Source organism: Serratia sp. PL7 (genome assembly GCF_945957435.1).
On record NZ_CAMFLB010000001.1, the window covers coordinates 1,594,137 to 1,704,410 of the forward strand.

The window sequence follows — 110,274 nt, forward strand, 5'->3', positions numbered from 1 at the left end:
GGTGGCACGGGATTTGTCGTCGGTCAGGTTGACCTTCAGCACGTTGGCGTTGGTGCGCAGCTCGAAACGTTTCTCCATGCGCAGCGCCGGCAAGATGTTGACGTTCGGCGAGGCCTTGGAATACATGTAGCAGGCGTAGCCGCTGCAGAAACCGCAGAAGTTGCACGGGCCCATCTGCGCGCCGTACGGGTTGGTGTAAGAGTCCGAGGTGTTGGCGGACGGCAGGTTGTAAGGGTGATAACCCACCTCCAGCGCCGCTTTCTCGAACAGCTGGGCGGAGTAGGTATTTTTCTGCGCCGGCAGCGGGAAGTCGCTGGAACGATCCGCCGCAAAGCGGTTGCCGCCCTTCTGCGCCACTTTCTGCCCTTTGATGGTCCAGGCGGTGCCGGAGGTGCCGAACACTTTCTCCGCTTTATCGAAGAACGGTTCCAGCTCGTCGTAGGTCACGCCGAAGTCCTGGATGGTCATGTCCTTCGGAATGAAGTTTTTGCCGTAGCGCTCTTCATAGTGGCTGCGCATGCGCAGTTCGATCGGATCAACGCGAAAATGCACGCCCGACCAGTGCAGGCCGGCACCGCCAACGCCGGTGCCCGGCAGGAACGCCGCCAGCTGGCGGTAAGGCACCGCGGTCTGGCTGCTGTTGTGGCGAATGGTGACGGTGCTTTTCGACAGATCCTGGAACAGTTTGCGGCGGATGTTATAGGTCAGCTCGTCGATCACCTGCGGATAAGAACCGTCCGGATAGGTGTCGCGCATCGGGCCACGCTCCAACGCCACCACGTTGAGGCCGGCCTCGGTCAGCTCTTTGGCCATGATCGCGCCCACCCAGCCGAAACCGACGATCACCGCATCTACTTTTTTCATTACCGTTGCCATGATCAGCCCCTCTCCCCACGAATCGAGACCGGCGGGAAGGGATAACGCTCCCCTCGCTCAACCCAGTCCATAAAATCGGCGCGCGCGCCCGGAAAATTAATCAGCTTCCAGCCCACCATGTCTTTGTTGCCGCCATGGATAGGATCGCTGAAGAAACCTTCGCGGGTGTTTTGCAACAGATAGGAGAAGAACAGTTTCGACGGCAGCTGCTGGAACTCCGCCTCGCCGGACTCGAACTTTTGCAGCATGGCGTCTTGCTGCGCGCCATCCAGTTCGGCGAAGGGCTTGCCGGCGGTTTTCTTGCTGTAGGCGTCGGCGTCACTGATGCCGAGGTTGTAGATTTGCTTGGGCACCAGCGGCAGCTGATAACCCATCTCCTTCGGCACATCGGGGTTGAATGGCCCCTGCATGTACCAGATGGAGCCGGTGGCGTATGGGGTATTCATCTGGCGATCGATAAACTCCGGTACGCCGGCTTCCAGTGCGCCAGGGCCGCGTTCGTCGGCCGGGATCAGGCGCGCGACGGCGGCCCTGATGAAGGCCCACTCTTCCGGGGTGAAAAAGGTCGGTTGGTAATCGTTCTGCGTTGAAGTGTTCGGGGCCGCGACCGCTGGTGCCGGTGCCGTCAGCGCGCCAACGCCACTGCCACCAATTACCGCCGCAGGAATTAAGGTCATCGATTTCAACAAGAAATCGCGCCGCGAATTGTTGGTTTTATGATTCGACATGTCACATTCCATCCAAAGATAGTCACAACTATTTAACCGCAACCTTGCGGTCGATACGGGTTTTTAAAATAATTTGTTACTTATTTGTCTATTTATTGAAGGTCAGAATGCGAGCAAATGCAAAAATGTTACCGGTAACTTATTGAATGAACGTAAAGATTTATCTGCTAACGTAAATTTAACTTTTTGTGCGGTTTTTCTGATAACCGGTGAGGAAATAACGAAAAATGAGAGGTGCGTCGTGCTCTTAAGCGGCGCCATAAACAAAATCGGCCGCGTTCAGCGGCCGATTCGACAAAAGAGAGGGTTACTGCGACATCGCCTGGTAGGCGGTGGTCACCTTCCACAAATAGCGCGGCGCCTGCGGTGCCGGGTGCTTTTTCTGGATGTGCTGATAAAACTCGTCCGGACTCATCTGATTGATGCGATTCACCGCCACACGCTTGTCCGAGGAGAAGGTGCGTAACATGGCACCCGCCCCGTTCACGTACGAAACGATGGTGGCATAACGCAGAGTCTGAGGGTTGTTGATCCCGGCTAGCTGCTGGCTTTGAAGAATATTGATATAGGCCGTTCCCAGATCAATATTGACCGCCGGATCTTTCAGCTCACGCGAGCTGGGTTGCCCGTTTCGTCCTTTCATGCGATAGGCGTCGCGGCCGGCGGTAGAAGCCTTAAGCTGCATCAATCCCACTGCGTTCGAGGTGCTGACCACGTTCGGGTTAAACCCGGACTCCACCTGAATAATCGCTTTAATCAGCGTTTCGTCAACGCCGTAGTTGCTGGCGGCCTGACGAATGTAATCGTTATAAGCAACCGGGGTGCCTGTGCGGTTTACCGGTGCCTGCGGAGGGGGTTTTAACCAACCGCCGCGCGTTGTGCCACTGCCTGAAATATTGCTTGCCGTTTGCGGGTCTTTGGCGCACCCCGACAAAAGCAAAATTGCCGTAAGGCAACCTATTTTTGTTTTCACAGAATCCCTCACTCCTTTCAATGAGTTGCGTAGCATATACAACTTGTAAGGACACCTGCAGTAATTTTTTGGGCTAATCTCAAGCTATCCATATACCAAGAGGTGATTTATGAGTCAATCTGCAACAAACTGCTTTGTGGTGACTTTTCGCTATCAGGAAGCGGGATTAACCGACCTGGCGAAGCTGACCGGGCAATTGACGCGCGAAGGTTTTGTCACGTCGGTGACAGACGAAAATGGCGTTCACCATGAGCTCGGCAGCAACAGTTTCGCGTTCATAACCGTGCTGGATCAAGAGGATGTACTGCGCCTGGCGCAGGGGTTCGGGCAGTTGGCATTGGGAAAACAGCCGGAGGTGACGATATGCGCCTGTGAGGACTACCTTCAGCGGTTACATACTGATACATAAAATGCTATAACTCCCCGGACGGTATTATTTTTTCAGTTGGAGAAATACCCCGCCGGCGGTGGGCAAGTGACGCTTGACTTCGCTTCAATTGATATTGATAATCATTTTCATTTGAACCAGGAGACGTCATCATGCCATTGATAAGTTGCGCTTTTCGTCGCAGTCGCCCTTCCCGCGCTGCCGCACTGTTACGCCCTTTTACGCTCGCCTGCCTGCTGCTCGGCACCGCCTTGGTCAGTCAACACGCGCTGGCGGATAAAAAGCTGCGCGTGGTGACGACCTTTACCATCATTCAGGACATTGCCCAGAACGTGGCCGGTGACGCCGCCGTGGTGGAATCCATCACCAAGCCGGGCGCCGAGATCCACGACTATCAACCGACCCCGCGCGACATCGTCAAAGCGCAGCACGCCGACCTGATCCTGTGGAACGGCATGAACCTGGAACGTTGGTTCCAGCGCTTCTTCGAAAACATCAAACAGGTGCCGGCGGCGGTTGTGACCGAAGGCATCACCCCGCTGCCGATCCGCGAAGGGCCGTATAACGGCAACCCGAACCCGCATGCCTGGATGTCGCCAAGCAACGCGCTGGTGTACATCGAGAACATTCGCAAAGCGCTGGTGGAGCACGATCCGGCACATGCGGAAACCTATAACCGCAACGCCAAAGCCTACGCAGAGAAAATCGGCGCACTGGACGCCCCACTGCGCGAACGCCTGGCGCGCATTCCGACCGCACAGCGTTGGCTGGTGACCAGCGAAGGCGCTTTCAGCTACCTGGCGCAGGACTATCAGCTGAAAGAAGTCTATCTGTGGCCGATCAACGCCGATGAGCAAGGTTCGCCGCAGCAGGTGCGCCGGGTAATCGACGCGGTGCGCGCCCACCATATTCCGGTGGTGTTCAGCGAGAGCACCATTTCCGACAAGCCGGCCAAGCAGGTAGCGAAAGAAACCGGCGCCAAATACGGCGGCGTGCTGTACGTGGATTCGCTGTCCACCCGCGACGGCCCGGTGCCGACCTATATCGACCTGCTTAACACCACCGTGCAAACCATCGCCAAAGGATTCGATCAATGACCCATGAACCGTTTGTCCGCCCTGAATTGAACGTGGACGACGTCACCGTGACCTACAACAACGGACACACCGCCATTCACAACGCCAGCTTTACCCTGAGCGGCGGTTCGATCTGCGCACTGGTCGGCGTCAACGGCAGCGGTAAATCGACGTTGTTCAAAAGCATCATGGGCCTGGTCAGGCCCACCAGCGGCCGGGTGTCGCTCAGCGACAAACCGGTAGCGGACGCGCTGAAAAAGAACCTGATCGCCTACGTGCCGCAGACCGAGGACGTCGACTGGAACTTCCCGGTGCTGGTGGAAGACGTGGTGATGATGGGCCGCTACGGCAAGATGAATTTCCTGCGCATTCCGTCGCGAGAGGACCGGTTGCGGGTTGACAAGGCGCTGGAGCGGGTCGGCCTCAGCGAGCTGCGCGGTCGGCAGATCGGCGAGCTGTCCGGCGGCCAGAAAAAGCGCGTGTTTCTGGCGCGCGCGCTGGCGCAACAGGGCACGGTGCTGCTGCTGGATGAACCGTTCACCGGCGTGGATGTGAAAACCGAGAATGCCATTATCGAGCTGCTGCGCGCATTGCGCGACGAGGGGCATCTGATCCTGGTCTCCACCCACAACCTCGGCAGCGTGCCGGAGTTTTGCGATCGGGTGATCCTCATCAACCGCACGGTGCTGGCCGCCGGCCCAACCGAAACCACCTTCACGCAGAGCAACCTGGAGCAGGCATTCGGCGGCGTGCTGCGCCATATCAACCTCTCAGGCCCGGATCTGCACGACGACAACGATCCGCGCACCGTTACGGTATTGACCGACGATGAGCGCCCGGCGGTGTTCTACGGCCACACCAAGAGCGATCCGCCGGCCAACAGCCAGGCCAGGGAGAAACAATCCTGATGCTGGACCTTCTGCTGCAACCTTTCAGTTATAACTACATGGTGAAAGCCATCTGGGTCAGCGCCATCGTCGGCGCCGCCTGCGCGTTCCTGTCCGCCTATCTGATGCTGAAAGGATGGTCGTTGATGGGCGATGCGCTGTCGCACTCGGTGGTGCCCGGCGTGGCCGGCGCCTACGCCCTTGGCCTGCCCTACGCCGCCGGCGCCTTCTTTACCGGCATGCTGGCGGCGCTGGCGATGACGCTGGTGCGCCACATCACCCGCCTGCGCGAAGACGCCATCATCGGCTTCATCTTCTCCACCTTCTTCGCCGTCGGCCTGCTGATCGTGTCGCTCAACCCCACCTCGGTCAACGTACAGTCGATCATCTTCGGCAATATCCTCGGCATCGCCGACGAAGACGTGCTGCAGGTGGAAATCATCATCGGCGTTTCGCTGCTGATCCTGTGTCTGGTGTGGAAAGACCTGCTGGCGGTGTTCTTCGACGAAAGCCACGCGGTCTCGATCGGCCTGTCGCCGCTGAAGCTGAAGATCCTGTTCTTCACCCTGCTCAGCGCCTGCACCGTCGCCGCGCTGCAAACCGTCGGCGCCATTTTGGTGATCGCCATGGTGATCACGCCGGGCGCCACCGCCTATCTGCTGACCGACCGCTTCAGCCGGCTGGTGATCATCGCCATCATCATCGGCGCATTGACCAGCGGCATCGGCGCCTACCTGAGTTTCTTCCTCGACGGTGCCACCGGCGGGGTGATCGTCACCCTGCAAACGCTGGTGTTCCTGGCGGCGTTCTTCTTCGCGCCGAAACACGGCCTGCTGGCGTCCCGGCGCCGTGTGGCGCATTCGCAAACCGGAGGCCGCTGATGGACACCCTGTATCAACTGCTCAGCGAACCCTTCGCCTACCCGTTCATGCAGCGGGCGATCGTCGCCGCCATCGTCACCGGCGTAGTGTGCGCCGTGCTCTCCTGCTATCTGGTGCTCAAAGGCTGGTCGCTGATGGGCGACGCCATCTCGCACGCGGTACTGCCCGGCATCGTGGTGGCGTTCGTGGTCGGCATCCCGCTGGCGATCGGCGCCTTCCTCTCCGGCATCTTTTGCGCGGTGGCCACCGGCTACCTGAAAGAGAACAGCCGGGTGAAAGAAGACACGGTAATGGGCATCGTTTTCTCCGGCATGTTCGCCTTCGGCCTGGTGCTGTTCTCGCGCATCGACACCGACCAACACCTAAGCCACATTCTGTTCGGCAACATGCTGGGCATCACCGACGGCGAGCTGAAGCAAACCCTGCTGATTGCCGGCATCACCCTGGCGGTGGTGTTGCTCAAGCGCAAAGACTTCATGCTGTACTGTTTCGACCCGCACCACGCCCGGGTGATTGGGCTGCCGGTCAAGCTGCTGCACTACGGGCTGCTTTGCCTGCTGGCGATGACCATCGTCGCCTCGCTGCAGGCCGTGGGGGTGATCCTGGTGATCGCCATGCTGATCGCCCCCGGCATCATCGCCTTTATGCTGTGCCGCCGGTTTGATCGCATGCTGATGGTGGCAACGGTGGTGTCGGTGTTCTCTTGCGTGCTCGGCACCCTGATCAGCTTCCACATCGACGGCGCCACCGGGCCCTGTATCGTCATCGTGCAGGCCGTGCTGTTCGTTGTCGCCTTGTTGTACAGCAAGCTGCGCCCGTTACAGGGTAACCAAAACGCCCCGATGGGCAGTTAAACGCCCCTCTGATGCGGCGGTGTGCCCCGCCGCATCCTATTCCTCCGCTGGCTTATTCGTTGTCATCAAGTTGCAATCGGTATTGCGCTTAAATTAATCAATAGGGTATATACTTTGAGCTGGCGAGGCGCTGAAAAAATCGCCGCCTTTGACGCCGGCTGTGCGCCGCGTCGTGTTTTCACCACGGGAAAGACGCTAACCTAATGAATTATCAGGCAGCACAGAGGGGGAAATACCATGTGGCAAGCCGTTAGCCGTCTGTTAAGTGAACATCTTGGCAGCGCAGAGATACGCGAAAGGATTGAACTGCCCGGGGGCGACATTCACCCGGCGTGGCGCGTGAGTTACGGTGACAACGAGGTGTTCGTGAAATGCGACGCCCGTGAACAACTGCCGATATTCACCGCCGAGGCCGATCAGCTGGCGTTGCTGGCGCGCAGCAAAAGCGTGCGGGTACCGGAAGTGTATGGCGTCGGCAGCGATCGCGACTACAGCTTCCTGCTGCTGGAGTATCAGCAGTTGAAACCCCTCGACGCCCACGGCGCCTACTGTCTGGGCCAGCAGTTGGCGCACCTGCATCAGTGGAGCGAGCAACCGCAGTTCGGTCTCGACTTCGACAGCGATCTGACCACTACCCCGCAACCCAACGCCTGGCAGCGCCGCTGGTCGGAATTCTTCGCCGAGCAGCGCATCGGCTGGCAGCTGCAGCTGGCGGCGGAAAAAGGCATGACCTTCGGCGACATCGACGACATCGTCGATCGGGTGTATCTGCGCTTGCAGCACCACCAGCCGCAGCCTTCCCTGCTGCACGGCAACCTGTGGCCGGGCAACTGCGCGATGACCGCCAACGGGCCGATACTGTTCGATCCGGCCAGCTACTGGGGCGACAGAGAGTGCGATTTGGCGATGCTGCCGCTGTATCCGGAGCTGCCGCCGCAGATCTACGACGGCTATCAGAGCGTGTGGCCGCTGGGGGCCGGATTTATCGAACGCCAGCCGCTGTATCAGCTGTACTACCTGCTCAACCGCAGCAATCTGTTCGGCGGCCAGCATTTGGTGGCTGCCCAACGCGCGGTGGAGGCGCTGCTGCAGCCCGAAGCGTCATAACGTTCCGGGGCGCCGAGCGGCGCCCCGTTCATGGTTCAGGCCGCGCCGGCCAACTGCCCCAACAGGCGGATCACGAACCAGGCGATCACCGCAATCACGATCGGCAGGATGTACAGCGGGAAGTACTGCAGGAAGATGGTGTGGTGCGGCAGCGTAATGCGCTCCTCAAGCTGTTGGCGCGTGTGCCCTTCGCTGCCCTTGGCCTGCTCCAGTATCATCTGGTCTTCCAACCCTTCGCGGATGAATTTGACCTGACGCGACATGCGCGCGCCGGAGGCCTGCAGCGCCAGCCCGACGAAGATCAGAATATAGATGATGATGAACATCAGATTGGCGCCGCTGAACAGGCTTTTATCCACGTCAGGCACCGGTGAGTTGTACCAGAAAAGGTTCAGGAACGGCGTATTGAAACGCACCATGTCCACCATCACGTGGACAAAATCCAGCATCACTGCGTTGATGCCCTTGGTTTTTTCACTGTGCTGATAGATAAAGCCCAGCACGGAAATCAGCGTCGACAGCAACGCCGGGATAAAAACCACCCATCCGAGAATGCGTTTCAAAATGGCGAGACGCCCGGCCTGTTGATACGTCATGTGTTCCCCTTGTTAGCGACGTAACCGAATCGGCTAAGTCTACCTGCTGTTGGCGAAACTCGCCCACCGTTTTCTTCACTCCCTCTGTGCTACAAGCTTAGCCGAATTCGTCGAAATCAAAAACTTAACGGCGCCGGCACACTATCATTGAAGGGGTAACGTTATCCATTCGGACAGAGGCCGCCATGATTCGACTGATTATCTTATTGCTGGGCGCCCAGGCGCTGCACGGCCAGCGCCGCCTGCTGGTGCTGTTCGGTTGGCTGTGGATAGCCGCAGGGGCGCTGATGTTGTTCGACATACTGCAGGATGGCCGGTCGGTGCTGGCGCTGGATGCGCTGGCGGTCATCCTGGCGCTGGAGGGGCTGGTGGCGATATCCGCTGCGCTGGTGATCGGCTCTTCGGCCAGCAGGCCGGTGTTGCTGAAGGGATTGGGTTTCGTGTTTATGGCCTTTTTAATGCTGGACGTGCCCGCAGACGATAACATCGTCGCCACCGTGGTGTTTGGCAGCGCGCTGCTGCTTGACGGCGCCGTGCGCATCGCCTCCTCCACGGTGATTCAACACAGTCGATGGAAAGGCGTGGCGCTGGCGGGCGGCGGCGAGATCCTGCTTTCGTTGATGATTTTTGTCGGCTGGCCGGCGCCGCATCGGATGACGGTGCCCTTTTGCCTCGGCGTGATGATGGTGCTTTCCGGCTGGGCCTTATTGCGTATCGCCCGGAGACTGACAAGCTTCTCTCTGAATCAGCACCCCGCGCGGCAGCCACCGCACCCGGAGGATGAGACTGCGCCACTCACGGTGTACGTCTGGACACCGATTGGTGCGGCTAAAGATCCACGCCGACGTTACATCGTCGACCGATACATCGCGGCGGTCGACGGCGGCGGCAATATCTCCACCGGTCATGCCGCCCTGGCGCTCGCGCCGGATGTGTATATCAGTCACTACCCGCTCAACGACATCAGCCATTCCGTTCAGGATTTCCGCCAGTTGTTGCATGCCGGCGAGCAGAACAACGTCGACGGGCGTTTCCTGCCCGACCTGCCGGGTGAGATCGCCGCCTGGTGCCCACCGGACAAGAAAATTCAATTCTACCGCTATAACCCGGCGGCGCTGCGCGCATTCTGGCTGCGTTATCGGCAAGACGCCACCTACAATCTGACCCGACGCAACTGCTCCACCACGGTCATCGGCGCGCTCGACAGCGCGTTGGAAGGCGTGCTGGGCGATAAACACCTGTGGCGCCGCTTTCTGTTGCTGGTGTTGGATCCCAATCTGTGGATGCTGGCGGTACTGCGCAGCCGCGGCGAAAGCATGACCTGGACGCCGGGTTTGGTGCTGGACTACGCACGCATGTTGCAACAGGTCACCGAGCGTCAACATCAGCGCTGGTGGCTAAAATTGCGCGAGGCGTGGAATATCCTGCGTTTTGGCAAAAGCCAAACGCGCAGGCAAAGGTTTTAGTCTCGTCACCTGCGATGATAAAGTGTCGGGCACATTCACCCGCGCCGGCAGGAGTTAACCGTTAATGGCTTATTCGCAACGCATTGAAACCGCAATTTTTGATATGGACGGCTTGTTGATCGACTCGGAACCGCTGTGGCTGCAGGCCGAGCTGGATATCTTCGGCGCGCTGGGTTTGGATCTGTCTGACCGTCACAAGCTGCCGGACACGCTGGGGTTGCGCATCGATCTGGTGGTGAAGATGTGGTACCAGGCGATGCCGTGGCAAGGGGTTTCGCTCGATGAGGTGTCGGCGCGGATTATCGAGCGCGCCATCGAGCTGGTGCACGAGACGCGCCCGCTGCTGCCGGGCGTTCAGCAGGCGCTGGAGCTGTGCCGCAGCCAGGGGCTGAACATTGGCCTCGCCTCCGCCTCGCCGCTGCACATGCAACAGCAGGTGCTGAAGATGTTCGATCTTGAAGGTTACTTCGATCAGCTGGTTTCCGCCGAATACCTGCCGTACAGCAAACCACACCCTGAGGTCTACCTGATCGCCGCCGAGCGCCTGGGCAGCGATCCGCTGCGCTGCATCACGCTGGAAGACTCCTTTAACGGCATGATCGCCACCAAGGCCGCACGCATGCGTTCCATCGTCATCCCGGCGGCCGAATACCGTCACGATCCGCGCTGGGCGCTGGCGGACCACAAGCTGGAGACCCTGGAACAGCTCACTCCCGCCCACTTTGCCTGACCTGCGGCGCCGGCCATCGGCGCCCTGGCTTTCCGCTCTGCGCCATAAAAGGGATCCGTGCCTCAAAACAAACGAAACATCGTTTCATTATTATTGAATCGGCATGCTGTTGTTATTATGCTGGGTGGCAGGGAAAGCGACGGCCCACGGCGCGTTGTCACTGCCACGCAGCGCGGTTCAAGGCCGCCGCTTCCTCCCGCCACACGCCAAGCCACCGTCTTTTTTCTCATCTTCATGCATCGCCCATCGCCCGCTTTTTGTTCTCGCCAGTCAAAATCGATGATTTGTTACGCAGCACCGTAACAAGCCGTTGTAAAACAGGGAAAAATAAACAATTGGTTACAGGGTAACTGCTTCCACTACTGGGAATTTTCCCATATACTGGATAAATTAACAGTTTACCAGCCGGAATCGCAACAGCATGACCGCGGAAGGACATCTCATTTTCTCTGTCGCTTGCGCGATCTTCGCCAAGAAGGCGGAAGTGACGCCAGAGCTGGCTACCGGCGACTGGTGGCACATCATACCCGCCGCGCTGCTCACCTCGCTGCTGCCGGACATCGATCACCCCAAGTCGGTACTGGGCCAGCGCCTGCGCTGGATCGCCCTGCCCATCGCCCGCGCCTTCGGCCACCGCGGTTTCACCCACAGCCTGCTGGCGATCGCCGGCGGCATGGCGCTGTTTCAGCTGGACGTGCCGCGTAGCTGGCCGATCCCGGCCGACGCGCTGCACGCCATGATCATCGGTTACTTCAGCCATCTGCTGGCCGACATGCTCACGCCCGCCGGCGTGCCGCTGCTGTGGCCGTGCCGCTGGCGTTTTCGCCTGCCCCTGCTCAACTCGCAAAAAGGCAACCAGCTGGAGCGCGTACTGTGTCTGTGCCTGGTGGCGTTTGCCATCTGCTGGCAAGGCGATTTCACCCTGCCGGTGCAATCCTATGTCGAGCAAATCAGAAATATCAGACTCTGATCACAAAAATACGCCCAATCCATCATCTTGATGTATATAAAACAAACAAAAATACACAAAAAGCTATATCAAATTCCATTTGGATATAAGTAGGCCACTCAGCAAACTGTTACGATATTTACATCGCGACATACGTGATGCGTAGTCGTTTTTATAAGAAAGATTATTGGAGACATTGGGGATGAATCTTCCGCTCGTGATTAACGTGCTGGTGTTTGTCGCGCTTCTTTTGCTGCTGGCGCAAACCCGCCACAAGCAATGGAGCCTGGCGAAAAAAGTGCTGGTCGGCCTGGTGGTCGGCGTAGTATTCGGTCTGGGCCTGCAGCTGGTGTACGGCGCCGACAACCCGGTACTGAAAGAATCCATCAGCTGGTTCAACATCGTCGGCAACGGCTATGTGCAACTGCTGCAAATGATCGTCATGCCGCTGGTGTTCGCCTCAATCCTGAGCGCGGTCGCCAAACTGCATAACGCCTCTTCTCTGGGCAAAATCAGCGTCCTGACTATCGGCACGCTGCTGTTCACTACGCTGATCTCGGCGCTGGTGGGCGTGCTGGTCACCAACCTGTTCGGCCTGACCGCCGAAGGCCTGGTGCAGGGCGCACAGGAAAGCGCGCGCCTGACGGCGATCCAGACCAACTACGTGGGTAAACTGGCCGATCTGACCGTGCCGCAGATGGTGCTGTCGTTCATCCCGAAAAACCCGTTCGCCGATCTGACCGGCGCCAGCCCGACGTCGATCATTAGCGTGGTGATTTTCGCCACCTTCCTCGGCGTGGCGTCGCTGCAGCTGCTGAAAGACGACAAGCCGAAAGGCGAGCGCGTGCTGGTGGCTATCGACACCCTGCAGGCCTGGGTGATGAAGCTGGTGCGTCTGGTCATGAAGCTGACGCCGTACGGCGTGCTGGCGCTGATGACCAAAGTGGTCGCCGGTTCCAACATTCACGACATCGTCAAGCTCGGCAGCTTCGTGGTGGCCTCGTACATCGGCCTGGCCATCATGTTCGTGGTGCACGCTGTGCTGCTGGCCTTCACCGGCGTTAACCCGATGAAGTTCTTCCGCAAGGTGTGGCCGGTGATCACCTTCGCCTTCACCAGCCGCTCCAGCGCCGCCAGCATTCCATTGAACGTGGAAGCGCAGACCCGTCGTCTGGGCGTGCCGGAATCCATCGCCAGCTTCTCGGCGTCGTTCGGCGCCACCATCGGCCAGAACGGCTGTGCGGGTCTCTACCCGGCGATGCTGGCGGTGATGGTTGCGCCGACCGTCGGCATCAACCCGCTGGATCCGGTGTGGATCGCCACCCTGGTTGGCATCGTCACCATCAGCTCCGCCGGTGTGGCGGGCGTGGGCGGCGGCGCCACCTTCGCCGCGCTGATCGTACTGCCGGCGATGGGCCTGCCGGTGACGCTGGTCGCGCTGCTGATCTCGGTCGAACCACTGATCGACATGGGCCGTACCGCGCTAAACGTCAACGGCTCCATGGCGGCAGGCACCATCACCAGCCAGCTGATGAAGCAAACCGACAAAGCCGTGATGGACAGCGAAGACGAAGTCGAATTGGCTCACAGCTAACGCCCTCTCAGATCGAAAAAACCGGGGATTATCCCCGGTTTTTTTATGCCCCGCGTTCGGTCGTTACGGCCGCTCGCCGTTCGCCAGCCGCCGGTTGATATCGGCGATCACATCCGGTAATTGCGCCAGCGTGTCTATCACATAATGCGCGCCCGCCGCGTACAGCTTATCGGCGGCCGCCGTGCGGCGCTGCTCTATTTCCCCTGCCGCCATTTGACGGTACTCCGACCAGGTAGCGCCGAACTCGTTGCCGGACAGCGCCAGCCCGACGCTCCACATCCCGGCGTTCAGCCCTTCGGCAATGCCCGGCACCGCGTCATCGACCTTCACGCAGTGCGCCACCGCATCGATGCCCAGCGCGATGACGTTCTGCAACGCCATCCACGGCCCCGGTCGGCCGCCGGCCGCAAGATCGTCGGTGGCGACCCAATAATCCGGCGCATAGCCGCGCTGCGCGGCGGCCGGCGCCAGCACCTCCATCACCGCGCGCGGATAACCGGAGCAGGAACCGATTTTTATGCCCTGTTCGCGCAGCCCGGCAATCACCTGCGGCACGCCCTCGATGGGATCGGCAAAGTCGATCACTTTGGCGATTTGCAGCGGCATAAACGCCTGATACAGCGCGTCGATATCCTGGTGGCTCATCGAGCGGCCCAGCTTCTGCCGCCAGCGCGCGTCAACCGCCGGCAGTTTGCCCAGCGCCTCGATGTGCTGCCATTTGCCGAGCCCCATCGGAATGCGCGCCTCCGCCAGGCTGATGTCGATATCGAAGGTTTGCTTGAACGCCTCGACAAAAATCTGCGTTGGCGCAAAGGAGCCGAAGTCCACCGTGGTGCCGGCCCAGTCGAGGATCACTGCGTTGATCTGTTTCATGGTCAATCCTTATTGATTCCAGTACATCGCCTGCCCGACGGCCGCCAGCAAACGTTCGATATCCTGCGGATAAATTTCCCCGATGTTGCCGATGCGGAAACAGTCGCTCTGCGACACTTTGCCGGGATAAATCACGAAGCCTTGCTGCTTCAGGCGCTGATAAAACTCGGCGAAGCGGTAAGTGTCGGCCTTCGGCGAATAGAACGCGGTGATGATCGGCGAGTGCAGCGCATCGTCCAGCAGGGTCTCAAAGCCCAGTTCACGCATGCCCGCCACCAGCCGACGCTGATTGGTCTGATAGCGGTGGTGGCGCGCGGCAATACCGCCCTCGTGTTCCAGCTCTTTCAGCGCCTGCGCGAAGGCCAGCACGGTGTGGGTCGGCGACGTAAAGCGCCATTTGCCGGCCTGGTCTTCCATACAGCGCCACTGGGCATACAGATCCAGCGACAGCGAGCGCGAACGGCCGGCGCATTTCTCCAGCTCGCTGCGGCGGGCGATGACGAAAGCGAAGCCCGGCACGCCCTGAATGCATTTGTTGGCGGAGCTGATCAGAAAATCGATGCCCAGCGCGTCCACATCCAACGGAATGCCGCCGAAGCTGCTCATGGCGTCAACGATAAAGGTTTTACCGTTGCGCGCCGCCAGACCGGCGACCTTCTGCAGCGGGTTGAGCATGCCGGTGGTGGTTTCACAGTGCACCATGGCGATATGGCTGATGCGCGCATCGCTTTTCAGCACCGCCTCCATCGCCGCCACGTCCGGCTCATTGACCTCGCCGCAGTCGAAAGCGTGGTGGTCAATATCCATCAGCCGCGCCATTTCGATCATTCGCGCCCCATAGGCGCCGTTGTTGACGATCAGCAGCTTGTCCTGCGGGCCGATGACCGTGCCCAACACGCCTTCCACCGCAAAACTGCCGCTGCCCTGCAGCAGCACCGAGGTGTAACCGGCGGACGGCGTCGCCAGCGCCACCAACCGTTGGCGGATGCGCTGCACCACGCCCAGGTTGTAATCTTCATCCCAGGTGCAGCTGTCATACAGCATCGCCTCTTTCACCGTTTTCGATGTGGTCAGCGGACCGGGGGTCAACAGCAGGTAGTTACGATCGGACATGTCATTCACCTATTTGGTCTATACCAGATTGCAGGCATTGTGGCGGCAAATTCCTTCCCCGGTCAAACGACAAAGCGCGGTGAAACAAAAAATTCATCTGGCTATGTATAATAAGCGGGCCGGAATGCCAGGCCGATGCCATAGCGAGATGAAATGAAAGAACATCAGGGCGATATGCCCCACTACCTGCAGATCAAGGATCAGCTTCAGGCGCGCATCACCCGCGGCGCGCTGCAGGCGGGCGACAAGCTGCCTTCGGAGCGCGAGCTGTGCGCCATCTTCTCCACCACCCGCGTTACCATTCGCGAGAGCCTGGCGCAGCTGGAAGCCACCGGCGCCATCTACCGCGCCGATCGCCGCGGCTGGTTCGTCACGCCGGAACGGCTGTGGCTGGATCCGACGCAGAACACCAACTTCCACCGCCTCTGCCAGGAGCAAGGGCGCACGCCGCGTACCGCGCTGCTGTCCGGCGAAAAAACCACGGTGCCGCTCGACGTGATGCAGCCGCTGGCGCTCGAGCCGTTCGATCAGGTGTATCTGCTGCGCCGCGTGCGCTATGCCGACGGCCGCGCCATCTGCTATTGCGAGAACCACTGCCTGCCGCAGCGGGTGCCGGAACTGCTCCGCCACGATCTCAACGGCAGCTTGACCGAGGTTTATCAGCAGCATTACGATTTGATTTACAGCAACATGCACCTGTCGTTCTACCCGACCGCCCTGCCTTACCGCGCCGCCAACGCGCTCGGCGCCATGGTCGGCCTGCCCGCCTTATTGCTGCGCCGCTTGAATTACGATCAGCACGGCCGCATTCTCGATTTCGATATCGAATACTGGCGCCACGACAGCCTGCGCATCGAGGTCGATACGCTTTAATCTCCTGAATATCGGGGCTGCGCCTGCCGCCCCCTTTTCTCTCCCACGCCCAATCCCCGTTGCCGGTAAATATATTTTGCCGCTTTCATTTGTTTGTCATATTCGCCGATTAGCTTGGCCGCATATCTGGTGTATACCAGTTTCGCATTAACCCGCAACAGTGAGGCTGAAGCTATGAAACTTTCTCGTCTGGTCGTGATGACCGCCATCGCACTCGGCTCCGCGCCGGCCTGGGCCGCCGATGCGGTGGTGACCGTCTACTCCGCCGATGGCCTGCACGACGGCGATCACAGCTGGTATCAAACCCAGTTTGACGCCTTCACTCAGGCAACCGGGGTCAAGGTGCAGTACGTCGAAGGCGGTTCCGGCGCCATCGTCGAGCGGCTGTCGAAAGAGCGCAGCAACCCGCAGGCCGACGTGCTGGTGACGCTGCCACCGTTCATCCAGCGCGCCGCCGCGGAAAAACTGCTGCAGGACTTCACCCCGCAGGATGCGGCGCAGATCGCCAACGCCCAGCCGCAGTTCGTGCCGCTGGTGAACAACTACCTGAGCTTCATCTATAACGCCAAACTGCTGCCGCAGGCGCCCGCCAGCTACCAACAGCTGCTGGACGCGCAGTTCCGCAACAAGCTGCAGTACTCCACGCCGGGCCAGGCGGGTGACGGCACCGCGGTGATGCTGCAGGCGTTCCACAGCTTCGGCAGCAAAGACGCCGGTTTCGACTACCTCGGCAAGCTGCAAAGCAACAACGTCGGCCCTTCGGCCTCCACCGGCAAGCTGACCGCGCTGGTCAATAAAGGGGAGCTGCTGGTGGCCAACGGCGATCTGCAGATGAACCTGGCGCAGATGCGCAGCAACCCGAACGTGAAGGTGTTCTGGCCGGCCGGGCCGGACGGCAAGCGCAGCACGCTGGTGCTGCCTTACTATGTCGGCCTGGTGCAAGGCGCGCCGCAAAGCGCCAACGGCAAAAAGCTGATCGACTTCCTGCTGAGCAAAGAAGCGCAAAGCAGCGTCAGCGCCATTTCCTACGGTATGCCGGTGCGTAAGGACGTCACCCCGACCGACGATAACTTCAAGCAGTCGCAGGCGGCGCTGAAAGGCGTGGACATCTGGGCGCCGGACTGGAATCAGGTGGTGAGCAGCCTGTCCGCCGATATCTCCCGCTGGCACCAGGTGACCGAATGACGCTGACGATGCCTTCTACCCTCTCTTCCCGCGCCGAGGCGCGGGATCGCAGCCAGGACATCGCCGGGCCGTCGGGCATTCAGCTCGACCGCGTCAGCGTGTCGTATCGCGGCACCGAGGTGCTGAAACCCCTGACGCTCACCATCGCCCCCGGCGAAGTGCTGGCGCTGATCGGCCCCTCAGGCTCGGGCAAAACCACCGTGCTGCGGGCCATTGCCGGATTCGTGCAGCCGTCCGCCGGGCGTATTGCCATCGGTGACGTCGATGTCACCGACGTGCCGCCTTATGAGCGCGGCCTGGGCATGGTGGTACAGAACTACGCGCTGTTTCCGCATATGCGCGTCGAAGACAATGTGGCGTTCGGCCTGCGCGCGCAAGGCAAGCCGCGCGGCCTCACCGCCGAGCGCGTCGAAGAAGCGCTGGCCATCGTCGGCATGTCCGCCTACGCCAAGCGCTATCCCAGCCAGCTTTCCGGCGGCCAGCAGCAGCGGGTGGCTATCGCCCGCGCCATCGCGGTGCGCCCCAAAGTGCTGTTACTGGATGAGCCGCTGTCGGCGTTGGACGCGCAAATTCGCCACAGCATGGTGGAAGAGATCGCCCGCCTGCACCGCGAACTGCCTGACCTGACCATCCTGTACGTCACCCACGATCAGGGCGAAGCGCTGACGCTGGCGGACAAGATCGGCATCATGCGCGACGGCCACCTGATCGCCCACGGCGAGACCCGCGCGCTTTACCATCATCCCACGAACCGCTTCGCCGCCGAGTTCCTCGGCCGCGCCAACCTGCTGCCGGCCACCGCGCTGGAGACCACTACCGGGCAAGGCATGACCACCGTCAGCTGCGCCGGCAAAGTGATCGGCTGTTTCACCTACGGCGCACAACGCGGCTTCGACAAGCTGCTGTGCATCCGGCCGCAGCATATTGCGCTCGATGCCGACGCCCAGCGCAGCAACAACCTCATCGGCACGCTGCGCGATATTCACTGGCAGGGGGAACTGACGCACCTGCAGTTCGACGTTCAAGGCCATCCTCTGCGCGTGGTCACCACCCATCGTAGCCGGATGCCGCAGATCGGCGAACGCGTGCCGCTCTATTTCGCCCCCGACGATGCGGTACTGATCGAGGACTGACATGATCGACTCTACGCTTATTCGCCCGGCCCTGCGGCTGCGTTTCCCGCGCCGCCTGTGGATCCTGCTGCCGCTGCTGGTGCTGGCGACGCTGTTTTTCTACCCGTTGGCGCTGATCGTCAAACAGGCATTTACCGACGATCAGGGGCTGTTCAGCGCCGCCGCGCTGCAACAGGTGTTCGAATCCCGCCGCTTTGTCGGCGCCCTGCTCAACACGCTGCAGATTGCGCTGCTGGCGACGCTGGGCTGCCTGGTGCTCGGCACCCTGCTGTCGCTGCTGCTGGTGTTCACGCCGTTCCCCGGCAGCCGACCGATCGCCCGGGTGATCGATACCTTTATCGCCATGCCGACCTTCCTGATCACGCTGGCCTTCACCTTTATCTACGGCTCCGCCGGCCTGCTGAACGGCACGCTGATGGCGACCTTCGGTTTCACCCTGCCGCCGGTAGACTTTCTTTACTCCATCTGGGGGGTGATCCTGGCGGAAATCACCGTATTTACGCCGCTGGTGATGCGCCCGCTGATGGCGGCATTGTCGCAGATCGATCGCAGCCAGCTCGAGGCCGCCAGCATCCTCGGCGCCCGGCCGGGGCGCGTGGTGCGCCAGGTGATTTTGCCGGCCGCGCTGCCGGCCTTGCTGGCCGGCGGCAGCCTGTGCCTGTTGTTGACCACCAATGAGTTCGGCATCGTGCTGTTTATCGGCGCCAAGGGCGTCACCACGCTGCCGATGATGGTCTACTCCAAAGCGATTCTGGAGTCGGATTACGCCGTCGCCTGCACGATCGCCGTCGTGAATATCGCGCTGTCGCTCGGGCTGTTCTCCCTTTACCGCTACGCCGCGGCGCGCGCCGGGCTGAGGAACTGACAATGTTGATTTGGTCCCGCACCGGACGCACCCTGACCTGCACGTTGACGATCACGCTGTTCGCCCTGTTCTTCTGCCTGCCGCTGGCGGTGATCCTGATGTCCAGCCTCAGTGAGCAGTGGAACGGCGTGCTGCCGAGCGGTTTCACCCTCAACCACTTCCGCCAAGCGTTCAGCGGCGCCTCCTGGGACGCGCTGGTCGCCAGCCTGGCTATCGGTTTCAGCGCCAGCCTGTTCGCGCTGCTGTGCGGTACCTGGGCGGCGCTGGCGCTGCGCCACGTGCCTGAACGCGGCCGACAGCTGCTGGGCACGCTGTTTTTCATTCCCAGCGCGGTGCCTTCGGTCTCTATCGGTTTGGGGATGCTGGTGGCGTTCAGCCAGGGGCCGCTGCAGATGAACGGCACCTTCCTGATCGTGCCCGCCGCTCACTTCGTGCTGATTTCCGCCTTTACCTTCGGCAACGTGATGGCCGGGCTAACCCGGCTACCTGGCGACTACGAGAACGTCGCCGCCAGCCTGGGCGCGTCGCCGCTGTTTCGCCTGCGCCACGTCACCCTACCGATGATCGCCCCCTATATGATCTCCGCCTTCGCGCTCAGCCTGTCGCTGTCGATGGGGGAGCTGGGCGCGACCATGATGATCTACCCGCCGAGTTGGGCAACGCTGCCGGTCACCATTTTTAGCCTGACCGATCGCGGCAGCATCGCCAACGGCGCGACGCTGACCATGATCCTGGTGGCGGCCACGCTGTTGCTGATGTTAGTACTGGAGCGGATTGCTCAGCGGCTGACGCCGGGCGCAAAATAGCAACAAGGCGCTGCCATGGCGGCGCCTTGTTCTTCGAAGCGAAGGGTCAGAACGGGTAGTCGTGATAGCCCTGCTGTTCGGAAATGCGTCGGGCGGCGACGTGCAGCAACGCCACATACTCCTCCCGCGCCGCTTCGGAAAAGCGCAGCGTCGGGAAAGAGATGCTCAGCCCGGCGATCGCTACCCCGAACCTGTCAAAGACCGGTACCGCGATGCAGCGGATCCCCGCTTCTTGCTCTTCGGCATCTTCGCCGTATCCCTGCGCTCGAACCCGATCCAGCACCGGCAACAGTTCGGCGGCGCTGGCCAACGTATGTTCGGTGCTGCGGGTAAACTCAATCTGCGACAGGATCTGCGCCACCTCATCCCGCTCGCGCCAGGCCAGCAGCACTTTACCGATGGCGGTGCTGTGCAGCGGGTTGCGGCGACCGATGCGCGAATACATACGCAGGTTATACATCGCGTCGATCTTGTGGATGTAGACGATGCCATCTTCGTCCAGAGCGCCGAGGTGGATGGTCTCGCGGGTAAGATTCGACAATTCGCGCATCTGCACGTCGGCGCTGCGGATCAGATCGACGTTCTGCAACGATTTGGCGCCTAGCTCGAACAGCTTGAGCGTCAGCGCATACTTTTCCGTCTCGCCCTCCTGTGAAACGTAGCCCAGCGCTTTCATGGTCTGCAGAAAACGGTAGACAGTGCTTTTAGACATCATCACCCGCTGGGACAGTTCGGTAATGCCAATCTCGCGCTCATCGCCGAGCGCCTGCAAAATGCCGAACACTTTCATCACGGATGAGACGGCATCCGGTTGCTTGTCTGAATCTGCGTTAGCCATGGTGCATACCCTACTTAACGGTTTTGTTTCAGGAAATTTAAACAAGGGTTTCAGTATAATCGGAACAGATCGCAGCGCGCAACGCAGCTGAGCGCTAAGCAATTGAAGCCAAATGGATAACCGTTGGCCCGCTCACCGCCGTTTACAATTAAGCGGACAAGGGGCATGCAATCACAGGCGAATATGATTAGCATGATAATACTCCCCTGAATAAATACCGCTGAGACCAACATGCGTCCTTGTTCCGACGGCCTCCCCGTCCCGCAACGCTATGGGGCGATCCTCGCCATCGCCCTCGGCATTACCGTATCCGTGCTCGACGGCGCGATAGCCAACGTGGCGCTGCCCACCATCGCTCGCGCTCTCAACGCCAGCCCGGCCAGTTCCATCTGGGTGGTCAACGCCTATCAGTTGGCGATCACCGTCTCTCTGCTGTCGCTGGCGTCGCTCGGCGATCTGGTCGGCTACCGCCGTATCTACCAGGCCGGGTTGCTGGTGTTCAGCATCACCTCACTGTTCTGCGCCCTGTCCGACTCGCTGCTCACGCTGACCATCGCCCGCGTGCTGCAAGGCTTTGGCGCCGCCGCTATCATGAGCGTCAACACCGCGCTGATCCGCATCATCTACCCGCAGCGTTTTCTCGGCCGCGGCATGGGCATCAACTCGCTGATCGTCGCCTGCTCCTCGGCGGCCGGGCCGACGGTGGCGGCCGCTATCCTGTCGGTCGCATCCTGGCAATGGCTGTTCGCCATCAACCTGCCGATCGGCATCGTCGCGCTGCTGCTGGGGATGAAATTCCTGCCGGCCAACGGCCAAAAAAGCGATAACCGCCGTTTCGATCCCACCAGCGCCGTGCTGAACGCGCTGACCTTCGGCCTGCTGATCACCGCCATCAGCGGCTTCGCCCAGGGCCAGAGCCTGACGCTGATCTTCAGCGAGATCGCCGCGCTGCTGGCGATTGGCGCGGTGTTCGTGCGCCGTCAGTTACGCCAGGAATTCCCTCTGCTGCCCGTCGACCTGCTGCGCATCCCGATCTTCGCCCTGTCGATGGGCACCTCAATCTGTTCGTTCGCCGCGCAAATGCTGGCGATGGTGTCGTTGCCGTTCTTCCTGCAAAGTGCATTGGGCCGCGACGAGGTGGCGACCGGGCTACTGCTGACGCCGTGGCCGCTGGCGATCGTGGTGATGGCGCCGATCGCCGGCCGGCTGGTGGAGCGCGTGCACGCCGGCCTGCTGGGCTGCATTGGGCTGGCGGTGTTCGCGCTCGGACTGTTCTCTCTGGCGCTGCTGCCGGCGGCGCCGTCGAATATGGACATCATCTGGCGCATGATACTGTGCGGCGCCGGTTTCGGCCTGTTCCAGTCGCCCAACAACCACACCATCATCTCCGCCGCGCCGCGCAACCGCAGCGGCGGCGCCAGCGGCATGCTGGGCACCGCGCGCCTGCTGGGGCAAACCTCGGGGGCTGCGCTGGTGGCGCTGATGTTCAACCTGTTCCCCACATCCGGCACCCACGCTTCACTGATCCTGGCTGGGGTGTTCGCCACCCTGGCGGCGGCCGTCAGCAGCCTGCGCATCACCCAATCGACGGCGCAAGCGGCGCAGCCGAGCCGCGAGGTGAAATAGCGGGCATAAACGAGCCGGGCTCCCATCGATTGTAAAACCGATGGGGCCAGCACTGACGGCCGGCCTGAGCCGGACCGCGTCGGATGCAATGCCGTGAGCATTGCAGGCCAGGCGTTAGTCTCCGTGCCTCAAGGGGCTTCGGCCTTGTCGTAAACAGGCTAAATAGGCGTCGTCATCCGGATACCAGCCAACAATGCGTTGGCCGTCGTGATCCATCCCCTCGAAGGCTTTCAGTAGGCCGGGGGTGAACATGCGCTTTATCAGATCTTCGGACTGCGCGCTGTCGATTCGACAGTCACAGCGCGTCTCTCCGTCAACCTGAACGAAGTTCTGCAACGAAGCGAGACATCGCGCGTCGAGGTCGCCATGGACATGGATAAACTCCCCCGTTTCTACCAGGGTGAGCGCGGTCAGGTCTCCCCCCACCACGAACGCGCCGTCGTTTCCTGAGCTGCAATAGGCATGGCGTATGCGGACATCGTCACGCACGACCAGTCCGCCCCAGCAAATCAGCGTATCCGCCTGCAGCCGCCCCAGCACGACAATGCCGCCGTCCTCTCGCTGCGGTGACACCGCCAGGCATCCCTCCACGATCACATCGCCGTCCACGATCAGGTAATCGTAATCGTGGCCGTCGTGCTCGTCGGGGAAAAACGCCGGCAGGCGCAGATCGCCTGAATGCCAGCGAATAGCCGGCGGTTCATCATCGTCATCATGCCGGTTCAACAATTCCGCAACCGCATCGGCGACACCGCCAGCCAACTCGGCCAGGCGCGCCGACACCTCATTACCGTTGAGTAAGGGAAGGTGGTTGATTTTCATAGGGCCTCAGGGAAAAATGTCATTGCGCCAAAGCATATAACATGCGCATCCAAAGCCAAACAGGCGGTCGTGACCGAGCCCGATGCGGCTTGCCCTCTCACCGGGTGGACTGGCACCGTGCCGGCCCAAACCGAGAGGCCGAAAGACGCTGTTTGCAGGTGGGCTTCAGGGACTTCGGACGCTGCTGCACCGCGTTAACGCCCGTAAATTCTGGTAAAGCGCTTTACCCCATTCATCGCCGAATTTCATTGCTGAATCCGCCGCCGCTGAAAAAGCGGTTCAGGCATGCCATAAAAAAACCCCGGCAAGCCGGGGTTTTTCCTTTCATTCAGCCGATTACTTCAGGTACTGGCCGGAACGCAGCGCTTCGATACGCTTGTCGAGCGGCGGGTGCGACATGAACAGCTCGCTGAACGACTTGGATTTGCCGTTGATGCAGAACGCCATCATGCTGCCCGCTTCCTGCGGTTCGTAGCTGGTTTTCAGGCGCTGCAAGGCGGCGATCATCTTCTCGCGGCCTACCAGTTTGGCAGAGCCTGCGTCGGCATAGAACTCGCGGTGACGCGAGAACCACATGGTGATGATGCTCGCCAGGATGCCGAACACCAGTTCCAGCACCATCGACACGGCGAAGTAAATCATCGGGTTGCCGTTGCCTTCCCCTTCGCCATCACCGTCGCGGTTGCCGAGGAAACCGGCGGCGACCTGCGCGATCAGGCGTGAAATGAAGATGACAAAGGTGTTCACGATGCCCTGAATCAGGGTCATGGTCACCATATCGCCGTTGGCGACGTGGCTGATTTCGTGCGCGATGACCGCTTCCGCTTCGTCGCGGCTCATGCTCTGCAGCAGGCCGGTGCTGACGGCGACCAGCGAGGCGTCGCGGCGTGCGCCGGTAGCGAAGGCGTTGATGTCCGGCGCGTGGTAGATAGCGACCTGCGGCATGGCGATGCCCGCCTGCTGCGACTGACGGCGTACCGTTTCCAGCAGCCAGTTTTCTGTTTCGTTACGCGGTTGTTCAATCACTTCCCCGCCGACGGAGCGCAGCGCCATCCACTTGGACATCAGCAACGACACGAAAGCGCCGCCGAAGCCGAACAGACCGGCCATGATCATCAGGCCCTGAACGCTACTGGATTGGATTCCTGTCAGGCTGAGCACCAGCCCGAAAACCAACATCACCGCCAGGTTGGTGAGCAGGAACAGAGCTATACGCATCATAAATTGTTTACTTCCTCATAAATGTTAACAAAACGCTGTCTAAGATACCCTAGATCGTATGGGCATTCGTCACAGTTTCAAGAGTCGCGCGTCATTAACCTACTAAAAATACGAAACTTTACAAAAACGGCACGCGACCGGGATTTGGCAAATTGTAAACGATTGTTGCGTAAGGCGTAGGGTTTTTTACCCTAAATTTGTCAGGCGATGCATCAGCCCACCTCCCTTCACCCTGCTGGGAAGCCGGCTTTCGCGTCGCCATAAAAAAACGCACCCGAGGGTGCGTTTTTCATCCTGCCGTAGGCGGCCTTATTTGGCCGGCGTTGGCTGCTGAGCGGGCTGATCTTTTTCCAGATGAGCCAGGTCCAGCGCGATATGCACGGATTCATCCAGGTACGGATCCGGTTCCTGGTAATCCTTCGGCAGATCGTCGAGCGATTTCAGCGGCTTCTTGCCCGCGCGTTCCAGACGCTCGTTGATGCGTTTCAGACGGGTCGCGTCGTCATCGTGGTTCTCTTTCTCGCGCACCGCCAGATTGAGGGACACGATGTTGCGTTTATCCTTCAGCGCCTTGTAATGCGCAATATCCTGCGCGATGTACTGGAACTCTGGATTTTGCGCAATGCGCTGCTGGTGATCTTTCAGCAGTTCCGGCTCGAACGGCGTCATATCGCCGGTCTTGCTGTAGGTCGCCGCATTGATGCTGTCCCACGGCATGGCGTTGTCTTCAAACGCTTCGCCGGTTTCCGCCGGATCGACGCCGGTCGGCATCAGAATGTCCGGCGTCACGCCCTTGCGCTGGGTACTGCCGCCATTGACGCGGTAGAACTTCTGAATGGTGTACTGTACCGAGCCAAGCGCCGGCCACTCAGGGCGCAGCATCTGGTCGTAGATGCGGTTCAGCGAACGGTACTGCTGCACGGTGCCTTTACCGAAGGTCGGTTCGCCGACGATCAGCGCACGGCCGTAATCCTGCATCGCCGCCGCGAAGATCTCGGAGGCGGAGGCGCTGAAGCGATCGACCAGCACCACCAGCGGGCCTTTGTAGTAGGTCACGCCGTCGGTGTCGGCGTCTTCACGCACTTTGCCGTTGTTATCGCGCACCTGCACCACCGGGCCGCTCGGAATGAACAGGCCGGACAGCGACACCGCTTCAGTCAGCGCGCCGCCGCCGTTGGTGCGCAGATCGATGATCACGCTCTTGACGTTCTGCTTAGCCATCTTCTGCAGCTGCACTTTCACGTCATCGGTCAGACCGACGTAGAAGCCAGGGATGTCGAACACCGCCACCTTCTCTTTGCCGACGGTCTTGATGGTCATTTTCACCGCGCGGTCTTCCAGGCGGATACGCTCGCGGGTCAAGGTGACCACGCGGGTTTTGGTGCCCTTGCCGGCCGGCAGGACTTCCAGACGCACCTTGCTGCCCTTCGGCCCTTTGATCAACGACACCACGTCGTCCAGACGCCAGCCGATCACGTCCACCATCGGTTTGCCGGCCTGGCCGACGCCGACGATGCGATCGCCTACGGTGATCGCCTTGCTCTTCGCCGCCGGTCCGCCCGGCACCATCGAGTTGATCAGGGTGTAGTCGTCATCCATCTGCAGCACCGCGCCGATGCCTTCCAGCGACAGGCTCATCTCGGTGTTGAACTGCTCGGTGTTGCGCGGCGACAGATAGTTGGTGTGCGGGTCGATTTCATGCGCAAAGGCATTCATCGCCAGCTGGAAGACGTCTTCACTGTTGCTTTGCGTCAGGCGCTTGATGGCGAACTGATAACGCTTGGTCAGCGTGTCGCGGATTTCTTTGTCGGTCTTGCCGGTCAGCTTGAGGTTCAGCTCGTCATACGTGACTTTCGCATCCCACAGGCTATCCAGCTCGGCCTTGTCTTTCGGCCACGGCGCTTTGCTGCGGTCGAGATCGATAGTGCCGTTGCCGGTGAAGTTCATCGGCTTGTCCAGCAACGACAACGCATAGGTGTAACGCTCAAAGCGGCGTTTCTGCGCCAGATTGAACAGCGCGTAGAAGGTGTCCAGCTTGCCGGTTTTCAGCTCTTCGCCAACCTGATTGCGTTTGCCGGCGAACTGCGCCACGTCGGAGGCCAGCAGCACGTTATGGTTGTAGTCCAGCATGTTCAGGTAGCGATCGAAGATCTTGCCTGAAAACTCCGCATCGAGGGCGAACTGGCGGTAATGAGAGCGAGTGAAGCGCGAGGTGACGCGCTCACTCACCGTAGCGTGCTGGGGTTCCTGTTGCAGTTGGGGCAGTTGGCCGATGCGGATGTTGGCTGTTTCCGCGCCGTAACTGACACCCGCCCACAGCAGCCCTGCAATCGCTGTTAATCTGACGAATTTGTTCATGCCTGGGTTGGCCTCCGTATCAGAACTGCAAGTGTTCTGCGCGCACAATCATCGCCAGACCGGAAGAGAGCTGCACACGTACGCCATCTTTAGCGATTTCGAGTACGGTAGCATCCATCGCGCTCTTGCCTGCTCTGACTTTGATTTCCTGGCCAATTTGCAGTTTAGAGATATCCGTGACTGGCGCATAACGCGGCTGGCTTTCCTCTTTGGCTGCACGAGGTTGGCGAGCGGGCTGTGGGCGAGTTTGTGGGCGCGGCTTGCGGTTTTCCGGCGCGGCTCCGCCTTCGCGACGTGCAGCGGGTTTTTTACCGGCTGGACGCGGACGGCGCGGAGCGGCATCGGCGGATTCGCCGGCGGCTTCACGTTTTTTGGCGTTTTGTTCGGCACGCTGTGCCTGAACGCGCGCTTTGGCTTCTTCAAGCTGCTGGCGAGCATGATCGACATGCTGCTGCTCAAGTTCACCGCACGGATTGCCGTCCAGATCGACGCGCTGTGCGCCAACCTTGACACCGTACAGATAACGCCAGCTTGAGGTATATAGGCGCAGGGCAGAACGCAATTGCGTTTTGCTGAGATTTTCTTCCCCCTGCACGCGCTCTACCAAATCCTGAAAAATACCGATTTTCAGCGGACGAGCTTCGCCTTCGGCGCTAAAGCAGAGCGGAAAACGCTCGGCAAGAAAAGCAATGACTTCTTTACTAGAGTTCAACTTAGGTTGATTTTCCATGAAATTTCCTGATTACAACGGTATTGCCAACAAGCCACAGGCATGAACAGGCGTCATTATAATGACGCCATCGGTAATTGCCACGTTAACCGTCGATCAACTTGCCGCTACAGTCACATATTTCGCACTGTCACACTGTTCCAGTTGCTCACAAAGCCCCGCCACCACTGCTTTCAGGCCCACTTCATCCTGTTCGTCGAAGCGTTGATAAACCGTGCTGTCGATATCCAAAACGCCGATCGCTCGGCCGCCAACCGCCAGCGGCAGCACGATTTCCGCGTTGCTGGCCGCATCGCAGGCGATATGGCCCGGAAACGCATGCACGTCACCGACGCGCTGCACGCGATTTTCCGCCACCGCCGTGCCGCACACGCCCTTGCCCACCGGAATGCGCACGCAGGCAATCTTGCCCTGGAACGGCCCCAGCACCAGCTGGTCGCCCTCCATCAGATAGAAACCGACCCAGTTCACGTCATCCAGACGCTCGTTGAGCAACGCGCTGGCGTTGGACAGCGCCGCGATAAAGTTGGTTTCCCCGCCGAGCAACGCGCTCAGGTCACGTTTTAATTCCGCGTAGAATTGTTCTTTTGTCATGTGTTAACCATTGAAACAGTGAAGATGGCCAGAAGCCCAAAGCTTAGGCCCTATAAAATAAGCATTAAATGCGTATAGCCACAAGGTTAATCATCTGTTGCTTCACAAAACCCCGTCGCTCGGGGTATGTTTGCCGCTCAGAATCCCGGTTTACCTCGTTTTACCGTCCGGCGCCCGATCGCCGGTGACGCGGCCGGTTTATTTTTCAGCTACGCTGACACTTCCGGCGGGCTCAAGGGCAGCTACTTGTCAAAAATGAAAATACACGCGATCACCGCTCCCCTTTCCAAAGCGCGTCACCAGCGCTGCTGCGAGTGCGACCTGCTGTTCGTGCTGCCGCCGCTCAGCGGCAATCAGGCCGCCTATTGCCCGCGCTGCAACGCCAAGGTGGTGAACGGCCGCGACTGGTCGATGACGCGTCTGACCGCCATGGCGATCGCCATGCTGCTGCTGATGCCGTTCGCCTTCACCGAACCGCTGATCAGCATTCGTCTGCTCGGCACGCGCATCGACGCCAGTTTGCTGGAGGGCATCTGGCAGATGAGCCGCCAGGGCGATCCGCTCACCGCCAGCATGGTGGCGTTTTGCACCCTCGGCGCCCCGCTGACGCTGGTGCTGTCGCTGCTGTACCTGCGCGTCGGCCATGCGCTCGGCATGAACCTGCGCCCGGTGCTGCTGATGCTGGAGCGGCTCAAAGAGTGGGTAATGCTGGACATTTATCTGATCGGCATGGCGGTGGCGGCGATCAAAGTGCAGGATTACGCCGACATCCAGCCCGGCAGCGCGCTGATCGCTTACCTGTCGCTCACGGTACTGAGCATCCTGACGCTGATCCACGTCAACCTGGAGCAGCTGTGGGAGCGCTACTATCCGCAGGAACAGCCGGAAGGCCCGCCGACGGCGCTGCACATTTGTCTGTCCTGCCACTATACCGGCTATCCCGACGCGCGCGGCCGCTGCCCGCGTTGCCATGTGCCGATGTGCCATCGCCAGCCCTACAGCCTGCAGAAAACCTGGGCGGCGCTGATCGCCGCGATGATCCTGCTGATACCGGCCAACCTGCTGCCGATTTCCATCATTTACGCCAACGGCACACGGCTGGAAGACACCATTTTCTCCGGCGTGGTCTCATTGGCCACCTCCGGCAACGTGCCGATCGCCGCTATCGTGTTCATCGCCAGCGTGCTGGTGCCCTTCACCAAGGTGATCGTGCTGATCATGCTGTTGCTGAGCATCCACTTCAAAACCTCGCACAGCCTGAAAACGCGCATTCGTCTGCTGCGCCTGGTCACCTGGATCGGCCGTTGGTCGATGCTCGATCTGTTCGTTATCGCCTTGATGATGTCGCTGGTAAATCGCGATCAACTGTTATCTTTTACTATGGGACCGGCCGCGTTTTACTTTGGCTCGGCGGTCATTTTGACTATTCTTGCCGTTGAATGGCTCGATAGCCGATTGATTTGGGATGCACATGCAACAGGAAACGCCGACTACACCGACTGAAGCGCGGGTCAAGAACAAACGCCGCATTTCACCGTTCTGGTTACTGCCGTTCATCGCCCTGCTGATCGCCGGGTGGCTGGTCTATAACAATTTCCAGGAGCGCGGCACCACCGTCACCATCGATTTCCAATCAGCGGCAGGCATCGTCGCCGGCCGCACGCCGGTGCGCTACCAGGGCGTTGAGGTCGGCACGGTGCAAAAAATCAGCCTGAGCAAAGATTTACGCAGCATCGTGGTGGAAGCCAGCATCAAAAGCGATCTGGAAGACTCGCTGCGCGAAGGCACCCAGTTCTGGCTAGTGACGCCCAAGGCCTCGCTGGCCGGGGTATCCGGGCTCGATGCGCTGGTCGGCGGTAACTATATCGGCATGATGCCCGGCAGCGGCAAGGAGCAAACCCACTTCACCGCGCTCGATACCCAGCCGAAGTACCGCCTGAACACCGGCGAACTGATGATTCACCTGCATGCCGACGACCTGGGTTCGCTCAACAGCGGCTCGCTGGTCTATTACCGTAAAATCCCGGTCGGCAAGGTGTATGACTACACCATCAGCGAAGGCAACAAGGGCGTGACCATCGACGTGCTGATCGACCGCCGCTTCGCCAACCTGGTGAAGAGCAACAGCCGCTTCTGGAATGTCTCCGGCTTCAAGGGCGATTTCAGCCTGTCCGGCGCCACGGTGCAAATGGAGAGCCTGGCGGCGCTGGTCAACGGCGCCATCGCCTTCGATTCGCCGGCCGATGGCCAGCAGGCCAAGGGCGATCAAAGCTATACCCTGTATCCGGATCTGGCCCACAGCCAGCGCGGCGTCAATATTTTGCTGGATCTGCCGAGCGGCAACAGCCTGAGTGAAAACCGCACGCCGCTGATGTACCAGGGACTGCAGGTCGGCACCCTGACCAAGCTGACGTTGCAACAGGACAGCAAAGTCATCGGTGAACTGACCATCGATCCTTCGGTGGTCGATCTGATGCGCAGCGGCACCCGCATCGTGATGCGCAGCCCGCGCATCAGCCTCAACGACGCCAAGCTCAGCCAACTGCTGACCGGCACCACGCTGGAACTGGTGCCGGGTGAAGGCGAACCGCAGCAGCGCTTCAACGTGCTGGACAGCAGCGAAACGCTGTTGCAACAGCCGGGTGTGCTGACCGTCACGCTGAATGCGCCGCAAAGCTACGGCATTGACGTCGGGCAGCCGCTGGTGGTGCACGGCGTGAAAGTCGGCCAAATCCTGAGCCGCACCTTGACCGCCGGCGGCGTGGTGTTCACCGCCGCCATCGACGCGCAGTACCGCGGCCTGCTGCATAAAGACAGCAAATTCGTGGTCAACAGCCGTCTCGACGTTAAGCTCGGGATAGACGGCATGGAAGTGCTCGGCGCCAGCGCCCAGGAATGGGTGGACGGCGGCGTGCGCATTATCCCCGGCAGCAAAGGGGAACCAGGCGGCCAGTACCCGCTGTACGCCAACAGCGAAAAAGCCGAGGAAGGCATCGTCGGCAACGCCCCTTCTACCACCCTGACCCTCAGCGCCACCAGCCTGCCGGACGTGCAGGCCGGCTCGGTGGTGCTGTACCGCAAATTCCAGGTGGGCGAGATCGTCAACGTCCGGCCGAAGGCCAACGAGTTTGAGGTGGACGTCTACATCAGCCCGGAATACCGCAAGTTGCTGACTCGCGAAAGCATCTTCTGGGCCGAAGGTGGCGCCAAAGTGCAGCTCAACGGCAGCGGCCTGACGGTGCAGGCCTCCCCGCTCAACCGCGCGCTGAAAGGCGCCATCAGCTTCGATAATCTACAGGGCGTGACGCTGAACAAGGGCGCCAACCGCGTGCTCTACGCCAGCGAAACCGCCGCTCGCGCGGTGGGCAGCCAAATCACGCTGAAAACCTACGACGCCAGCAAGCTGTCGGCGGGCATGCCGCTGCGTTACCTCGGCATCGACGTCGGCCAGGTGGAGTCGCTGCAGTTGGCGCCGGAGCGCAACGAAGTGTTGGCTAAAGCGGTGCTGTATCCGGAATACGTGCAGACCTTCGCGCGCCTCGGCAGCCGCTTCTCGATCGTGTCGCCGGAGATCTCCGCCGCCGGCGTCAGCAACCTCGATACCCTGCTCCAGCCTTATATCAACGTGGAGCCGGGGCGCGGCCGCGAGCTGCGCACTTTCGAACTGCAGCAGGCCAGCATCACCGACTCGCGCTATCTCGACGGCCTGAGCGTCGTGCTCGACGCCGCCGAAACCGGCTCGCTGCAGATCGGCACGCCGGTGCTGTTCCGCGGCGTAGAGGTCGGCACCATCACCGGTTTCTACCTCGGCGCCATGTCAGACCGGGTGCACGTCGCGCTGCGCATCAGCAAGAAGTACCAGCATCTGGTGCGCAACAACAGCGTGTTCTGGTTGGCGTCGGGTTACAACCTGCAGTTCGGCCTGACCGGCGGCGTGATCAAGAGCGGCACCTTCCAGCAGTTCATTCGCGGCGGTATCGCCTTCGCCACCCCGCCGACTATTCCGCTGGCGCCGAAAGCGACGCCGAACAAGCACTTCCTGCTGAATCCGGAAGAGCCGAAGGACTGGAAAACCTGGGGCACCGCCATTCCGCGCGATTAACTTTCGCGTTTTCCTCAGGGCCCGGCAATGCCGGGCCCTGTTTTTTTCCGCTTTGTGATAAACTCTCGCCCTTGTCTTTATTGCACCCTGAGAGTTCGCCCCGTGGCCAAATCCACCGCCGTTTTTCTGCCCCCCGCTTTCCTCGACGCCACCCGCGCCATCATGCCCGCCGAGCTGGCGATGGACGATTTTATCGCCGCTTGCCAGCGCCCCCTGCGCCGCAGTCTGCGCGTCAACACGCTGAAAATCAGCGTCGCCGACTTCCTGGCGCTGGTGCAGGATTACGACTGGCGATTGGAGCCCATTCCCTGGTGCGCGGAAGGGTTCTGGATCGAGCGCGACGATGAAGAGCTGCGATTAGGCAGCGCCGCCGAACACCTGAGCGGTCTGTTCTATATTCAGGAGGCCAGCTCGATGTTGCCGGTCAGCGCGCTGTTCTCGGGCGACGCGGCGCCTACTCGAGTGCTGGACGTGGCGGCGGCGCCGGGCTCCAAAACCACCCAGATCGCCGCGTTGATGGGCAACCAGGGCGGCATCGTCGCCAACGAATACTCCGCCAGCCGGGTGAAAGTGCTGCACGCCAATATCAGCCGCTGCGGCGTGAAGAACACCGCGCTGACCCACTTCGATGGCCGGGTGTTCGGCGCTGCATTGCCGGAGAGTTTCGACGCCATTCTGCTCGACGCCCCCTGTTCCGGCGAAGGTGTGGTGCGCAAGGATCCGGACGCCATGAGCAACTGGTCGCCGGACAGCGTCGCCGAGATCGCCGCCACCCAGCGCGAGCTGATCGACAGCGCGTTTCATGCGCTGGCACCGAGCGGCGTGATGGTTTATTCCACCTGCACGCTCAATGCTCAGGAAAATCAGCAGGTGGTGCGCTGGCTGCTGGATACCTATGGCGACGCAGTCAGCGTCGAGCCGCTGGGTGAGCTGTTCCCCGGCGCCGACAAGGCGTTGACCGCCGAAGGCTTCCTGCACGTCTTCCCGCAGATTTACGACAGCGAAGGGTTTTTCGTCGCCCGCCTGCGTAAAAAACACGCCGTGGCGCCGTTGGCGAAGCCGACCTATAAAGTCGGTAAATTCCCGTTCAGCCCGCTATCCGGCAAAGAGGCGGCGCTGGTCGCCCAAGCCGCCGCCGCATCCGGCTTAACCTGGGGCGATGACAGCAGGCTGTGGGAGCGCGACAAGGAAATCTGGCTCTTCCCGGCCGAGCTGGAGCCGCTGTTTGGCAAAGTGCGCTTCTCGCGTATCGGCCTCAAGCTGGCGGAGCGCTTCCCGAAAGGTTTCCGTTGGCAGCACGAAGCGGCGATCGCCCTCGCGGGTGCCGGCGGCAAACAGCATTTCGAGCTGGACGCCGCGCTGGCCCAGGAGTGGTATCACGGCCGCGATCTCTACCCTGAGCAGCCGCCGGCGGGCGACGAGTGCATCGTCACCTATCAGGGGCAACCGCTGGGCATCGCCAAACGCATCGGCAGCCGCATAAAGAATAACCTGCCGCGCGAACTGGTGCGCGACGGCGTGCTGGATTTCCACCTGTAAACGATACCGCGCCGGGGAATGAAATTCCCCGGCAATAAAATAACGCTAATAATATTCCCATCGCCGTTCGTTATTATTCTAATCATTTCACTTTATCGGTATACCTCGCCTACAAGCCCCGTCAACCGGGGGAATGAGAATAAAAAGTTTCTCGTTTTCATCAAGACAATTCCCGATTCTTATTCTATTAATTAAAGTGCAGCTAAATGAATACGTTCAACTCACCTCTGGGTGGCGTCTTTGCGGGCTTTCTCTCATACGGCAAGGAATTAAGATGAAAAAAACTCTGATGGCATTGACCTCGGTAGCAACCCTGCTGTGCGCCAACGGCGCGGCTAACGCAGCAGGCACCATTCAAGGCACGTTAGGCGTGACGCTGACCATCGGCGCCGGTTGCGTCGTGGGGGGCGGCAGCAGCAGCGGTTCCGTCAACGACTTCGGCTCCATCAGCTTCGGTACTTACTCTTCACTGGCCAACATCATCGACGCCAGCGCCACCGGCGCAGGGGGGGCCGGTACGCTGTCATTGACCTGCACTACCGGCACAGACTACACGGTGGCGCTGGACAACGGGCTCCATGTCACTTCAGGCACCCAACGCCGCATGGCCAGCACGGCAGGTGCCTTCATCAGCTATAACCTGTACCAGGATGCCGCACGCACCACCGCCTGGGGCAGCGGCGCCAACGCGCGGACCGGCACCGGCACCGGCGCCGCCGTTCCGCTGATCGTGTATGGCCGCGTCCCGGCGGCCGGTTCTACCCCGGCGGCAGACACCTATAACGACACCGTCACGATGACGGTCACCTGGTAACGGTGCGGCGCGCGCTTTGCTGCTGCGGATTATGGGCGTGCAGCCTGTTGGCGCAGGCCGACAGTAAAACCGCGACCCTCGGCGTCAGCGCGACCTTGCTCAGCGCCTGTGAGGCCGGCAGCAGCTCAGGCGGCAATGTCAGCTTCGGCACGCTGAATTTCGGCACGCTGTATTTTCTCAGCACCGCAACCAGCGTCGCCGGGCAACAAAACGCCGGCGCCATTCGGGTGAAATGCACCAACGGCACCAGCTACAGCGTTCTGCTTGGCGGCGGGCAAAGCGGCAATACCGCTGCCCGCTACCTGCAAAGCGCGGCCGGCCAACGGGTGAATTACAACCTGTATACCAACGCCGCTCACAGCACCATTTGGGATAATCTGACGGGCGTGTCACAAACCGCCAACGGTTCGGACAACTGGCTGCCGGTCTATGGCATGATTCCGGCGCAATCCACACCTCCGACAGGCAGCTACACCGATACGGTACAGGTCACGATCAATTGGTAATGACGATGCGCGCTTCAATTTGCGGTTTGCTATTCTGCCTGCCGCTTTCCCCGGCCCAAAGCGATACCGGCGTCAACGACTTAACCAAAAGCCAGCCGTTCACCGTCAATGCAACCGTGGTTAAAGGCTGCGTATTGGGCAGCGGCGTCAGTGACGTGACCACCTTCGGCACCCTGAACTTCGGCCAGTTGTCCTCACTGAGCAACGCAGTCAGCGTCGTCTCCAGCAGCGGCGCCGGTTCGGTGCTGTTTCGCTGCAACCCGGGGCTGAGCGTCACGCTGGCCCTCGGCGTCGGCAATCACGTGACCGGATCCATCGCCGGCGGCAGAAAATTACAAAACGCTATCACGTCGGAAACGCTGCTGTATCAACTTTATCAAGACAGCAACTACGCCACCCTTTGGGGCGATGGCGCTAACGGCGGCGCGGCGCAGACCGTCGCCGCCACCGGTAGCACGCAAGAAATCAAGGTTTACGCCCGTCTGTTTTCGACCAGTACCCTGCCCACCAGTGGCGTTTACAGCGATACGGTCTTGTTGACGGTCACTTATTAAGTTTTTTTTGCAATAAGGATTGAGTTATGCGCATACCCTTCCGTCTGCCGTTAACGGCAGCCTTGCTCCTGGCAAGCCAACAGCACGCCCTGGCCGCGGCTTCCATTCTCATTTGGCCGATCGATCCGGTGATTGAAGATCAACAACAGGCCACCGCGCTGTGGCTTGAAAATCGCGACAGCAAACCGGTCTATATGCAAATTCGCGTGTTGGGTTGGAAGCAAACCGCCGGCAAAGACGATTACAGCAACCAAAGCGACGTGATCGCCAGTCCGCCGGTGGCGTCGATCGCGCCAGGCAAACGCCAGCTGATACGCCTGATCAAACAGTCGGCGCCGGCGGCGGGACAGGAGCGCGCCTATCGCATTTTGGTCGATGAAGTGCCGGTGAAAGAACAATCATCGGATGCCGCCCCCGGCGGTGCAGAGATGGGGCTGAAATTCCAGATGCGCTACTCGGTGCCGCTGTTCGTCAGCGGCAAGGGGATTTGGACCAAACAGGACAGTGAAAAACCGCGCGATTACGCGACCGCCAGCCAACCCAAGCTCAGCTATCGTTTACAGCAGCAAAGCAGCGAACGCTGGCTGGAGGTGCGAAATCAAGGCGCAGTGCATGCCCGAATCTCGAAAGTGACGCTGCAAGGGCGCAGCCTAAATCCCGGCCTGATGGGATACGTGCTGCCCGGTTCACAGATGCGCTTCGCTTTGCCGCCCGCCGGCGGTTTCAGCAGCGGCAAGCTGATGGCCACGGTCAATGACAACAAACAGCCCGTAGCCATTCCGTCTTATTGAGGCCCAGGTGCAGCCGATAGAGAGGCTATCGACGCGGCGTTTCAACCTCAAGCCGCTGGCGTTTGCCATGCTGAGCATGGCGGCCGGCGGCTGGCTGCCGTTTGCGTTCGGCGACGATCTGCCCCCACCGCCCAGTGCCGTCAGCATGCCGGACACCACGCTGTATCTGGAGCCGGTCGTCAACGGGCGCCAAACCGGCAACGTCGTGCCAGTCAACTATCGCGGCGGCCATTACTACATGACGCCCCAGCAACTGCTCGACGCCGGGCTGCCGGTAGCGGATAAACAGGCGAAAGACATCGCCGTCGATCGGCTGGAGAAGGTGGATGTCAGCTACAGCGGCGAGAGCCAGCAGTTGCTGATCAACGTGCCCAACGACTGGTTGCCGCAGCAAACCATCGGCGCCCATTCACCGCTGCAACGCTTGCCGGCGCAAAGCAGCCTGGGTTTGCTGTTTAACTACGACATCTATGCCAGCCAAAGCAACGGCAATGGCCGACCAGGCTACCTGTCGGCGTGGAGCGAACAGCGGCTGTTCGACGGTTTCGGCGTCATCGCCAACACCGGCATCTACCGCAGCGGGTTTAACGGCGGGCCAAACGACGATGGCGGCCGCTATATTCGATACGACAGCTACTGGCGCTTCAACGATGACCAGCGGATGCTGAGTGTGATCGCCGGTGACCTAACCACCGGCTCGCTCCCCTGGAGCAGCGCCGTGCGCATCGGCGGCTTGCAATTGGCGCGCAATTTCGCGGTACGCCCGGATCTTATCACCTATCCGCTACCGCAATTTTCCGGCCAGGCAGCATTGCCCAGCAGCGTCGATTTATACATCAACAGCTATAAAAACAGCACCACCAACATCAATCCCGGGCCGTTTACCCTCAACAGCGTGCCCTACATTAACGGCGCGGGTCAGGCCACGGTCGTCACCACCGACGCCCTCGGCCGTCAGGTCAGCACCACGGTGCCGTTCTACGTGGCCAGCAACCTGCTGCAGACCGGCATGAGCGATTTCAGCGTTTCCACCGGTTTGCTGCGGCGCAACTACGGGTTGAATTCTGCCGATTACGGGCAATGGGTTGGTAGCGCCAGCTTACGTTACGGCGTCACTGATTGGTTAACCCTGGAAGGACGTGCCGAAGGCGCAGCCGAATTGGCGGTCGGCGGCGGCGGCGCCGACATTCGCGTCGGGCAATGGGGGGTTTTCAACGCGTCCTACAGCGTCAGCCAGGCCGGCGACGAAGCGTTTAACGGTGGCCGGCCGATACAATCCCCCACGTATTATGACCCGCTGACCGGCAGGCCGTTGCAACAGCCGGATCCCCAGCCCGTCTATCGCTACACCGGCAACCACGGCGATCAGAGCAGTTTTGGCTACACCTACAGCAACTCACGCTTCAGCCTCAACGCGCAACGTATCCTGCGCAGCGCCGATTTTGGCGACATTTCCGTGTATAAAAGCGACTACCGTCTGAGCCGCCGCACCGATCAATTGACCGGCAGCGTCAGCCTGGACCGGCTCGGCAGCCTCGGCGCCGGTTATTTTGACGTACGCGACGCCATCGCCCAACGAACTCGCCTGATGAACCTGTCCTACAGTGTGTCGCTTTGGCGCAACAGCAGCCTGTACGCCTCGCTGAACCGGGAAATCGGCAGCAGCGGTTACAGTGCCCAACTGCAGCTCTCCATTCCGTTCGACAGTTGGGGTACCGCCAGCTTCAGCGCCGCGCGCGACAACAACAACCGCTGGAGCGAACGCGTCAGTTACAGCCGCGCCGCGCCGACTGATGGCGGTTTCGGTTGGAATCTGGCCTACGCCAATAACCCGAGCGGCGGCGATTACCGCCAGGCGGATCTGACCTGGCGCACCCGCAGGCTCGAAGCCCGAGCGGGCGTATACGGTACCCGTGATGAAACCAACCACTGGGGAGAAATCAGCGGTTCGCTGGTGGCGATGAACGGCGGCGTGTATGCCACCAACACCATCAACGATGCCTTTGCGCTGGTGTCCACGCAAGGATACGCCGACATTCCGGTGAGCTATGAGAACCAGCCGATCGGCAAGACCGATGCCCAGGGCTATTTACTGGTGCCGACCGTCACCTCTTACTACCATGCGAAATTCCAGATTGATCCGCTCAGCCTGCCCGCCGACGTCGCGCTGCCGACGGTGGAAAAAACCGTCGCCATTCGCGATCACAGCGGTTTTCTGGTCGAGTTCCCCATCCAACCCATCTCCGCCGCCGACGTCGAACTGGTTGACGAGCAAGGCAAACCGCTGGCCAACGGCAGCCAGGTGGCGGTGGTTGGCGGCCATCAGCAAAGCTATGTCGGTTGGGATGGCATGACCTATATCGACCCGGTGCAACAACACAATCGCCTGAGCGTGATCCCGGCCGACGGCGGCCCGCCGTGCCAGGCGGAATTCAGTCTGGCGAAGCCTCAGGGCATCCAGCGCGTCGGCCCGGTTGTCTGCCGCTAATTCAACGACGGAGAGTCACTATGTTTCGGGGATTGAAAGCCTTATTGTTAACCCTTTCGCTGCTGCTCTGTCAGCGCGCATTCGCCGACTGCGCCACCACCAACGGCACCGTCACCTTACCGGGGAGCAGCTCTTTCGTGGTCTACAATGGGCAGATCAACGCCCAGGGCACCGCCGGCCTCAACTGCACCGGCCTCGGCCTCAATTTGCTCACGCAAAACACCGTCACGGTCAAGATCGCCTCCACCACCAACAATATGGCGGTTGCCAACACCGACGGTTCCGGCGATAAAATCGCTTACCTGATCTACCCCGACGCCAACTACCAATATCCTTACAGCATCGGCCAAACCATCGACTACAGCTCGCTGAACCTGCTGTCGCTGATCCTGATTTCCTCCAACGTCAACTTTCCGCTGTATATCAAAACCACCGCCGGCGCCAACGTGCGCGCAGGCACCTATACCGACAGCATCAACCTGATCTGGAATTACCATATTTGCGGCCTGGGCGTGCTCGGCCTGTGCGTTTGGTGGGACGGCGTCGACAAACCCAGCACGGTCAGCGTCAGCGTCACCATCACCAAAGACTGCCTGATCGGCACCGCGCCCAACGTCAACTTCGGCAGCATGGCGTTGGTCGGGCAGTTCAATCCTGTCAATCAGAGCATCACCCTGACCTGCACCAAAACCGAGGGATACAACACCTATTTCACCAACGGCAATAACCCGGTTTCCGGTTGGCGACGCATGAAAAGCGGTACCAGTAATTTCATGCAGTACCAGATTTACTTGCCTAATACGACGACCGTTTGGGATAGCACCAACAAACAGAGCGGCGCCGGCACCGGCCTGGCGCAAAGCATCCCGTATAAGGCGGCGGTCAATGCGGCGCAGACGGAAGTGGCGGTCGGCAGCTATCAGGACACGCTCAGTTTTGTGGTGGAGTACTAGGCGTTGTGTTTTGCTGGCGTGGAAATTGTTTCCAAAATGTAATTTTTATGTGGCATTTTTTGCTCATTTGGCTATGCTCTTACCAATGGCCAAACTGGTCTAACCTCCTACCACACCATTGAGCAAGGAGTTCCCATGAGCAAAACCGTCGTAAAAATTGGCAGCTTCGAGGTCGATGACGCGCATCTTCACGCCGGCGTCGACCGCACCGGCACCCTGAGCATTCCCTGCAAGTCCGATCCGGATCTGTGCATGCAGCTGGACGGCTGGGATGAACATACCAGCATCCCGGCCATCCTCGACGGCAAACAGTCGCTGCTGTACAAGCAACACAACGATCGGCAAGCGGACGCCTGGGTGATGCGGCTGGCATGAAAATGCATCAGAACTGCTGACGACGCGCTGTTTTCATCGGAAACAGCGCGTTTTTTTATGCGATGGCGATGCCGCGGCCGGCAAAGAAAGGGGCGAAGCGGCTGAGCGGCAGGTGCACCCGCTCGCGCGTCGCCGGGCTGTCGCCCGAAGGATTGTGGAAGATCACGCTTTGCGCATCGGCGGCGGTGATCAGCACCAGATGCCCGCCCCGCTGCGGCGGCGTACTCTCCGGCCGGCGAATGGAGGGATGCACCGAGGCGATAAAGTAGCGGCATTCATGAAGCAGCGCCGGCACCTCGGCGGCCTCTAGCCCCACCTTCACCTCCGCTTGCAGCGCGAACTGCTCGCGCACATACTCGACGAACGGCGCATAAATCAGCCCCTTTATCCGCTCACCTTCGCGTACATAGGCGCCGTAGGGCAGGCTGCGGCGCGCCAGCTCCAGCAGCGGCGGCGCTTCACCGTCGCGGTGGCCCAGCACCATTTTCAGGCAGGCCATGCCGCACACGTGGTTGGCCCACTCGACGTACTCTGCCCGATCGCGGGCGCCGCTGCGTGCCCAATTTTCGTCTTGCGCCAGCGTCGCGCGGCCGGCGATCAGATCGGCGGCCAGCTCCGGGCTCGCCCACTGGCACTCGTAGGGAACGGCGCGCATAAGATTAAAATTTGTCGACGACTTTGAAATTCATCAGCACCAGCGTCATGTCCGGCGAGAACAGGTCATACTCTTCGAAGAAGCGCTGCAGCTCTTTGCGCCAGTGCGCCAGCGAGCGATCGCCCTCGCCTTCGGCAAAGGCGTGCGCTTCATCAACCTGATCGTAAGTTTTCATTTCCACCGCGGTCAACTCGACTGCGCAAACCGGCTCACCCTTGCCGTCCACCACCAGGAACAGATCGCCGGCCTGTGGGATCCCTTCGCCGTCCAGGTTAGAACAGGTGGCCGTTTTGGTGCCATTGAGGATCAATTGCACGACTTCATCGGCCTGCTGCTCGGTATCGCCGAACGCCCAGCGCTCAAGGTGCTCGTATTTCTGTGGAATTGCCGTCGCCATGATTATACCTTTAGGAAAAATGCATCAATGCAGACAGGATAGTACAACGTATTGCCGGCCGTCTGCATCCGTCGCAAGCGCGACTGCGCGTTTTGCCAGCGCCACTTTTACGCGTTTTTACCTTTCTTCGCTGTGCCTGCCGCGCTGCCGGGCGCATACTGTGAACATTATTCACCCAATGGCGACTGCCAGGCGGTAACATGCAGCAAAATGACATCGATGCTGACGATACCTTCAGCGATTTACTCAACGGCGTCGCGTTAGTGACGCTTGTCCTCATCACCCTCGCCGGCGGGTGGTATTTCAGCTAAAAGGGGCGCAACGTGGCAACAAAACGCATGGGCAACAAGCTCAGTAAAATGGTCGTGGTGCTGCTGCTGATCTGCCTGGCGTTGCTGCTGTTGCGTTGGGCGGCGATCGCCTTCGGTTAATGCCGCGAGACGACGCCGGCCGAACGCCGGCGCCCTGTTCATCGCCGCCGTGGCGCGGTCGGCTCCAGCAACTCCTGCAAATAGGCCAAACGCGCCTCCCCCTGAAGCAACCAGCGGCGACACAGCCAATGCTGCGTTTCACCCGTGCGGCTCAGGCGGTAGTACTCCGCCAAGGTTTCGACCCAGTTCATGATGTTTTCTCCTGCTTTTCGACACCGTCAGTATTGAGCGTAAAAACCAGAAGAAATACTGATGGCTTGTTTTTTATGCTTCCTGTTTTAGGCGGCGGGTAGCGAAGCCGCAGTTCAGCTGTTACATTGGGCAAAAATCAACCCACCGAGGTGTAGACCATGACGTTCTCGGAACAGGAGATTAAACCCGTATGGGATGAGGTCGCACGCCTGATCGGCGACGGCGTGATGCAGCTGCGCCATCGCGGTGAAGCGCTGTCGGTGGAAACGCTGGAAAAACATCTGGCGCGGCAGTTGGCGGACAGCAACGATATCGAACGGCGCATCCTACTCGGCGCCGCCATCAACATGCTGAAAGGCGGAAAATGAATCGCCAACCGAAAAGGTTGGCGATTCGACAGAAGCCCGAGGTATGCAAGCCCGGCCTTCTGCGCGCTACTATGTCACGCTAATATGACGTAATTAATAGGAATTGTCGGGTTTTTGCCCAAAACGCCCTATTTTTGTTGCCTGCATTACGCCAACACGAAATCGCCGGCATCCAGCGGCTGCCCCACCACTTTCACCAGGAAGTCGTTGCCGTCAAAGGCGCCGCCCAGGTTGATCGCCACATCGCTGACGTGATTTTGCTCATCGTAGCTCAGCTTCGCCTCGCCCGCCTTGCCGCTGAACTGATCGACGAAGCGGATGCCGTCGGCGCTGCCGGTGTTGAACAACGTCAGATCGATCTTGTCCTCGCCGCGCACGAAGTCGCGGATCCAATCCGGCGCCGCCGCCGTCGACTCATCCGCCGCAAAGTAGACGAAGGTGTCCTTGCCGGCACCGCCCCACAGCTGATCCGCCCCTTTGCCGCCGTACAGCACGTCATCGCCCGCGCCGCCCTTGAGCACGTTATCGGCGGCGTTCCCGACCAGCACATCGTTACCCGACCCGCCGATGGCATTTTCAATCGTCACGCCTGCGGCGATAGACACATTGCCTTTCAGGCCACCAACGTCCGAGAACGCCTTTTCATTCAGGTTGATGCGCTGATTTTGACCGAAGCCGGAGAAGTCGAAGGTGTCGTTGCCGCCGGCATCCCAGGCGGTGAAAATTATCTTGTCCTGCGCGCCGGTGGCGGTGAGGAAGTCGCGATCGGTGTTGGAATTGAATCCGTAAACCGTATCGCCGGTGCGGGTGTTCATGTTGGCACCGTAGAAATGCTGGATCGCCGTGATGTCGTTGAGCAACGGCCCGGAAGAGTACGCGCCTTTAAAGTCCTGCCCGGTGTTACTTTCGCTGAAATAGCTCATCAGGCTGTGCGCGCGGCTGTCCTCAAAGTAGGTCGCGTCTTTAGCGTAGGTGATGCTGACGCCCGGCGCGGCGTTATAGTCGCCCGGATGCTGCAACCCCAGCGCATGGCCGATTTCATGGGTGAAGGTCTGGCGACCGTACTCGTTCTCATGGATCTGGTTGTTGACGAAGGTATGGTTCTTGGCGTTATACCAGGTTTGCCCGGCGACCGAAGGCGAGGTGTCCGGGTTATACGCAAAGGCATAGGAGCCGCGCGAGCTGTAGTCGAACAGGCCGAATTTGATGTTGGCAGCGGCGGTGTTGCTGGTTTCGGTGAAGGTGATGTTAGCCACGTCTGACCATGACTGCAGCGACAGTTTAGCCTGCTCGCGCTGTTCGGCGTTAAAGCTGCTGAAGCCGCTGATGCCCATGCTCGACATGTTGCCCGGCGCCTTTTCCCAGAAGCTGTAGGTCAGAGAGACCGGCGTGTCGGTCACGCCCTTGTCGTGCCAACTGCGATCGCCGCGCACCAGCTCCAGGCCGGCGTTTTCGAACGTTTTCGACGGATGAAGCACGGTAATGGTGTCGTCTTCATCGGGTTTATAAGCGCCCAACAGGGCTAATACGCCTTCGGCCTTAACGGAAGCATTGCTTGATGACATAACCTTATCTCCATATTCGTCAATTCAATCGGGGGGATGCCCCAACTGGCGGATTGCCTGAACGGCAGCGGCCCGGTGTTGAATCAATACGGGGATATCGGTAATGCGCTGGCGCCTTCCCTCGGCACTCTGAATGAGAACGATAATCCCTTAAAAGAAAAGAATAGACACATTTTTGCCGAGTACAGAATTTTCTCAGATAAAGTACGACTAAACATTTTCGCCACGCGAATGATTCTCAAGGCAATAATCAGCACTATCACGATAAGCGAAAAAAAACGCATAAAAAAACCGGGGCAATCCAACCCCGGTTATCCATAAGAAACTCTGGACTCAGACTAACCAACCGAGCAGCAGCGTCGCGCCAATGACCGTGGAAGCGCCGCCAATGCGCGTGGCGATTTGGGCGAATGGCATCAGCCCCATACGGTTCGACGCCGACAGGATCGCCACATCGCCGGTGCCGCCCAGGCCACTGTGACAACAGGTGACGATTGCCGCCTCCACCGGGAACATCTTCAGGTAAGGCGCTATCAGGAAACTGACCAGCCCCATCGACAGCACCACCGAGCCGCAGACCACCACATAACCGACCGAGAACACTGCCACCACGCTTTCCAGCGGCACGTACAACATGCCCAGACCGATCATCAGCGGCCACACCAGCGCCGTGGAGACGAACTTGTAGAAACTGTGCGCGCCGGTTTCCATCGAGGCCGGGATCACCCGGCAGTACTTGCACAGCACCGCGAACAGGATCATCAGCACCGGGCCGGGAATATGCACGATGTGTTCGAACAGGCCGCCGACGATAAAGAAGGCGCAGATCACCAGCAGCCCGCCGCCCATCAGTTGGAAATCGACGTTGCCGCTTTGCTCCTTGATGGCGAACATCGCGTTCTCCTGCGCCGAACGGATCAGCATGCCGTCGCCGCTCAGCGCCTTGCGCTGCATGCCGATACGCGCCAACACCCCGGCGGTCACGATGGCGAAGATGTTACCCAGCACCGCCGCCGGCGCCAGCTGCGCGACATAGACGTCCGGCGTCGAGCCCAGGATCGCCGAATAGGCCAGCGACAGCGGTAAAATCCCCTCGCCGATGCCGCCACCAATGATTGGCACGATGATGAAGAAGAAGGTGTGATAGAAGGTAAAGCCGAACAGCTTGCCCACCAGCAGCCCGGTGATCACCGCCGTGATCGTACCCACCACCAGCGGCACGAACATGCGAATCATCCCCTGGATCAGGATCACCCGGTTCATGCCGAGAATGCTGCCGACCACCAGACTGGCGATGACGAAATAAAGCAGGTTGGCGTCTTTCATCAGCAGATGGACGGTGCCCATGACGTTGGGCTGGAACACGTTGAAGTAGACCAGCACCGAGGGCACCATCAAACACAGAATGGCCGGCCCGCCGATATCGCGCAGCACGGGAATGCTTTTTCCCAACTGAGCCAGCGCAAAGCCCAGCGTCATTATCACTGCCAGGCCGCCGATCATATTTTTCGGCAGGAAGTTGGCATAGGCAGAAATCGCCACGATGGCGCAAATCGTGATAAACAACGCGATCGGTACCGCGCCGATATCCATTTGACGAAGTTGATTAATTAATCCTGAGGATTCGGACGATGCCGTATTTTTATCACAGGCCAGTTCTGCATTTATCTGTTTCATTATTCACCCTGCTGACAAGCGTACAGTACGGTTAGATTCACCTGGCGCAACATCCCGCCATTGCCAAGCAAAAACAAATGATTACGAAAAATCCTATTGTGGATTTCGCTTTTTCTAATAAGAAATAAAACAGTAGACAGCCCTGAAGATATGATAAAAAATAAAAATGCAAAACTAAATTACACCGACGGAATTCAATATTGTGACCCTCCGCCAAGGTTGGTTTTAATTAATTATCGTCAGCGTTTTGTAATTAAAGTAAGCAGGTTTAAATTCGCTGCTATGCTATAGGAGGGCGAAAAAGCCCCCTGATTTATTAATAAAGAACCGGAAACGCAGTAGCTGAATCCGGTCAGCTTGATCCGAACCTTAATCCTGCGCGCGGCACCGCTCGGGAAAGAGGCATAATATGACTCATAAGGAAGTAGAATATGTCTTCACGCGCTGTTACCCCACAAACTCTCGCTCGCTACGGCATCCATCAGGCCGCCGATATCGTCTATAACCCCAGCTACGAATTGCTGTTCGCCGAAGAGACCCGCGCCGACCTGCCGCCGCTGGAACGCGGCACCCTCACCCAACTGGGTGCGGTCAACGTCGCGACCGGCGAATTTACCGGCCGTTCGCCGAAAGACAAATACATCGTGCGCGACGACACCACGCGCGACACCGTCTGGTGGTCCGACAACGGCACCGGCAAGAACGACAACCAGCCGCTCTCGCCGGAAGTCTGGCAGCATCTGAAGACGCTGGTGGGCAACCAGCTCTCCGGCAAGCGTCTGTTCGTGGTGGACGCGTTCTGCGGCGCCAACGCCGATACGCGCCTGAAGGTGCGCTTCATCACCGAGGTGGCCTGGCAGGCGCATTTCGTGAAAAACATGTTTATCCGCCCAAGCGACGCCGAACTGGCGGACTTCGAGCCGGACTTCGTGGTAATGAACGGCGCCAAATGCACTAACCCGGACTGGCAGCAGCAAGGGCTGCATTCGGAGAACTTCGTCGCCTTCAACCTGACGGAACGCATGCAGCTGATCGGCGGCACCTGGTACGGCGGCGAAATGAAAAAAGGCCTGTTCTCGATCATGAACTACCTGCTGCCGCTGAAGGGCATCGCCTCGATGCACTGCTCGGCCAACGTCGGCGAGCAAGGCGACGTGGCGGTGTTCTTCGGGCTGTCCGGCACCGGCAAAACCACCCTCTCCACAGATCCGAAACGCCAGCTTATCGGCGATGACGAGCACGGCTGGGACGACGACGGCGTGTTCAACTTCGAAGGCGGCTGCTACGCCAAGACCATCAAGCTGTCGCCGCAGGCGGAGCCGGAAATCTATCAGGCGATCCGCCGCGATGCGCTGCTGGAAAACGTCACCGTGCTGGCCGACGGCAGCATCGACTTCGACGATGCCAGCAAAACCGAGAACACCCGCGTCTCCTATCCGATTTATCACATCGAGAACATCGTCAAACCGGTGTCCAAAGCCGGCCATGCGCGCAAGATCATCTTCCTGACCGCCGACGCCTTCGGCGTACTGCCGCCGGTATCGCGCCTGACGCCTGAGCAAACCCAGTACCACTTCCTGTCCGGCTTCACCGCCAAGCTGGCCGGCACCGAGCGCGGCATCACCGCCCCGACGCCGACCTTCTCCGCCTGCTTCGGCGCCGCGTTCCTGACGCTGCACCCGACGCAATACGCCGAAGTGCTGGTGAAACGCATGGAGGCCGCCGGCGCCCAGGCTTACCTGGTCAACACCGGCTGGAACGGCAGCGGCAAACGTATTTCTATCAAAGATACGCGCGGCATTATCGACGCTATTCTGAATGGCGACATTGAGCAGGCCGAGACCTTCACGCTGCCGATCTTCGGGCTGGCAGTGCCGACCGCGCTGCCGGGCGTCGATCCGTCGATTCTCGATCCGCGCAAAACCTACGCCGACGAATCGCTGTGGCAGGAGAAAGCGCAGGATCTGGCCCAGCGCTTTATCGATAACTTCGCCAAATATACCGTCACCCCGGCGGGCGAAAAGCTGGTGAACGCCGGGCCGAAGCTGTAACGCAGACGTTTTGCATCCTGTTGTTCAAGGGCCGATTCGTCGGCCCTTTTTTGTATTCACGCTTCCGCCAGCAAACCCGGCATCACCAGCGCCACCGCCGCCGCGATGCGCTCGTCGATCGCGCTGCCCGGCGGCAACAGTCCCAGCGTCATCTGCCGTAGCGGTTCGGCGATGGTCATCGCCAACAGCAGGTCGCTGGTTTGCGCCCAGTCGCGCGCACGCAGCCAGCCGCACTGCTGCTGGCGCTGCAGCCAGTCCGCCACCGTAGCCCGGCCGCGCTGAATGCCGTTGCGCTGGTAGCTCTCCAGCATCCCCTCGCGCCCCGGAAACTCGCTTTGCAGCAGCCGAAACATCCCTACCGCCTCGGCGCTCAATACCTGCTGCGCGATGGCCTTCAGCCCCTTTTCCAACAGCGGCGCCACCGCCTCCCACCGCCCGGCATCCTGGGCGAAGGCCGGCTGAAACGCCTCGGTCCAGCCGCTCACCGCCTGCGCGACCAGTTCGTCGCGATTGGCCGCAAAGCGATACAGGGTTTTTTTAGCCACCCCGGCGCGTTTCGCCACCGCGTCCACCGTTGCTGCGGCATAGCCGCCGTCGAGCAGCAACGCCAGCGTCGCTTGCGCCAGCGCGGCGCGCAGCGCCGTTTCCGGCGTGGCCGGCCGGCCGCGAGCGCGCGGCGGTTCTTCATTCGGGTTCGCCATATTTATTCCTCACAAGCATTGACAGACTCAGCATACCGGCATAGTTTTATTTTGGAAACACAATTCGTTTCCAAAATAAAACAGGAACCCATTATGACACATCCTTCCCTGCTGGCGCCGTGGGGCGTTAACGATATCAACGAGTTGCTCAAACCTGAACCGCTGCGGCTGGAGATGGGGCTGAGTCGCAGCGCCGACGGCCTGCTGACCGTTGCGGTCCGTACCGATATGCACGGCTGCAAGGGGCGCATGCTGGACTGGTGGTTCACCTTCTTTGAGAACACGCAGCACATCAACTGGTGGCACCCACACGATCACGTCGAACATCGCGGCTGGGACCGCCATTGGAAAAAAGGGGAAAGCTACGTCGGCGCCAGCATCGAAGCGGTCGAATGGCTGGCGGAACTGCCGCCGATCGCGGCACGCCTCAAGTTTCACGCCGCCGAGGACTTCTTCGCGCCGCAGCCGCTGCGCCAGGCGCGTGATGCGCAGGCGCTCTCCGCCGCCGTGTGTGCGCGCATCGGCTTCGGCGATCAGGTGGCGTTGGATGACAACGGCGATCCCTGCGACGGCGAGATGCTGCATCTGGCGCGCGATACGCCGTACGGGTGCGTGCTGCGCAGCCGTTTCCTGCTGGGTAAAGCCTGCGCCAACGCCCACGACGAACTCTCGGACGACATCGGGTTTAACCTGATGCGCCACTGCTACAACGAGTTCAGCTATCTAGCACAGTTCCTGCCGTCGCTGTACTACGCCGAAAACGGCCGCGAGCCGGCGCCGTTACTCTGGTAAGCCACCGGCGGGGCCTGTTATTTTTTCGCGATGCCGCTATAGTGATTTTCATCGCCATTCCCGCGTTTATGACGGAGAACTCATGGAAAATCCAGGCTATAGCGGCGGCTGCCTGTGCGGACATATTCGCTTTCAGGTGCACGGCCTGCCCGGTAACCCACACAGCTGTTCCTGCGAATTTTGCCGGCGCCACTCCGGTGCACCGACGCTCTGCTGGGTCGAATTTCCGCGTCAGGCCGTCGAGTGGAACGGCCCGGGCGGCATGCCCACGCTCTACCGCTCTTCCCCCTATTCCAGCCGCGCCTTTTGCCCGCGCTGCGGCAGCACGCTGGGGGCGATCGACGACGAGCCGACGGTGGCGTTGAGCACCGGCAGCTTCGATCGGGCCGATCTGCCGGAGCTGCGCCCGGTCTCGCACGCGTTCGCCGATGTTTGCCCCGAATGGTGGCATATCGACGGCATGCGCTGAGCGCCTCACAGTTCCCGCTCAAATCAATTGATTGTTTTGTCGTATAAATTTAGAACTGACGAACAATAATTCAAATGTATGGGAACGGGGATGAATCAACAGACTCTCGACGCGCGCCGGTCGCGTCAGGCGTTGCTGGCCGGCTCGGTTGGCAACTTTATCGAATGGTATGAGTTCGGGGTGTACGGGTTCCTGGCTACCGTCATCGCCGCCAATTTTTTCACGCTGCAGGGTGAAAATGAAGTCACCAGCCTGATCCTCACCTACGCCGCCTTCGCGCTGGCGTTTTTCTGCCGGCCGATCGGCGCGGTGATCTTCGGCCGCATCGGCGATCGCATCGGCCGTCGCCCGACGCTGATTGCGGTTCTGTTGTTGATGACGCTGGCCACCGCACTGATCGGCGTCATGCCGACCTATGCCTCGATCGGCGTCGCCGCCCCGCTGCTGCTGACGCTGCTGCGCATGTTTCAGGGGCTGTTCGCCGGCGGCGAATTCGGCGGCGCCGTATCACTGATGACCGAATTCGCCCCGAAGGGCAAACGCGGGCTGTTCGGCGCCTGGCAATCGTTGACCGTCGCGCTCGGCCTGCTGGCCGGGGCCGGGCTGGTGGCGCTGCTGGCCGCGCTGCTCAGCGTGCAGCAGCTGCATGACTGGGGCTGGCGCATTCCCTTCCTGCTGGCGCTGCCGATGGGCGCTGTGGCGCTGTGGCTGCGGCTCAAGCTCGAAGAGACGCCCACGTTTACCCAGGCGCAACAGGCCGCGGAACACAGCGCCGCACCGCAGGAGGCGAGCTTGGGCGGCGTGGCGAAAACCATATTGATCGGCATCGGCCGTATGATGGGCTGGTCGGCCGCCGGCTATACCTTCCTGGTGGTGATGCCTTCCTATTTGCAAACCTCGTTGCACGCCACTTTCCAGCAGGCGCTGGTGGCGACGGTGCTGGCCAACGTCGGCTTCGCCCTGACCATTCTGCCGGCGGGCATCATCAGCGACAAACTGGGGCGTAAAACGGTGATGCTGACGGCGGTGGCGGCGGTGATCCTGTTCACCTTCCCGCTGCTGCACCTGTTGCAGGATGCGCAGAGTTCACTGTGGGCCAAAGGGCTGGCAGTGATGGTCGCCGGCGCCGTAGTCGGCCTGCTGGCCGGCCCCGGCCCGGCGATGCTGGCGGAGATGTTCCCGACCCGGGTGCGCTATACCGGTTTGGGGCTGGCTTACTCGCTGTCCAATGCGGTGTTTTCCGGCTCGGCCGGGCTGATTATCACCGGCCTCATCAAACAGACCGGTAATATCGACATTCCCGCCTACTACGTGGTCGCCACCTCGGTGGTCAGCCTGTTTGCGCTGATGACGCTGCGCCGCGACGATCATCTGCGCTCACTTAACGAACGTTAATCCTCCGGGGGCACATCGCCCCCTTGCCAACTCGTGACCTCGATCACAAGGCACAAATGTTAACGTTAACTTTTGTGATTAACATCTCATGCGTGATATCTGGCCGCTTCATCCCTTCGCGAGTTAACGTTAACAATAGAGCTAACTTCACTCACCGGGGCCCTACCCATGAACCGCGAAACTAAAAAATATTACGTGCTGCTCAGCGGCCTGCTGTTCTTCTTTTTCTTCACCTGGTCTTCCAGCTTTTCGCTGATCTCGCTGTGGCTGAATCAGAAGATCGGCCTGAAAGGCGCCGAGACCGGCCTGATCTTCTCCGCTATCTCGTTGGTGGCGCTGTGCGCCCAGCCGCTGTACGGGTTTATTCAGGATAAACTTGGGCTGCGCAAACACCTGCTGCAGTTTCTCGGCGTGATGCTGCTGCTGACCGGCCCGTTCTTTATCTACGTTTACGCCCCGCTGCTGGCGAGCAGCCTGCCGCTCGGCGCTTTGGTCGGCGGGGTGTTCATCGGCGCGACCTTCTTCGCCGGTATCGGCGCGCTGGAATCTTATACCGAGCGAGTCAGCCGCATCAGCGGTTTCGAATTCGGCCGCGCCCGCATGTGGGGCTCGCTCGGCTGGGCCAGCGCCACCTTTGTGGCCGGTTTTATCTTCAATATCAATCCGAACATCAATTTCTGGCTGGCCTCCGCCGCCGCCGTGGTGTTCCTGGTGCTGCTCAGCCAGGTACGCGAGCTGAAGCCGAACGCCATGGCCGGCCTGGCGTTCGGCAAACCGGAAAACCTGCGGCTGCAGGACGCGCTGGCGCTGCTGCGCATGCCCGGCTTCTGGGCACTGGTGGTGTTTGTGCTGGGGATCAGCGTATACAACGTTTTCGATCAGCAATTTTCGGTCTACTTCGCTTCACAGTTCGCTTCTCGCGCACAGGGCAACGAGATGTACGGTTTTCTCAACTCGCTGCAGGTCTTCCTCGAGGCCGGCGGCATGTTCCTGGCGCCGCTGCTGGTGAACCGCATCGGCGCCAAACAGGGGCTGTTGCTGGCCGGTGGCGTGATGGCGCTGCGCATGTTCGGTTCAGGCTTAGTCAGCGGCGCCCTGATGATCTCCGCCATGAAACTGCTGCACGCCGTAGAATTGCCAATCCTGCTGATCGCTATCTTCAAATACATCGCGAGCCGCTTTGACAGCCGACTCTCCTCCACACTGTACCTGGTAGGCTTCCAGTTCATCACCCAGGTGATGGCCAGCTTCCTGTCGCCGCTGGCGGGCTACGGTTATGACCGCATCGGCTTTGCCGACACCTATCTGCTGATGGGCTGCGCGGTCGCCGCCACGACGCTTGTCTCCTGTTTCCTGCTGCGCGGCGAACGTTCCGCCAGCGTAGCCCCCTTTCAATCCGCCATTAAATCAAGTGAGTCTGTCCAATGAACACTGCCTTAGCTCAAGCCGACCATGCGGTCGAAGCCCTGCGTGCAGAGCGCCGAGACGATTACTACCCGCAGTTCCATCTCGCGCCGCCCGCCGGCTGGATCAACGATCCCAACGGCCTGATCTGTATTGACGGCGTCTATCATGCCTTCTTCCAGCATCACCCCTATAGCGAACACTGGGGCCCCATGCACTGGGGGCACGCGACCAGCCGCGACCTGATACGCTGGCAGCATCAGCCCATCGCCCTGGCACCCGATGCGCCCTATGACAAAGACGGTTGCTTTTCCGGCTGCGCCGTGGATGACAACGGTGTGCTGACGCTGATTTACACCGGCCACGTGTGGCTGGGCGAACCCGGTGACGACAGCCAGGTGCGGGAAGTGCAATGTCTGGCCACCAGCGAAGACGGCATACGCTTCATCAAACACGGGCCGGTACTGGCCCCGCCGGACGGCATTCAGCATTTTCGCGATCCGAAAGTCTGGTGCGAAAACGGCGAATGGTGGCTGGTGGTCGGCGCCAAAGAAAACGGCCTGGGCCAGGTGCGCCTGTACCGCTCTGCCGACCTGCGCGCCTGGCGCTTCGATCGGGTGCTGGCCGGCGCGCAAACGGCGCATCAGGGCTATATGTGGGAATGCCCGGATTTCTTCCCGCTGGGGGAGCAACACCTGCTGCTGTTTTCGCCGCAGGGGTTGGCGGCGCAGGGCTACCGCTATCGCAATCGCTTCCAGAGCGGCTATCTGCTCGGCCACTGGCGGCCGGACGGCGACTTTACGGTGACCCAGCCCTTCTGTGAGCTGGATGCCGGCCACGATTTCTATGCGCCGCAGACCTTCACCGCCGCCGACGGTCGTCGGCTGCTGTTTGCCTGGATGGATATGTGGGAATCACCGATGCCCAGCAAAGCGCACCGCTGGGCCGGCGCCCTCACGCTGCCGCGCGAACTGACGCTGGCCGCCGACGGCAGCGTCCGCATGAGCCCGGCGCGTGAACTGACGGCGCTGCGCCGAGAGTCACACACGTTTTTGGCGCAGACGCTGACCAATCAGCATCTGCCGCTGGCGAACGATATGCAGGAGCTCATCCTGACGTTGAGACCGGCCGACAGCGACGCTGAGCGGTACGGGCTGGCCATTGGGAGTGCGGCGCGGCTGTTCGTCGACAATCAGTCACACCGACTGGTGCTGGAGCGTGTTGATGAACACCCGGCGCTGTGCACCTGCCGCAGTGTGCCGCTGCCGGGGGGTGACATCCTGTCGCTGCGGATCTTTATTGACCGCTCATCGCTGGAGATCTTCGTGAATCAGGGACAGGCCTGCCTGACCAGCCGCATCTATCCGACGGCGGGCGATCGCCGTCTCAGCCTGTTCGCCGAAGGCGGCCGGGCGCAGTTCGAGTCAATCGAGGGATGGCAGTTGGCGAGCATCTGGGGGTAATGGGAATGAGCGCCGGGCGCGCAGCGGCGCGCCCGGTGTGGCTACAGCGAACCACGCTCCAACAGCGGGCAAGGCACTTTCACCGTATCACGCTGTTCCCGCCGCTCAATCACATGCAGCGCCGCAAGACGGCCCAACTCGTAATGCGGCAGCTGCACCGTCGTCAATGCCGGCAGGAACAGCTCACCGGTGCCGACCATATTGTCGTAGCCCAGCACCGCCACCTGTTGCGGTATCCGCCATCCTTGCGCCAGCAATACCTGATACACCAGAAACGCTATCCGATCGTTTCCGCACACCACGACATCGCAATCGCGCCGTCCTGCAGAGAAATGCCGCTCCAGCAACGCGACGCAGTCGCGATAGCTTTGATCGCCGCCGCTCAGATCGAGATGATACTGCTGCAGCTGTTCAACATCGCGCCCCGCTTCGCGCCAGGCGCGTTCCAGACCGCGGCGGCGCAGGCCCGCCGCCAGCGTATCCGCCGGTAAATGAATGCACAATGGCGCGCGATAGCCTTTGGCGATCAGCGTGCACGTGGCGTCATACTGCCCTTGCTCATCATCAGGAATGTAGCTGGCGATCGCATGCGCCGGGCTGACGCAGTTGGCCAACACCAGCTTTTTGTCCAGCAGTTTGGCCGGTAGCGTCACCTCACGCAGCCCCATCGTGGTGAATATCACCCCATCCGGTCGATGCGCCAACAGCAGATCGACGGTCTGTTCGGCGTTGTCGTCGGCAAACAGGTTGACGACGAAACTGTTCCAGCCGCGCTCACGCGCGGTTTTTTCAATCGACAGGATCATTTCCACCGAGAACGGCGTCGTGGCGGTGTCCAGCGCCAGCACGCCGAGCGTCTGCACGCGATTTCCGTCACCGCGAATACGCCGCGCCGACAGATCCGGCACGTAGTCTAACTGGTCGATCGCCTGTTTGACGCGGTGATAGGTTTCCGGCCGCAGCTTGCCGGGTTCATTGATGGCGCGAGACACCGTCATCAACGAGACTCCGGCAAGTTTTGCGACGTCTTTCAGCGAAGCCATGCGCCCTTCTTTATGATTAATGGGGAAAAGTGAATAATCCCATAACCGGGCGCAGGACTCTACTCTGCGTTAGCAGGCTGTGATGTTCGCCCACAGGATCGCGCCGTCGGCCGTCAGCGGCGCCACTTCGCCGCCCGCCGCCGTCCACCAGACACCCTCGCGCGCCCGCAGTTCGCCGCCCTCCGGCAGCGACCAAACGCCGCTCAGCACATACAGCACGCCCGCCCGGTTGGGTGACAGGGTGACGGGCGCCGTGCTGCGCCGCACCTCGGCCGCCTGCCGGCCGCGGCGTGTCATGATGTTGAAATCCTGACTGGCGCCGCCCAGCAGCGTCGCTTCCAGCGCCACGTCGCCGGAAAAGGCGAACGGCTCCCCGATACGCGCCAACTGATGGTCGACATGCCCGGCGCTGAACAGCCGCACGCCGTCGCCTTCCAGCAGCGTGATCGAACGATCGATGCCCGCAAAGGCGGAAAACGGCCCGTCCTGCGCGATGGTGGCGATACTGGCGCGCCAGTCGAAATCCGGCTCGCCCGGCGGCCAGCTGACGATTTCACGGGTTTCCCCACCGCCGTTGCGCCACGGGCTGACCGGCAGCGCGGCGAAGTTAAAACGGGTCAGGCTCATTACGCCTCCTGCTGAAAGGTTTTCAGCACCTGCAGGAACTCTGCGCTGCTCTGCTGTTGCAGCGCGTGCCGCCCCTGCTCGATCACCTGCCGGCCACCGACGAACACGTCGCGAATTTGCTCCTTGCCGCCGGCGAACAGCCAGCGATTGAGGATCGAGGCGTCCGGCGCCGCCGCCAGATACGGATCGTCGCCGTCCAGCACCACCCAGTCGGCGCGATAGCCGCTCTGCAGCCGACCGATCGGCGCGCCGCACGCCTGCGCGCCGCCCTGCAGCGCCTGCAGGTACAGCACATCGCCCACCGCCGACTGTTCCGGTGTCGTCAGGCGATTGCGACGCTGATCGCGCAGCCGCTGGCCGTATTCAAACCAGCGCAGCTCTTCCACCACGTTGAGCGAAACGTGGCTGTCGGAACCGATGCCCCAGCGCCCCTGCTGCTGCAGGTAAGCGTCGCCAGGGAAAATGCCGTCGCCGAGGTTGGCTTCGGTGGTCAGGCACAGGCCGGCCACCGCGCGGCTGCGCGCCAGCGCTTCCAGCTCGTCGCGATCCAGATGGGTGGCGTGCACCAGACACCAGCGCTGATCTACCGGCAGGTGGTCATACAGCCAGGCCACCGGGCGCTGTCCGCTCCACGCCAGACAGTCGTTCACCTCTTTTTGCTGCTCGGCGATATGAATATGCACCGGCAAGGTGCGATCCGACGCGGCCAAAATCTGCTGCATCTGCCCCAGCTCCACCGCACGCAGCGAGTGGAAGCACAGCCCCTGGTTCTGCAACGGGCGATCCGCCAGCTGACGGGCAATCACCTGCTGCTGATGCAGATAGCTTTCGGCATCCTGGATAAACCGTTTCTGCCCCGGCTGGGCCGGCTGGGCGCCAAAACCGGCGTAGCTGTACAGCACCGGCAGCATAGTCATGCCGATGCCGGCCTGATGCGCGGCCTCGCTGAGGCGGCCGGTCATCTCACCGCGATCGGCGTAAGGCTTGCCGTCGGCGTCGTGATGCAGGTAGTGGAATTCGGCCACCTGGGTATATCCGCCCTTGAGCATTTCGATATACAGTTGACGGGCGACCACCTCCACCTGCTCCGGCGTCAGGCGCTGCACCAGCCGATACATCAGATCGCGCCAGGTCCAGAAGCTGTCCTGCGGGTTGCCCGCCACTTCCGCCAGCCCGGCCATCGCGCGCTGGAAAGCGTGGGAGTGCAGGTTCGGCATGCCCGGCACCGCGTCGCCGTGCAGCCGGATGCAGCCTTGCGGCTCAGCGTTGGCGGTAACTTGAGTCAGATAACCTTGCGCATCGACGTCCAGCCGGACGTTATGCGCCCAGCCCTCAGGGAGCAAAGCGCGTGGGGCAAAATAAGCAGGCATGGCAGTATTCCACGGTTGATGTAACGGCGAATGAGGCGCGGCGATGGCGCGCATTCAGGAATTTTTGGCGGTCGCCGGCAAGTTTCTGGCGCGACGGCCACTAGTTGTATATACATATACATACGCCGACATCAACAGTAAACTGGTGTTATTATTTTTTTATTTGACGAGGTTAACGTCGTGGCTGAACAACAGACCGTGTTACAACTGGCGGCTGCAATGAGCGATGCCCCCGCCCCGATCTACCAACGGGTCAAACAGGCGATCGTGAATCAAATTCGTGCGGGGCATTGGCAACCGCACCAGCGCGTGCCCTCCGAAAGTGAACTGGTGGCGGAACTGGGCGTCAGCCGCATGACCATCAACCGCGCGTTGCGCGAGCTGACCAGCGAAGGTTTTTTGATCCGCATGCAGGGCGTCGGCACCTTCGTCGCCGAAGCCAAGGCGCATACCGCGCTGCTGGAAGTGCACAACATCGCCGATGAGATCGCCGCGCGCGGTCATCGCCACAGCAGCAAGATCCTCGAGCTGAAGGCCCGCCCGGCCAGCGAGGAAGAGGCGACGGCGCTGGGCATTCAACCCGGCCAACGGCTGTTCTACTCGCAGATCGTGCATTACGAAAATGACGTGCCGGTGCAGGTGGAAGACCGCTGCGTCAACCCGCTGGTGGCGCCGGATTACCTGAAGCAGGATTTCGACCGCGTCACGCCTTACACCTATCTGACGCAGGCCGCGCCGCTGACCGCCGGCGAACACATCGTCGAAGCGGTGATCCCCACCCGGCGCGAAAGCGAGCTGCTGCAGCTGGAAGACCACGAACCCGGCCTGCTGATCCACCGCCGCACCTGGTCCGGCAAAACCGTGGTGACCTCGGCCCGGCTGCTGTACCCCGGCAGCCGTTATCAACTGTTCGGCCGCTTCACCAGCGAAGTCTGATCCCCGGCGGGCGCGCCCTGCGCCCGCATCTCCGCTGTCGATCACATCCTGATAACAAAATCTCTCCCGCCTCTTGTGACATCCCGGTGAATGCGTTAGGTTGTTTTTAATTGTATATACAACCATGTGGGAGCTGCGGCTCCGGCGGAGGAAAGCAATGACGTCTGAGATTCACTGTGACAGCCTGTGGCACGGCGCCGATATCGTCACCATGCGCGACGGCAACTATCACACCCTGACCGACGGCGCGATCGCCGTACGCGACGGCAAGATCGTCTGGATTGGCGAACATGCGGCGCTGCCGCCCGGCCTGATCGCGGACGAAACGGTGAAATTCGACGGCGGCATCATCACCCCCGGCTTTGTTGACTGCCACACGCACCTGGTGTTCGGCGGCAACCGCAGCGGCGAGTTCGAACAGCGGCTGAACGGCGTAAGCTACGCCGACATCGCCGCACAGGGCGGCGGCATCATCTCCACCGTGAAAGCCACCCGCGAAGCCGATGAAGCGCTGCTGCTGGAACAGGCGCTGTGCCGCCTGCGTCCGCTGCTGGCAGAAGGCGTCACCTGCGTGGAGATCAAATCCGGCTATGGCCTCAGCCCGGAAAGCGAGCTGAAAATGCTGCGGGTGGCGCGCAAGTTGGGCGAGCTGCTGCCGGTCGAGGTGAAAACCACCTGTCTGGCGGCCCATGCGCTGCCGCCGGAATACGCAAACCGCGCCGACGACTACATCAATCTGGTCTGCGATACCATCATTCCTCAGGCCGCCGCCGCCGGCCTGGCGGATGCGGTTGACGCCTTCTGCGAACACCTGGCGTTCTCACCGGCGCAGGTGGAGCGAGTCTTCGCCGCCGCCGAAGCCGCCGGTTTGCCGGTCAAACTGCACGCCGAGCAACTCTCCGCCCTCGGCGGCAGCACGCTGGCGGCTCGCCATCACGCGCTCTCCGCCGACCATCTCGAATACGCCACCGAGCAAGATGCCCGCGCCATGGGCGACGCCGGCACCGTGGCGGTGCTGCTGCCGGGCGCCTACTACCTGCTGCGCGAAACCCAGTGCCCGCCGGTAGAGCTGTTCCGCAAGCACCACGTGGCGATGGCGATCGCCAGCGACGCCAACCCTGGCACGTCGCCGGCGCTGTCGCTGCGTCTGATGATCAACATGGCCTGCACGCTGTTCCGCCTGACGCCGGAAGAAGCGCTGGCGGGCGTTACCACCCACGCCGCCAAAGCGCTGGGGCTGCAACACAGCCACGGCACGCTGGAAACCGGCAAGGTGGCGGACTTCGTTCACTGGCCGCTGTCGCGGCCGGCGGAACTGGCTTATTGGTTGGGCGGCCAGCTGCCCTGTACGGTGATTTTCCGAGGAGAAGTACGTCAATGACCATTCGCGATCCTTTTAGCTTCCAGATCGGCAGCCTGCCGCTGCTGATCAGCATCCCACACGCCGGCACACAACTGACGCCGGCGGTCGAGGCCGGGTTGACCGACGATGCCCGCCCTCTGCCCGATACCGACTGGCATATCCCGCAGCTGTACGACTTTGCCCGGGCGATGGGCGCCAGCGTACTGGTCGGCAACTATTCGCGCTTCGTCATCGACCTGAATCGCCCGGCGGACGACAAGCCGCTGTACACCACCGCCACCACCGGTCTGTATCCCGATGTGCTGTTCGACGGCCGCCCAAGCTTCCTGCCGGGCAAAGCGCCGACGGACGAAGAACGCGCCGGCTATCTGCAGCAAATTTGGCAACCTTATCATCAGCAGCTGCAGGACGAGTTGGCACGCCTCAAAGCGCGGCACGGCTATGCGCTGCTGTTCGACGCGCACTCCATCGCCTCGGTGATCCCGCGGCTGTTCGACGGCAAACTGCCGGATCTCAACCTCGGCACCAACGGCGGTGAAAGCTGCGCCCAGGCGCTGAGCGATCGGCTGGTCGCCTGCTGCGAGCAGCAACAGCAGTACACCCACGTGCTGAACGGCCGCTTCAAGGGCGGTTACATCACCCGCGCCTACGGCCAACCGCAGCAGCAACAGCATGCGATCCAGCTCGAGCTGGCGCAGGTCAACTACATGTCCGAACAGTATCCTTTCGCGTTCGAACCGCAGCGCGCCGCCTCGCTGCAGCGCCTGCTCAAGCAGATGATTGAAGGCCTGTTGGACAGCGCCGCCAGACTGAACTGATCCCCTTTACAGGCGCCGCCGGGCGCCTGTTCCTCTCCCTGTCCTTAACCGTAACGTCAGCCGCAATCTGCGCGCTATATCAAAGTTTCGCGTGATTCCCTACTGACTGGTCTAAACAGCGCACAAAACAGCGGCCGACGAAAAACGCGCTGCGCCACAATCAGCCGAAAAGCCCGCGCTCATCGTCAGCGCCGGGCGGCGTGTGGCCGAGCTGGCCCGTTTCGAACCATCACTCTGGAGGCCCTATGTCTGTAACACCGTTAAACTGGCGCGCTGCCGGCGCTCTCGCCGAACAATTGCTGGCCGGCTGGCAACGGCGTGGCGAACCCGGCGGCGCCATCACCCTGTTTGACGCCGAACAACTCCGCGCCACCGCCAGTGCCGGCTTGGCCGATCTGGCGCAGAATACCCCCTTCACCGCAGACAGCGTGGTGCGCTACGCCTCAGTGACCAAGCACATCTTCGCCGCGTTGGCGCTGAACGCCACCGATCGCGCCATTCGACTCGAACAACGCCTGGGCGAACTGCTGCCCACCCTGCAGCCCGCGTTGGCGGACGTTACCGTCGGCCAGGCGCTGGACATGACCGGCGGTCTGCCTGACGTGCGCGAGACGCTCGGTCTGCTGGGCATATCGCTGCATGCCGTCAGCGAGGCGCAACCGGTGATGCAGTTTGTCGAGGGGCTGGAAAGATTGAACTATGAAGCCGGCAGCGAGATCGCCTACAGCAATACCGGCTATCGGCTGCTGGAGGCCGCGCTGCGCAGCAAAGGGTATGATTTCGACCAACTGGTGCAACAGCACATTGCCCGGCCGCTGCAGGTGCAGATGCAAGCGCCGGAAAGCTGGTTCGACGTGGTGCCAGGGTTGGTGCCGGGTTACTGGCGTGCGGCGCGGGGCTGGCAACACGCCAGCGCCGGTCTGCACCTTTCCGCCTCCGGCAGCCTGACCGGCAGCCTCAACGCCCTCACCCGCTGGCTGCAAACGCTGCTGGCCGACCAGGGCCCCGGCCAGGGCGTGCTGGCGCAACTCGGCGCACCGCGCCGCCTCAATCAGGGTCAGCTCAGCGCCTATGGACTGGGGCTGGCGCAGACGCCGCTAGGCCGCCGCCGCTTGCTCGGCCACGGTGGTTCCCACGCCGGTTACAAAACCTATTTCCTGCTGGCGCCCGATCGCCAGGTCGGCGTTGCGCTGGTGGCCAACCGCGAAGACTGCGACAGTTTCGGGATGGCTTTGCAGGTGATGGCAGCGCTGCTGGGCGAACCTTTGCCGCAGCGCAGCACGGCGATCCCCGACGGTCTCTACGCCACGCTGGCGGAGCCGCACTGGCTGGAGGTCAAAGACGGCAACCTGGCCTATCTGGGCAGCGATGAACCGCTGTATCAGGGCGAAGACGGCTACGCGGTGTCGCTGTCCGCCCATATGCCAATCAAATTGAAGTGGACCGGCGAAGCGGTCGAGGGCGAAGTCGGGCATGTGGCGCGCCGTTTCCTGCCGGTCACGGCCAACGGCGACTGCCTGAAGCATGTGCAGGGGTTGTGGTATCACCCGCACTATCGCACCGCCTTTGAAATTCGCGGCAATCGGGTGCATATTGGCGTCGGCCCGGCGGCGCAGACCGGCACGCTCAGCCCGCTCGGCCAGGGCCGCATGCTGGTGGAGTGCCAGGACGGCCCATGGTTGAAACGCTTTTGCCTCTATTTCCGCGGTTACAACGTGGATCTCATCGCCAACCGCAGCCGGATACTGACCTTCCGCCGCAGCACCGTCGGCCGCGACTGACGCTCAGCGTGCGCTGCCGGTTCTGACCGCCAGCAGCGCATCCGCCAGCCGCCGCTTGTCGGCGGCGCTGAGATTCACCTGATCCACAGACGCCATAAACGCCGCCCGATCCGCCTCGCCGAGCGGGCCGGTACGCAGTCGCTCCGCCAGCCGTTGCAATATCTGGCTGCTCAGCTGCGCGATCTGTGGGCGCACCTGCGCCAACGGGCGCGGCTGCCAGCCGGGCTCCGGGCTCGCCAGCCAGTCGGCGCGATAGCGGTACTGAATCGCCTTGGCGGCGTCCATCTGCGCGGCGATAAAAGGCCGCACCGACGCCGGCTCCAGCCCCAAACGCCCCGCCTCCGCCTGCGCGCTGGCCAACACCTTCGCCTCCTGCGCCAGGTCTTCGATCGGCAAATGCTGCTGCGCCTTGTAACCGGCAACGTCTTTCATCAACGACAGCCGTTGGTTCACCAGTTCGCCGATGGCGGCAGCGCCGTCTGCCAACGCTGGAAAACTGGTCAAACAGCAGGCTATCAATAACGCCCTGAACATGGCGCCTCCCTTATGATGCAGTGAAAAGGTCAGGCGCCAAGTTCACCACGTCAGCCCTGCGCCGGCAAATAAAAAAGGCCCCGCCGCAGCGAGGCCCGATGAGACCCAACCGGCGTTAGTCGAACACGCCGTTGATGACGGAGGCCACAATCGCGGTGCTGAGTGCGACCAGCACCAGATCGTCGCCGGCGATACGCCACTCATAACCCGGGTACTGCGGCAACTCACGCAGCATCGAGTAAGGCACCACTTTTTTGGCGATGCCCGGCGGCAGCGGTTTACCACGCGCCAGATTCTTGGCGATGCCCGGTGGCAGCGAGCTGTAGCCTGTCAGGCCGTAGTTGTGCGCCAGCGAACGGGCGCGGTCGCGCGAAAGGCTGACGGAGACCAGATTATCGTCGTTCCTATAGCCGCCTTTATCTTTATTGCCTTTGTTGCCGTGATTACCGTTGTTGCCATGGTTACCGTTATTGCCGTGATTGCCGCTGTTGCCATGGCCGTTCCCGTTGCCGTTACCATTGCCGCCTTTGTCGGCCAAGGCCGGGGCGGATGACAACCCCAGCGATGCAATCAGCGCTAACACCGTGAGAGTCGTACGACGTTTGTTCATGTTGTGTATTCCTGCGTGGGTGACTCTGTTGACTATAGCTAGCCTTTTCCAGACAAAGTATAAGGAAAACTCCGAGATAACGGCGCGCTTTTACGGCATTCGCTTTCAAACCTTGTCTCAACGCAAAACGCCTCGAAAATGCCGATGCTTGTCTCAGATTTTTCTTGAAGAAAAATAAGCCTTACGCTAGCGTGGGAAGGTAACAAAAAAGAGTTAGCGTGCTCTTTTTCGTCGCACCTCAAATCTTATTCTTATCATCCATAATGATAATAGCGAATACTTCCCGCCTCTCCGTGCGGGATTCTTTTTCCCGCCGCCGTCGCCCCAATCTGGTGCTTTATGTTGAGATTTGGTTGCCGATAATTTACATTCGCTGTCTGAGAAACCTCAACCTCCCGCGGTGGCCAGGCTGGCAACGGGTGGGCGTTCAGGAGCAAAAGACGTGCAAATGACCCTCATGGAATACATCACTCGACACTTTAACGGCGATCTTCATCGTTACGCGCAGTCGGAAGGCGTCAGCCGTGAACAAATCATTAGTTGGATAAATAATGAATGTCACGTGATCAAAGGCAGGCTGTTTATGCCGGTGAAGCATCTCCCGGCTGAACAAGCACAGTGATGACAAAAAAACCCCGCCAGGCGGGGTTTTCTGTTTCTGATAGCACGGAAAATCAGAAGTTATAGCCGACCACGAGGTAATAACCCCAACCGGTAGACTTGATCGGGCCCTGCGGGGTACCGATATCCGCGCCATCCTGCCACTGGCCGCCGTTATGGAAATAACGCGCCACGAAAGAATAGTGCCAGTGATCGTAGTTCAGCGCCAAAATGTGGCTGGAGGCGATCGAGTTGCTGGTGCGCACCTGTTTGCCGGTGCCGTCAACCCAATGGCTGTCCTTGCCCAAATCGGAACCGAAATCGAAGTTGGTGAAGCCGATATAGCTCAGATTGCCGCCCCACACCTGGGTCAGCGGCACGAAGTATTTCACCTTGAAGCGGTAACCGTCCCAGCTGTTCTCGTTGGCAGCCTGGTAGTTTTCCCACTGGTATTTGGCATAGATGTTCATCGACAGGCTCATCGGCAGGCCGGTGTCGATATCGGTGCCCAGACCCATGTACCAGGTGTTTTGACGACCGTCGGCGTTGTGGCCCAGGTCATAGATGTAGTTGTTGGCGAAGTACCACTCTTTGAACGGACCGAAGCTCAGATCGGTGCCGGTCAGCTTGTCGATGGAGAAGCGCGGTTCAATCTCCATAAACAGCGGGGAGCCTTTGTCCCAGATGCCGCGATCCGGGGTATTGCCCACGCCGAAGAACTTCGGCACGTCAACGTAACCGTAGAAGTCGAACCAGTCTTTCTTGGCGAAGGCTTCGTATTCGAGATACACGTCGTTATTCAGCTGCGGTCCGAAACGGGTGTGGTAGCTGCCCACCACGTTAACGCTCTGGTGCCACCAGTCGGAGACATATTGACTGTCTTTGCTATCAGCCATTGATGATGCACTGTAAGACGCTGCGAGCAGTACACCTGCTGCGAGAGCTATTTTTTTCATTTTATTACCACATGCTTAAAGGGCCATTTCCTGCCCGTTTAGAAAAGATGACAATGAGTCTGCCGACACCTGGCGTTGTCTTCACACAGAAACTCGGATGACGCGCGCATTATAGAAACCACTGACTGTAAGAATCTGTGATCCAGTTACGCATTTCGCGAATAGGTAATCGATTGCGTTCACATTTGTCAAATTATGTTTCATTCAAATTCACATTCGCTGTGATTTTTGTCATGCACATCGATTTTTAGCGCAGTTTTTGAGCCAACTGTCATCAACCGGCAATGAAGAGGAGTACGGCATTCAAGCGGGAAATGCCGGCGAAAACTCGCCGGCGAGAGAGAAGCGGCAGCCAATCACGCTGGCCACATCGAACGACGAATGAGGCTGCAAAAATTACCGCGAACAAAGCTCGGTTCCTTATCCGCCAGCACGTCCGCTTTGACGTTGCCGAAGGTGCTGTCCGGCTTATGTCGAATCCCGTCGTAAAACGCCTGAATAATCGCTTCCTTGAAGTTTGCCCCGCGGGGATGCAACTCCACTACCTGCTCTCGCAGCGCCGCGTCATAGCCCTGGTAATTGATCCCTAACACATCCATCTCTACTCCCGCGGTCACCAGCGCAATCAGCGGGTGCATGTATTCCGGGATCCCCGGCGTGGTGTGTAACGCGATCGCCGTCCATACCCGATCGATATCCTGACGGCTGACCCCGTGCCCGCGTAAAAACTCGGCCGCCGCATCGGCGCCATCCACTTCGAAACGTTTGTCGCAGCTGCAGTGATCGTGCGTCAGTCCCATATCGTGAAACAGGCAGCCGACGTACAGCAGTTCAGGATCGTAAACCAGCTTGCGCTGCTGCCCCGCCAGCGCCGCCCAGTAATACACCCGGCTGGAGTGGTGAAACAGCAGATCTGATTCGGTGTCGCGCACTAACTCGGTCGCCTGACGCGCCATCGCGCTATCCGGCACGCTGATGCCGTTGATGGTTAAACTCATAACTCGATTCTCCCGTTGTCTGGAACCCGGTTAGATTAGGCGTTACACTGAATGTCCTCAATTGCCATTAATCAATGATTAGGGACATCCCCCATCCATCGGGATATCGCATGCCATGAGTAAAACCATCGCTATTCTCGCCGTGCCACAGGTGCAGCTGCTGGACGTTTCCGGTCCGCTGGATGTTTTCGCCGAAGCCAATCTGCAAGCCGGCTATGCCGCCTATCATCTGCAGGTAGTCGGAAAGACGCTGGCGCCGATCGTGTCCTCATCCGGCGTCAAACTCGTGCCGGATCTCGCCATCACCCAATGGCGTGAACAGGCGATCGACACGTTGCTCATCGCCGGTGCACCGGGTATCGCCGACGGCGAAAGCGAAACACGCACGCTGGACTGGCTACGCAGAGTGGTACACCGCACTCGCCGCTACGGCTCGGTGTGCAGCGGCGCTTTTCTGCTGGCGGAGGCCGGCCTGTTGGATGGGCGGCAAATCACCACCCACTGGGCGGTAGCCGATCAATTGTGTCGCCGCTATCCTCAGGTCACGGTGGATAAAGACGCCATTTATGTGCGTGACGGGCGCCTGCAGACTGCCGCTGGCGTGACCTCAGGGCTGGATCTGGCGCTGATAATGGTGGAAGACGATTTAGGGCGTGAGATCGCGCAGCGGGTCGCGGCCCAGCTGGTGATGTTTTTCCGCCGTCCCGGCGGGCAGATGCAATTCAGCTATCGGGAACAGGCGACCCTGGCCGGGCGCTCAATGCTGCAGGAAGTGCAACGCTGGGCGATAGACAATATCGGGTTACCGCACAACGTAGCCAGCCTGGCGGAACGCGCCGGCGTCACCCCGCGGCATTTCAGCAGGCTGTTCGGCAACGAGGTCGGCACCTCTCCCGCTAAATGGCTCGAGGAAGCCCGCATCGCCGAAGCGCGCAGGTTATTGGAACTCGGCGTATTGGCGCCAAAACAGGTGGCGGCGCATTGCGGTTTTTCCAGTGCAGAGCTGATGCGGCGGGCATTTATCCGCCGGCTGGGGGTAACGCCGGCGGACTATCGAAAAATGTTTCTCGGTAAACAACTGCGGCGCGAAAGCTGAGATCAGTTTACCGCCGGCACCGCCTTGGCGATGTTTTCCTGGCGGAACGCCACCTCTTCGCCGTTTTTCACCTCCCAGTTGGCAACCGGAATGTCGGTCTTGGGCGCCGCCGCGACGACCGAACCGTAAATCAGCTTGTCGTCGCGGCGCAAAATATAAACGTCGAGCTGATATTCGTGCCGCAGATTCGCCGTGGTCAGGCGCACGGTATCGCCGCGCTCATAGTGATGCACGTCGATTTCAGGCTGTTGAATAAATTGAATGTCGCTTCTCATCGTCGTCGTTCCTTCAGGCAACATGGCTAGTTAAATTCTAGTTCAACATTGCGCCGACGGCGGATAATTTCCGTTAATTTCCGCGAGTTGCCCGCCAACAGATCAGCGAGCCAAGCGTGACCATCGCTACACCCTGCCAGAAATTGGCGGTCAGCGAGGTGTGCAACACCAGCGCGGCGAACACCGCCGACAGCACCGGGGTGAAATAAGAGACGGTGGCCAGCAGCGTCATGTTGCCGTGCAAAATGCCGACGTTCCAGGCGGCATACCCCGCCCCCATTGCCACTCCGGCGCACAGCAGCGTTACGGTCACGCCAGCGCTGAACTGCATGCCGCTTTCCGCGCTGAAGGCATACTTCAACCACAGCGCCAGCGCGGTCAGCACGATGAACAGCACCACACCGTTGCTGCCCTGGGCGATCTTCTTGGTCAGGTTGCAATACAGCGCCCAGATCACTGCGCCACTGAACGCCAGCGTATAGCTGAGCGGATTGCTGCGCACGTTGGCCAGCATCTGCGCCGGTGACCAGCCGCCCTCGCCGCTCATGATCCAGCCGATGCCGAACAGCGACAGCAGCAGTCCCGGCAGCAGCCACCATTTCGCCTTTTGGCCGTTGAGCGCCAGCGCCATCAGCACGGTGAAACAGGGCCACAGGTAGTTGATCATGCCCACTTCTATCGCCTGCAGGCGGGTATTGGCGTAGCCGAGCGACAGCGACAGGCAGATCTCGTAGCTGACGAACAGCAGGCTGCCGACGATGAGATAAGGTCGCGGAAAGCTGCGCCATTTCGGCACGCCGAGCGCCACCAGCAAAAACACCGCGCTGACGCTGTAGATCATCGCCGCGCCGCCTATCGGCCCCAGCCCTTCGCTGACGCTGCGAATAAGGCCAACCACGCTGCTCCACAGCACAATGGCCAACAAACCGAACAACGTGGCGCGGGTACGCGAGGGCAAAGCGGGCATAAGACAGGTCCAATGGGTTATTTTTTATCAGGTTTTTCACTCTACTGCCGCACGTGCCAAAAAGAAAGGCGGGATACTCCCGCCTGTGAATTTATTGCTGCGGTTGCCGCTCCAACTGCGGCGGCGGCTGGCGAAAGCGTCGGGTCAGCCAGGCCAAATAGCCGAAGCCCAGTGTCGCCCAGATCAGCCCCATGGTCAGCGAGCTTTTCTCCAGGTTCAGCCACAGCACCCCCACCGTCAGCGCCCCCACCAACGGCAGGAACAGGAAGTTGAACCGATCCTTCCAGCTTTTGTTGCGCCCTTCGCGAATGAAGAAGTGGCTGATCACCGACAGGTTAACGAAGGTAAAGGCTACCAGCGCACCAAAGTTGATCAGCGCCGTGGCGGTCACCAGATCGAACGACAGCGCTGACAGCGCCACCAGCCCGACCATCAGCACGTTCAGCGCCGGGGTGCGCCATTTGGGGTGGATATAGCCGAAGAATTTCTCCGGGAACACGTTGTCACGCCCCATCACGTACAGCAGGCGCGATACGCTGGCGTGCGACGCCAGGCCGGAGGCCAGCGTGTTGATGAAGGTCACGCACAGGAAGATCGACTGGAACAGCTTGCCGCCGACGTACAGCGCGATCTCCGGCAGCGCGGCGTCGGGCTGGTGAAAGCGTTGAATGGACGGGAAAAACAGCTGAATGAAGAACGACACGCTGATAAAGATCACCCCGCCGTACAGCGCGGTCAGGAAGATGGCGCGCGGGATCACCTTGGCGGCGTCGGGCGTCTCTTCACACAGCGTGGTGACCGCGTCAAAACCGAGGAACGAGAAGCACAGAATAGTCGCGCCGGTAATGATCGGCAGCAGATGCGCATTCTCGCTGAGGAACGGCCGCAGGCTCCACACCGTGCCCATCCCCTCGCCGTTGTGCAGGCCGCGCACCACCAGATAGATGAACACTAGAATGATCGCCACCTGCGCCAATACGAACAGGGTATTGAAGTTGGCCACCAAATTGACGCTTTTCAGGTTGATGGCGGTGATAAGGATAACGAAGCCCACGACCCACACCCAGGGCGGCACTTCCGGGAACAGCGCGGTCAGGTAAATCTTCGCCAGCAGCGTATTGATCATCGGCAGGAACAGATAATCAAGCAGCGATGACCACCCCACCAGAAAACCGACGTGCGGGTTGATCGCCTTCTGCGCATAGGTATAGGCAGAGCCGGCGGTGGGAAACTGGCGCACCAGTTTGCCATAGCTGATGGCGGTGAACAGCACGCCGGCCAGCGCCAGCAGATAGGAGGTCGGCACATGGCCGTCGGTGAGGCCGGAGACGATGCCGAAGGTGTCAAACACCGTCATCGGCGTCAGATAGGCCAGGCCCATCATCACCACCTGCCACAGCTTGAGGGATTTGCGCAGCTGCGGTTTGCCCGCCGGGCCGCCGTCGATGGCTTTAATCGTCATGGCATTTCCCCTCTTGGTCCTCTGCTGTCAACCGTGCAACGTCATTCAGAGAGGCCGCAGGGAAACTGCTGCTCAGGCGGCGGTAAAAACGGGTTGGTATCGCTGTCGGGCGGCCGGCGACCGGCCCGTAGGCACTGCGGCACAGACAAACGTCTGCGCAGGGGGCTGACTGAGTCATGGTTATTTCCTCGTCGGCGTCCTGTACGCCGTGATAGAAGAAATTCTGTACCGCAGCGCGCAGCCTCGCCGGCCACAGGAGAGCCGATGAAATGCGCCGGACGCGCGCGGTAGTCGCAGGGTGAGCGGGATCAGGCGTTTTTCAACATCCACTCGATTTCGGTTTCGGTGATCAGGCGCTCGAACTGCACCAGCTCATCAGTTTTGCAGGCCAGATAGACGTGGCTGAAGCGTTCGCCCAACAATGCATTGAGCACCGGCTGATGTTCGAACTCGTACAGCGCGTCGCTCTGGCGGATCGGGAACGGCAGCCCGTCCTGCTCCAGACCGTTGCCGGTCACCGGCTCAGGCAGCGGCAATGCGGTTTCCAGGCCATAAACGATGCCGGCCAGAATGGTCGCCATCACCAGATAAGGATTGGCGTCGGCGCCCGCCACGCGATACTCCACGCGGTGGTTGTCGCGATCGCCGCAGGGAATGCGCAGCGCCACGGTGCGGTTGTTATGCCCCCAGGAAGCCTGGGTCGGCACATACATGCCAGGCTGGAAGCGGCGGTAGGCGTTGACGTTCGGCGCCAGCAGCGCCATCGAAGACGGCATCAGGGCGATCATGCCCGCCAGCGCCTGTTTCAGCAGCGCCGAATCTTCGCCGTCATCGTCGGCGAACACGTTGTTGCCCTGCGCGTTCAGCATGCTGATGTGCACGTGCATGCCGCTGCCGGCGTGCTCCTCATACGGTTTGGCCATAAAGGTCGCCTGCATATTGTGGTTCTCGGCCACCATGCGCACCAGCCGCTTCAGCGCCAGCGCGTGATCGCAGGCCTGCAGCACATCATCAGTATGATGCAGGTTGACCTCGAACTGCCCCGGCGACGCCTCCGCCACCGCGCCGTCCGCCGGAATGCCCTGCAAACGCGCCAGTTCGTCGATCTCGCTCAGCACATCGGCGAAATGGTTCAGGTTATCGACGGAGTACACCTGGCTTTGGGTGTTGCGTTCTTGCGTGCCCGGCGCGCACGGCGGCTGCAGATAGCCTTCCGCGTCACGTTGACGATCGATGAGATAGAACTCCAACTCTACCGCTACCACGGGGGAAAGCCCGCGCTGACGCAAACGCTGCCACACTCGGTTCAGCACATTGCGCGGTTCAACGTCAAAGGGAGTGCCATCTTCATCCAACATGGTGAGCAGCACCTGCGCGATATATTGCGGGTCCGCCGCCGACGGCGTCAGCGTGCCCGGTACCGGCACGCACACGTGATCCGGCTCGCCCAACTCCTGCCCCAACCCGGCCTCTTCCACCACGTTGCCGAGAATATCCATCGCAAATACCGACGCCGGGAAGTAACAGCCCTTCTCCAGTTTGTTCAGGCCGCCGACCGGGATGCGTTTGCCGCGGAAGCTGCCGTTCAGGTCGGTCAACAGTACGTCGACATGTTGGGTTAACGGATAACGTTCCAGATACTTCTTCACTTCGCGCTGGAACGCGCTACTTCGTCTCTCTTCACTGTGCTGAACAAAGTTTTCCACTTCTACGATGTTGGTCTGCATGGTTCACCCGCCGTTTGTGTTTTGCTGTCGTCGATGTTTATTGACCGTATTGTTCAATATAATGCCCACAAATGAAACGTAGATGAAACAAATTTGTTTTGCAAGTGTTACTTTTGGTTTGAATATTGCCCAATCGACTGCTAGATTTATAGAATATTGAACGAAATCGGCGGTGGAGAAGCTTATCGTTCATAATTTCGAACGTACCAAGGGGATAGCATGGACAATATATTTAACAGACCAGTCATTGGCGTCGTCATGTGCAGGTATAGGTTAAACGGGCACCTCACACAGACCTTGCAAGAAAAGTACCTGAATGCCGTTATCACCGCCGGCGGCTTGCCGATCGCCCTGCCGCACGCGCTGGCGGAGCCGGAAATGCTGGCGGAGCTGCTGCCGCGCCTCGACGGCATTTTGCTGCCGGGCAGCCCCAGTAATGTGCAGCCGCACCTTTATGGTGAAAACGGCGATGAGCCTGACGCCGATCCTGGCCGAGACGCGTTGAGCCTGGCGCTGATCCGCCAGGCATTCGACAGGCGCATTCCCCTTTTCGCCATTTGCCGCGGCATGCAGGAAATGGTGGTCGCCACTCAAGGCACCCTGCATCGCCGCCTGTACGAACTGCCCGAGCTGCTGGAGCATCGTGAAGATCACGACCTGCCGCTGGAACAGCAATACGCCCCCGCCCACGAAGTCATCGTTCAGGAAGGGGGGCTGCTTTCGCAACTGATACCGGATTGCAACAGATTCTGGGTGAACTCGCTGCACGGCCAGGGTGCCAAAACCCTGGGCGCGAGCGTTCGCATCGAGGCGCACGCCGCCGACGGGCTGGTGGAGGCGATCAGCGTGCGCGATCAACCCTTCGCGCTCGGCGTGCAGTGGCACCCCGAGTGGAACAGCGACGAGTATGCCCTGTCGCGCCTGTTGTTTGATGGTTTCATCACCGCCTGTCGGAACTATCAAAAGGAAAAACGCCCATGAGCGACGTCAGCTTGGCACCGGGAAAACGTCTGTCGCAGATCCGTCAACAATTGGGGTTGTCGCAGCGCCGGGTCGCCGAACTGTCTGGGTTAACCCACAGCGCCATCAGTACTATCGAGCAAGATAAGGTCAGCCCGGCCATCAGCACGCTGCAAAAGTTGCTGACGGTGTACGGTCTGTCGCTGTCGGCGTTTTTCGCCGAGCCGGAAAAACCGGCTGAGCCGCAGATCGTGATAGACAGCGACGACCTGATCGAAATCGGCAGCCAGGGCGTTTCGATGAAGCTGATCCACAACGGCGACCCGAATCGTACGCTGGCAATGATGATCGAGACCTACGAACCGGGCACCACCACCGGCGAGCGCATCAAACACCAAGGGGAAGAGATCGGCACGCTGCTGGAAGGCGAAGTGGTGCTGCAGGTCAACGGCCAGAGCTATCACCTGCTGGCCGGGCAGAGCTACGCCATCAATACCGGCATCCCCCACAGTTTCAGCAACACGTCGGCGCGCATTTGCCGGATTATCAGCGCCCATACGCCGACGACATTCTGATCAACGGAGCCAGGCATGAACTTTCACCACTTGCAGTATTGGCAACAACGGGCGCAGGCCCTGAAGATTGAGCACCAGCTGTTTATCGACGGCCGCTACCAGCCGGCCGCCGCGGGGAAATGTTTCGCCGTGGAAGATCCCGCCGGCCGCCGTGAGCTGGCGCAGGTCGCGCGCGGCGAAGCCGCCGACATCGATCGGGCAGTCAGCGCGGCGCGCGCCGCCTTTGAGCGTGGCGACTGGGCGCAGGCCGCCCCGGCGCAGCGCAAAGCCACGCTGCTGCGTTTCGCCGATCTGATGGAGCAGCATCACGAAGAGCTGGCGCTGCTGGAAACGCTGGACACCGGCAAACCCATCCGCCACAGCCTGCGCGACGACGTGCCGGGCGCCATCCGCTGCATCCGCTGGTACGCCGAAGCGATCGATAAGGTCTACGGCGAAATCGCCCCCACCGGCCGCGAGGCGCTGGCGCTGATCGAGCGCGAGCCGATCGGCGTGGTCGGCGCCATCGTGCCCTGGAACTTCCCGCTGCTGCTGGCCTGCTGGAAACTCGGTCCGGCGCTGGCCGCCGGCAACAGCGTGGTACTCAAACCCTCCGAAAAATCGCCGCTGAGCGCCATCCTGCTCGGCAAACTGGCGCAGCAGGCCGGGTTGCCGGACGGCGTGCTGAACGTGGTGCCCGGCTATGGCCACGACGCCGGCAAGGCGCTGGCGCTGCACCGCGACGTCGATGCCCTCACCTTCACCGGCTCCACCCTGGTGGCGAAACAGCTGATGATTTACGCCGGCGAATCGAATATGAAGCGTGTCTGGCTCGAGGCCGGTGGCAAAAGCGCCAACATCGTCTTTGCCGACTGCCCGGATCTGGATCAAGCCGCCCGCAGCGCCGCCGCCGGCATCTTCTACAATCAGGGGCAGGTGTGCATCGCCGGCACTCGCCTGCTGGTCGAAGCGAGCATTGAGCAAGCGTTCCTGCAGGCGCTGCGCAAACACGCGGCGGCCTTCGTGCCCGGCGATCCGCTCGATCCCGACACGGCGATGGGCACGCTGATCGACAGCGGCCACTGCGAGAAAGTGGCCGGCTATATCGATCGGGGGCTGAGCCAGGGCGCCGCGCTGTTCCTCGACGGGCGCGACCATCCGCAGGGCGACCACGCCGGCTATCTGGGGCCGACCATCCTCACCCGGGTGGACAATGCCATGAGCGTGGCGCGCGATGAAATCTTCGGCCCGGTGCTGGCGGTGACCACCTTCGACGACGAGCAACAGGCGCTGCAGCTGGCCAACGACAGCGACTACGGCCTCGGCGCCGCGGTCTGGACCCGCGATCTGGCGCGCGCGCACCGCATGGCGCGCCAACTGAAGGCCGGCACGGTGTTCGTCAACAACTACAACGACGGCGACATGACCGTGCCGTTCGGCGGCTACAAGCAGAGCGGCAACGGCCGCGACAAATCGCTGCACGCGCTGGACAAATTCACCGAATTGAAAACCACCTGGATCTCGCTGGAATAAGGGCTTATCTCATGACTGAACACGTAAAAAGCTACTATGCGGCCACGGCCAACGCACATCAGCCCTATCCGCAACTGAATGAATCGATCGAATGCGACGTCTGCGTGATCGGCGGCGGCTATACCGGCCTCTCCTCCGCGCTGTTCCTGGTGGAAGCCGGCTATAACGTGGTGGTGCTGGAAGCGGCGCGCATCGGTTTCGGCGCCAGCGGCCGCAACGGCGGCCAGTTGGTCAACTCTTACAGCCGCGACATCGATGTGATTGAAGAGCGTTACGGCGCGGAAAGCGCCCGCCTGCTAGGCAGCATGATGTTCGAAGGCGCGGAGATCATTCGCAGCCGCATCAGCCGCTACGCCATCGACTGCGACTACCGCCCCGGCGGCATCTTCGCCGCCCTGAACAACAAGCAGTTCCATGCGCTGATCGAGCAAAAGCGCAACTGGGAGCGCTACGGCAATACCCAGCTCGAGCTGATCGATGCGGATCGGGTGCGTCAGGAGGTCGCCAGCGATCGCTACGTCGGCGCGCTGCTCGATCACAGCGGCGGCCACATCCATCCGCTCAATCTGGCGCTGGGCGAGGCCGAGGCGATCCGCCTGCAGGGTGGGCGCATCTTCGAGCAATCGGCGGTGACGAACATTCGCCACGGTGAACCGGCGCTCATCAGCACCGCCAACGGCCAGGTGAAGGCGCGCTTCGTCATCGTCGCCGGCAACGCCTACCTGGGCGATAAGCTGGAGCCGCGGCTGGCCAAGCGCAGCATGCCGTGTGGTACCCAGGTGGTGACCACCGAACCGCTGGCGCCGGAGATAGCGCAGGCGCTGATCCCGCAGAATTACTGCGTGGAGGACTGCAACTACCTGCTGGATTACTACCGCATCACCGCCGATCATCGTCTGCTGTACGGCGGCGGCGTGGTGTACGGCGCGCGCGATCCGGACGACATCGATAACCTGATCCGGCCGAAGCTGCTGAAGACCTTCCCGCAGTTGAAAGGCGTGCGTATCGACTATCGCTGGACCGGCAACTTCCTGCTGACGCTGTCGCGCATGCCGCAGTTCGGTCGGCTGGAGAATAACGTGTACTACATGCAAGGATACAGCGGCCACGGCGTGACCTGCACCCATCTGGCGGGCAAGCTGATCGCCGAGCTGATGCGCGGCGACGCCGAACGCTTCGACGCCTTCGCCAAGCTGCCGCACCTGCCGTTCTTCGGCGGACGCAATCTGCAGATCCCGTTCACCGCCATCGGCGCGGCCTACTACACGCTGCGCGATCGCATCGGCGTCTAAAAGCAACAGGCCCGGTCATCCTGGCCGGGCCGGTAGGTTAACGCTTAGACGATCTTCGGTTGGCCGTCCGAGGCAGTCGCCCCGCCATCGACCGGAATGTTGGCGCCATTGATAAAGCTGGCGTCGTCGCTGGCCAGAAACGCCATCACCGCCGCCACTTCTTCCGGCTCTGCCGCACGCCCCAGCGCGATGCGCTCATTGAACTTGTCGCGGATCTCCTGCGGCCAACCGTTGGTCATGTTGGTTTTGACCAGGCTAGGGCAGACCGAGTTGATGCGCACGCCGTCACCGCCGTGATCCAGCGCCATGGCGCGCGTCAGGTTAACCACCGCGCCTTTCGCCGCGCAGTAATAGGCCGCGCCCCAGTCACCGCCCAGGCCGGACACCGACGCGGTATTGACGATGCAGCCTTTGGTTTTCAGCAGGTGCGGCAAGGCGAATTTGGAACAGAACACCACGCCGTCGATATCGACCCCGGCGATGCGACGCCAGTCGTCGATGCTGGTTTCCAGCACGCTGCCCGCCACGTGTACGCCGGCGTTGTTCAGCAGGACGTCGATGCGGCCCAGTTTTTCCGCCACCTCGTTCATCATTTTTTCAACCGCAACGTGATCGGAAACGTCGATATGCACCGCCATCGCGCGGCCCTTCGGCAGCGAAGCGGCGACCTTGTCTACCGCTTCCTTGGCCCAGTCGGCCAGCACCACAATGGCGCCCTCGGCGGAGAAACGCCGCGCTGCCGCTTCCCCCATGCCATTGCCCGCACCGGTGATAACCACGACTTTATTGTCAAAACGCATGAGACCTCCTCCATGTGAACGTATTTATATAAGTCATACAAATCTCATTACCCCGAGGATAAGACGCCCCTCCCCTGAGAGCCAGTCAAAACGTGCGGTTTATTAATCAAAAGGAGGTATGTCAGTGATTTCAATGCGCTGGATTAACCTTTATCGGATTTTGGCCAACATATTGATGGATAAAATAAAATCACGGTTAGTCACTATTCGTCAGGCGGATTGTCAGCTAGCGGGATTATTGCGGATAGGCGGTTATGGCTGCTCAGAGATAAGCAATACGAATGAAAAAAGGCAGCCGCCCGCAGGCGGCGGCGACTATTTTTTCTCGATGGGGACAACCAGCAGATCGACGTTCAACTCATTGATCGCCTGACGCGCCGAAGAAACCAGCCGGCTCCAGACATCGTGGTGATGGCCGAAGATCACCAGATCGAACCCTTTCTCTTTCGCAACCCGGTTCAGCTCTTCCGTCAACGCGCCACGGCTGACGATCACCTCTTCGACCGGATACGACGACTGCCCTTTGATCGCATTGAGCATATTCTTCACCCGCTCCGAAAAGGTGCGATCGGTGTAGTTGTAATCTCCCACGCCCAGATCGACGTAATAGCCGGCGCGGTGGATGTCGATATAGATCAGGGAAAGTTTGGCATGGAGTGCGGCAGCCAGCCTGGCGCCCTTGCCCAGCAGAAACTCGGCGTCTTCGCTGAGATCCGTGGCGACAACGATATGCTGATAAGCCATGACGGTAGCCCTCCGCGTCAAACCCATGAACAGGATGGCGTTCCTTGCCGCATGTTTCTTATGCACCTTAAGTTTAGCCCAGCGCCGAGCCCTTCGCCTGCGTCAAAATCGTTCCATTTATGGAACGATGTATCCCGACTTCAGGCTCTACCGGATTTCTCTCTTCTCCCTACACTATAGGCAAGTGCTGAGTTTCAGCCTTATCAATCAAAGAAGATACCCACTGACCTCACGACGAGAAAAGGAAAACACCATGAGCACTCCAGCCAACTTCAACGGCCAGCGTCCTGTTATTGATGCCAATGACGCAGTCATGCTCCTGATCGACCACCAGAGCGGCCTGTTCCAGACCGTCGCCGATATGCCGATGACCGAGCTGCGCGCCCGCGCCGCCGCCCTCGCCAGCATCGCTACCCTCAGCAAACTGCCGGTGATCACCACCGCCTCGGTGCCGCAGGGCCCCAACGGCCCGCTGATCCCGGAAATTCACCAGAATGCGCCGCACGCGCAGTACGTCGCCCGTAAAGGGGAAATCAACGCCTGGGACAACCCTGACTTCGTAGCGGCGGTCAAGGCCACCGGCCGCAAGACCCTGATCATCGCCGGCACCATCACCAGCGTCTGCATGGCCTTTCCGTCCATCAGCGCGGTGGCCGAAGGCTATAAGGTCTTTGCGGTGATCGACGCCTCCGGCACCTACTCGAAAATGGCGCAGGAAATCACCCTGGCGCGCGTGGTGCAGGCCGGCGTGGTGCCGATCGACACCGCCGGCGTCGCCTCCGAGCTGCAGGGCAGCTGGAACCGCGCCGACGCTCAGCAATGGGCCGAGGTTTACACCAAAATCTTCCCGGCCTATCAGCTGTTGATCGAGAGCTACCTCAAGGCGCAGGACGTGGTGAAAAACAACGAACTGCTGGACTCGCAGCGTTAAAATCGCGGGCATAAAAAACCCCGGCTAAGGCCGGGGCTATTGATCATGTGCCGGTGGCTTTCCCGGCTGTCATGTTATGGCGTAAGCGTCCATCCAACACTCCAACATTACGCAGCCTAAGCACAACTTTTTCACAACAGAAAAAAATACTGAAAAGTGGCATTATTATTTATGCGATAATCTGTTTTTCTGTTGCCAATAATAATTAATTATTGGAACGTCATCGAGGAATCGAACCCCAGTCCGCCAACGAATATTTCGCTGCCGCTCTTCCTGCTGAGCTAATGACGTATCGATAAAGACTCCGGGCGAACCCGGAGTTTATTCAGGCTAAAGGTGTTATTTCTTAACTGCTCCGGCTTAAACCCTCATCGCTGTCGTAAGAAACCGCACCTCGACCGAAAATTACAACGCGACCACGTTGCCGGCAGAAGGACCCTTCATACCCTTTTCGATAGTGAACTCAACCTGTTGGCCTTCGTCCAGCGTTTTGAAATCGTTGCTCTGGATAGCAGAGAAGTGTACGAACACGTCTTTGCCGCCGTCTGCCGGGGTGATAAAGCCGAAGCCTTTCCCTGCATCAAACCATTTTACCAAACCCGTCATTTTAGTAGACATAGAGATATTTCCTTTATATTTTTGCGACGCCATAGGGCGATAGAGGTCTGTTTTTATTGGAAACTTATGGGGCACTAGAGAAGAAAATTCGCGGAAGAAGAGGTATCTGGGGGATATCACTAACACTGAGAACTGCTTTACTAAAACTGCTTTCATAAGGTCTGTATGACAAACCGATGACGCTATTTACACACAGCTAATTTATTTAAGCAAGATATATTTTAAATTATATTCATATGGCTCATAAATTTATTATCGCAAAAGGCCGCTGACGCCTGTCGCTACGGGCAGGTAAAAAAAGGTTTCACCCTGCTGGATTATATCGGCGATTCATTATAAAACTAAGGCTAACTCGCTGCTTACAGGCCGTTAACCGATGATCGATATGCCAGCCGTGCTCGCCGTTTTCACCGTCTATATCGTTGGCGTGGTGATCCCCGGCCCCAATTTTGTCGCCGTCGCCCACAAAGCCGTTTCCGCGCGCCGCAGCGAGGCTTTCGCTCTGGTGGCGGGCATTGTCTTGGTCAACCTGTTCTGGGCGAGCAGCGCCCTGCTCGGCGTCGGTATAATTTTCGCCTTGTTCCCCTGGTTGGCGCTAGCGGTAAAAGTGGCCGGCGCAGGTTATTTGATTTGGTTCGGTTATCGGCTGATCGCCCATGCAGCTCCCGGCTCAGGGGTTATCGGCGCGGCGGGTGGGGTGAACTCCGGCTTCAGATCGGCATTCTTGCAAGGGGTCGCCACCAACATCGCCAACCCCAAATCCGTCGCCTTTTACGCCGCGGTGTTTTCGTCGGCGGCGCCTGCCCATGTCTCCATGCCCACCTTCGCCGCCATGCTGCTGGAGGTCGCGGTAGTCGCTAGCCTGTGGTATGGCCTGGTGGCGCTGGTGCTGTCGCACGCGCCGATCGCCAGCGCCTACCGACGCAGTAAAGCCTGGATCGATCGCGCCTGCGGCGTGCTGATCATCAGCCTGGGCATCAGGCAGCTCTTCAGCCGATGATCGCGATCCCGAGCCGCTCCAACAGCTGTGCGGCCTGGTGGCTGTCCATTTTGACGCCCTGCAGATCGGTAGTGCGCAAATCCAACTCGCCCAGTTCCGCGTTGCTCAAATCACACTGGGTGACGTCGGCGGCACGCCAGTCGAAACCGGAGAATTCGCCGCCGGACAGATCGGAGCCGCTGAAGCTGGCGCCGAGCACCTGTGCGCCGTGCCAGCGGTTTTCCCACAGCTCGCATTTCTCCAGCACCACCTTGGCGAAGTTGGCATAGCTCAGGTTGCTTTTGGTGATATAGGCGCTGCAAAACCAGGTGCGGCTGGTGATCATGTTCATAAAGCTGGTGCCGCGAAAATCGGCGCCCTGCGCGCGGCATTCGCGGATCTCGATGCCCAACGCGTTGGCATGACGAAAATCGGCCATCGATAAATCACAGCTTTTAAAACTCGCGTCTTTCAGTATCGCGCGGCTGAAGTTGCCGCCCTGTCGGCTGTCGCGATCGTAGAATTGGCAGCCGATAAATTCGGTGCCGGTCAGATCGGCACCCGAAAAATCACACAGCATAAAGCTGCCGTTTTCAATCTTCTCGCCGGTAAAGCGGTTACGTTCGATCTTCTCACCCTTCAGCGCCAGGCTCATTGCAACACCCCTGTTTATTTATACAGCCAGGGCAGCATTTAATCCTATTCCGACAAGGTTGGCAACCGTCGTCGATCAGCGTGCCTCAGCTGCAGGCCGTGCTAACGCCACCTTGACGATGCTGAACGTCCTGATGCTCTCCGCCTGAGCGACGTCAGCAAACAGTTTGGGGTAACGGGAGTTGACCACCCACACCTCGCCATCGCGCAACGCGGCGCCGGTCGGCCCATCCAATCCCGGCGGCGTGGCGACCGCGGCGACATGGGCGCTGGCCCAGCCGTCGGCCGAGGCGAGCAGCGTCACGTCGCCGGACATGCTCCCCTTTTCAGCCGGAAAAGACTGTACGATCACCAATTCGTTGGCGTTTTTGAGCCGCAGCCCGTCCGGCCCTTTCAGCCGATGCGGCAGCCTGATTTCACTTATCGCAGGCGTGTTATCCATCGTCACCTTCCACAGCAGCCCGCGGGTGTAGTCCGACGCAATCAGGTAGCCATCCGGGTGATAGACGATGCCGTTGAGATAAGGCTGTGTGCCCTGCGCAGCGGCGGGTGCGTCGGCGGGCAGCAGAAGCGATGAGCGCACCAGGATCGACACGTGGCGCGTTGCCCGGTCGATCTTGTAAATCTGCGGCTGGAAGCTGTCAGTGACGTAGATATTGCCCTGCGCATCGAGCGTCAGATCGTTGGCCAGCGTCGGCCCACGGCTTAACGATGAGAGATCGTACGTCTGCTGCAGCGCGCCGGTATCGAGATTGAACTCCAGCACCTGCGCCACGCGATTGCGCGTGCCAGGGGCTGAATGGAGGGAGACGCCCACGTCTTCGTTGCATACCAGCACCCGATTGCGCTCGGTGTCCACCAGCATGCCGGAGGTGGTAATCAGTCCCTTGTCGGTGGAAAACCGCCGATAGCGGCCATCCGGGTAGACCAGGCCCAGCTGGCCACCGCGCAGGGAGGAGATCAGGAACGCACCGGCGCGCGGCTCCCAGGCGATGCCCTCAGGGTAGGCGCCGGCGGGATCCGGCGAAAACTCGATGCGTTGCGTGGCCTGCGCCTGCATAACGACGCCGAGAAGCAGTGTGGCGCCGGCCAGCTGGGTGACGCGCCGGCGGCGCAAAAATAAGAAAGACAAGAGACTGAAGCGGAACATGAGCATGACCCTGATGAGGACTCGGATCGCTAGAGTAGGATCGCGCCGCTTACGGCACCAGCCGGGAAAAAGGCAATGCGCCACTAAAAAAATCGCAGTAATCAGCGCAAAAAAAAACCGCCCGATGCGGGCGGTTGAGGTGACGGCGAACCGTTACTTCAGAGCTTCCTGAATGGCGTCGGCCATTGGGCCGATGTGCTTTTCCGCCGCTTTCAGCTGGAAGTCCACGCCGTTGCCGTCGTTGGTATCCGACAGCGTGGCCTTGATCAGTTCCAGCGCCGCCTGCACCGCCACCAGCCGTTTGTGCTGTTCGTCCGTGACCGGTTCGGCGCCCATATTGGCCGGATAGTAATGTTCTAACATCGCGATCTCCTTTTGATGACGTTAACCTCTAACCTACCAGAAAACCGCGCATTTACTAAGGAAACCAAGCCGGGCGCGGCCGAGTGACGATAAATTGCACTATACTGGGCAAACACTCCCCCCTGATACAGGATCATCGCCATGTCATTCCAGGGAAGCTGCCACTGTGGCGCCGTCACCTTCTCCGTAGACGCCGAACTGCCCACCGAAGCCCTCAGCTGCAACTGTTCTATTTGCCGCCGCAAAGGGCTGCTGCTGTCGTTCTTCCCCATCAGCGCTTTCACGCTCAACAGCGGTCAGGACCAGCTCAGCACTTACACTTTCAATCACCACAGGATCCGCCATCAGTTCTGCCGGACCTGCGGTGCCCAGCCCTTCGCCTACGGAACCGCGCCGGACGGCGCCGCGATGTGCGCCGTTAACCTGCGCTGCGTGCCTGACGTCGCGCTGGATGCGTTACAGATCCACAGCTACGACGGGGCCAGCGTCTGAGCGAATCGCGCACTCAGTCGAAGGCAACCCAGCCGGCGTCGGTTTCAGCGGATTGCACGCAGCGCGCCACCCACTTCACGCCCAGTGCTCCAGCCTGCACGTCCGGGTACCAGAAGTCGGCCAGGAAGGCCGCGTCGCGCCGATCGGTGGCGTCCATCGCCAGCGCGAAGCGGCGGTAGAGATTCGACCAGGCTTCAAACAACCCCTCCGCATGACCGCCGCCGATGCGATCGTCCGCCAACGCCGGCGCATCGAGATACGGCATGCCGCGCTCCAGGATCCGCACCGGCTCGCCCTGCACTTCGAAGCGTAGCTGATTGGGTTGTTCATCCCACCACTCCAGGCTAGCCTTTTCACCGACGATGCGCACCTTTTGACCGTGCATCGAACCGCAGTTGACCGCCGAACACCACACGGAGCCGACGGCGCCGTTGTGATACTCCATCAGCACATAGGCGTTGTCCTCCAACGGCGCGCGCGACGGCACAAAGCTTTGCCGGCTGCAGATCAACCGCCGGATCTTCAGCTGCGGCGCCATGGTTTCCGCCAGAAACAGCGTGTGGGTCGCCAGATCGCCCAGCACATAGCTGGGGCCGACAAAGCGCGGATCGACCCGCCAGCGAGTGCTGGGATTATCTTGCTCCACCGGCGCGGCGTGAAAGCCGTGAGCGAACTGCATATTCACCAGCCGGATTTCCCCCAGACGGCCATCGGCAATCATCTGCCGGGCCTGTAAAATCATCTGGTGCCCGGCATAGCCGTAGGTCACGCCGATGACTTTGCGCTGCCGCTCGCACAACGCCGCCAGCGCCTGCGCCTCATCGACGCTGAAACACAGCGGCTTCTCGCACACCACGTGCAATCCCGCCTCCAGCGCCGCCCGGCAAATGGCGTAATGGGTGTTGTTCGGCGTGGCGATCGAGACCGCTTCGATGCCGTCCGCCCGCGCGGCTTCGGCGCGGAACATTTCGGCATAATCCGCATAACAGCGCTCCGCCGCCACGCCCAGACTCCGGCCAAAATCACGCCCGCGTTCGGCGTCAATGTCGAACGCGCCGGCCAACAGAGTAAACGCACCGTCGCGCAAGGCCGCCGAACGATGGATGTAACCGATCTGGCTGGTGCCGCCGCCGCCGACCATGCCCCAGCGCAACGATCTCGCCAAAGGTTTGCTGCCGTTGATCATCGTGTTTCTCCTGATTAAAAGCCGAGGCCGCGCAAGTAGCGCAAGCTGGCGGTGACGTCCTGCAGGCTGCCCTGCACATTGCGCGGATCGCGTTCCTGCTCGATAGTGATCCAGCCCCGGTATCCGCGCTCGGCCAACAGCGCGCGCAGCTGCGGATAATCGATCGCCCCGCTGCCCAACGGGCACATGACACCCTCGGCGCAGGCGGTGAAAAAATCGACGCCGCGCGCCAGCACCTCGCGGAACACCTGCGGATCGACGTCTTTGAAGTGCAGATAATCGAGACGTTCAAAGTGCTTGCTCAACCAGGCAGCCGGGTCCAGCCCGGCGTAATACAGATGGCCGGTATCCAGGCACAATCCGGCGGTGTGATGCGGAATGTCCGCCGCCAACCGGTCGATTTCGTCGGCAAACTCGATGCAGCCACCGGCGTGCGGATGCACCACCGGCCGCACACCGTATTCCCGCCAGGCCAGTTCGCTGATGCGCGTAATGTGCCCGATCATCCTCTGCCACTCCCGCTGCGACAAACGCGGCGCTAAATCTGAACGCCCGGCGAACCTGGCGCGTTGCGGATTGCCGAAATCGATAATCACCAAGAACGGCGGCGCGGCGCGATCGCCCTCGGTCGGCTCCGCCCTGGGCGCCCGCGAGAGGTTGCGGCATATCCGATGAGTCAGAGCCAGCAGGCGCTCAATGTTCACCTCGCTGACCAGATCGTCAAAAATCGTGCCGGCCACTAGCGACAGGCGATGCTGCTCCAGCGCGGCGCACAGCGCCTCGCTCTGCGTCGGCAGATAGCCCCACGGCCCCAGCTCGATGCTGCGGTAGCCGGCCGCCGACGCTTCTTGCAGAACCGTGGCATAGGGCGGCAAATGGGGGTTGTTCGGATCATCCACGCCCCAACTGCAGGGCGCATTGGCGATAGGCAAAGTCATGGCGACGGCTCCTTTTTTGCGGGGAATGCCGGCAGTATCAAACAAAAATTCCAAAACCATCAATAATGAAAATTTTATTTTTTGATAGAGATCGCGCTATTTTTGATGAATTATTTGATAGTTTTTAATCAAATTGAGGCGACACCTGACTGCGCCATGACCTCGGCAAACACCACTCAGCGGCCGTCAGAGGTTTTCTTTGGTGATCACATCGAAGCGATTAATGATGTGGCGTAATCCCGGTTGTTCATCGGCAGCGAGCAGCGTCTCGACAATCGTGGCGGCCAACTCAGAAATGCGGTGACACAGCAACAGATCCACCGTGCCGTCGAGCAGCGCCATTTCACCGCCCTGCACCGGGCCGTGGCACACCAGCGTGATGTCGCGCTGCCGGCCGCTCTCTCGTAACGCCTGAATAATGCCCTCTACACCGCCGCTCGGCGCGTACAGCGCCGCCAGCTCCGGGTGGTTCGCCAGCAGTTCACGCGTGACCCGGCGCGCCGTTTCCGCGTCCTCGAGGCTGCGCACCGGTTCCAGCACACGCTGGCCGCTCATCTGCTCACGCAGGTAGGAGCGAAAACCGATCTCGCAGGCTTCCTGGCAAGTAAAACGGTTGTCGCCGATGATCACGCCAACATCTCCCTGACGCCGGCACAGACGGTCCACCGCCCAACCGGCGGTGCGGCCCGCTTTTTGATTATCCAGACCGATGTAGCCGGCGCGGCTGGGCACCGATAAATCCGACAGCAGCGCGAAAACGTTGATGCCCGCCTGCGTGGCTTCTTCTACGGCATAGTGGATCAGGGGGTGATCCAGCGCCAACACGCCGATCGCGTCCACCTGGCGGCTCAATTGGCTAATGGCGGCGGCGGTATCGCCGATGGCATTGAGAGAGTGGAAGATGAACTGCGGCGGCTGCCCCGGCTCATGATACGGCGCCGCTTGCACCATCAGTTCATCAGCCAGTTGCGCATAGAAAGAGTGTTCGCGCCGCAGTAGGATGAACCCCATTCTCAGGCGGCGTTCCGGCCTGCCCAGCACCGCCGACAGGCAGTGGGACTTTTCCAACGCGAACCCCAACTTTTTCGCCGCCTCAATCACCCGGCACTGGGTGGCGGGCCGCACCGACGCGCGTTGGTTGATCACCCGATCGACGGTGGCGATGCCGACCCGCGCCTCTCTGGCGATCGCCGCCATGGTGGTTTTCTTGCCGCTCATGTTCATCTCCATCAACGATTTGATGGAAAAATATCATAGACGTTGACGCCCCTGATGTGATGCCGTTCGCGATTAACGGTAGACGGAGAACTTCTTGGTGAGCGGCTTAAGCTGTTCAGTGTCGCCGTAGAGCGCTACCGCCACGAAGTCCAACTGCTCGTAGGGGGTATTGGCGGTGTCGGCGATCTGCTGCTCGGCGGAGTGCGACAGCATGGTGGTGGTGAAGAAGTTGGACAGCACGCCCTCCTCCTTGCACTTGAGGATCAGGTTGCTGAGCTGGCTGCTGTTCTTGGCCTGCAGGATGACGATCGGGTAGTGGCTCATATTGGCGCTGACGCCGTCGAGGCTGCTCGGGTAGTGGTGAAACTCGCGCTGCTCGATAAGATCGGTGATGCCCGCCGTCAGATGGCAGGAGGCGTTAAACAGAGTGGCCGGTTCGTGGTTGCGGTTGAGGATGATGTAGAATTTTTTCTCGTTGTCGCTGTACATACTCTTCTCCTTGAATAGACAACCCTTTTTACCCAAGCCAAGGGCGGTTTTCAAGGCGAGATAAGGGCCGCGTCCGGCCCCGTGATGACGTTTCAGCCTCAGATCCCGCCTTCGCCCGGGCCCAGCGGCTGCGCCACCTGATGCAGCACGGTGATGTTCTGCAGGATAGTGCCGCCGTCAATCGGTTTCATCTGGCCGTCGCGATCTTTATAGTGCGTCGGTTTGGCGCCGTGGAAAAACAGGCCAGCGTTAACCTGCACGCCCAGATAGCCTGCGCTGGCCGGCAGGCGCTGCACGTCGGTCCAGGGGTTGGAAACCGGCACGTACTGGAAGCCCTCGCCCGTCTTGGCGTATAGCGGGCGCAGCAGCGTGACAAAGGCCATCATCGGCGACAGCGCTTCTTTAAAGATCTGCACCGGCCGATCGACCGTCATCAAGAAACCCTGCGGTTGCTCCTCAACCGTGTCGAGGCTCAGGCTGCTGCTGATATCATCACCCCGGCCGCCATAGCTCCACTCCATCACCGGCGCTCCATTTTCATTCATCATCTCTGACATACACTGCTCCTTATAAATAAAATTGATCGGGCACGCTCGCTGCGTGCCGGAACAGTAAACCGCTGAACGGACACCCGCGTCCACGCCGGGTGGTACGCTGGCGAACCAAACAACGAGGTGCGCAAAATAAAGCTCGAAATGAATAATTTCCCCGCGTGACAGCGCAGCATTTGAACGACTTCTGTTGTAGCGCAGACGCATAGTGAGGGCGTTACCGCCTCTGGAGAGTGTTATGACCGCGATTAAACCGGACGCCATCGACCGCGTCCTTCCCGCCGCTACGCCCTGGCTAGCCGTCATCAACGTGCTGTTCGCCGGCATCGCCGCGGCGCTGCACGTAGGTAAGGCCACCATCGCGCTACCGGCGCTGCAGGCCGAATTCGGCCGTTCGCTCGAAACGCTGAGCTGGGTCATCTCGGCCTTTCCTTTCGTCGGGGTGTTCGGCGGCATCGCCGCCGGGCTGCTGGTGCGCCGCTGGGGCGATCGGCGCCTGCTGGCGGCGGGGTTACTGATCGTCAGCGCCGCCAGCTTTACCGGCGCCACGCTGCACGACTTCAACGGATTGATCGTCAGCCGCTTTGTCGAAGGCCTCGGCTTCGTGATCGTGGTGGTCGCCTCGCCGGCGGTGCTGAACCGCATCGTCGCCCCGGCGCAGCGCAGCCTGGTGTTCGGCATCTGGAGCACCTTCATGCCGGCGGGCATCGCCATTTCATTGTTTTTCGGCCCCCATCTCGCCGGCTGGCAACAGAGTTGGCAGGCCGGTGCGGCGTTGACGCTGCTGGCCGCCCTGCTGCTGCCGCTGACCACGCCCCGACGCGCCGCCAAGACGCACGTTCCGCCGTTGCAGCTGCGGCATGCGCTGGGCGCGATGCTGCGGGCACGCCAACCGCTGTTGCTGGCGCTGATGTTCGCCACTTACAACCTGCAGTTTTTCTCGGTGATGACCTTTCTGCCGATCTTCCTGATGCAGCGCATCGGCCTGTCGCTGGCGGCCGCCGGCGGCATCAGCGCAGCGGCGGTGGCGGCGAACATCATCGGCAACCTCGCCGCCGGGTTCTTGCTGTCGCGCGGTCTGCGGGCCGGTAGCCTGCTCGCGGCCACCAGCCTGGTCATCGGCATCTTCGGCATCGGCATTTTCCTGCCGATGACGCCCAACGGCCTGCTGATCCCACTGTGTTTCCTGTTCTGCGCCATCGCTGGCATGCTGCCCGCCACCATTCTGGCCGCCACGCCGGCGGCGACGCCGGAGCCCACGCTGTTGCCGCTGAGCCTGGGGCTGGTGATGCAAGGGAACTATCTCGGCCAGGTGATCGGCCCGTTCGCGCTGAGCGCCATCGTGGCCGCAGCCGGTTGGGTGGCGCCGGCGTGGCTGGTGCTGGCGGCGGCCCTGTTAGGGGCGCTGTTGGCGCTGGCTTTTCTCAGCAGGCGGCATAATGCAGGGTGATAAGCAGAAAAGTCGTTCTGTTTGTTATAAGCGGTACTGAATTTTCCCTGGTGCAGGTGCCTGCCTATCGCGAAGGATAAGGCCAATGATGATCGAGACCCGACAATGACAATGCGCCAGTGGCCGCGAAATACACCAGCAGGCCGGCAAAGGCGATCAGTAGCGTTTTCTCGATGACACCGAGTCGTTTGTGTTCAGTCATTTGCATACTCCTTCGTGATATCGGACGAAAGGCCGCCCTCCTAAAAACTAGGAAAGCCTGGCGCAGGCGGCAAGCGCGGCTCACAAAATGAAACACAATCGATAAATTTTGTTAATTATTTAGCCCTCTTTCTTTTCTCGCGCCGCCGCCTGTTCACCCTGCAGCGCCCGCCTTTCCCTTAGTAACCCTATGGTATACGCCGTTAAAAATCCCCTACCGGTTAAGCAAAGGTGATGATAGTGTTGTTTTCATTCAGTTCATCTATGCTGAAAATTCATCTTTTGAGGGACGACTATGATGTCTAAAGGCATTTCCAAGGGATTCTTTATTCTGATCCTGTTCATCGTTACCGCCGCCTTTCTCGACGTGCTGGGGCCTTATTACTCCTCAGTGCTGTGGGCGGTTATTCTGGCGGTGATTTTCCATCCGGTGAAAAAGAAGTTGAAGAGTACGTCGGCGAACGCAACGGCGTAGTGTCGCTGCTGACGGTGGCGCTGATCTGTCTGATCGTGTTCACGCCATTGGCGATCATCGCCTCATCGCTGGCGATGGAATTCAACGTGATCTACACCAAGCTGCAAACCAACAACAGCCAATTGCCGACCATGCTGGCGGACTTTATGCGTCACCTGCCCGGCTGGGCGCAGCGCTTCCTGGCGGAGCATAACCTCAACAGCGCCGCCGAGATCCAAAAGCAGCTTTCCGACGTGGCACTCAAGGGCGGGCAATATCTGGCGGGCAGCGTCTTCCTGATCGGCAAAGGCACCTTCAACTTCGTCGTCGGCTTCGGCGTGATGCTCTACCTGCTGTTCTTCCTGCTGAAAGACGGCCCCTATCTGGTGAACCTGGCGCTCGAAGCGCTGCCGCTCTCCCAGCACGTGAAGCACCACCTGTTCGTGAAGTTCGCCGCCGTCTCCCGCGCCACCGTCAAGGGCACGGTGGTGGTCGCCGTGGTGCAAGGTGCGCTCGGCGGGCTGGCATTTTACTTTACCGGCATCGACGGCAGCCTGCTGTGGGGCGCGCTGATGGCGTTCCTGTCGATCATCCCGGCCGTGGGCTCCGCCATCATCTGGGTACCGGCGGTGATCTACTTCTTCGCCACCGGCATGCTGTGGAAAGCCATTTTCCTGGTGGTATTCTTCGTGGTGGTGATCGGCCTGGTGGACAACATTCTGCGCCCACTGCTGGTAGGCAAAGACACCAAAATGCCGGACTACCTGATCCTGATCTCCACCCTGGGCGGCATGGAGATTTACGGCATCAACGGCTTCGTCATCGGGCCCTTGATCGCCGCGCTGTTCATCGCCTGCTGGAACATCCTGTCCGGCCGCGACAGCGAGGAGAACATCGAAGAGATCGACGAAGAATTCATCGAGGAAGGCAAAAATCATCCCGACGCGGCGGCGGAGTAACCCTCTCGCAGCGAATCACACAGGGGCCCAATTGGGCCCCTTTTTTTGTCTGTGGTATCCTTGCCCGGCTCACAAGGAAGAACGGGTTTCATTATGCTTATTTTTTACGCCACGTTGGCCATCGCCTTCACTCTGCTGTGCCTGTTAGCCTTTATCTATTGCGCCTATCAGCTGTCAAAACACGGTGACGTCAGGTTTTTGGCCTCGCTTTCGGTGCTGATCTTCGCGCTGCTGGCCTTCTATGCCGCTTATGGTTACGTCAGCACCTGGCTGCAACAGCAGGCGGTCGATGTCCGGCTGTATTAGCGCAGCGGGATGAAAAAGACCTGCTCCGGGTCGCCGTCATCGAGATTGTCAATTTGGCCGCTGGCGACAAACCCGGCGTTCAACAGCAGCCGCTGCATCGGCAGGTTGGAACGATTGGTGGAGGTGAACAGCTTCGGGTGCCGACACTGGGACTTCAACGCCGCAATCAACGCCTGCCCGACGCCCCGGCGGCGATAGCGCTCGCCGACCATCAGCATCTCGACAAAGCCGCAGCCGAAGAAGTGATAGTGCAGCACACCGTAGCCCATCACCACGCCCCGTTCTTCGGCAAGATAGCAGACACTCTGTGCGCACCAGGTGCGGATCTGCGCCGCGCGCTGCGGCTCGTCTTCGGCGACGCTGTCGAGGGCGATCAGGGCTGCGGCATCGGTTTCAGTGGCAAGACGAACACACATGTTTACCCCTCATTCTTATGAGTGACGGCGACACCGCTTCAACGAAACGGCAACCGAAGCGGGATAACTTTTACATCCCCGCCGAATTTTGTAATCCTATTATAGAGTTACTAAAACACACGCCAAGGAAGGAAAGCTTTTCCCGATGAGAATACCGCAAATCTCCGCCGCCCTGCTGTTTACCCTGCTGCTGGCGGGCTGCCAGTTCCACAAAACCGTGTTCCCGCCGCCGTATATCGGCACCCCGCAAGAGATCAGCACCTACGAAGTGAAAGGGCTGACGTTCGTCACCACCGTCACCTTCAGCGGCCTGTTCGCCGAAGATCTGGTGCGCGAATACGCACAGAAACATCACTATCGCTACTATGTGGTAACGATGCGCAGCAACGGTTTTAAAGATCGGGCCGAGCGCGTGAGCGCGATGATGTATCGGTAATACCAAACAAGTAGCCGGCGCGTTAAACCCAATGATAAAGTGATTTGCGACAAAGAGCTTGCCCGCACCTTAGCCGTAACCTTGTCATCTGCGCGCCAAGACGGGAAATTATCGCTCGTTCTCTCAGGGTAACATTACGATACGCTGCAACGCAGAAAAGGAACCGTTATGCCTTTACTCCCTGCCGTGCACATCGAAACCGAACGGTTGATATTACGTCCTCACAACCTGGCCGATTTCGATGCCTGGTATGCCATGTTTACAGATAAGGAACTGTTCAAATTTATCAGCGCCCCCAATCTTTCACCTGAAGACGGTTGGAATAGACTACTGCGCTATATTGGCCACTGGTCGGTTTTCGGCTATGGGCTGTTCGCCATATTTCGCAAAGTGGACGGACAGTTCCTGGGCGAGACCGGGTTGGCGGATTTTCATCGGGGTCTGGGCAATGACTTCGATGGGAGCCCTGAAGCCGCATGGATTATTGCCCGGGAGGCCCAAGGTCAGGGAGTCGCGCAAGAAGCGGCTGCCGCAGCGCATCAATGGATTGACAGCACGTTATCACCCGCTCAAACAGTTTGCCTTATCGGTGAAAACAATCGGCCTTCCGTTAAAATAGCTCAACATCTGGGTTACCAAATATTTGGCCAATGCGAATACAAAGGCGCATCTTGCTTAAAACTAAGACGGACAATAAAGACTTAAATCTAAATCCACCAGCCGCACAGGCTGGTGGAAGTCACGTGAACACCTAAATTTTTTACTAAAAGATCCCGCTGCAAAACACTGCGTTATACCAACCCCTTATTTCATCTAGCTGCTTAAGGACGCAGTTGCAACGTGATAATTTGGAACGCATTATGGGCCTCTGCCGTCGGCGGCTTAGGGAAGCGCGAATCGGCAATTGCCTTCATGGCGGCGCGGCAAAGATCCGGATCGCCTCCTTCAGTTCGAACACCGATTGGCATACCGTCCGGCGCCAGCGTGATACGCAATGTGCAACGCTTGCCCGAGTAGGCTTCGGCATCTTTCAAATGGCTTTGAATCACGGCCTGCAACTGGGCGATATAGCGTTCTTTCTCTTTTCCCGGTGCCGGCGCCTTTGGGTCGCCAAGATTGGCGAAAAGATCGTCAACCTTTTTATTTTCCGGATTGCTTTGGCTGGGGGCAGTACTCTTGGCACACCCCGTTAATGCCAGTGCGAACATTCCCGCCAATAATATGGCGGCGCCGGTTTTGTAGCCTGAATGCGTAATTTTCATATCCCTGTCCTTATGGATGATTATCAGCCAAATCAACGTGGTATTTGACAAGATCCCCGGTCAATACTTATACAGAATTCACGTAAAACCGCCAATGACATCAAGCTCTGGCACGCGGAAAATCGTGAGTAGATGATGATATGAAACCCTAACCCCATCGGCGGGCCGTACGCCTGAAGGCCATGACTTATCGACATCCCTCGGATGGGCAATCATCCCATCAATAAATTAAGAAATTCTTAATTTTTTATCGCATTAAAAGCACTTTTAACGCTAGCAATCTGAAGATTCTGCCTATACTTACTTTCCTGCCATTAAATTCATTTAAGTAACCAGGATGGTAAGTATGAAAAGTAAACGACTCTTTGCCGCGCTTCTTACTGCGACCACGGTGATGTTCATGGCGGGCTGCGCTTCCAATCAGGCGATTAAAACAACGGATGGCAAGACTATTGTCACCGACGGCAAGCCTCAAGTCGATAAAGATACCGGGTTAGTCTCCTACCGAAATGCAGAAACGGGCAAAACGGAACAGATCAATCGAGACCAGATTGCAAACATGAGTGAGTTGGATAACTAAAAGGAGCTTCAAATGAAAAAAGCGCTTGTTCTTCCCGCGATCGCCCTGGTTGCTATCGCCACACTGTCAGGCTGCACACGCACCAGCTACGCTATTCATACCCACGATGGCCGAACGCTCATCAGTGACGGTAAACCGAAAGAAACCTCTGCCGGTTTGCTCGGTTATACCGATGCCAATGGCGTTAAACAGCAAATCAACAAGACGGAAGTCAAAGAGGTTTCAGAGATCCCTCATTAAGGTTCCGATAATCTTAGCCCGCTAAAACCTAGGGAGCCCATGGCTCCCTCCCAACTCAAACACCAACCGTGCCTGCCCGCGTTTAATGAGAACGTCGATAACCACCTGACATTTCAGCAGACAACGTTCTCAGGTTTGCCATACGGATCTCCCCTTTCCCGGCGTCGAACGGCTATAATCCAAGAAGTGGAGTTATTTGATAACGATAAGGAGGGAGTATGTACAAAACTATTTTGGTTCCCGTGGATATTACCGAGCCGGAATTAACACAGCAGGTCATCCCGCATGTCAATGCGCTCGCCAGGCTCGAAGACTCCCACGTCCATTTCCTGGCGGTGATCCCGTCTCGCGCCACCTACGCGGCCTTCGGCTTTGCCGCCACCGCGGCGGTGGAAACCAAAGATGAAACTATTGCGGTAGCGACCGAGGGGCTGGCAAAAGCGGCGAAACAATTCAGCGTTCCCGAGGATAGAGTGACCACCCATGTGGCCGTCGGCGATCCCAAAGATCAGATCCTGGAACTCGCTGATGCGCTTAACGCGGAGATTATTGTGATGGGTTCCAACCGCCCTTCTGCAATGACTTACCTCCTCGGCTCGAATGCCACCGCCGTCGTCCGCCACGCCAATTGCCCGGTGCTGGTCGTGCGTGAATCGGCTAACGTTTGATATCTCTTACTCATTTGAACAATAAAAAACGGGAGCCCTAAGGCTCCCGCTCCCATTCAAGCGCCAAACACGCTTACATGTGTTTAATGATAGCATCGCAAGATTACTAGGCAGCGTTTGAATCTAGAGTGTATGACCAGCGATTTTCAACATTACTGATAACAACATCGATACATGGTCAATGCGATACTATCGGCCATAATCACAGTGACATGCCCCCATGGATTAATACAGCTCGCACTCTAACGAAAGTCCGCTTCTGGCAGAGAACTGCCCATCAGATTGGGATTGGTTCTGTACCGTATCAGGTCTGAACTAATACACTTGAGGGTCCCCCTCAAGCTTTTACTCTTTCTCGAACCCAAACGTCACGCGGTGCCGTTTTAAGTATTTTTTATTCTCCCCAAACAGCCCATCAATTTTTGAGTCCAAGGGAATTTTTAAATCATGAAGCAAACCTGCATATTCTTTCTTGTGCAATAAGCGTCCATTATCATCAAAACTGATCATGCCCCGGTCGAACAATCTGTCCAGATTAGGAATCAGGGGGAATCCGTTGTAAGGGTCAACTTTCTCTTTGTCATTTGAGATAGACCACGAAACAATATGAGAAGCGGTTAGCATTGACTCAAGCGCAATGCCGGTGACCGCGCATTTTCCGCCCCACTTCTTAAATAATTTATCGCGGTAGGGGCCGTGACCAACGCGAGCCTGAATGACGGCTGCTTTAGTGCTTCCTCTCGCCTCTTTTACCGTGGCCGTCTGTTTATTGAAGTCTATTGAAACGTTATCGTTAATAAAACTTGCTATCATTTTTGCTGCAGCCTCGGGTATTTCGCACATGTAAGTCTGCGTACAAAACCCGTTTTCAGCAAAAACTGTTGGCCGACTTAACTCATTAAACACAGTCAGAAATATGTCACTGAACTGCAAAACATCGATCGGGTGCTCTAAAACGGTCAAATCTACTTCTACTCGGGTACCTTCACGCTCCCACTTATCAAAAGATCGATTAGGTGGCCGCGGTGCATCATCAGCATCGGCTGTAGCAGTCGCTACATAGACAATCTCTCGATCCTTATTACAAAAGATGACGTCACCTGCTTTTACATCCTTCACTGTCTCCCAGGAGGCATTACTAAACTTTTTCCCGTGCTTATTCATGCCATATTGTGGAGCCCAGAGGAAATTTTGTTCTTTAACCTCATTAAAACTGCTACCAATATTCACCCAGAAAAAGCTCATTAACACTCCTTGTAGAATTTTATCTCATGCAAAAAAATGCGGCTGCAGGTAGTTTATCGTCCATTTCATTGCAAAGTTTAGACGCAGCTCAACCTTTAGATCTATACGCTCTAAAGCGCCAAAATGGCCGAGTTTTGATAACCGTTGCAGTTTGAATAATAAAAAACGGGAACCATCAGGCTCCCGTTATCATTTAACGCTAAAACACCATTACATGTGTTTAACGATAGCGTCGCCAAACTCTGAACATTTCAGCAGCTTAGCGCCTTCCATCAGGCGTTCGAAGTCATAGGTCACGGTCTTGGCAGCGATTGCGCCCTCCATGCCTTTAACAATCAGGTCAGCCGCTTCGAACCAACCCATGTGGCGCAACATCATCTCTGCGGACAGGATGATGGAGCCTGGGTTCACTTTGTCCTGGCCGGCGTACTTCGGCGCGGTGCCGTGAGTCGCTTCGAACAGCGCGCAGTCGGAGCCGATGTTGGCGCCCGGCGCGATACCGATGCCGCCAACCTGGGCCGCCAGGGCGTCGGAGATGTAGTCGCCGTTCAGGTTCATACAGGCGATCACGTCGTATTCCGCCGGGCGCAGCAGGATTTGCTGCAGGAAGGCGTCGGCGATCACGTCTTTAACCACGATCTCTTTGCCGGTGTTCGGGTTCTTGATCTTCAGCCATGGGCCGCCGTCGATCAGCTCGCCGCCGAACTCTTCGCGCGCCAGCTCATAGCCCCAATCCTTGAAGGCACCTTCGGTGAACTTCATGATGTTGCCTTTGTGAACCAGGGTCACGGAGTCGCGGTCGTTGGTGATGGCGTATTCGATCGCCGCACGCACCAGACGCTTGGTCCCTTCTTCGGAGCATGGCTTCACGCCGATACCGCACTGCTCTGGGAAGCGGATTTTCTTCACGCCCATTTCGTCGCGCAGGAATTTGATCACTTTGTCCGCTTCGGCGGAGCCGGCTTTCCACTCGATGCCGGCGTAGATGTCTTCGGCGTTTTCGCGGAAGATCACCATGTCGGTCAGCTCAGGCTGTTTCACCGGGCTTGGAGTGCCCTGGTAGTAACGCACCGGGCGCAGGCACACGTACAGGTCCAGCTGCTGGCGCAGGGCCACGTTCAGAGAACGGATGCCGCCGCCGACCGGGGTGGTCAGGGGGCCTTTGATGGCGACGCGGTAGTCGCGGATCAGGTCCAGAGTTTCGTCCGGCAGCCACACGTCTTTACCGTAAACGTGGGTAGATTTTTCGCCGGTGTAGATTTCCATCCAGGAGATTTTACGTTCGCCGTGGTAAGCCTTTTTAACGGCCGCATCAACCACGTGGATCATGGCAGGAGTCACGTCAACGCCAATGCCGTCGCCTTCGATGAACGGGATGATCGGGTTATGAGGAACAACCAGTTTACCCTGGGCGTCAACCGTGATTTTTTTACCTTCTGCCGGAACAACTACTTTGCTTTCCATCAACCTCTCCTTCAAGCGCAATTTTGTTAATGCTTTGTAAGATGCGTGTAGATACTACTTGAATATTCGGTCCGCGCCAATCCGAAACGGATTCGGTTATAATGCGCTTATCATCCGTAATCTCAACTGTTATGAAAAAATTCTCTGTTAGAAATCACAACGTTAAACGATTCAGCAAGCCGAATGCCGCCAAACCCGCCGCGCCGAAGGGGCCGCGTCGAATTGTGTTATTCAACAAGCCCTTCGACGTGCTGCCGCAGTTCACCGATGAAGCCGGCCGCGCCACGCTGAAAGAGTACATCCCCTTCCCCGACGTTTACGCCGCCGGGCGTCTGGATCGCGATAGCGAAGGGCTGCTGGTGCTGACCAACGACGGACAGCTGCAGGCGCAGCTCACCCAGCCGGGCAAGCGCACCGGCAAAATCTATTATGTGCAGGTCGAGGGCACGCCGCAGGAGAGCGATCTGGCGCCATTGCGCAGCGGCGTCACGCTGAAAGACGGCCCGACGCTACCCGCCGGTGTTGAGTTGGTGGCCGAGCCTCAGTGGCTATGGCCGCGCAACCCGCCGATCCGCGAGCGTAAATCCATCCCCACCAGTTGGCTGAAAATCACCCTGTTCGAAGGGCGAAACCGCCAGGTGCGTCGCATGACGGCGCATATCGGGTTCCCTACCCTGCGCCTGATTCGCTACAGTATGGGTAATCTTTCGCTGGGTTCACTGCAGCCTGGTGAATGGAAAAGCATCGATTCCCTGTAGACCGATAACTGATGGAGGCGCCATGAAATCCACGCCGATCGCGCTGCTGCTCGCCGCTCTGGCGGCCCCGTTCGCGGCCCAGGCCGCCAGCTTCGACTGCGCCAAGGCAGCAAACCGCGATGAGCAAGCCATCTGCGCCAACCGCACGCTGAACGATTTGGATGTGCAAATGGCCACCAAGTACCAATTCCTGCGCGGCCTGTTCGCCATGGGCGCGCGTGGCGCGATGCAGGACAGCCAGCAGGCCTGGCTGGCAAAACGCCAGCGGTGCGGCGGCGATACCGCCTGCCTGCTGCAAAGTTATCGCACCCGCATCGCCGAGCTGGACGACATCTACCGGCGCATCGACAAACCGCTGTAAGGAGACCGCATGTTCAAACCGCACGTCACTGTGGCCTGCGTGGTACACGCCGCCGGCAAATTTTTGGTGGTCGAAGAGACCATCAACGGCAAAGCGCTGTGGAATCAGCCGGCCGGCCACCTGGAGGCCGACGAGACGCTGGTGCAGGCCGCCGAGCGCGAGCTGTGGGAAGAGACCGGCATCCGCGCCACGCCGCAGGCGTTCCTGCGCCTGCACCAGTGGATAGCGCCGGATCGCACGCCGTTTCTGCGTTTTTGCTTCGTTATCGAGCTGGAACAGCCGCTGCCGACCGAGCCGCACGACAGCGACATCGATCGCTGCCTGTGGCTGAGCGCCGACGAGATTTTGCAGGCGCCCAACCTGCGTTCCGCGCTGGTGGCGGAGAGCATTCGCAGCTACCAGCAGCCGGAGCGCTATCCGCTGTCGCTGGTCGGCAGCTTCGCCTGGCCGTTTTAAGGGCGCCGAGCAGCACAAGATGACCAGTGCGCCGGCGCGGCCAACGTGGTAAAATCCTGCGCTTGTTTTTATCAGCACGGTTCGTGTTCAAGTTCGTGAGATCCCCATGTCAGACAACAGCCAGAAAAAAGTAATCGTCGGTATGTCCGGCGGCGTCGACTCCTCCGTTACCGCCTATCTGTTACAGCAACAGGGCTATCAGGTCGCTGGGCTGTTCATGAAAAACTGGGAAGAAGACGACGACGAAGAGTACTGCTCCGCCGCGACCGATCTGGCCGACGCGCAAGCGGTCTGCGACAAGCTGGGCATCGAACTGCACACGGTGAACTTCGCGGCGGAATACTGGGACAACGTGTTTGAGCTGTTCCTGGAAGAGTACAAGGCCGGCCGCACGCCGAACCCGGACATCCTGTGCAATAAAGAGATCAAATTCAAAGCCTTCCTGGAGTTTGCCGCCGAAGATCTTGGGGCCGATTTTATCGCCACCGGCCACTACGTGCGTCGCCAGGACGTGGACGGCAAGAGCCGCCTGCTGCGCGGCGTCGACGGCAACAAAGATCAGAGCTACTTCCTCTATACCCTGAGCCACGAGCAGGTGGCGCAAAGCCTGTTCCCGGTCGGGGAGTTGGAGAAGCCGGAGGTGCGCCGCATCGCCGAGCAACTGGAGCTGGTCACCGCCAAGAAGAAAGACTCCACCGGTATCTGCTTTATCGGCGAACGTAAATTCCGCGACTTCCTCGGCCGCTACCTGCCGGCGCAGCCGGGCCCGATCGTCAGCGTCGACGGCCAGACCGTCGGCGAACACCAGGGCCTGATGTATCACACCCTGGGCCAGCGCAAAGGGCTGGGCATCGGCGGTATGAAAGACAGCAGCGAAGATCCGTGGTACGTGGTGGATAAAGACGTGGCCAACAACGTGCTGGTGGTCGCGCAGGGGCACGATCACCCGCGCCTGATGTCCGTCGGCCTTATCGCGCAGCAGTTGCACTGGGTTGATCGTCTGCCGCTGACCGGCCCGTTCCGCTGCACGGTGAAGACCCGCTATCGCCAGCAGGACATCCCTTGCACCGTGACCCCACTCGACAGCGAACGCATCGAAGTGCGTTTCGACGAGCCGGTCTCCGCCGTCACCCCCGGCCAGTCGGCGGTGTTCTACCAGGGCGAAATCTGCCTCGGCGGCGGCATTATCGAACAGCGCCTGGCATAATTCGTCTGTCGCAAGAAAAACGCTGCGTTTACCGCAGCGTTTTTTTTATTCAAAATTCCACCTGTGCCCCCAGTTCAATCACCCGATTCGGCGGGATTTCGAACAGATCCGGCGCCCTCAGCGCGTTGCGCTGCAACAGCTGGAATACCTTGCCACGCACGCGCAGATACCAGGGGCGCTTGCCTAATACCAGCGTATCGCGCGACATGAAGAACGAGGTCTCGTTCATGGTGAAGCTCATCCCCTCCAGCCCGCAGCGATAAAGGATGTCCGTCACGTTGGGCGTCTCGCGCCAGCCGTAGCTTGCCACCACCCGCCAAAAGCTCGCCGACAGCTGTTCAATCGCCACCCGCTGCACGTTGTGCACGTACGGCATGTCGGTGGTGACGATGGTCAGCAGCACCACACGCTCATGCAACACCTTGTTGTGCTTCAGGTTGTGCAACAATACCAGCGGCACCGCATGCGGTGTGCGCTCCATAAACACCGCGGTGCCCGGCACCCGCTTCGGCGGCGCTTTCTCCAGCGACTCGATCAGCGCGCTCAGCCCTTCCTGATTGTCGCGCAACCGGCGGATCAGACGCGAACGCTCGGTCTTCCAGGTCAGCATGATCAGCAGAATCGTCAGCCCAAGCGCCACCGGCAGCCAACCGCCGGTCGCCAGCTTGATCAGGTTGGCACCGAACAGCGGTACGTCGATGCACAGCATGACCAGCAGCATCAGCCCGCCCAACGCGCGCGGCCAGCCCCAGTTTTTCACCGCCACAATGCTCAGCAAAATCGACGACAGCAGCATGGTGCCGGTCACCACGATGCCATAAGCCGACGCCAGGTTGCTGGAGTGTTTGAAACTGATAATCACGATCAGCACCGCTGCGAACAGCAGCCAGTTCACCACCGGAATGTAAATCTGCCCGGATTCCTGATCGGAGGTATAGATGATACGCATCGGCGGCAGGTAGCCCAGCCGCACCGCCTGGCGCGTCAGCGAGAACACGCCGGAGATCACCGCCTGCGAGGCGATCACCGTCGCCAGCGTGGCAATCACCAGCAGCGGGAGCAGCGCCCAGGTCGGCGCCAGCAGGAAAAACGGGTTGTTGATCGCCGCCGGATTGGCCAGCAACAGCGCTCCCTGGCCGAAGTAGTTCAACACCAGCGCCGGCGCCACCAGCGTAAACCACGCCAAACGGATCGGCTTTTTACCGAAGTGGCCCATATCGGCGTACAGCGCTTCGGCACCGGTGACCGACAGCACCACCATGCCCAGCGCAAAGAATGACACCGCCTTGTATTCGAGGAAGAAATTCACCGCCCAGTAAGGGTTCAGCGCCCGCAGCACGCCGGGGTGATGCAGAATGCCGCCGATGCCCAGCAGCGCGAGTGTCAGGAACCAGATAACCATCGCCGGGGCGAACAATTTGCCGACGCTGCCGGTACCGCGCTTTTGGATCGCGAACAACGCGGTTAGCACCAGCAGCGACAGCGGCACGATAAAGCTGTCCAGCTCGGGGGCGATAATCTGCAGCCCCTCGATGGCCGAGAGCACCGAAATGGCCGGAGTGATCACCCCGTCGCCGTAAAAGAAGCTGCCGCCCACCAGCCCGATCAGCACCGCCGCCGGTACCCAGCGTGCATCCAGCTTGCGGATCGCCAGCGACATCAGTGTCAGAATGCCTCCCTCGCCGTCGTTGTCGGCACGCATCACAAAACAAATGTACTTAATTGACACCACCAGCGTCAGCAGCCAGAAAATCAGCGACAAAAAGCCGTAAATCGAGGCCGGCGTCAGGGTGATGCCCTCCTCCGCCGTCAGGCATTCGCGCAAGGTATACAGCGGGCTGGTACCGATATCGCCGTACACCACGCCGATGGCCGCCAGCGTTACCGCCGGCAGTGGCTGCTTGTTTTTTACGTGCATATAGAGGTCTTTATTTAAGGGTTCACGTTGGCAGTATAGATGCAGCCACCGCACTTTATTTGTCGCCGCAACAATAAGTTCGCACCGCCGCGCCGGCGATTTTCGCCGCCTATTTGCGCAGTTCTGCGCCGCACGGCGCATCCGCCTTGCCGCAGGCGTATTAGACGCTGGGTTTACCCTCGATTTTGTGGCATGATCCGCGGCATTCGTTGTCATCGTTGTTACAGCCACGCCCGATCGTTCCCGTTCGCGGCCGCCGCCGTTACCCTGGCGATACACACAACCTTATGCAGTAAGCCATGTACCGTTCACAGCGTTTACAGGAGTATTCGTGGCGAAGAATTATTATGACATCACGCTGGCCATGGCGGGCATCAGCCAGGCGGCGCGTTTGGTTCAGCAGCTGGCCCACGAAGGGCAATGCAATCGCGAAGCCTTTCAGACCTCGCTGAAAAGCCTGCTGCAGATGGACCCGCCCTCCACGCTGGCGGTGTTCGGCGGCGAGGAGCGCAATTTGATGGTCGGCCTCGAAACCCTGATGGGCGTGCTTAACGCCAACAACAAAGGGCCGGGCGCGGAACTGACCCGCTACACCATCAGCCTGATGGTGCTGGAGCGCAAGCTCAACGCCAACAAACAGGCGATGAACACGCTCGGTGAACGCCTCGGCCAACTCGAACGCCAGCTGGCGCACTTCGATCTTGAGTCAGACACCATCATCAGCGCGCTGGCCGGCATTTACGTCGACGTGGTCAGCCCGCTCGGGCCGCGTATCCAGGTAACCGGCTCGCCGGCTATCTTGCAGAACCCGCAGGTGCAGGCCAAGGTTCGCGCCACGCTGCTGGCCGGCATTCGCGCCGCCGTGCTGTGGCAACAGGTTGGCGGCAGCCGCCTGCAGTTAATGTTTTCCCGTAATCGTCTGTTCAAGCAGGCGCAAAATATCGTTGCTCATTGTTAATCGATCCCAGGAGTTGCTACCGATGGAATTATCCTCACTGACCGCCGTTTCCCCCGTTGATGGACGCTACGGTGATAAAGTCAGCGCACTGCGCCCCATTTTCAGCGAATACGGTCTGCTGAAATTCCGCGTACAGGTTGAAGTACGTTGGCTGCAAAAACTGGCCGCCTGCGCAGAAATCAAGGAAGTTCCCGCTTTTGACGCCGACGCAAACGCTTTCCTCGACAAAATCGTCGCTGAATTCAACGAAGAAGACGCTCAGCGTATCAAAACCATCGAGCGCACCACCAACCACGACGTGAAAGCGGTCGAGTATTTCCTGAAGGAAAAAGTGGCGGCGGTGCCTGCGCTGCACGCGGTGTCCGAGTTCATCCACTTCGCCTGCACCTCCGAAGACATCAACAACCTGTCGCACGCGCTGATGCTGCAAAGCGCCCGTCAGGACGTGGTGCTGCCTTACTGGCGTAAAATCATCGATGCGCTGAAAGGGCTGGCGCTGGAATACCGCGATATCCCGCTGCTGTCGCGCACCCATGGCCAGCCGGCGACCCCGTCGACCGTCGGCAAAGAGTTCGCCAACGTGGCTTACCGCATGGAGCGCCAATACCGCCAGCTGGAGCGCGTGGAGATCATGGGTAAAATCAACGGCGCGGTCGGCAACTACAACGCCCACATCGTCGCTTACCCGGAAGTGGACTGGCATCAGTTCAGCGAAGCGTTCGTGACCTCGCTCGGCATCACCTGGAACCCGTACACCACCCAGATCGAGCCGCATGACTACATCGCCGAGCTGTTCGACTGCGTAGCGCGTTTCAACACCATTCTGATCGACTTCGACCGCGACATCTGGGGCTACATCGCCCTGAACCACTTCAAGCAGAAGACCATCGCCGGCGAAATCGGTTCTTCCACCATGCCGCACAAGGTCAACCCGATCGACTTCGAAAACTCCGAAGGCAACCTGGGCCTGGCCAACGCCGTGCTGGGCCACCTGGCGGGCAAACTGCCGGTCTCCCGTTGGCAGCGCGACCTGACCGATTCCACCGTGCTGCGTAACCTGGGCGTGGGCCTGGGCTATGCGCTGATCGCCTACCAGGCCACCCTGAAAGGCATCAGCAAGCTGGAAGTGAATCAGGCACACCTGCTGGACGAACTGGATCACAACTGGGAAGTGCTGGCCGAGCCGATCCAGACCGTGATGCGCCGCTACGGCATCGAGAAGCCTTACGAGAAGTTGAAAGAGCTGACCCGCGGCAAGCGCGTGGACGCTGCCGGCATGCAGGCGTTCATCGATGGCCTGGCGCTGCCGGAAGAAGAGAAAACCCGTCTGAAGGCGATGACCCCTGCCAACTACATCGGCCGCGCCACCACCCTGGTCGACGAGCTGAAGTAAGCGCTTTAGCCCGATAAAAAGGCGGCCCGCGGGCCGCCTTTTTGCTTATTATTCGCCGCGCAACACCTGCAGCCGAGCTATCTGCCGCCCCTGCGCATCGAAGTTGTCCGCGCTCAGCCAGCGCGCCAGCGCCTGTCGTACCGTCGGCCACCGGTCGGCGGTGATGGCGAACCAGTCGGTATCCCGGCTGCGCCCCTTGACGATCACCGCATAGCGGAAGTTACCCTCGTAGCGAAAGCCAAAGCGCAGCGCAGCCTGGCGGGAGGGCGCGTTATGGCTGTCGCACTTCCACTCGCAGCGGCGGTAGCCCAGCGTGTCGAAGGCATAGCGCAGCAGCAGCGCGATAGCCTCGGTGGCGCTGGAGCGCTGTTTCATCAACGGCGACCAGCTGACGTGGCCGATCTCCAGCACGCCATTGGCCTCGTCGATGCGCATCAGCGCCACCGTGCCCACCGGCGCGTCGCTGGCGGCGTCGAACACCGTCAGATTAACCAGCGTCGGGTTGGCCTGCAGCGTTTCCAGATGCTGCAGCATCGCCGCCGGCGTATCGGGCCGCTCGATAGACAGATAGGTCCAGTCGCGGCCGTCCGGCGCCAGTTGAAACGCCTCGAACAGCGCGGCGTAATCCCGCTGCGGCTCGAGCGGCGCCAGCGAGCAGAAACGCCCGCCGAGCGTCGCGCCGCCCGGACGGCGAGCCGGCTGCCAATCCGGCATCGGTTCGCCAATCGGCTGACCATAACGATTCATTGCCATACACGCCTCCTGCGGTTAACGGGTATAAACGATAAACGAGCTTCTTCTGCCGATTTTGTCGTACAGCGAGCGCGCCGGCGCGTTGTACTCCTGGGTCATCCAGTAGACCCGATCGCTGCCGCGCGTCTCTGCCAATCGGTACGCCTGTTCGAACAGCTTTTCCGACACCTTATGGCCACGCGCCTGCGGCGACACATAGAGATCTTCGATATAACAATAGCCGACTGCGCTCCAGGTGGACGGGTGGAACACCAGGTTCATCAGCCCCAGTAGCTGGCCGTTGGCATCCTCCGCCACCAGCCCGTACACCTGTTCATCCTGCCCCAGGCGTTCGAAGGTGCGATCGGTCACCTGCGGCGCCACATCGGCGCGGTAAAAGTCGAGATAGCCCTGCCAGAGCGCCAGCCATTGCGCTTTGTCGTCGCCATTGATTCTGCGGATAGTCACTTCAGGGTTTGATGGGTTCATAGCGCCTCACGGTGTAAGATATTATTTCCATTAGGGAAATAATCGGATAGCGGCAGAATACACCGCGCGGCGGCGGCGTAATACGGACCAATTCAAAACGCAGAGCAGACCAATTTTAGCCATCGCTTTCCACCGGCAGCGCGTTGAACACCTGCGCCAGCGTGGCGATAAAGCGCACGATCTCATCCGGCGTATAGGCCGAGAAGCCGAGTACCAACGCCCCGCGCTGCGGTGTGCCGGTGTAGAAGTCCGCCAGGCCGTACAGCCGTATCCCCCTTTCGGCGGCCGCCACCACCAGCCGCCGCTCCGTCGCCGCATCCGCCAACGGGCAAACCAGCTGCAGCCCGCCCTGCGGCAGCGCCGGACGCGTCCAGGCAGCAAGGTGACGATGCACCGCGTCGTACAGCACGTCCAGCCGCGCTTTGTACAGCGTGCGCATATTGCGCAGATGCTCAGCGTAGCCGCCCTCGTGCAGGAAGTGGAACAGCGTCATCTGCGCCAGCGCCGACGTGTAGCCGTCCTGAAACTGCCTGGCGGCGACCAAGGGCCGCACCAATTGAGGCGGCGCGATCATGAAACCGATGCGCAGCCCCGGAAACAGCGTCTTGCTGAAGGTGCCGATATACAGCGTACGCCCGCCGCTGTCCAGCCCCTGCAGCGCCGCCTTGGTTTGCCGGTCGTAGTTGAACTCGGCGTCGTAGTCGTCTTCGATGATCCAGGCCCGGCAGCGCTGCGCCCACTGCAACAGCGCCAGCCGCCGCTCGAGGCTCAGCGAATACCCCAGCGGGTAATGATGGGACGGCGTAATGTAAACGCCCCGCCCGCCGCCCGAAGCCTGCATCAACTGCCCGACGTCCAGCCCTTGTTCATCGATGCCGATCGGCCGCGCCTGCAGCCCCGCCGACTGCACCAGTTTTTTTGCCCCCTGGTAACCCGGCTCTTCGACGAATACCGCATCGCCGGGATCGAACAGCACCTGCGTACACAACGCCAACGCCTGCTGAGAGCTGGTGACCACGATCACCTGTTCCGCCATCGCCTTGACGCCCCGCTCCCGCTGCAGATAGTGCGCGATCTCCGCGCGCAGCTCCGGCAGCCCTTGCGGATCGGCATACCCCAATAATCGCTCGCCGTGCCGCCGTAGCGCCTGCTTTTCCTGCTGCAGCCATTGCTCGATGGGGAACGCCCGCAGGTCCGCCAGCGAAGGCGTCAGCGAAGCCTGGCGGCAGGTGTGCGGCGTATGGCTGACCGCCAGCAGCGCCCGGCCGCGATCGCTCAGCTCGCGCTCCGCCAGCCGCGCCTCTTGCCCCGTCGCCGTCGTCAGCAGTTCACGGCCGAGCAGCGTGTCACTACGATAACGCACAAAGCTGCCGCGCCCCACCGTTCGGCTGATGAACCCCTCAGCCTCCAGCCGCGCGTAGGTCTGTTCCACCGTGTCGCGCGCCACCGTCAGCCGGGCAGCCAACGCACGGCTCGGCGGCAGCTTCGCCCGCCAGGGCAGTTCTCCGGCGGCAATCAGTTGCAACAGAGCCTGATGCAGCGCCGAACGCCGGGTCAGGCCTTGTTGCAGACCTGGCGAAAAAGCCGCCGCGATCGCCTCTTCTATGGCATACGGCTCGTTGATGCAGTTTTCCATGGCACTCCAATGTGAGTTAAGCGGAACACGACCTTATTGCACTTCGCCGGCTCACCGTGAATGTTAACAAATTGATCCCGATCAACTGAAATGTAAAAAAAACGTTTTGAAACAGATCATTTATTGTTTCTTCACACTTCTCGATCTTAGACTCAATTACCATACAAGTAGCTTGCTAACTATATATGGTGATAGACGACCTCTCCTTTCCCCGCCTGTTTACCGTCGCTGGAGAGCGACGGCGCAGGTGATGCAAAACCTGCGCGGGCATTACTGTGAAGCATGTTCAAGGTGGAATTATGTCGCAACAGCATATCCCTACGCCGCCCCGGCGTGAATTTTTGAAAAAAACGCTGGCGCTGATCCCGTTAGCCGCTGCCGGTAACGGTCTCATGATGGTAAACGCCCAGGCAGCGCCGGCTGCGGGCATCTCGCCGAATTACGTTCCGGTTTATTTCAACAACGAAGAGTGGCGATTCTTGCTGGCGGCCTGCGATCGGCTGATCCCCAGCGACGAGAACGGCCCCGGAGCCGTCGATCAGGGGGTCCCGGTATTCATCGATCGCCAAATGGAAACACCCTACGGCCATGGCGGCCTGTGGTACATGCACCCGCCGTTCGTGCCATCGGCGCCGGAGTTGGGCTATCAGTCCAAACTGACGCCGCGCGAGACCTATCGCAACGGTATCCTCGCGTTCAATGAGCTCTGTCAACGTCAGTTCGGCAAAGTTTTCGCCGAGCTGTCTCATGGCGAGCAAGAACAGCTGTTGACCGCGTTGGAAAGCGGCCAACTCGATGCGGATACCTTGCCGGGTAAAGCTTTCTTCGAACAGCTGCTGCAAAACACCAAAGAAGGTTATCTGGCCGATCCGATCCACGGCGGCAACCAAACGCTGGCATCATGGAAATTGATAGGCTTCCCCGGTGCGCGCGCGGACTTCGCCGATTGGGTCAACAAACCCAACCAACCCTATCCTCTTCACCCGGTCAGTATCTCCAGCAAAAGGAATGCATAATCATGAGCACAATAAAAAAACCACCGGTAGATGTGGTGATCGTCGGCTTTGGCTGGACCGGCGCCATTATGGGAATGGAATTGACCGACAGCGGCCTGCAAGTGCTGGCGCTGGAACGCGGTGAACGGCGCGATACCTACCCTGATTTCGCTTATCCGCGTATCGCCGATGAACTGACTTACGGCATTCGCCTCAAGCTGGCGCAGGAAATGGCGCATGAAACCGTCACCGTGCGCCATACGCCGGCGGATTTCGCGGTGCCTTATCGCCAGCTCGGCTCTTTTTTGCCGGGCAACGGCGTCGGCGGAGCCGGCGTGCACTGGAACGGCATGCACTGGCGCGCCCTGCCTTCCGATCTCAAACTGCACACCACCCTCACTGAAAAATACGGCGCCAACTGGATCCCGGAAGGCATGACGTTACAGGACTACCCCCTCAGCTACCAGGAGTTGGAGCCTTACTTCGACAAGTTCGAGAAGGTGTGCGGCACCGCCGGTAAGGCCGGTAATCTGCAGGGTGAGCTCATCAAGGGCGGCAATCCGTTCGAAGGGCCGCGTAGCAATGACTACCCGACGCCGCCGCTTAAACAGCTCTACTCGGGCTCACTGTTTGGCAAAGCCGCCGAATCGCTAGGCTACCATCCGTTTGCTATCCCCGCCGCCAACTGTTCCGAACCCTATACCAACCCGTACGGCGTGCAGCTTGGCCCCTGTAACTTCTGCGGTTACTGCGAACGTTTCGGCTGCTTCATGTACTCCAAGGCCTCGCCGCAGTCGACCATCCTGCCGGTACTGACACAGCGTAAAAACTTTGAGCTGCGCACCCAGGCGCAGGTGATCAAGGTCAATCTGGACAGCAGCGGCAAAAAGGCCACCGGCGTCACCTACATCGACGAGCAAGGGCGTGAAGTAGAGCAACCCGCCGATCTGGTGATCCTCAGCGCTTTCCAACTCCATAATGTTCGCCTGCTGCTGCTTTCCGGCATCGGAAAACCCTATGATCCGGTCACTGGTGAGGGCGTGGTCGGCAAGAACTACGCCTATCAAATGAACAGCGGCATTTCTCTCTTTTACGATCGCGATACCCATTTCAATCCCTTTATCGGCGCCGGTGCCGCCGGAACGGTGATCGACGATCTTAACGGGGAAAACTTCGACCACGCCGATCTCGGTTTTATCGGCGGCGCCTACATCTCCGCCACCCGCACCGGCGGTCGGCCTATCCAGCAAATGATGCTGCCGCCGGGCACGCCGAACTGGGGCAGCGGCTGGAAACAAGGCATCCGCGACAATTACCCGCACTCAATGAGCATCGGCTCGGAAGGATCGGTGATGCCATACCGCGATTGCTATCTGGATTTGGATCCCACCTATAAAGACGCCTACGGTCAGCCTCTGCTGCGTATGACCTTCGACTGGAAATCGAATGAGATCAAAATGACCCAGCATATCACCGCTAAAATGGCGGACATCGCCAACGCTATGAAACCAAAGCAGATGGCTATCTCGGTAAGAAAAACCGGCGATCATTATGACGTGCGCCCCTACCAATCCACTCACACTACCGGCGGTGCCATCATCGGCGACAATCCGGTCACCAGCGTGGTGAACAAATACCTGCAATGCTGGGACGTGCCCAATGTATTCGTCACTGGCGCCTGTGCATTCCCGCAGAACCTGGCCTACAACCCAACCGGCATCGTCGGCGCGCTGGCTTATCACTCTGCCGAAGCGATCCGCGAGCAATACCTGAAAAACCCTGGCCCGCTGGTGCAGGCATAACGCCTAAGGAGCTCAAGATGAAAGGATTTACACCCACATTGCCGGTGCTGCTGTTGCTCGCCGCAGGTGCGGTTAAGGCGGCCGACGCCCTCCCTTCCACGGCGCGAATTGAACACGGTGAATATCTGGCGCGCGCAGGGGATTGCGCGGCCTGCCACACCGCGCCCGGCGGCGCCCTCTTCGCAGGTGGCCTGAAGATGACCACGCCGATCGGCGCTATTTACTCCACCAACATCACGCCCGATCGCCAAACCGGTATCGGCGGGTACAGCCTGCCCGAGTTCGCCGATGCGCTTCGCAAAGGCATCGCGCGCGACGGCAGGCGGCTGTACCCGGCCATGCCCTACCCGTCGTTTGCCAAAATCAACGATGACGATATCCGCGATCTTTATCTGTATTTCACGCAAAAGGTCAGCGCAGTGGCGCAGCCGAATCGGGAAAGCGACATTCCCTGGCCGCTCAGCATGCGTTGGCCGCTGGCATTGTGGGATCTGATCTTTCGCGAAGACGGTGTTTATCAGCTGGATGCGCAGCGCGGCGCCGAGTGGAATCGCGGTGCCTACCTGGTTCAGGGGCTCGGTCACTGCGGCACATGTCACACGCCGCGCGGTATCGGCTTCCAGGAAAAGGCGCTCAGCCAAAGCGATACAGCCTATCTGAGCGGCGGGACGTTGGAGGGCTGGCATGCCGCTAACCTGCGCGCCGATACCGCCAGCGGCTTAGGGGACTGGAGTGCGCAGGAGATCACGCGCTTTCTGAAAACCGGCCATACCCAACGTTTCGCCGCCTTCGGCTCAATGGTGGAGGTGGTACAGGACAGCACGCAACATCTGAACGATGACGATCTGAAAGCGATCGCGGTCTACCTGAAATCGCTGCCTGCCGGTGATGAGAAGTCATCGCCGCCGCGCAACGACGGCATCGCCCAGGCGTTGTTCACCGGTAAGGTCAACACGCCCGGCGCACAAACCTACCTGGACAACTGCGCTGCCTGCCACCGTAGCGACGGCCAGGGGTATCGCAACACGTTTCCTCAGCTGGCACGCAATCCGGCGTTGCTGAGCGAAGATCCGTCGTCGCTGATCAGCATCATCCTCCACGGCTCACGGACGCCGGTAACCATCGGTGCGCCTACCGGCCTGACCATGCCGGACTTCGGTTGGCGGTTGAGCGATGAACAGGTCGCTCAGCTCGCGACCTTCGTGCGCACCAGTTGGGGTAACAGCGCCCCGGCGGTCAGCGCCGATCAGGTGAAAAACATTCGTTCCGGCGATAACCCGTCTCAGCCATGAACCAGTGGGCATCCTATGCCCACCCATCGTTATCGCCGGGCGGCGGCAGTTGCGCTGCCCGGCGAAATCCCCTTAAATAAGCCATCGCAATGCGGCTACAGGATTTCCGTCGGCTATGAGCAAGGAGACCAACCAGCGTCTGCTGGACAAACTGCAG

Annotated in this window: 115 protein-coding genes and 2 pseudogenes (2 of these 117 running past the window's edge); 66 read left to right on the forward strand and 51 right to left on the reverse strand. The window is 59.9% G+C overall.

What is annotated here, in order from left to right:
- The 3 genes from N6G83_RS07565 to N6G83_RS07575 all read right to left on the reverse strand — a co-directional run.
- Nucleotides 1-876 carry the start of a GMC family oxidoreductase gene (locus N6G83_RS07565; protein WP_089195820.1) on the reverse strand. Its footprint begins 906 nt before the window's first position, so only the first 876 of its 1,782 coding nucleotides appear in the window; its start codon is at nt 874-876; the stop codon falls past the left edge of the window.
- A 2-nt stretch (nt 877-878) separates the two neighbouring features.
- Nucleotides 879-1,604, reverse strand: coding sequence for a gluconate 2-dehydrogenase subunit 3 family protein (locus N6G83_RS07570; RefSeq protein ID WP_025302608.1), 726 nt, complete (start codon nt 1,602-1,604; stop codon nt 879-881).
- Between the two features lie 307 nt (nt 1,605-1,911).
- On the reverse strand, nt 1,912-2,577 hold the full coding sequence (locus tag N6G83_RS07575) for a transglycosylase SLT domain-containing protein (protein ID WP_025302607.1): 666 nt from the start codon (nt 2,575-2,577) through the stop codon (nt 1,912-1,914).
- A gap of 109 nt (nt 2,578-2,686) precedes the next feature.
- Here N6G83_RS07575 and ghoS point away from each other — a divergent pair, with 109 nt between their 5' ends.
- From ghoS to N6G83_RS07605, 6 genes are all read left to right on the forward strand, one after another.
- Entirely contained in the window at nt 2,687-2,986 is a 300-nt protein-coding gene (gene ghoS, locus N6G83_RS07580; RefSeq protein WP_025302606.1) for a type V toxin-antitoxin system endoribonuclease antitoxin GhoS, read from the forward strand.
- 131 nt (nt 2,987-3,117) lie between these two features.
- Complete coding sequence (locus N6G83_RS07585) at nt 3,118-4,062, forward strand: metal ABC transporter substrate-binding protein (protein WP_025302605.1); 945 nt, start codon at nt 3,118-3,120, stop codon at nt 4,060-4,062.
- On the forward strand, nt 4,059-4,949 hold the full coding sequence (locus tag N6G83_RS07590; RefSeq protein WP_043143367.1) for a manganese/iron ABC transporter ATP-binding protein: 891 nt from the start codon (nt 4,059-4,061) through the stop codon (nt 4,947-4,949). The genes N6G83_RS07585 and N6G83_RS07590 overlap by 4 nt, the downstream gene beginning before the upstream one ends.
- Nucleotides 4,949-5,809, forward strand: a complete 861-nt coding sequence (yfeC, locus tag N6G83_RS07595; RefSeq protein ID WP_015377686.1) for an iron/manganese ABC transporter permease subunit YfeC — start codon at nt 4,949-4,951, stop codon at nt 5,807-5,809. Before N6G83_RS07590 ends, yfeC begins: the two co-directional genes overlap by 1 nt.
- On the forward strand, nt 5,809-6,663 hold the full coding sequence (locus N6G83_RS07600; RefSeq protein WP_025302603.1) for a metal ABC transporter permease: 855 nt from the start codon (nt 5,809-5,811) through the stop codon (nt 6,661-6,663). Before yfeC ends, N6G83_RS07600 begins: the two co-directional genes overlap by 1 nt.
- A gap of 237 nt (nt 6,664-6,900) precedes the next feature.
- Entirely contained in the window at nt 6,901-7,770 is an 870-nt protein-coding gene (locus tag N6G83_RS07605) for a fructosamine kinase family protein (RefSeq protein ID WP_033642864.1), read from the forward strand.
- A gap of 35 nt (nt 7,771-7,805) precedes the next feature.
- On the opposite strand, the gene N6G83_RS07610 is transcribed toward N6G83_RS07605, so the two are convergent.
- The gene (locus N6G83_RS07610; RefSeq protein ID WP_025302601.1) at nt 7,806-8,366 is read right to left on the reverse strand and encodes a YniB family protein; all 561 of its coding nucleotides are present in this window, start codon (nt 8,364-8,366) and stop codon (nt 7,806-7,808) included.
- 185 nt (nt 8,367-8,551) lie between these two features.
- On the opposite strand from N6G83_RS07610, the gene N6G83_RS07615 reads away from it, so the two are divergent.
- From N6G83_RS07615 to N6G83_RS07630, 4 genes are all read left to right on the forward strand, one after another.
- Nucleotides 8,552-9,832 carry an HdeD family acid-resistance protein gene (locus N6G83_RS07615; RefSeq protein WP_025302600.1) on the forward strand — a complete coding sequence of 427 codons (1,281 nt, stop codon included), beginning with the start codon at nt 8,552-8,554 and terminating at the stop codon, nt 9,830-9,832.
- A 64-nt stretch (nt 9,833-9,896) separates the two neighbouring features.
- Nucleotides 9,897-10,562 carry a hexitol phosphatase HxpB gene (gene hxpB / locus N6G83_RS07620; RefSeq protein WP_043143363.1) on the forward strand — a complete coding sequence of 222 codons (666 nt, stop codon included), beginning with the start codon at nt 9,897-9,899 and terminating at the stop codon, nt 10,560-10,562.
- A 421-nt stretch (nt 10,563-10,983) separates the two neighbouring features.
- A complete protein-coding gene (locus N6G83_RS07625; RefSeq protein ID WP_004931456.1) occupies nt 10,984-11,532 on the forward strand; it encodes a metal-dependent hydrolase in 549 nt (182 codons plus the stop codon).
- Nucleotides 11,533-11,713: 181 nt separating this feature from the next.
- Nucleotides 11,714-13,105, forward strand: coding sequence for an L-cystine transporter (locus N6G83_RS07630; protein ID WP_043143361.1), 1,392 nt, complete (start codon nt 11,714-11,716; stop codon nt 13,103-13,105).
- Between the two features lie 63 nt (nt 13,106-13,168).
- Here the strand turns inward: N6G83_RS07630 and phnX are convergent, their stop codons facing one another.
- Nucleotides 13,169-13,978 (reverse strand): phosphonoacetaldehyde hydrolase, encoded by an 810-nt coding sequence (gene phnX / locus N6G83_RS07635; protein WP_025302597.1) that lies wholly within the window; start codon nt 13,976-13,978, stop codon nt 13,169-13,171.
- A 9-nt stretch (nt 13,979-13,987) separates the two neighbouring features.
- Nucleotides 13,988-15,091, reverse strand: coding sequence for a 2-aminoethylphosphonate--pyruvate transaminase (gene phnW, locus N6G83_RS07640; RefSeq protein ID WP_025302596.1), 1,104 nt, complete (start codon nt 15,089-15,091; stop codon nt 13,988-13,990).
- A 153-nt stretch (nt 15,092-15,244) separates the two neighbouring features.
- Here phnW and phnR point away from each other — a divergent pair, with 153 nt between their 5' ends.
- The 5 genes from phnR to N6G83_RS07665 all read left to right on the forward strand — a co-directional run bounded on the left by phnR (nt 15,245) and on the right by N6G83_RS07665 (nt 19,953).
- Nucleotides 15,245-15,964, forward strand: coding sequence for a phosphonate utilization transcriptional regulator PhnR (gene phnR, locus N6G83_RS07645; RefSeq protein ID WP_033633223.1), 720 nt, complete (start codon nt 15,245-15,247; stop codon nt 15,962-15,964).
- A gap of 174 nt (nt 15,965-16,138) precedes the next feature.
- A complete protein-coding gene (locus N6G83_RS07650) occupies nt 16,139-17,149 on the forward strand; it encodes a 2-aminoethylphosphonate ABC transporter substrate-binding protein (RefSeq protein WP_049205185.1) in 1,011 nt (336 codons plus the stop codon).
- A gap of 2 nt (nt 17,150-17,151) precedes the next feature.
- Nucleotides 17,152-18,282 (forward strand): 2-aminoethylphosphonate ABC transport system ATP-binding subunit PhnT, encoded by a 1,131-nt coding sequence (gene phnT, locus N6G83_RS07655; RefSeq protein ID WP_373276030.1) that lies wholly within the window; start codon nt 17,152-17,154, stop codon nt 18,280-18,282.
- A 1-nt stretch (nt 18,283) separates the two neighbouring features.
- A complete protein-coding gene (gene phnU, locus N6G83_RS07660) occupies nt 18,284-19,147 on the forward strand; it encodes a 2-aminoethylphosphonate ABC transporter permease subunit (protein WP_049295462.1) in 864 nt (287 codons plus the stop codon).
- A gap of 2 nt (nt 19,148-19,149) precedes the next feature.
- Nucleotides 19,150-19,953: an ABC transporter permease gene (locus tag N6G83_RS07665; RefSeq protein WP_025302592.1), complete on the forward strand. Its 804-nt coding sequence runs from the start codon at nt 19,150-19,152 to the stop codon at nt 19,951-19,953.
- Nucleotides 19,954-19,999: 46 nt separating this feature from the next.
- On the opposite strand, the gene kdgR is transcribed toward N6G83_RS07665, so the two are convergent.
- On the reverse strand, nt 20,000-20,791 hold the full coding sequence (kdgR, locus tag N6G83_RS07670; protein ID WP_025302591.1) for a DNA-binding transcriptional regulator KdgR: 792 nt from the start codon (nt 20,789-20,791) through the stop codon (nt 20,000-20,002).
- Nucleotides 20,792-21,022: 231 nt separating this feature from the next.
- Between kdgR and N6G83_RS07675 the strand changes: the two genes are divergently transcribed.
- Nucleotides 21,023-22,417: an MFS transporter gene (locus tag N6G83_RS07675; protein WP_127146150.1), complete on the forward strand. Its 1,395-nt coding sequence runs from the start codon at nt 21,023-21,025 to the stop codon at nt 22,415-22,417.
- 114 nt (nt 22,418-22,531) lie between these two features.
- Here N6G83_RS07675 and N6G83_RS07680 read toward each other — a convergent pair whose 3' ends face one another.
- The 5 genes from N6G83_RS07680 to N6G83_RS07700 all read right to left on the reverse strand — a co-directional run bounded on the left by N6G83_RS07680 (nt 22,532) and on the right by N6G83_RS07700 (nt 28,142).
- The gene (locus N6G83_RS07680; RefSeq protein ID WP_127146151.1) at nt 22,532-23,239 is read right to left on the reverse strand and encodes a hypothetical protein; all 708 of its coding nucleotides are present in this window, start codon (nt 23,237-23,239) and stop codon (nt 22,532-22,534) included.
- Nucleotides 23,240-23,575: 336 nt separating this feature from the next.
- On the reverse strand, nt 23,576-24,460 hold the full coding sequence (gene htpX / locus N6G83_RS07685; RefSeq protein ID WP_016927998.1) for a protease HtpX: 885 nt from the start codon (nt 24,458-24,460) through the stop codon (nt 23,576-23,578).
- Nucleotides 24,461-24,769: 309 nt separating this feature from the next.
- Nucleotides 24,770-26,818, reverse strand: coding sequence for a carboxy terminal-processing peptidase (prc, locus tag N6G83_RS07690; protein WP_016927999.1), 2,049 nt, complete (start codon nt 26,816-26,818; stop codon nt 24,770-24,772).
- Between the two features lie 19 nt (nt 26,819-26,837).
- Nucleotides 26,838-27,548, reverse strand: coding sequence for an RNA chaperone ProQ (proQ, locus tag N6G83_RS07695; protein WP_004931497.1), 711 nt, complete (start codon nt 27,546-27,548; stop codon nt 26,838-26,840).
- A 96-nt stretch (nt 27,549-27,644) separates the two neighbouring features.
- Nucleotides 27,645-28,142 (reverse strand): GAF domain-containing protein, encoded by a 498-nt coding sequence (locus tag N6G83_RS07700; RefSeq protein ID WP_025302587.1) that lies wholly within the window; start codon nt 28,140-28,142, stop codon nt 27,645-27,647.
- A gap of 255 nt (nt 28,143-28,397) precedes the next feature.
- Here N6G83_RS07700 and yebS point away from each other — a divergent pair, with 255 nt between their 5' ends.
- The 10 genes from yebS to N6G83_RS07750 all read left to right on the forward strand — a co-directional run bounded on the left by yebS (nt 28,398) and on the right by N6G83_RS07750 (nt 40,264).
- The gene (yebS, locus tag N6G83_RS07705) at nt 28,398-29,645 is read left to right on the forward strand and encodes a membrane integrity lipid transport subunit YebS (RefSeq protein ID WP_025302586.1); all 1,248 of its coding nucleotides are present in this window, start codon (nt 28,398-28,400) and stop codon (nt 29,643-29,645) included.
- Entirely contained in the window at nt 29,614-32,244 is a 2,631-nt protein-coding gene (locus tag N6G83_RS07710; protein ID WP_025302585.1) for a PqiB family protein, read from the forward strand. The genes yebS and N6G83_RS07710 overlap by 32 nt, the downstream gene beginning before the upstream one ends.
- Nucleotides 32,245-32,346: 102 nt before the next feature.
- Complete coding sequence (gene rsmF / locus N6G83_RS07715; protein WP_197759549.1) at nt 32,347-33,783, forward strand: 16S rRNA (cytosine(1407)-C(5))-methyltransferase RsmF; 1,437 nt, start codon at nt 32,347-32,349, stop codon at nt 33,781-33,783.
- Between the two features lie 274 nt (nt 33,784-34,057).
- A complete protein-coding gene (locus N6G83_RS07720) occupies nt 34,058-34,597 on the forward strand; it encodes a spore coat U domain-containing protein (RefSeq protein ID WP_016928005.1) in 540 nt (179 codons plus the stop codon).
- A 2-nt stretch (nt 34,598-34,599) separates the two neighbouring features.
- A complete protein-coding gene (locus N6G83_RS07725; protein WP_025302583.1) occupies nt 34,600-35,103 on the forward strand; it encodes a spore coat U domain-containing protein in 504 nt (167 codons plus the stop codon).
- A complete protein-coding gene (locus N6G83_RS07730) occupies nt 35,103-35,657 on the forward strand; it encodes a spore coat U domain-containing protein (RefSeq protein WP_099817348.1) in 555 nt (184 codons plus the stop codon). The genes N6G83_RS07725 and N6G83_RS07730 overlap by 1 nt, the downstream gene beginning before the upstream one ends.
- Before the next feature lie 26 nt (nt 35,658-35,683).
- On the forward strand, nt 35,684-36,448 hold the full coding sequence (locus tag N6G83_RS07735) for a molecular chaperone (protein WP_025302581.1): 765 nt from the start codon (nt 35,684-35,686) through the stop codon (nt 36,446-36,448).
- A gap of 67 nt (nt 36,449-36,515) precedes the next feature.
- Nucleotides 36,516-38,936 (forward strand): fimbria/pilus outer membrane usher protein, encoded by a 2,421-nt coding sequence (locus N6G83_RS07740; protein ID WP_226905854.1) that lies wholly within the window; start codon nt 36,516-36,518, stop codon nt 38,934-38,936.
- Between the two features lie 20 nt (nt 38,937-38,956).
- A complete protein-coding gene (locus N6G83_RS07745; RefSeq protein WP_025302579.1) occupies nt 38,957-39,889 on the forward strand; it encodes a spore coat protein U domain-containing protein in 933 nt (310 codons plus the stop codon).
- Between the two features lie 135 nt (nt 39,890-40,024).
- Nucleotides 40,025-40,264, forward strand: coding sequence for a YebV family protein (locus N6G83_RS07750; RefSeq protein WP_260515075.1), 240 nt, complete (start codon nt 40,025-40,027; stop codon nt 40,262-40,264).
- A gap of 55 nt (nt 40,265-40,319) precedes the next feature.
- Here N6G83_RS07750 and N6G83_RS07755 read toward each other — a convergent pair whose 3' ends face one another.
- Together N6G83_RS07755 and N6G83_RS07760 are read right to left on the reverse strand one after the other, a co-directional pair.
- Nucleotides 40,320-40,919: a C39 family peptidase gene (locus N6G83_RS07755; protein ID WP_025302577.1), complete on the reverse strand. Its 600-nt coding sequence runs from the start codon at nt 40,917-40,919 to the stop codon at nt 40,320-40,322.
- A 4-nt stretch (nt 40,920-40,923) separates the two neighbouring features.
- Nucleotides 40,924-41,316 (reverse strand): ASCH domain-containing protein, encoded by a 393-nt coding sequence (locus N6G83_RS07760; RefSeq protein ID WP_004931522.1) that lies wholly within the window; start codon nt 41,314-41,316, stop codon nt 40,924-40,926.
- Nucleotides 41,317-41,654: 338 nt separating this feature from the next.
- Here N6G83_RS07760 and yniD point away from each other — a divergent pair, with 338 nt between their 5' ends.
- Nucleotides 41,655-41,747, forward strand: coding sequence for a small membrane protein YniD (gene yniD, locus N6G83_RS07765; RefSeq protein ID WP_016928013.1), 93 nt, complete (start codon nt 41,655-41,657; stop codon nt 41,745-41,747).
- A gap of 38 nt (nt 41,748-41,785) precedes the next feature.
- Here yniD and N6G83_RS07770 read toward each other — a convergent pair whose 3' ends face one another.
- Nucleotides 41,786-41,938, reverse strand: a complete 153-nt coding sequence (locus tag N6G83_RS07770; RefSeq protein WP_162837925.1) for a hypothetical protein — start codon at nt 41,936-41,938, stop codon at nt 41,786-41,788.
- Nucleotides 41,939-42,097: 159 nt separating this feature from the next.
- On the opposite strand from N6G83_RS07770, the gene N6G83_RS07775 reads away from it, so the two are divergent.
- The gene (locus N6G83_RS07775) at nt 42,098-42,307 is read left to right on the forward strand and encodes a hypothetical protein (protein WP_004931526.1); all 210 of its coding nucleotides are present in this window, start codon (nt 42,098-42,100) and stop codon (nt 42,305-42,307) included.
- Nucleotides 42,308-42,453: 146 nt separating this feature from the next.
- On the opposite strand, the gene N6G83_RS07780 is transcribed toward N6G83_RS07775, so the two are convergent.
- Nucleotides 42,454-43,872 carry a serralysin family metalloprotease gene (locus tag N6G83_RS07780; protein ID WP_025302576.1) on the reverse strand — a complete coding sequence of 473 codons (1,419 nt, stop codon included), beginning with the start codon at nt 43,870-43,872 and terminating at the stop codon, nt 42,454-42,456.
- Between the two features lie 36 nt (nt 43,873-43,908).
- On the opposite strand from N6G83_RS07780, the gene N6G83_RS07785 reads away from it, so the two are divergent.
- A complete protein-coding gene (locus tag N6G83_RS07785) occupies nt 43,909-44,193 on the forward strand; it encodes a hypothetical protein (protein ID WP_260515077.1) in 285 nt (94 codons plus the stop codon).
- Between the two features lie 12 nt (nt 44,194-44,205).
- Here the strand turns inward: N6G83_RS07785 and N6G83_RS07790 are convergent, their stop codons facing one another.
- Complete coding sequence (locus N6G83_RS07790; RefSeq protein ID WP_049295452.1) at nt 44,206-45,549, reverse strand: 2-hydroxycarboxylate transporter family protein; 1,344 nt, start codon at nt 45,547-45,549, stop codon at nt 44,206-44,208.
- Nucleotides 45,550-45,980: 431 nt separating this feature from the next.
- On the opposite strand from N6G83_RS07790, the gene pckA reads away from it, so the two are divergent.
- On the forward strand, nt 45,981-47,600 hold the full coding sequence (pckA, locus tag N6G83_RS07795) for a phosphoenolpyruvate carboxykinase (ATP) (RefSeq protein ID WP_016928019.1): 1,620 nt from the start codon (nt 45,981-45,983) through the stop codon (nt 47,598-47,600).
- Nucleotides 47,601-47,656: 56 nt separating this feature from the next.
- On the opposite strand, the gene N6G83_RS07800 is transcribed toward pckA, so the two are convergent.
- Nucleotides 47,657-48,301, reverse strand: coding sequence for a TetR/AcrR family transcriptional regulator (locus N6G83_RS07800; RefSeq protein WP_169540711.1), 645 nt, complete (start codon nt 48,299-48,301; stop codon nt 47,657-47,659).
- A gap of 93 nt (nt 48,302-48,394) precedes the next feature.
- Here N6G83_RS07800 and N6G83_RS07805 point away from each other — a divergent pair, with 93 nt between their 5' ends.
- The 5 genes from N6G83_RS07805 to N6G83_RS07825 all read left to right on the forward strand — a co-directional run bounded on the left by N6G83_RS07805 (nt 48,395) and on the right by N6G83_RS07825 (nt 53,824).
- Nucleotides 48,395-49,093, forward strand: a complete 699-nt coding sequence (locus N6G83_RS07805) for a DAPG hydrolase family protein (RefSeq protein ID WP_149570172.1) — start codon at nt 48,395-48,397, stop codon at nt 49,091-49,093.
- An 82-nt stretch (nt 49,094-49,175) separates the two neighbouring features.
- A complete protein-coding gene (locus N6G83_RS07810; RefSeq protein ID WP_025302571.1) occupies nt 49,176-49,562 on the forward strand; it encodes a GFA family protein in 387 nt (128 codons plus the stop codon).
- 90 nt (nt 49,563-49,652) lie between these two features.
- Nucleotides 49,653-50,957, forward strand: a complete 1,305-nt coding sequence (locus N6G83_RS07815) for an MFS transporter (RefSeq protein WP_025302570.1) — start codon at nt 49,653-49,655, stop codon at nt 50,955-50,957.
- A 168-nt stretch (nt 50,958-51,125) separates the two neighbouring features.
- Nucleotides 51,126-52,385: an MFS transporter gene (locus tag N6G83_RS07820; protein ID WP_025302569.1), complete on the forward strand. Its 1,260-nt coding sequence runs from the start codon at nt 51,126-51,128 to the stop codon at nt 52,383-52,385.
- Complete coding sequence (locus tag N6G83_RS07825; protein WP_142590461.1) at nt 52,382-53,824, forward strand: glycoside hydrolase family 32 protein; 1,443 nt, start codon at nt 52,382-52,384, stop codon at nt 53,822-53,824. Before N6G83_RS07820 ends, N6G83_RS07825 begins: the two co-directional genes overlap by 4 nt.
- A 41-nt stretch (nt 53,825-53,865) precedes the next feature.
- Here the strand turns inward: N6G83_RS07825 and N6G83_RS07830 are convergent, their stop codons facing one another.
- The 3 genes from N6G83_RS07830 to N6G83_RS07840 all read right to left on the reverse strand — a co-directional run bounded on the left by N6G83_RS07830 (nt 53,866) and on the right by N6G83_RS07840 (nt 56,864).
- Complete coding sequence (locus tag N6G83_RS07830) at nt 53,866-54,867, reverse strand: LacI family DNA-binding transcriptional regulator (protein ID WP_260515078.1); 1,002 nt, start codon at nt 54,865-54,867, stop codon at nt 53,866-53,868.
- A gap of 69 nt (nt 54,868-54,936) precedes the next feature.
- Nucleotides 54,937-55,494: a HutD family protein gene (locus N6G83_RS07835; RefSeq protein WP_197770143.1), complete on the reverse strand. Its 558-nt coding sequence runs from the start codon at nt 55,492-55,494 to the stop codon at nt 54,937-54,939.
- Nucleotides 55,494-56,864, reverse strand: coding sequence for a formimidoylglutamate deiminase (locus tag N6G83_RS07840; protein WP_148123362.1), 1,371 nt, complete (start codon nt 56,862-56,864; stop codon nt 55,494-55,496). Before N6G83_RS07840 ends, N6G83_RS07835 begins: the two co-directional genes overlap by 1 nt.
- A gap of 180 nt (nt 56,865-57,044) precedes the next feature.
- On the opposite strand from N6G83_RS07840, the gene hutC reads away from it, so the two are divergent.
- The 4 genes from hutC (at nt 57,045) to N6G83_RS07860 (ending at nt 61,762) form a co-directional block, all read left to right on the forward strand.
- A complete protein-coding gene (gene hutC / locus N6G83_RS07845; RefSeq protein ID WP_025302564.1) occupies nt 57,045-57,800 on the forward strand; it encodes a histidine utilization repressor in 756 nt (251 codons plus the stop codon).
- 157 nt (nt 57,801-57,957) lie between these two features.
- Nucleotides 57,958-59,181 carry an imidazolonepropionase gene (gene hutI, locus N6G83_RS07850; protein ID WP_060447263.1) on the forward strand — a complete coding sequence of 408 codons (1,224 nt, stop codon included), beginning with the start codon at nt 57,958-57,960 and terminating at the stop codon, nt 59,179-59,181.
- The gene (hutG, locus tag N6G83_RS07855) at nt 59,178-59,981 is read left to right on the forward strand and encodes an N-formylglutamate deformylase (protein ID WP_142590464.1); all 804 of its coding nucleotides are present in this window, start codon (nt 59,178-59,180) and stop codon (nt 59,979-59,981) included. The genes hutI and hutG overlap by 4 nt, the downstream gene beginning before the upstream one ends.
- Nucleotides 59,982-60,226: 245 nt before the next feature.
- The gene (locus tag N6G83_RS07860) at nt 60,227-61,762 is read left to right on the forward strand and encodes a serine hydrolase domain-containing protein (protein WP_148123361.1); all 1,536 of its coding nucleotides are present in this window, start codon (nt 60,227-60,229) and stop codon (nt 61,760-61,762) included.
- Between the two features lie 3 nt (nt 61,763-61,765).
- On the opposite strand, the gene N6G83_RS07865 is transcribed toward N6G83_RS07860, so the two are convergent.
- Nucleotides 61,766-62,296 carry a chorismate mutase gene (locus N6G83_RS07865; RefSeq protein WP_043141419.1) on the reverse strand — a complete coding sequence of 177 codons (531 nt, stop codon included), beginning with the start codon at nt 62,294-62,296 and terminating at the stop codon, nt 61,766-61,768.
- 115 nt (nt 62,297-62,411) lie between these two features.
- Complete coding sequence (locus tag N6G83_RS07870) at nt 62,412-62,906, reverse strand: anti-virulence regulator CigR family protein (RefSeq protein WP_033640576.1); 495 nt, start codon at nt 62,904-62,906, stop codon at nt 62,412-62,414.
- A gap of 442 nt (nt 62,907-63,348) precedes the next feature.
- On the opposite strand from N6G83_RS07870, the gene N6G83_RS07875 reads away from it, so the two are divergent.
- A complete protein-coding gene (locus N6G83_RS07875; RefSeq protein ID WP_025302559.1) occupies nt 63,349-63,528 on the forward strand; it encodes a hypothetical protein in 180 nt (59 codons plus the stop codon).
- Between the two features lie 52 nt (nt 63,529-63,580).
- Here the strand turns inward: N6G83_RS07875 and N6G83_RS07880 are convergent, their stop codons facing one another.
- Both N6G83_RS07880 and N6G83_RS07885 read right to left on the reverse strand, forming a co-directional pair.
- Nucleotides 63,581-64,462 (reverse strand): nucleoside-specific channel-forming protein Tsx, encoded by an 882-nt coding sequence (locus tag N6G83_RS07880; protein WP_004941293.1) that lies wholly within the window; start codon nt 64,460-64,462, stop codon nt 63,581-63,583.
- A 356-nt stretch (nt 64,463-64,818) separates the two neighbouring features.
- On the reverse strand, nt 64,819-65,460 hold the full coding sequence (locus N6G83_RS07885; protein ID WP_025302558.1) for an HD domain-containing protein: 642 nt from the start codon (nt 65,458-65,460) through the stop codon (nt 64,819-64,821).
- Between the two features lie 115 nt (nt 65,461-65,575).
- Here N6G83_RS07885 and N6G83_RS07890 point away from each other — a divergent pair, with 115 nt between their 5' ends.
- On the forward strand, nt 65,576-66,556 hold the full coding sequence (locus N6G83_RS07890; RefSeq protein ID WP_049209164.1) for a GlxA family transcriptional regulator: 981 nt from the start codon (nt 65,576-65,578) through the stop codon (nt 66,554-66,556).
- A 2-nt stretch (nt 66,557-66,558) separates the two neighbouring features.
- Here N6G83_RS07890 and N6G83_RS07895 read toward each other — a convergent pair whose 3' ends face one another.
- The 5 genes from N6G83_RS07895 to N6G83_RS07915 form a co-directional block, all read right to left on the reverse strand.
- Complete coding sequence (locus N6G83_RS07895) at nt 66,559-66,831, reverse strand: hypothetical protein (protein ID WP_025302556.1); 273 nt, start codon at nt 66,829-66,831, stop codon at nt 66,559-66,561.
- A 73-nt stretch (nt 66,832-66,904) separates the two neighbouring features.
- The gene (yddG, locus tag N6G83_RS07900) at nt 66,905-67,798 is read right to left on the reverse strand and encodes an aromatic amino acid DMT transporter YddG (RefSeq protein ID WP_025302555.1); all 894 of its coding nucleotides are present in this window, start codon (nt 67,796-67,798) and stop codon (nt 66,905-66,907) included.
- Between the two features lie 91 nt (nt 67,799-67,889).
- Nucleotides 67,890-69,260, reverse strand: a complete 1,371-nt coding sequence (locus tag N6G83_RS07905; RefSeq protein ID WP_025302554.1) for an APC family permease — start codon at nt 69,258-69,260, stop codon at nt 67,890-67,892.
- On the reverse strand, nt 69,250-69,438 hold the full coding sequence (locus N6G83_RS07910; RefSeq protein ID WP_071826113.1) for a hypothetical protein: 189 nt from the start codon (nt 69,436-69,438) through the stop codon (nt 69,250-69,252). Before N6G83_RS07910 ends, N6G83_RS07905 begins: the two co-directional genes overlap by 11 nt.
- Nucleotides 69,439-69,568: 130 nt before the next feature.
- Nucleotides 69,569-70,987 carry a glutamine synthetase family protein gene (locus N6G83_RS07915; protein ID WP_025302553.1) on the reverse strand — a complete coding sequence of 473 codons (1,419 nt, stop codon included), beginning with the start codon at nt 70,985-70,987 and terminating at the stop codon, nt 69,569-69,571.
- Between the two features lie 219 nt (nt 70,988-71,206).
- Here N6G83_RS07915 and puuD point away from each other — a divergent pair, with 219 nt between their 5' ends.
- From puuD to N6G83_RS07935, 4 genes are read left to right on the forward strand one after another with little or no spacing between them, the layout of a single operon-like run.
- On the forward strand, nt 71,207-71,968 hold the full coding sequence (gene puuD, locus N6G83_RS07920) for a gamma-glutamyl-gamma-aminobutyrate hydrolase (RefSeq protein WP_025302552.1): 762 nt from the start codon (nt 71,207-71,209) through the stop codon (nt 71,966-71,968).
- On the forward strand, nt 71,965-72,522 hold the full coding sequence (puuR, locus tag N6G83_RS07925; RefSeq protein ID WP_016928041.1) for an HTH-type transcriptional regulator PuuR: 558 nt from the start codon (nt 71,965-71,967) through the stop codon (nt 72,520-72,522). Before puuD ends, puuR begins: the two co-directional genes overlap by 4 nt.
- Before the next feature lie 15 nt (nt 72,523-72,537).
- Nucleotides 72,538-74,034, forward strand: a complete 1,497-nt coding sequence (puuC, locus tag N6G83_RS07930; RefSeq protein WP_148123359.1) for an aldehyde dehydrogenase PuuC — start codon at nt 72,538-72,540, stop codon at nt 74,032-74,034.
- Nucleotides 74,035-74,045: 11 nt separating this feature from the next.
- A complete protein-coding gene (locus N6G83_RS07935; protein ID WP_260515080.1) occupies nt 74,046-75,326 on the forward strand; it encodes an NAD(P)/FAD-dependent oxidoreductase in 1,281 nt (426 codons plus the stop codon).
- Nucleotides 75,327-75,370: 44 nt separating this feature from the next.
- Here N6G83_RS07935 and N6G83_RS07940 read toward each other — a convergent pair whose 3' ends face one another.
- Nucleotides 75,371-76,126 (reverse strand): SDR family NAD(P)-dependent oxidoreductase, encoded by a 756-nt coding sequence (locus N6G83_RS07940; protein ID WP_016928044.1) that lies wholly within the window; start codon nt 76,124-76,126, stop codon nt 75,371-75,373.
- Between the two features lie 315 nt (nt 76,127-76,441).
- Nucleotides 76,442-76,870: a universal stress protein gene (locus N6G83_RS07945; protein ID WP_025302548.1), complete on the reverse strand. Its 429-nt coding sequence runs from the start codon at nt 76,868-76,870 to the stop codon at nt 76,442-76,444.
- Nucleotides 76,871-77,123: 253 nt separating this feature from the next.
- On the opposite strand from N6G83_RS07945, the gene N6G83_RS07950 reads away from it, so the two are divergent.
- On the forward strand, nt 77,124-77,801 hold the full coding sequence (locus N6G83_RS07950) for an isochorismatase family protein (RefSeq protein WP_016928046.1): 678 nt from the start codon (nt 77,124-77,126) through the stop codon (nt 77,799-77,801).
- Nucleotides 77,802-78,014: 213 nt separating this feature from the next.
- Here the strand turns inward: N6G83_RS07950 and N6G83_RS07955 are convergent.
- Nucleotides 78,015-78,092 (reverse strand): annotated as a pseudogene (locus N6G83_RS07955).
- 114 nt (nt 78,093-78,206) lie between these two features.
- Nucleotides 78,207-78,419 carry an RNA chaperone/antiterminator CspA gene (gene cspA / locus N6G83_RS07960; RefSeq protein WP_025302547.1) on the reverse strand — a complete coding sequence of 71 codons (213 nt, stop codon included), beginning with the start codon at nt 78,417-78,419 and terminating at the stop codon, nt 78,207-78,209.
- Between the two features lie 376 nt (nt 78,420-78,795).
- Here cspA and N6G83_RS07965 point away from each other — a divergent pair, with 376 nt between their 5' ends.
- Nucleotides 78,796-79,419 carry a LysE family translocator gene (locus tag N6G83_RS07965; protein WP_043141429.1) on the forward strand — a complete coding sequence of 208 codons (624 nt, stop codon included), beginning with the start codon at nt 78,796-78,798 and terminating at the stop codon, nt 79,417-79,419.
- Here the strand turns inward: N6G83_RS07965 and N6G83_RS07970 are convergent.
- The 3 genes from N6G83_RS07970 to N6G83_RS07980 form a co-directional block, all read right to left on the reverse strand.
- A complete protein-coding gene (locus tag N6G83_RS07970) occupies nt 79,409-80,053 on the reverse strand; it encodes a Qnr family pentapeptide repeat protein (protein WP_025302545.1) in 645 nt (214 codons plus the stop codon). The genes N6G83_RS07965 and N6G83_RS07970 overlap by 11 nt on opposite strands.
- Nucleotides 80,054-80,128: 75 nt before the next feature.
- Nucleotides 80,129-81,202 carry an SMP-30/gluconolactonase/LRE family protein gene (locus tag N6G83_RS07975; RefSeq protein WP_260515082.1) on the reverse strand — a complete coding sequence of 358 codons (1,074 nt, stop codon included), beginning with the start codon at nt 81,200-81,202 and terminating at the stop codon, nt 80,129-80,131.
- Between the two features lie 153 nt (nt 81,203-81,355).
- On the reverse strand, nt 81,356-81,565 hold the full coding sequence (locus N6G83_RS07980) for a hypothetical protein (protein WP_004941260.1): 210 nt from the start codon (nt 81,563-81,565) through the stop codon (nt 81,356-81,358).
- A gap of 141 nt (nt 81,566-81,706) precedes the next feature.
- Between N6G83_RS07980 and N6G83_RS07985 the strand changes: the two genes are divergently transcribed.
- Nucleotides 81,707-82,057, forward strand: coding sequence for a GFA family protein (locus N6G83_RS07985; protein ID WP_043141436.1), 351 nt, complete (start codon nt 81,707-81,709; stop codon nt 82,055-82,057).
- Between the two features lie 13 nt (nt 82,058-82,070).
- Here N6G83_RS07985 and N6G83_RS07990 read toward each other — a convergent pair whose 3' ends face one another.
- The 5 genes from N6G83_RS07990 to N6G83_RS08010 all read right to left on the reverse strand — a co-directional run bounded on the left by N6G83_RS07990 (nt 82,071) and on the right by N6G83_RS08010 (nt 86,445).
- Entirely contained in the window at nt 82,071-83,243 is a 1,173-nt protein-coding gene (locus N6G83_RS07990) for a Gfo/Idh/MocA family protein (protein WP_049204205.1), read from the reverse strand.
- A gap of 14 nt (nt 83,244-83,257) precedes the next feature.
- Nucleotides 83,258-84,181 (reverse strand): TIM barrel protein, encoded by a 924-nt coding sequence (locus tag N6G83_RS07995; protein WP_049204204.1) that lies wholly within the window; start codon nt 84,179-84,181, stop codon nt 83,258-83,260.
- A 186-nt stretch (nt 84,182-84,367) separates the two neighbouring features.
- Entirely contained in the window at nt 84,368-85,399 is a 1,032-nt protein-coding gene (locus tag N6G83_RS08000) for a LacI family DNA-binding transcriptional regulator (RefSeq protein WP_260515085.1), read from the reverse strand.
- 72 nt (nt 85,400-85,471) lie between these two features.
- Nucleotides 85,472-85,888, reverse strand: coding sequence for a DUF2000 domain-containing protein (locus tag N6G83_RS08005; RefSeq protein WP_004941246.1), 417 nt, complete (start codon nt 85,886-85,888; stop codon nt 85,472-85,474).
- 98 nt (nt 85,889-85,986) lie between these two features.
- Nucleotides 85,987-86,445: a hypothetical protein gene (locus N6G83_RS08010; protein ID WP_043141449.1), complete on the reverse strand. Its 459-nt coding sequence runs from the start codon at nt 86,443-86,445 to the stop codon at nt 85,987-85,989.
- A 232-nt stretch (nt 86,446-86,677) separates the two neighbouring features.
- On the opposite strand from N6G83_RS08010, the gene N6G83_RS08015 reads away from it, so the two are divergent.
- Entirely contained in the window at nt 86,678-87,889 is a 1,212-nt protein-coding gene (locus N6G83_RS08015) for a CynX/NimT family MFS transporter (protein WP_260515087.1), read from the forward strand.
- Between the two features lie 64 nt (nt 87,890-87,953).
- Here N6G83_RS08015 and N6G83_RS08020 read toward each other — a convergent pair whose 3' ends face one another.
- Nucleotides 87,954-88,091, reverse strand: coding sequence for a hypothetical protein (locus N6G83_RS08020; RefSeq protein ID WP_162837928.1), 138 nt, complete (start codon nt 88,089-88,091; stop codon nt 87,954-87,956).
- Between the two features lie 294 nt (nt 88,092-88,385).
- On the opposite strand from N6G83_RS08020, the pseudogene N6G83_RS08025 reads away from it, so the two are divergent.
- Nucleotides 88,386-89,503: pseudogene (locus N6G83_RS08025) on the forward strand (AI-2E family transporter).
- A gap of 93 nt (nt 89,504-89,596) precedes the next feature.
- Nucleotides 89,597-89,809: a hypothetical protein gene (locus N6G83_RS08030; RefSeq protein ID WP_089195803.1), complete on the forward strand. Its 213-nt coding sequence runs from the start codon at nt 89,597-89,599 to the stop codon at nt 89,807-89,809.
- On the opposite strand, the gene N6G83_RS08035 is transcribed toward N6G83_RS08030, so the two are convergent.
- The gene (locus tag N6G83_RS08035) at nt 89,806-90,225 is read right to left on the reverse strand and encodes a GNAT family N-acetyltransferase (RefSeq protein WP_148123354.1); all 420 of its coding nucleotides are present in this window, start codon (nt 90,223-90,225) and stop codon (nt 89,806-89,808) included. The two genes, N6G83_RS08030 and N6G83_RS08035, sit on opposite strands and share 4 nt — an antisense overlap.
- Nucleotides 90,226-90,370: 145 nt before the next feature.
- Here N6G83_RS08035 and N6G83_RS08040 point away from each other — a divergent pair, with 145 nt between their 5' ends.
- Both N6G83_RS08040 and N6G83_RS08045 read left to right on the forward strand, forming a co-directional pair.
- Complete coding sequence (locus N6G83_RS08040) at nt 90,371-90,661, forward strand: hypothetical protein (protein WP_025302534.1); 291 nt, start codon at nt 90,371-90,373, stop codon at nt 90,659-90,661.
- A gap of 168 nt (nt 90,662-90,829) precedes the next feature.
- A complete protein-coding gene (locus N6G83_RS08045; RefSeq protein WP_025302533.1) occupies nt 90,830-91,366 on the forward strand; it encodes a GNAT family N-acetyltransferase in 537 nt (178 codons plus the stop codon).
- A gap of 116 nt (nt 91,367-91,482) precedes the next feature.
- On the opposite strand, the gene tolA is transcribed toward N6G83_RS08045, so the two are convergent.
- Entirely contained in the window at nt 91,483-91,923 is a 441-nt protein-coding gene (tolA, locus tag N6G83_RS08050; protein ID WP_043141467.1) for a cell envelope integrity protein TolA, read from the reverse strand.
- A gap of 346 nt (nt 91,924-92,269) precedes the next feature.
- On the opposite strand from tolA, the gene N6G83_RS08055 reads away from it, so the two are divergent.
- The 3 genes from N6G83_RS08055 (at nt 92,270) to uspF (ending at nt 93,411) form a co-directional block, all read left to right on the forward strand.
- A complete protein-coding gene (locus tag N6G83_RS08055) occupies nt 92,270-92,503 on the forward strand; it encodes a YgdI/YgdR family lipoprotein (RefSeq protein ID WP_019454814.1) in 234 nt (77 codons plus the stop codon).
- A 12-nt stretch (nt 92,504-92,515) separates the two neighbouring features.
- Nucleotides 92,516-92,743, forward strand: a complete 228-nt coding sequence (locus N6G83_RS08060) for a YgdI/YgdR family lipoprotein (protein ID WP_025302531.1) — start codon at nt 92,516-92,518, stop codon at nt 92,741-92,743.
- 218 nt (nt 92,744-92,961) lie between these two features.
- Complete coding sequence (gene uspF, locus N6G83_RS08065; RefSeq protein WP_049204198.1) at nt 92,962-93,411, forward strand: universal stress protein UspF; 450 nt, start codon at nt 92,962-92,964, stop codon at nt 93,409-93,411.
- A 345-nt stretch (nt 93,412-93,756) separates the two neighbouring features.
- Here the strand turns inward: uspF and N6G83_RS08070 are convergent, their stop codons facing one another.
- Both N6G83_RS08070 and icd read right to left on the reverse strand, forming a co-directional pair.
- Nucleotides 93,757-94,656, reverse strand: coding sequence for an HNH endonuclease (locus N6G83_RS08070; protein ID WP_025302529.1), 900 nt, complete (start codon nt 94,654-94,656; stop codon nt 93,757-93,759).
- Nucleotides 94,657-94,866: 210 nt separating this feature from the next.
- Nucleotides 94,867-96,120, reverse strand: a complete 1,254-nt coding sequence (gene icd / locus N6G83_RS08075) for an NADP-dependent isocitrate dehydrogenase (RefSeq protein WP_015377612.1) — start codon at nt 96,118-96,120, stop codon at nt 94,867-94,869.
- A gap of 131 nt (nt 96,121-96,251) precedes the next feature.
- Here icd and rluE point away from each other — a divergent pair, with 131 nt between their 5' ends.
- The 4 genes from rluE to mnmA all read left to right on the forward strand — a co-directional run bounded on the left by rluE (nt 96,252) and on the right by mnmA (nt 98,902).
- Nucleotides 96,252-96,878: a 23S rRNA pseudouridine(2457) synthase RluE gene (rluE, locus tag N6G83_RS08080; protein WP_025302528.1), complete on the forward strand. Its 627-nt coding sequence runs from the start codon at nt 96,252-96,254 to the stop codon at nt 96,876-96,878.
- Between the two features lie 22 nt (nt 96,879-96,900).
- Nucleotides 96,901-97,239 (forward strand): lysozyme inhibitor LprI family protein, encoded by a 339-nt coding sequence (locus N6G83_RS08085; RefSeq protein ID WP_025302527.1) that lies wholly within the window; start codon nt 96,901-96,903, stop codon nt 97,237-97,239.
- A 9-nt stretch (nt 97,240-97,248) separates the two neighbouring features.
- Nucleotides 97,249-97,695, forward strand: coding sequence for an NUDIX hydrolase (locus N6G83_RS08090; RefSeq protein WP_025302526.1), 447 nt, complete (start codon nt 97,249-97,251; stop codon nt 97,693-97,695).
- A gap of 106 nt (nt 97,696-97,801) precedes the next feature.
- Nucleotides 97,802-98,902, forward strand: coding sequence for a tRNA 2-thiouridine(34) synthase MnmA (gene mnmA / locus N6G83_RS08095; protein WP_025302525.1), 1,101 nt, complete (start codon nt 97,802-97,804; stop codon nt 98,900-98,902).
- A 49-nt stretch (nt 98,903-98,951) separates the two neighbouring features.
- Here mnmA and kup read toward each other — a convergent pair whose 3' ends face one another.
- Nucleotides 98,952-100,820 (reverse strand): low affinity potassium transporter Kup, encoded by a 1,869-nt coding sequence (gene kup / locus N6G83_RS08100; RefSeq protein WP_025302524.1) that lies wholly within the window; start codon nt 100,818-100,820, stop codon nt 98,952-98,954.
- 331 nt (nt 100,821-101,151) lie between these two features.
- Here kup and hflD point away from each other — a divergent pair, with 331 nt between their 5' ends.
- Both hflD and purB read left to right on the forward strand, forming a co-directional pair.
- Nucleotides 101,152-101,778 carry a high frequency lysogenization protein HflD gene (gene hflD, locus N6G83_RS08105; protein ID WP_025302523.1) on the forward strand — a complete coding sequence of 209 codons (627 nt, stop codon included), beginning with the start codon at nt 101,152-101,154 and terminating at the stop codon, nt 101,776-101,778.
- A 22-nt stretch (nt 101,779-101,800) separates the two neighbouring features.
- The gene (gene purB / locus N6G83_RS08110) at nt 101,801-103,171 is read left to right on the forward strand and encodes an adenylosuccinate lyase (protein ID WP_033652066.1); all 1,371 of its coding nucleotides are present in this window, start codon (nt 101,801-101,803) and stop codon (nt 103,169-103,171) included.
- A 48-nt stretch (nt 103,172-103,219) separates the two neighbouring features.
- Here purB and N6G83_RS08115 read toward each other — a convergent pair whose 3' ends face one another.
- From N6G83_RS08115 to N6G83_RS08125, 3 genes are all read right to left on the reverse strand, one after another.
- Nucleotides 103,220-103,924, reverse strand: coding sequence for a GNAT family N-acetyltransferase (locus tag N6G83_RS08115; RefSeq protein WP_025302521.1), 705 nt, complete (start codon nt 103,922-103,924; stop codon nt 103,220-103,222).
- Between the two features lie 15 nt (nt 103,925-103,939).
- The gene (locus tag N6G83_RS08120) at nt 103,940-104,392 is read right to left on the reverse strand and encodes a GNAT family N-acetyltransferase (RefSeq protein WP_049204193.1); all 453 of its coding nucleotides are present in this window, start codon (nt 104,390-104,392) and stop codon (nt 103,940-103,942) included.
- 115 nt (nt 104,393-104,507) lie between these two features.
- Nucleotides 104,508-106,028: a PLP-dependent aminotransferase family protein gene (locus tag N6G83_RS08125; RefSeq protein WP_260515091.1), complete on the reverse strand. Its 1,521-nt coding sequence runs from the start codon at nt 106,026-106,028 to the stop codon at nt 104,508-104,510.
- 299 nt (nt 106,029-106,327) lie between these two features.
- Here N6G83_RS08125 and N6G83_RS08130 point away from each other — a divergent pair, with 299 nt between their 5' ends.
- From N6G83_RS08130 to N6G83_RS08145, 4 genes are all read left to right on the forward strand, one after another.
- Entirely contained in the window at nt 106,328-107,044 is a 717-nt protein-coding gene (locus tag N6G83_RS08130) for a gluconate 2-dehydrogenase subunit 3 family protein (protein ID WP_025302518.1), read from the forward strand.
- A 2-nt stretch (nt 107,045-107,046) separates the two neighbouring features.
- The gene (locus N6G83_RS08135; RefSeq protein ID WP_025302517.1) at nt 107,047-108,825 is read left to right on the forward strand and encodes a GMC family oxidoreductase; all 1,779 of its coding nucleotides are present in this window, start codon (nt 107,047-107,049) and stop codon (nt 108,823-108,825) included.
- Between the two features lie 17 nt (nt 108,826-108,842).
- On the forward strand, nt 108,843-110,117 hold the full coding sequence (locus N6G83_RS08140) for a c-type cytochrome (RefSeq protein WP_025302516.1): 1,275 nt from the start codon (nt 108,843-108,845) through the stop codon (nt 110,115-110,117).
- A 115-nt stretch (nt 110,118-110,232) separates the two neighbouring features.
- On the forward strand, nt 110,233-110,274 hold the 5' end (the start) of the coding sequence (locus N6G83_RS08145; RefSeq protein WP_197770056.1) for a GntR family transcriptional regulator. The gene runs 723 nt beyond the window's last position; the window shows 42 of its 765 coding nt (coding positions 1-42); it begins with the start codon at nt 110,233-110,235; its stop codon lies off the right edge, out of view.

What these genes read in the sequence shown, in the direction of transcription:
- yniD (WP_016928013.1), top strand. Translation starts at nt 41,655, where the DNA reads ATGGGCAACAAGCTCAGTAAAATGGTCGTGGTGCTGCTGCTGATCTGC.
- uspF (WP_049204198.1), top strand. Translation starts at nt 92,962, where the DNA reads ATGTACAAAACTATTTTGGTTCCCGTGGATATTACCGAGCCGGAATTA.
- N6G83_RS07915 (WP_025302553.1), bottom strand. Translation starts at nt 70,987, where the DNA reads ATGCAGACCAACATCGTAGAAGTGGAAAACTTTGTTCAGCACAGTGAA.
- N6G83_RS08060 (WP_025302531.1), top strand. Translation starts at nt 92,516, where the DNA reads ATGAAAAAAGCGCTTGTTCTTCCCGCGATCGCCCTGGTTGCTATCGCC.
- N6G83_RS07800 (WP_169540711.1), bottom strand. Translation starts at nt 48,301, where the DNA reads ATGGCGAACCCGAATGAAGAACCGCCGCGCGCTCGCGGCCGGCCGGCC.
- N6G83_RS07665 (WP_025302592.1), top strand. Translation starts at nt 19,150, where the DNA reads ATGTTGATTTGGTCCCGCACCGGACGCACCCTGACCTGCACGTTGACG.
- N6G83_RS07615 (WP_025302600.1), top strand. Translation starts at nt 8,552, where the DNA reads ATGATTCGACTGATTATCTTATTGCTGGGCGCCCAGGCGCTGCACGGC.
- puuC (WP_148123359.1), top strand. Translation starts at nt 72,538, where the DNA reads ATGAACTTTCACCACTTGCAGTATTGGCAACAACGGGCGCAGGCCCTG.
- N6G83_RS07785 (WP_260515077.1), top strand. Translation starts at nt 43,909, where the DNA reads ATGCCCCAACTGGCGGATTGCCTGAACGGCAGCGGCCCGGTGTTGAAT.
- N6G83_RS08040 (WP_025302534.1), top strand. Translation starts at nt 90,371, where the DNA reads ATGAGAATACCGCAAATCTCCGCCGCCCTGCTGTTTACCCTGCTGCTG.
- N6G83_RS08010 (WP_043141449.1), bottom strand. Translation starts at nt 86,445, where the DNA reads ATGTCAGAGATGATGAATGAAAATGGAGCGCCGGTGATGGAGTGGAGC.
- N6G83_RS07720 (WP_016928005.1), top strand. Translation starts at nt 34,058, where the DNA reads ATGAAAAAAACTCTGATGGCATTGACCTCGGTAGCAACCCTGCTGTGC.
- proQ (WP_004931497.1), bottom strand. Translation starts at nt 27,548, where the DNA reads ATGGAAAATCAACCTAAGTTGAACTCTAGTAAAGAAGTCATTGCTTTT.
- hutG (WP_142590464.1), top strand. Translation starts at nt 59,178, where the DNA reads ATGACCATTCGCGATCCTTTTAGCTTCCAGATCGGCAGCCTGCCGCTG.
- yebS (WP_025302586.1), top strand. Translation starts at nt 28,398, where the DNA reads ATGAAAATACACGCGATCACCGCTCCCCTTTCCAAAGCGCGTCACCAG.
- phnU (WP_049295462.1), top strand. Translation starts at nt 18,284, where the DNA reads ATGATCGACTCTACGCTTATTCGCCCGGCCCTGCGGCTGCGTTTCCCG.
- N6G83_RS08070 (WP_025302529.1), bottom strand. Translation starts at nt 94,656, where the DNA reads ATGAGCTTTTTCTGGGTGAATATTGGTAGCAGTTTTAATGAGGTTAAA.
- yfeC (WP_015377686.1), top strand. Translation starts at nt 4,949, where the DNA reads ATGCTGGACCTTCTGCTGCAACCTTTCAGTTATAACTACATGGTGAAA.
- N6G83_RS08045 (WP_025302533.1), top strand. Translation starts at nt 90,830, where the DNA reads ATGCCTTTACTCCCTGCCGTGCACATCGAAACCGAACGGTTGATATTA.
- N6G83_RS08020 (WP_162837928.1), bottom strand. Translation starts at nt 88,091, where the DNA reads ATGACTGAACACAAACGACTCGGTGTCATCGAGAAAACGCTACTGATC.
- N6G83_RS08125 (WP_260515091.1), bottom strand. Translation starts at nt 106,028, where the DNA reads ATGGAAAACTGCATCAACGAGCCGTATGCCATAGAAGAGGCGATCGCG.
- N6G83_RS07935 (WP_260515080.1), top strand. Translation starts at nt 74,046, where the DNA reads ATGACTGAACACGTAAAAAGCTACTATGCGGCCACGGCCAACGCACAT.
- N6G83_RS07970 (WP_025302545.1), bottom strand. Translation starts at nt 80,053, where the DNA reads ATGAGCCTGGCGCTGAAGGGTGAGAAGATCGAACGTAACCGCTTTACC.
- N6G83_RS07880 (WP_004941293.1), bottom strand. Translation starts at nt 64,462, where the DNA reads ATGAAAAAAATAGCTCTCGCAGCAGGTGTACTGCTCGCAGCGTCTTAC.
- N6G83_RS08140 (WP_025302516.1), top strand. Translation starts at nt 108,843, where the DNA reads ATGAAAGGATTTACACCCACATTGCCGGTGCTGCTGTTGCTCGCCGCA.
- kup (WP_025302524.1), bottom strand. Translation starts at nt 100,820, where the DNA reads ATGCACGTAAAAAACAAGCAGCCACTGCCGGCGGTAACGCTGGCGGCC.
- N6G83_RS07745 (WP_025302579.1), top strand. Translation starts at nt 38,957, where the DNA reads ATGTTTCGGGGATTGAAAGCCTTATTGTTAACCCTTTCGCTGCTGCTC.
- N6G83_RS07975 (WP_260515082.1), bottom strand. Translation starts at nt 81,202, where the DNA reads ATGTTCCGCTTCAGTCTCTTGTCTTTCTTATTTTTGCGCCGCCGGCGC.
- N6G83_RS08115 (WP_025302521.1), bottom strand. Translation starts at nt 103,924, where the DNA reads ATGGCAATGAATCGTTATGGTCAGCCGATTGGCGAACCGATGCCGGAT.
- N6G83_RS08090 (WP_025302526.1), top strand. Translation starts at nt 97,249, where the DNA reads ATGTTCAAACCGCACGTCACTGTGGCCTGCGTGGTACACGCCGCCGGC.
- rluE (WP_025302528.1), top strand. Translation starts at nt 96,252, where the DNA reads ATGAAAAAATTCTCTGTTAGAAATCACAACGTTAAACGATTCAGCAAG.
- N6G83_RS07820 (WP_025302569.1), top strand. Translation starts at nt 51,126, where the DNA reads ATGAACCGCGAAACTAAAAAATATTACGTGCTGCTCAGCGGCCTGCTG.
- N6G83_RS07780 (WP_025302576.1), bottom strand. Translation starts at nt 43,872, where the DNA reads ATGTCATCAAGCAATGCTTCCGTTAAGGCCGAAGGCGTATTAGCCCTG.
- N6G83_RS07570 (WP_025302608.1), bottom strand. Translation starts at nt 1,604, where the DNA reads ATGTCGAATCATAAAACCAACAATTCGCGGCGCGATTTCTTGTTGAAA.
- phnX (WP_025302597.1), bottom strand. Translation starts at nt 13,978, where the DNA reads ATGAAACAGATCAACGCAGTGATCCTCGACTGGGCCGGCACCACGGTG.
- N6G83_RS07810 (WP_025302571.1), top strand. Translation starts at nt 49,176, where the DNA reads ATGGAAAATCCAGGCTATAGCGGCGGCTGCCTGTGCGGACATATTCGC.
- N6G83_RS07835 (WP_197770143.1), bottom strand. Translation starts at nt 55,494, where the DNA reads ATGAGCCTGACCCGTTTTAACTTCGCCGCGCTGCCGGTCAGCCCGTGG.
- N6G83_RS08085 (WP_025302527.1), top strand. Translation starts at nt 96,901, where the DNA reads ATGAAATCCACGCCGATCGCGCTGCTGCTCGCCGCTCTGGCGGCCCCG.
- N6G83_RS07630 (WP_043143361.1), top strand. Translation starts at nt 11,714, where the DNA reads ATGAATCTTCCGCTCGTGATTAACGTGCTGGTGTTTGTCGCGCTTCTT.
- N6G83_RS08035 (WP_148123354.1), bottom strand. Translation starts at nt 90,225, where the DNA reads ATGTGTGTTCGTCTTGCCACTGAAACCGATGCCGCAGCCCTGATCGCC.
- N6G83_RS07840 (WP_148123362.1), bottom strand. Translation starts at nt 56,864, where the DNA reads ATGCCTGCTTATTTTGCCCCACGCGCTTTGCTCCCTGAGGGCTGGGCG.
- pckA (WP_016928019.1), top strand. Translation starts at nt 45,981, where the DNA reads ATGTCTTCACGCGCTGTTACCCCACAAACTCTCGCTCGCTACGGCATC.
- N6G83_RS07735 (WP_025302581.1), top strand. Translation starts at nt 35,684, where the DNA reads ATGCGCATACCCTTCCGTCTGCCGTTAACGGCAGCCTTGCTCCTGGCA.
- N6G83_RS07830 (WP_260515078.1), bottom strand. Translation starts at nt 54,867, where the DNA reads ATGGCTTCGCTGAAAGACGTCGCAAAACTTGCCGGAGTCTCGTTGATG.
- tolA (WP_043141467.1), bottom strand. Translation starts at nt 91,923, where the DNA reads ATGAAAATTACGCATTCAGGCTACAAAACCGGCGCCGCCATATTATTG.
- N6G83_RS07945 (WP_025302548.1), bottom strand. Translation starts at nt 76,870, where the DNA reads ATGGCTTATCAGCATATCGTTGTCGCCACGGATCTCAGCGAAGACGCC.
- ghoS (WP_025302606.1), top strand. Translation starts at nt 2,687, where the DNA reads ATGAGTCAATCTGCAACAAACTGCTTTGTGGTGACTTTTCGCTATCAG.
- N6G83_RS08055 (WP_019454814.1), top strand. Translation starts at nt 92,270, where the DNA reads ATGAAAAGTAAACGACTCTTTGCCGCGCTTCTTACTGCGACCACGGTG.
- N6G83_RS07740 (WP_226905854.1), top strand. Translation starts at nt 36,516, where the DNA reads ATGCTGAGCATGGCGGCCGGCGGCTGGCTGCCGTTTGCGTTCGGCGAC.
- phnR (WP_033633223.1), top strand. Translation starts at nt 15,245, where the DNA reads ATGAAAGAACATCAGGGCGATATGCCCCACTACCTGCAGATCAAGGAT.
- N6G83_RS07940 (WP_016928044.1), bottom strand. Translation starts at nt 76,126, where the DNA reads ATGCGTTTTGACAATAAAGTCGTGGTTATCACCGGTGCGGGCAATGGC.
- N6G83_RS07805 (WP_149570172.1), top strand. Translation starts at nt 48,395, where the DNA reads ATGACACATCCTTCCCTGCTGGCGCCGTGGGGCGTTAACGATATCAAC.
- N6G83_RS07965 (WP_043141429.1), top strand. Translation starts at nt 78,796, where the DNA reads ATGATCGATATGCCAGCCGTGCTCGCCGTTTTCACCGTCTATATCGTT.
- N6G83_RS07650 (WP_049205185.1), top strand. Translation starts at nt 16,139, where the DNA reads ATGAAACTTTCTCGTCTGGTCGTGATGACCGCCATCGCACTCGGCTCC.
- N6G83_RS07590 (WP_043143367.1), top strand. Translation starts at nt 4,059, where the DNA reads ATGACCCATGAACCGTTTGTCCGCCCTGAATTGAACGTGGACGACGTC.
- N6G83_RS08135 (WP_025302517.1), top strand. Translation starts at nt 107,047, where the DNA reads ATGAGCACAATAAAAAAACCACCGGTAGATGTGGTGATCGTCGGCTTT.
- N6G83_RS08000 (WP_260515085.1), bottom strand. Translation starts at nt 85,399, where the DNA reads ATGAGCGGCAAGAAAACCACCATGGCGGCGATCGCCAGAGAGGCGCGG.
- N6G83_RS07860 (WP_148123361.1), top strand. Translation starts at nt 60,227, where the DNA reads ATGTCTGTAACACCGTTAAACTGGCGCGCTGCCGGCGCTCTCGCCGAA.
- N6G83_RS07985 (WP_043141436.1), top strand. Translation starts at nt 81,707, where the DNA reads ATGTCATTCCAGGGAAGCTGCCACTGTGGCGCCGTCACCTTCTCCGTA.
- N6G83_RS07625 (WP_004931456.1), top strand. Translation starts at nt 10,984, where the DNA reads ATGACCGCGGAAGGACATCTCATTTTCTCTGTCGCTTGCGCGATCTTC.
- N6G83_RS07790 (WP_049295452.1), bottom strand. Translation starts at nt 45,549, where the DNA reads ATGAAACAGATAAATGCAGAACTGGCCTGTGATAAAAATACGGCATCG.
- N6G83_RS07910 (WP_071826113.1), bottom strand. Translation starts at nt 69,438, where the DNA reads ATGACTCAGTCAGCCCCCTGCGCAGACGTTTGTCTGTGCCGCAGTGCC.
- N6G83_RS07680 (WP_127146151.1), bottom strand. Translation starts at nt 23,239, where the DNA reads ATGAAAATCAACCACCTTCCCTTACTCAACGGTAATGAGGTGTCGGCG.
- N6G83_RS07825 (WP_142590461.1), top strand. Translation starts at nt 52,382, where the DNA reads ATGAACACTGCCTTAGCTCAAGCCGACCATGCGGTCGAAGCCCTGCGT.
- cspA (WP_025302547.1), bottom strand. Translation starts at nt 78,419, where the DNA reads ATGTCTACTAAAATGACGGGTTTGGTAAAATGGTTTGATGCAGGGAAA.
- puuR (WP_016928041.1), top strand. Translation starts at nt 71,965, where the DNA reads ATGAGCGACGTCAGCTTGGCACCGGGAAAACGTCTGTCGCAGATCCGT.
- N6G83_RS07905 (WP_025302554.1), bottom strand. Translation starts at nt 69,260, where the DNA reads ATGACGATTAAAGCCATCGACGGCGGCCCGGCGGGCAAACCGCAGCTG.
- N6G83_RS08005 (WP_004941246.1), bottom strand. Translation starts at nt 85,888, where the DNA reads ATGTACAGCGACAACGAGAAAAAATTCTACATCATCCTCAACCGCAAC.
- N6G83_RS07870 (WP_033640576.1), bottom strand. Translation starts at nt 62,906, where the DNA reads ATGAACAAACGTCGTACGACTCTCACGGTGTTAGCGCTGATTGCATCG.
- N6G83_RS07775 (WP_004931526.1), top strand. Translation starts at nt 42,098, where the DNA reads ATGACGTTCTCGGAACAGGAGATTAAACCCGTATGGGATGAGGTCGCA.
- purB (WP_033652066.1), top strand. Translation starts at nt 101,801, where the DNA reads ATGGAATTATCCTCACTGACCGCCGTTTCCCCCGTTGATGGACGCTAC.
- N6G83_RS08030 (WP_089195803.1), top strand. Translation starts at nt 89,597, where the DNA reads ATGCTTATTTTTTACGCCACGTTGGCCATCGCCTTCACTCTGCTGTGC.
- N6G83_RS07760 (WP_004931522.1), bottom strand. Translation starts at nt 41,316, where the DNA reads ATGGCGACGGCAATTCCACAGAAATACGAGCACCTTGAGCGCTGGGCG.
- N6G83_RS07815 (WP_025302570.1), top strand. Translation starts at nt 49,653, where the DNA reads ATGAATCAACAGACTCTCGACGCGCGCCGGTCGCGTCAGGCGTTGCTG.
- N6G83_RS07990 (WP_049204205.1), bottom strand. Translation starts at nt 83,243, where the DNA reads ATGATCAACGGCAGCAAACCTTTGGCGAGATCGTTGCGCTGGGGCATG.
- N6G83_RS08130 (WP_025302518.1), top strand. Translation starts at nt 106,328, where the DNA reads ATGTCGCAACAGCATATCCCTACGCCGCCCCGGCGTGAATTTTTGAAA.
- N6G83_RS07605 (WP_033642864.1), top strand. Translation starts at nt 6,901, where the DNA reads ATGTGGCAAGCCGTTAGCCGTCTGTTAAGTGAACATCTTGGCAGCGCA.
- N6G83_RS08120 (WP_049204193.1), bottom strand. Translation starts at nt 104,392, where the DNA reads ATGAACCCATCAAACCCTGAAGTGACTATCCGCAGAATCAATGGCGAC.
- prc (WP_016927999.1), bottom strand. Translation starts at nt 26,818, where the DNA reads ATGAACAAATTCGTCAGATTAACAGCGATTGCAGGGCTGCTGTGGGCG.
- N6G83_RS07750 (WP_260515075.1), top strand. Translation starts at nt 40,025, where the DNA reads ATGAGCAAAACCGTCGTAAAAATTGGCAGCTTCGAGGTCGATGACGCG.
- hutI (WP_060447263.1), top strand. Translation starts at nt 57,958, where the DNA reads ATGACGTCTGAGATTCACTGTGACAGCCTGTGGCACGGCGCCGATATC.
- N6G83_RS07995 (WP_049204204.1), bottom strand. Translation starts at nt 84,181, where the DNA reads ATGACTTTGCCTATCGCCAATGCGCCCTGCAGTTGGGGCGTGGATGAT.
- N6G83_RS07755 (WP_025302577.1), bottom strand. Translation starts at nt 40,919, where the DNA reads ATGCGCGCCGTTCCCTACGAGTGCCAGTGGGCGAGCCCGGAGCTGGCC.
- N6G83_RS07890 (WP_049209164.1), top strand. Translation starts at nt 65,576, where the DNA reads ATGAGTAAAACCATCGCTATTCTCGCCGTGCCACAGGTGCAGCTGCTG.
- N6G83_RS07980 (WP_004941260.1), bottom strand. Translation starts at nt 81,565, where the DNA reads ATGTTAGAACATTACTATCCGGCCAATATGGGCGCCGAACCGGTCACG.
- N6G83_RS07585 (WP_025302605.1), top strand. Translation starts at nt 3,118, where the DNA reads ATGCCATTGATAAGTTGCGCTTTTCGTCGCAGTCGCCCTTCCCGCGCT.
- N6G83_RS07950 (WP_016928046.1), top strand. Translation starts at nt 77,124, where the DNA reads ATGAGCACTCCAGCCAACTTCAACGGCCAGCGTCCTGTTATTGATGCC.
- N6G83_RS07885 (WP_025302558.1), bottom strand. Translation starts at nt 65,460, where the DNA reads ATGAGTTTAACCATCAACGGCATCAGCGTGCCGGATAGCGCGATGGCG.
- N6G83_RS08015 (WP_260515087.1), top strand. Translation starts at nt 86,678, where the DNA reads ATGACCGCGATTAAACCGGACGCCATCGACCGCGTCCTTCCCGCCGCT.
- yddG (WP_025302555.1), bottom strand. Translation starts at nt 67,798, where the DNA reads ATGCCCGCTTTGCCCTCGCGTACCCGCGCCACGTTGTTCGGTTTGTTG.
- N6G83_RS07895 (WP_025302556.1), bottom strand. Translation starts at nt 66,831, where the DNA reads ATGAGAAGCGACATTCAATTTATTCAACAGCCTGAAATCGACGTGCAT.
- N6G83_RS07770 (WP_162837925.1), bottom strand. Translation starts at nt 41,938, where the DNA reads ATGAACTGGGTCGAAACCTTGGCGGAGTACTACCGCCTGAGCCGCACG.
- N6G83_RS07610 (WP_025302601.1), bottom strand. Translation starts at nt 8,366, where the DNA reads ATGACGTATCAACAGGCCGGGCGTCTCGCCATTTTGAAACGCATTCTC.
- icd (WP_015377612.1), bottom strand. Translation starts at nt 96,120, where the DNA reads ATGGAAAGCAAAGTAGTTGTTCCGGCAGAAGGTAAAAAAATCACGGTT.
- N6G83_RS07600 (WP_025302603.1), top strand. Translation starts at nt 5,809, where the DNA reads ATGGACACCCTGTATCAACTGCTCAGCGAACCCTTCGCCTACCCGTTC.
- N6G83_RS07730 (WP_099817348.1), top strand. Translation starts at nt 35,103, where the DNA reads ATGACGATGCGCGCTTCAATTTGCGGTTTGCTATTCTGCCTGCCGCTT.
- htpX (WP_016927998.1), bottom strand. Translation starts at nt 24,460, where the DNA reads ATGATGCGTATAGCTCTGTTCCTGCTCACCAACCTGGCGGTGATGTTG.
- N6G83_RS07865 (WP_043141419.1), bottom strand. Translation starts at nt 62,296, where the DNA reads ATGTTCAGGGCGTTATTGATAGCCTGCTGTTTGACCAGTTTTCCAGCG.
- N6G83_RS07710 (WP_025302585.1), top strand. Translation starts at nt 29,614, where the DNA reads ATGCAACAGGAAACGCCGACTACACCGACTGAAGCGCGGGTCAAGAAC.
- N6G83_RS07700 (WP_025302587.1), bottom strand. Translation starts at nt 28,142, where the DNA reads ATGACAAAAGAACAATTCTACGCGGAATTAAAACGTGACCTGAGCGCG.
- phnW (WP_025302596.1), bottom strand. Translation starts at nt 15,091, where the DNA reads ATGTCCGATCGTAACTACCTGCTGTTGACCCCCGGTCCGCTGACCACA.
- kdgR (WP_025302591.1), bottom strand. Translation starts at nt 20,791, where the DNA reads ATGGCTAACGCAGATTCAGACAAGCAACCGGATGCCGTCTCATCCGTG.
- N6G83_RS07675 (WP_127146150.1), top strand. Translation starts at nt 21,023, where the DNA reads ATGCGTCCTTGTTCCGACGGCCTCCCCGTCCCGCAACGCTATGGGGCG.
- hxpB (WP_043143363.1), top strand. Translation starts at nt 9,897, where the DNA reads ATGGCTTATTCGCAACGCATTGAAACCGCAATTTTTGATATGGACGGC.
- puuD (WP_025302552.1), top strand. Translation starts at nt 71,207, where the DNA reads ATGGACAATATATTTAACAGACCAGTCATTGGCGTCGTCATGTGCAGG.
- mnmA (WP_025302525.1), top strand. Translation starts at nt 97,802, where the DNA reads ATGTCAGACAACAGCCAGAAAAAAGTAATCGTCGGTATGTCCGGCGGC.